Source organism: Mesorhizobium sp. WSM4814 (genome assembly GCF_055811595.1).
Genome location: NZ_JBVVQT010000015.1, coordinates 56,337 through 149,130 on the forward strand (window position 1 = coordinate 56,337; position 92,794 = coordinate 149,130).

Consider the following 92,794-nt stretch of genomic DNA (forward strand, 5'->3'; position numbering starts at 1 on the left):
ATAGAGCACGAAAGCGACGACAAAAGCGGCGATGACCACCAGGCCGGTGTCACCGAAGGACGAAAACATCGAGAAGGCGATGCCGGTGTTGTAGGTGCGATACAATGCCAGGAACGGGACAAGATCGACCTTTTCCTGAAAAGGGAGGCCGGTCTCGACCAGATATTTCACCCACTGGTCGAGCGTCACCGCGGCGGCGACCAGCACGACGTAGGGCAACCAGGATTTTGCCGTTGGGGCTTTCACCGTTCGGGATGTCACGGTCAGGCGCCCTCCGGGGCAAGTTTCAGCGCGCGGCGCCGGACCTCGAACAGCATGATGCCGGTGGCCACCGCGAGATTGAGCGAATCGGCCCGACCAGACTGTGGAATCCGCAGCAATCTGTCGCAGCTTTCGGCCAGGCTTTCGGGCAGGCCCTGCTGTTCGTTGCCCATCATCAGCAGCACCGGGCCTTTGGAAAAGTCGACCGAACGGTAATCGACCGCACCCTTCAGATGTGTGCCGGCAACCAGGCCAGGAAAGCTTTTTCGCCACGCAAGGAAGGCTTCCGGCGTCGCCTTGGCGACCGGCACGGCGAAGATCGAGCCCATCGTGGCGCGCACGGTCTCGACGGAAAAAGGATCGGTGGTCTCGCCGACCAGGATGATGCCCTTGGCGCCAACGGCATCGACGGTGCGGATGACGGTACCGAGATTGCCGGGATCGCGCACGCGGTCGAGCGCCACCCAGACATCGCCGTCTTGAGCGCGGATGTCCTTCAGCGGCAGGAACTTTTGCGAAAAGACGCCGACCACCATTTGCGGGTTGTCGCGGCGCGTGATGGCGACGAGCACTTTTTCCGAAACTTCGAGCACGGTGCCGCCGGCGGCAACCGTGCGTGCCGCGACCTTTTCGACCGCCGCGTTGCCGCGTCCGGCTTTGGCGAAGACCAGCGTCCGGATCGACCAGCCGAGGTCGAGCGCGTCGATGACCAGCTTCAGCCCCTCGGCCATGAATGCGTTCTGCTGGTCGCGGTATTTCTTCAGCGAGAGCGCCTTGATGTCCTTGATCAACGGATTGGCAAGGCTGGTGACTTCCTTCACCTGCCCTGGCGCGCCGGCGTGCCGCTCGCTCATTCAGGCCACCCAGCGCGAAAACAGCGAGGTGGACAGCGCCCGGCCGGCGGATTTCTCGCGGATAATCAGTTCGCCGGATTCGACCGTGCCGCCCATGCCGGCAAAAGTGTCGCGCATCAAGGCATGGATGGCGAAGAAGGAAGCGCGGATCGAATAGGCGGTCAGCACGACAGCGAGCGGCTTCGGCGTCAGGACCGAGCGGCAGAGGTCGGTCAGAGCCGGCAGATCCTCGAACAATTGCCAGACCTCGCCCCTGGGGCCACGGCCATAGGCGGGCGGATCGAACAGGACGATGTCGTAACGGCTGCCTCGGCGCTCCTCGCGCTCGGCGAATTTTAGGGCGTCGTCGACGATCCAACGGATCGGCTTTTGCGACAGGCCCGCCATCTCCTGGTTCTCCCTGGCCCAGCCGATCGCCTTCTTGGAAGCATCGACATGGGTGACCTCGGCGCCGGCGCGCGCCGCCACCAGCGAGGCAAGGCCGGTATAGCCGAACAGATTCAGCACTTTGACCGGCCGCTTCGCCGCCGCGATCAGCCCGGCCATGTGATCCCAGTGCGAGGCCTGCTCGGGGAACACGCCGACATGGCGAAACGAGGTGAAGCGGCCGAGATAATCGATGCCGTCATGCTTCATTGGCCAGGTTTCGCCGAGCGGCGTCCTGGGGAAACGCCAGCGGCCGATGCCTTCCTCGTCGGTGTCGCCGGTGAAAATGGCGTCGGCGCGGTCCCAGTCTTTGGCCGGCAACGCTTTTTGCCAGATCGCCTGGCCTTCAGGCCGAACGATGCGATAGGGGCCGTACTGCTCGAGCTTCTGTCCGGCACCGCTGTCGAGCAACGCGTAGTCGGCGTTGGGCGCGACTTCGAGGATCAGCGGCAGGTGTTCGGCGGGCAGGGCGCCGTCGCGGCGGGAAAGGACGCGCGGCGCGGCTATCGGCTCGGTGCGGTTGCCCGATGCGCCGGTTGCGCGCGGTTCCGCCCCGCCCTTTGCGAGCTGATGCGAGCGGCTGTCGCGGCGTTTGTCGCGAAAAGGTTTCAAGGAAGAGCATCTCCTGGGGCGACGTGGCCCGCTTCTGCCACAGCACATTCACCGGCGCAACAAACGCAGTCGCCGGACATTTCCGAACCGGTCAGCCGCGCTTGATGAAGAGCAGGGCGGCAACCAGCGATACGAAACCGACGGCCTTGAAGCCGGCGACGATCATATGGCCTGTTTCCCAGCGCAGCCGGATCGCTTCGAAATTCTCCGGAATCGGGCCAGGCACCCAAGTGGCCAGAATATCGTTCGCCGGCTTGACGAGAGCAAACCACATCGCAAGAGACACCGCATAGATCACGGCAGCGGCCAACGCATACCAGAACGCTGGACGGTCATTGCGCAGCATCCAAGCGAGCAGTCCCGGACAGCCGATCGCGGCCAGGTCCAGTGGCGCGCCAATGACGGCAAACAGCTGGAACTGGGCGTTGAAGACAGTCGTCTCGCGCCAGAGAGAAGGCGACCATTTCGTCAGCCGAGGAGCTGATTCCAGGACATGGGCGAAGGATGGTCCAAGGCTGAGCGCCGCGACAACGGCGGCCAAGATGGACCAGAACAACAGGAACCCGCGTATCTCCATAACGCCCGAACAACGGGGTGACGCCGGAGACGTTCCGAAGGGAAGGGAGTAAGGCAGTAGGCAGTAGGTGAGTAAGTGAATAGGGAAAGCATGGCTTGCACGAAGCCGCTCGATTTGTACGGCTCCCCTACTGCCTACTGCCTACTGCCTACTGCCTACTACCCTACTCCGCGCCTTGTACACCGCAATGCCGGCGGCGAGGTCTTCGAGGGCTGCGCCGACCGATTTGAACAGCGTGATCTCACCGGGGCTCTGCCGGCCCTTCTTCTGGTCGCGTGCCAATTCATGCAGGTCGGCGACGATGGCTTGCGCCTCCAGCACGCCCGAGGCCAGCGGCTGGACGATGTCGCCCGCTTCCTTGGTGGCGCCGGCCCGGGTGTCGACGTAGACGCGGGCGCGCGCAATCGCATCGTCGTCGCTTTCGCGCATGGCCGGCGTGAAGCCGCCGACCAGATCGACATGGGTCCCCGGCTTCAACAGCGCGCCCTTGATCAGCGGCGTGGTCGTGATCGTCGCCGACGAAACGATGTCGGCCTGGCCGAGTTCGGCGTCGAGATCGCTCGCGGCGGTGGCCGCAAAGCCCTCGGCGCGCAATTCCGCCGCAACCTTTTCGGCATTGGCCGGCGTGCGGTTCCAGATGCGGATGACGGTGATCGGCCGCACCGCGCAATGCGCCCTGGCGAGGAACGGCGACAGCGCGCCGGCGCCGACCACCAGCAACCGCGAAGCGTCCTCGCGGGCCAGATAGGAGGCTGCCAGCGCCGAGGCGCAGGCCGTGCGCCACTGCGTCAGCCGCTGGCCGTCGATCATGGCTTCAGGCTCGCCGGTCGCACCGTCGAGCAGGAGGTAAAGCCCCATCACAGCGGGTTTGCCCACGGCGTTGTTGTCGGGCGACACGGTGACGATCTTGACACCGATATGGCCGCCTGCCGACGAGCCGGCGGCATTGAAGTCGGTCCAGGCCGGCATCAGGAGCAGGGTCGAGGCCGCGCCGTCGGGCCGTTCGACCGTATGGTGGTGCCTGACCGGCTGTACCGCGCCATCGCGAAAAGCCGCGCGCAGCGTTTCGACCAGGCCGGGAAAGGTCAGCGCCTGATCGACCTCGGCCGCCGAAATGCTCAACATAAGAAACTCCGTCGAGAGAAATACGCCTGACGCATGACCGCGAAATCAGAAGCGATTTTCTGCAAAGATCATGCGCAATCAAAAATGGTACAGCGTCCTTTGCGCGCCCAAAAAGGACGCGCGGCGGTTCCGGCTCAGCCCGTCGGCTTCGGCAAGGAGGGGCCTTGTTGCGCGGCCGGTGCCCGGCTGACCGCCTGGCGCAAGTTCTCGGCCTCGACGCCGCGCTGGCGCGCCAGCTTGCGATAGCGGCCCTGCTTGATCCAGGTCGCCAGGCTGCCGACGATCATGCCGATGGCGAGGGCCACGAACAGGAAGATGAAAAGCGGCAGCGTCATCGTCAGCGCCGGATTGCCGGGGTTGAATGGGTCCAGGGTGAAGGCAACCGGATCGCGGTTGGCGACCGCCAGCGCAATCAGAATGACGGCCAGCGGCACGAAGACCACGATGAGCATGAAACGATTGAACATAGAATTTCCTGTCGAAGGCGCGCTCTACCAAAGGCCGGGCCTCCTGAAAAGGCCGGCATGGCGCATGAGCCCGCGCGGCGCTTATTTGCCGCTGTTCAGCCTTTCACGCAATTCCTTGCCGGTCTTGAAGAACGGCACCCATTTCTCCTCGACCTCGACGGATTCGCCGGTACGCGGATTGCGGCCGGTGCGGGCGGGGCGGTTTTTCACCGAGAAAGCGCCGAAACCGCGCAGCTCGACCCGGTTGCCTTCGGCGAGCGCGTCGGTGATCTCGTCGAAAATCGCGCCGACAATGTTTTCGACGTCACGCAGGAAAAGGTGCGGGTTGCGTGTGGCGATGATCTGCACAAGTTCGGATTTGATCATGAGAAGGCTCCCCGTGAAAACACTGCGGTCAAATTATGAGGATGATTTTATTTGCTTTTTTCACTCGTCTCAAGGGTGCCAGACGGAAACCAGACCGTCAAGAAACAAGCGATCGGCACCAAGTTCGTGAATGATGTCGCCGCCATAGTCGGGCAGGCCGAGCGCACTGCCGATGGTTCGTGCCATCGCCTTCGAGAACAGGAAGCCGCCGCTTTCCGCGTCCTTCCACTCCACCACCTTGAGCTTGGCGTCGATGCCCTTGGTTGCGAGCCAGTCGATCGCTTCGGTCTCGCCGCCGACCGCGTCGACCAATTTGTTGGCAACGGCCTGCCGGCCGGTGAAGATCGATCCGTCGGCCAGCGCCAGCGCCTCCGGTTTGGTCATCTTGCGGCGTTCGGCGACGATGCCGACGAACCAGTCGTAGCTGTCGAGGATGAGCTTGCGGACCATGGTGCGCTCGTCGTCATTGGTCGGCTTGAAAGGCGATGGCGAAGCCTTCAACGGCGAGGATTTCACTTCCTCGAGCTTGACGCCGAGTTTGTTCATAAGGCCGCTGACGTCCGGATACTGGATCAGCACGCCTATCGAGCCGACAATCGACGATTTGCGCGCGACGATATGATCGGTCGCGGTGGCGATCATATAGCCCGCCGATGCGGCCAGCGTGCCGACCTGGGCCACTACCGGCTTCTCGGCGGCCAGCTTGCGCACTGCCTCGTAGATCGATTCGCCGCCGACGGTGGTGCCGCCAGGTGAATCGATCGACAGGATTACAGCTTTCACCCTCGAGGATTGACGGATGGCGTCCAGTTGCTTGATCAGGTCGTCGTCTTCGGTGATGGTGCCCTCGATCTTGACCTTGGCGATATGGTCGATCGCCGCGCCAGTGAAGTCATCGCCGTAAATCCAGGTCGAAAAGGCAATCAGCCCGGCTGCTGCGACAACAAGCGCTGCAACGCGCCAGAATGTCAGCTTGCGGCGCAAGCGGCGGCGGTCGATCAGGTCGTCGGCTCTCAGTACCATGGTCAGCCTCATAGTCGGTGGGAGCAGATGCTTTTAAAGCAACCGCCCGCGCCCGGCTACCGATTCCTGACGAGCTTGCGCCAAAGACAAGGTCTCGACGTTGGCGAGACGGCGTTTCGAGAGAACATAAAAGACCAATCCACAGCCCCTAACGCTGTCGGCCCGTATCTGGTATGACGTGCAAGTTGTGCCGGTTTCATTTTCGTTTGTGCAACAGCAACCGTCACACTTTTGCGGTTTTCCTCCGCTTGTGCTTGCTTGAGGGCGCCGGCATCCCACCTATAGGGGTGCTTGGCGGCAGGGGTTTAGAAGAAAGCAGTTATGTTAGCGCGACCGATCGAACCGACCAACACCGAGACGGAGTTGGCTTCCCCGGACGTAGGCCCGGCGCGAGTCGACGCCTTCGGCATCGCCCAGCGCCATTCGCGCCGCGTGCGTATCTTGAAGCTGGCGGTGCCGCTGGCCGCTGCCGCGATCGCGGTCGCCGTCCCAGTCTATTCCTATCTCGTGGCACCTGGCTCAATCCAGGTCCAGGCCGACGCCAGCGCGTTCGCCAATGGCAAGCTGGTGATGGCCAACCCCAAGCTCAACGGGTTCACCAAGCAGAAACTGCCCTATTCCATGACGGCTTTACGCGCCATACAGGACGTGAGCCAGCAAGGCATCATCAATCTGGAAGGCATCGACGCCAAGCTGCCGATATCAACCGACAATGTGGCGGCCATCAATGCCCCGCACGGTAGCTTCAATCGCGATGGCAACACGATGAGCCTGACCAGCGATGTCACCATAACCACCACAGATGGCCTGGCGGCAAAGTTCAAATCGGTCTTTCTCGACATGGGCAAAGGCACTATGAAGACGAACGATCCGGTCGACGTCAGCCGTGGCGGGTCGCGGATTACCGCGGATTCGATGTCTGTCCAGGACAACGGCAAGATCGTGGTTTTCGAGAACAGAGTGCGTGTCAACATCGATCCCGCCAGCTTGAAGGCGGCAGAGGCAATGAGCGGAGAATCCAATGCGGTTCAGTAGTTCGACACGGCTCGTGGCCGCGGCTTCGGCGTTGCCGGCTGTTGGGCTGGCTTTGGGGCTGGCTTTGGGGGCGGCGCCGGCTCTGGCGCAGTCCAGGACCACCAGCCAGCTGTCGGGCCTCAAACTGTCCGGGGACAAGCCCATCCAGATCGAAAGCGACAAGCTCGAGGTCCGTCAGGCGGACAGCGTCGCGGTGTTCACAGGCAATGTAAACGTCGTCCAGGGTCCGACCTTGCTCAAGGCCGGCAAGATGACGGTCTATTACGTCAAGGACCCGGACGCTGCCGCCAAGGGTGAGCAGGCCTCGGGTGCCGCGATGACCGGCTCGGCCGACATTGACCGTCTGGAGGTCGCCAACAAGGTCTATATCAAATCGGACGACCAGGTCGCCACGGGCGACAGCGGCACCTTCGACATGAAGACGGAAGTGCTGGTGCTTTCAGGCAGCAAAGTCGTGCTCTCGCAAGGCGACAATGTACTGGTCGGCTGCAAGCTGACCGTGCAGATGAAGAGCGGTCTGGCCCAGGTCGACCCCTGCGGCGGTGGACGCGTCATGATGTCGATCACGCCGCCGAAGTCGGGAGCGGCGAACCCCTGATGGTCGACGTAGCATCGCTGTTGGCGCGTCTTCCAGGACGCGCCGCCAGCAAACTTGCGGCACCGGCCGCGATTAGCCTCGATCAGGTAAAATTCAAGGGAACCCTGATCGCCAAAGGGCTGACCAAAAGCTACAAGGGCCGCAAAGTCGTCAGTGGCGTGACGATCGGCGTGCGCGCCGGTGAGGCGGTCGGGCTGCTCGGCCCTAACGGCGCCGGCAAGACCACCTGCTTCTACATGGTCACCGGCCTGGTGCCGGTCGACGAAGGCACGATCGAAATCGACGGCTTCGATGTCACCTCTATGCCGATGTACCGCCGCGCCCGCCTTGGCATCGGCTACCTTCCGCAGGAGGCGTCGATCTTTCGCGGCTTGAGCGTCGAGCAAAACATCCGTGCCGTGCTCGAAGTGGTCGAGAAGAGCCGCAAGGAGCGCGAACGCATTCTCGACGAACTGCTCGAGGAGTTTCACATCAGCCATCTGCGCAAGGCCCCGTCGCTGTCGCTTTCCGGCGGCGAGCGGCGGCGCCTTGAAATCGCGCGCGCCCTGGCGACCCGCCCCGCATACATGCTGCTCGACGAGCCTTTCGCCGGCATCGATCCGATCGCCGTCGCCGACATCCAGCAACTCGTGCGCCATCTGACGGCGCGCGGCATCGGCGTGCTCATCACCGATCACAATGTCCGCGAGACGCTCGGCCTGATCGACCGCGCCTACATCATCCATGCCGGCCAGGTGTTGACCCATGGCCGGGCCGACGAAGTGGTTGCAAACCCGGATGTGCGGCGGCTTTATCTCGGTGAGGGGTTTACACTCTAAGCGTGAAAATTTCTGTCCAGACGCGGTTTTTGACGCGAGACAGAGCTTGTTCTTCGATTTCTCGTCGGAATACGCACGGACAGGCGAGTTTTGATCGCCGTCGCCTTGACAAGCAAAAGCCGGGCCAGTTTCTATGCCGAACTCCTTCCGGCAGTCCGATGCGTAGACAGGGCGTTTGAACCGAACCATGGCGTTGGCGGCAAAACTACAGCTACGACAGTCCCAGTCGCTGGTGATGACGCCGCAACTCATGCAGTCGATACGGCTGCTGCAGTTCACCCACATCGAGCTGGAACGCTTCATCGACGACGAGATCGAGCGCAATCCTTTGCTCGAGCGCGCCGAGCCGCAAGACGATGCCGTCAGCGACCAGGCGCAGAAGATCGATGCCGCGCCGGAAACGGCCACCGCCGGCGACTGGTTCGAGAAGGACACGGCGTGGAGCGCCGAGGCGATCTCGGAAAAGCTCGATACTTCGCTGGAAAACCTGTTTCCCGACGACCCCGGCACCAGCGAGCGGCTCGGTCCCGACCTGACGGCCCAGTGGAAATCGGCATCCGGCAACGGTTCCGCATCCGCTTCCGACGGTTTTGACGTCGGAGACATGGCGGCCGGAGCCATCACGCTGCGCGAGCATGTCGCCGAGCAGGTCGCGCTTGCCTTCGCCGACCCGGCAGCACGCCTGATCGCCAGCGAACTGGCCGATGGCCTCGACGAGGCTGGCTACATGCGCGCCGACATGGCTGAGATCGCCGCCCGTCTCGGCACCGACAGAGCGGCGGTGGCAAATGCGCTCGCGGTCTGCCAGACATTCGAGCCCACCGGCATCTTTGCCCGCGACCTTGCCGAATGCCTGTCGCTGCAGCTTGCCGTCCGCGACCGGTTCGACCCTGCGATGAAGGCTTTGATTGCCAATCTCGAACTCCTGGCCCGGCGCGATTTCCAGACCCTGAAACGGATTTGTGGGGTCGATGAGGAAGATCTGCTCGACATGCTGGCCGAGATACGTGCGCTCGATCCGCGCCCGGGGATGGCGTTTTCGGGCGGCGCCAGCGACGCGATCATCGCCGATGTCGAAGTGCGTGCGGCCAATGACGGGAGCTGGGTGATCGAACTCAACCCCGAAACGCTGCCGCGCGTGCTGGTCGACCATATCTATTTCGCTCGGGTTTCGCCGCATGCGAAAAATCAGACGGAAAAGGATTTCCTGGCGGAGTGCCTGCAAAACGCCAATTGGCTGACGCGCAGCCTCGATCAGCGGGCGAAGACTATCCTCAAGGTTGCCTCAGAAATCGTGCGCCAGCAGGACGCCTTCCTCGTCCATGGCGTGCGTCACCTGAGGCCGCTCAACCTGCGCACGGTGGCCGACGCCATCGGCATGCACGAATCGACCGTCAGCCGGGTCACCGCCAACAAATACATGCTGACGCCGCGCGGCGTGTTCGAACTGCGCTATTTCTTCACCGCCTCGATCGCTTCGTCGGGTGGCGGTGACGCGCATTCGTCTGAAGCGGTGCGCGACCGCATCAAGCAGTTGATCGACGAGGAGAAACCTGCCGACGTGCTTTCCGACGACGCGATTGTGGATATGTTGCGGGAAAGCGGCGTCGATATCGCCAGGCGCACGGTCGCCAAGTATCGGGAGGGCATGAATATTCCCTCGTCGGTGCAGCGGCGGCGTGAAAAACGCGCTTTGGCCAGCGCCGGACGTTGATCTCCGACTGAATTTTCGACAGCTTTCGCACTTCATTGACAAGCCGCAATGAAGTGGCTAGAAGCCCGCCCGCATGGGACGGGCTACTGCCCGCATGCGGATGGTCCGTCACGACGTTGGCCACGGGACGGTCAAGAAGGCGGCTTGTGATCAATCGGAAAAGTTCGGATTTAAAATCGGCGCAAGTGACGCCGCAAAGCTTGTGCGCTCAGACCACGGGTATAAACTCGGGACAGTTTGAAGCCTGAGCAAGGAAGGTCAGTATTCAGATGACGCTGCGCATATCAGGAAAACACATGGATATCGGCGATGCGTTCCGTACGCGCATCAACGACCGTGTCGGAGAGGTGATCGGGAAATATTTCGATCGGGGCTTTTCAGGGCAAATTGTAGTCGTCAAATCGGGATCGCGCTACACGGCCGATTGCATGATCCGGCTGGATTCCGGCGCTTCGCTGCAGGCGACCGGTGAAGCGCAGGACCCGACGCTCGCTTTCGAGGCGGCGGCGGATCGCCTCGAGACCCGCCTTCGCCGCTACAAGCGTCGGCTGAAGTCGCATAATTCAGGCAACGCCAATGGCGAACCCACCGACGTCGCCTATACGGTGATGGCGCCGCTTGCCGACGATGACGAGGAAATGCCGGAGAATTTCGCGCCAGCCATCGTCGCCGAATCAACCATGACGCTGCGGACCATGTCGGTGGCGTCAGCCGTGATCGAACTCGACACCAAGGACAGCCCGGTCCTCGTCTTCCGCAACGCCGGAAACGAGCATCTCAATATCGTCTATCGTCGGCCGGACGGAAACATCGGCTGGATCGACCCGTCTACGACCAAGGTCGCGCAGGGCTGACGGCCAAGGCCGCAGCGGGCTGACGGCCAAGGCCGCACTGGGATAAGGCACCAGCCGCACGCGAGAGTGAGGGCTGGCGACGGCAGGCGAACAAGGGATTTCAAGTATGGACCTGAGCGATCTTATCAACGTTCCGGCAATCTTGCCGGCGTTGAAGGCGAACTCCAAGAAGCAACTGCTGCAAATGCTGTCCGAAAGGGCGGCGGCGATTGCCGGCATTCCGGAACGGGAGGTGTTCGACACCATCCTGCAGCGTGAACGGCTGGGCTCGACCGGTGTCGGCAACGGCATTGCCATTCCGCATGGCAAGCTAGCCGGGGTGAAGCGGATCGCCGGGGTTTTCGCCCGGCTGGAGACGCCGGTCGATTTCGAGGCGCTGGACGACCAGCCGGTCGATCTGGTGTTCCTGCTTTTGGCGCCCGAAGGCGCCGGCGCCGACCATCTCAAGGCGCTGTCGCGCATCGCGCGGGTGCTGCGCGACGCCGACACGGTGGCCAAGATCAGGGGCACCCGCGACGCCGCCGCGATCCATGCGCTGTTATCGGATACACAAGCCTCGCACGCGGCCTGAGTTTTTTCGATCAGTTCGGTTAAAGGGCCGCCGCGAGCGGCCCTGTCCGTTCTAACCAGATCGCTGCGCCGTCTTGTTAGTGGATGGCGACTTAGTGGATCGCGACGGGGGTCAGGTCGTTTTCCAGGGCGCCAGCCAGCGCCCGCTCGCGAGCGTCGGAAAGCAGGATCGGCTGACCGTTGGCGGCAAACAGGGCCCACAGTTCCAGCCCGGGCGCGATTTCGCCGAGGCCTGGGAAACGGCCGCGCAGATCGTCGCTCGAGATTTTCCTGAGATAGGCGACCGAGCCTTCGCCGAGATGGGCGAACTCGCCGCTGGTCATGATAAGATTTTCGTCAGTTCTGGTCATTTAAGCCTCCGTGCTGCGAGGACCCCGTTCAAGGCCGCCTCGCATGAGAGCAATCGGTAAAAATCAGTCTTTCACCGATATGTTTATTTTCCGTACCAGCCGTTCGGACTCGGGCCGATCGAGATCGATCGACAAAAGACCGTTCTTCAGCTCCGCCGCGATCACCCGCATGCCGTCGGCCAGCACGAAACAGCGCTGGAACTGGCGCGCGGCAATGCCGCGGTGCAGAAATTCGCGCTCGGTGTCATCGTTCTGACGGCCGCGCACGACCAACTGGTTCTCCTCCGTGGTCACATCGAGATCGTTTTCGGCGAAACCGGCGACAGCGAGCGTGATACGCAGCCTTTCGGCCTTGCCGTCGGCACCGCTGAGGCGCTCGATGTTGTAGGGAGGGTAGCTGTCACCCGACTTCGCCAGACGCTCCAGGGTCTTTTCCATGGCGTCGAAACCCAGGAGAAGCGGGCTGGAAAAAGGCGTCATTCGGCTCATGTTACACTGTCCTCTCAAGAGCGACATAAACTGGAAAAACCCGTATGGCATTTTTCCCGATGGTCTTGATATGGTCCGCCCGGCGGTCGAGTTCAAGCCGTCAAAATCCCCGCCCAAAAAGACTCCCTAAAAAGGAATTGAAATGCCCCAATCCCGCAAGATCATCATCGACACGGATCCCGGCCAGGACGATGCCGTCGCCATATTGCTGGCGCTCGGCAGCGCCGAGCTGGAGATCGTCGGCATGACCGCCGTCGCCGGCAACGTGCCGCTGAGGCTCACCGAAAAGAATGCACGCAAGATCTGCGAGCTGGCCGGCCGGCCCGACATCAAGGTCTATGCCGGCGCCATCCGGCCGCTGGCGCGCGAACTGGTAACCGCCGAGGAGGTGCACGGCGAGACCGGGCTCAACGGACCGCAATTGCCCGAACCAACCATGGAGCTGCAGGACAAGTACGCGGTCGATTTCATCGTCGAGACGCTGATGAAGGAAGAGAGCGGCACGATCACCCTGTGCGCGCTCGGTCCGCTCACCAACATAGCGCTGGCGCTGATCCGCGAGCCGAAGATCGCGCCGCGCATCAAGGAAATCGTGCTGATGGGCGGCGGCTTCTTCGAAGGCGGCAACGTCACCCCGACCTCCGAATTCAACATCTATGTCGACCCGCATGCCGCCGATGTCGTATTCAAATCCGGCATTCCGATCGTCATGATGCCGCTCGACGTCACCCACAAGGCGCTGACCACGGCCAAGCGCACCCAAGCCTACCGCAAGCTCGGCACCAGGGTCGGCACGGCCACGGCGGAGATGCTGGAATTCTTCGAACGATTCGACGAAGCGAAATACGGCACCGACGGCGGTCCGCTGCATGACCCTTGCGTCATCGCCTATCTGTTGAAACCCGAGCTGTTCAGGGGCCGCAACTGCAACGTCGCTGTGGAAACCGCCTCGGAACTCACCATGGGCATGACCGTGATTGACTGGTGGGGCGTGACCAAACGGCCGAGCAACGCCATGGTGATGCGCGACATCGACCACGATGCGTTGTTCGCGCTGCTGCTGGAAAGGCTGGGCCGGCTTTAGGGCTGCTTCCCTCTCCCCTTGTGGGGCCTTGTGGCCCGAAGGGCGGGCGAGGCCCGTGACTCGCCCCGGGCGGGGGACCTGCGTGCACCGCCGAGACGGTTGAGGGTGTTGGCCGGAGCGCTGTTGGTGCCAAGCTGGAACACCCCTCATCCGTCCGCGGAGCCTGTCCTCGGGCTTGCCGGAGGCAAGACCCGTGGGCGGCCACGAGGGGAGAAGGAAAAGAGTGCCGCTCACTTCGCTTTTGAAAATGCCAGCCACAGGCCGCCGCCGACCAGAAAACTGCCGCTTATCCGCGACAGCAGCTTGACGCGGCCGGCCGAAAGCAGGCGTCCGGCGCGGCCGGCGGCCAGCGCGTAGGTCGAATCCGATACGGCGGCAAAGATCATGGCGGTGAGACCCATCACGCCGATCTGCAACCCATGGTTGCCGTCAGGGGCGATGAACTGCGGAAAGAAGGCGCCGAAGAACACCAGCGTCTTGGGATTGCTGATCGCCACCAGCAGGCCCTGCAGGAAGAAGCCGCCGCGCGGTGTCTTTGCCGATCCGTCGGCGTTCAGCTTGCCCTTGGAGCGGAACATCTGCACACCCATCCAGATCAGATAGGCGGCACCGATCAGCCTGACCCATTCGAACCAATGGCCCATTCCCGCGATCAGCGAGGTCAATCCGATGCCGACAATGGCGATCATGATCGCCAGTCCGGCCTGTGTGCCGGCGACGTTGGCGAGGCCGGCGCGAGAGCCATGGCGGATGCTGTTGGCGATGATCAGCGTGACCGTCGGTCCGGGTACCAGGATGATGACAAGGCAGGCGACGAGATAGGTGGCATAGAGTTCCAGCGACATGGTTTCCTCAACAGTATGCGGCTTTGCGACACGGCTGACCGCGATCAATGCATGACAGTAACGCGGGTGCAAGCCGGCAAGAGATGTCGCTGGCAACCTTGATCTGGATTTAGGCTCCAGCCAGCCACGGCAGCGTCGTCTCGTAGGCTGCCGCCGCTTTCAGCACGGCCATGTCGCCGCGCGGCCGCCCGATCAATTGCATGCCCATCGGCCTGCCGCTGCCATCGAAGCCGGCCGGCACGTTGACCGCCGGGCAGCCGCCCAGCGTGGCGAGCGCTGACACCTGCATCCAGCGGTGATAGCTGTCCATGGCACGCCCGGCCACCTCCCTGGGCCAAGGAGTACCGACATCAAAGGGAAAAACCTGCGCAGTCGGCAGCGCAATCAGGTCGAATTGGTCGAAGAGTGACAGCAACGTTCGATGCCACGACGAGCGCCTCACCGTGGCGGCGTGGATCTGCGGTGCCGTGAGTTGCAGCGCCTGTTCCACCTCCCACACGGCCTCCGGCTTCAGAAGAGCGCGTTTCAAGGGATCGTCGTAATGCGCCTTGAGCGCACAACCGCTGCTCGCCTGGCGCAGCGTCACGAAGGCCTGCCACAGCGCTTCGAAATCGAAATCCGGCACCAGCGCTTCGGTCTGAAAGGATGCCGCGGCGAACCGGCCGAGAGCGGCCTCGCAAAGACTAAGGATGCCGGGTTCGACCGGCAGATGACCACCGAGATCGCCGAGCCAGGCGATGCGGCCGCCGGCCGTCGGCGTTTGCAGCCCCTGCAGGAAGCAGCCCTGTTTGTGATGCGAGAGCGGCGCGCGAGGGTCGTAGCCAGCCTGCTCGTCGAGCAGCAACGCCATGTCGCGCACGCTGCGGCCCATCGGTCCTTCGACGCCCATCTGTGCGTGGAAGACGTCAAGCTCGGGGCCGGCCGGGACAAGCCCCTGCGACGGACGGAAGCCATAGACGTTGTTGTAGGCGGCCGGGTTGCGCAGCGAGCCGCCAAAGTCGCTGCCGTCGGCGACAGGCACCATGTCGAGCGCCAGTGCGACCGCCGCGCCGCCGCTCGAACCGCCGGCGGTCAAGGCCGGGTCGAAAGCATTGAGTGTCGAACCGAACACCGTGTTGTAGGTGTTGGAGCCCAGGCCGAATTCGGGAACGTTGGTCTTGCCAATGATGATGGCGCCGGCCTTGCGGATGCGCTCGACGAAGAAATCGTCTTCCTGCGGCACGAAATCGGCGAAGATCGGCGAGCCGAAGCTGGTCCTGAGACCCTTGGTCTGCGCGAGATCCTTGATGGCGATCGGCAGGCCGAACAGCGGTCCGGCATGCCCTGCATGCGCCAGATGGGCGTCCGCCCTGTCGGCCTCGCGCAGGATGTCGGCGCGGTCGCGCAGCGAGACGATGGCGTTGACCAGCGGGTTTACCGCGTCGATCCGGTCGAGGAATGCCGTCGCCACCTCGCGCACCGACAACCGCCTGCGCCGGATCGCCTCGGCAAGATCCACGGCGGACAGGCGGCAGATATTGCCGGCAGGCGGCACGGCGTGGTTTGTGGCCGGACGCATGGCTCTCACCTGGCCTCCGGGTTTTGGAGCGCCGCCTCGACGTCCTTCGCCAGCGGGATCGCCGGCTGGGCGCCGGGCTTCAGGCAAGCGAGCGAACCAGCGGCTGCAGCACGGGCGAGCGCCTGGTCGAGCGGCAGGCCCGATGACAGCCCGGCGGCGAAATAGCCGCAGAACGTGTCGCCGGCGCCGACGGTATCGACAGGGGTGATGTTCAGCGCCGGAACCATCAGGAGATCGGCTGGCGTGGCGGCCAGAACGCCGTCACCGCCGAGCGTGACGACGATTGTGCGACCGGTCGTCCCCGCGAAATCGCGCATCCGCGCCGGGCGATCGCGGCCGCTCAGCGACAGCGCCTCGCCATAGAGGTCGAATTCGGTTTCGTTGGCGACGACATAGTCGGCCTTGGCGAGGAAGGCGGCCGCCTCTGCGCGGAACGGTGCCGTGTTGAGCACGGTAACCGCGCCTGCCGCCCGTGCTGCGTCCAGTGCTGCATCGACAGTCTGCAGCGGGATTTCCTGCTGCAGGAGCACGACATCGCCCTTCTTCATGAAAGCCTTGGAGAGGTCGCCTGTGACGACCGAATCATTGGCGCCCGGCACCACGGCAATGACATTCTCGCCGTCGTCGGCGACCATGATCAAGGCCGTGCCGGTCGAGGCGAAGGTTTCACCGACACCGGACAGGTCGATCTTGCCGTCCCGCAACAGCGCCAGCGCTTCGGTGGCGAAATTGTCCTTGCCGACCGCGCCGACCATACGCACCTTGGCGCCGGCGCGCGCGGCGGCCAGCGCCTGGTTGGCGCCCTTGCCGCCGGGTGCGGTGGCGAAACCGGAGCCACGGACCGTCTCGCCACGTGCGGGCAAGCGGTCGACATTGGCGATAAGGTCGAGGTTGATCGAGCCGACAACGATTATCAAGTGGTGCCTCCCTGCTGACTACGGGAAGCTACTCCGTAAGGCCGCCGCTTGCCAGACTGCGCGAGATGAACCCGCGCTGCCGGCCCGAATCTATTGGCGTTTTATCAGGATCCGACCTGTCCCGCTTCCCAGCCAAGGATGGCACGTTTGCGGGTCAGGCCCCAGTGGTAGCCGGTAAGCGCGCCGGACTTGCCGAGAGCCCGGTGACACGGCACCACGAAGGACATCGGATTGGCGCCGACCGCGGCACCCACCGCCCGGCTGGCGCTCGGTGCGCCGATGCCGGCGGCGATCGAGGAATAGGTGCAGGCCTTGCCCATCGGGATACGCAGCAGGGCCTCCCAGACGCGGACCTGGAAGTCGGTGCCGATCAAGACGACGCGTAGCGGCTGGTCGGCGCGCCACAGCGCCGGATCGAAGATGCGCGCCGCATAGGGCGCCGTCGCGGCCATGTCCTCGACATAGTTTGCGTTCGGCCAGCGGCCGGACATGTCGGCGAAGGCCGCGCGCTCGTCGCCGGCATCGCTGAAGGCAAGGCCGGCAAGCCCACGGTCTGTGACCATGATCAGGGCGATGCCGAAAGGCGAGATATGATAGCCGTAGCGGATCGTCAGCCCCGCGCCGCGCGTCTTGTAGTCGCCCGGCGACATCGCTTCGTGGGTGACGAAAAGGTCGTGCAGCCGGCCAGGGCCTGACATGCCGACCTCGAAAGAGGCTTCGAGCAGCGGCATGCCGGAATCGAGCAGTTTGCGCGCGTGGTCGAGCGTGACCGCCTGCAGAAACGCCTTGGGCGACAGGCCGGCCCAGCGGGTGAAAAGCTTCTGCAACCCGGTCGGCGTCTCGCCGACTTCCTCGGCCAATATTTCGAGCGATGGCTGGTCACGATAGTCAAGGCTGATCTTCTCGATCGCGCGCCGAACAACTTCGTAGTCACCGCCTTCGGGTGTGATGTCTTTCTTCAGAATAGCTGTCTGTGCGTTCATCGGGCCATCTCCTTGATCGTGAATATCGTCCTTCGCGGCTCCGATCACCACCCGAAACTTGCCTTCTCGTCATGTGCATCCAGATAGATTTGGCTTCGAGCAAGGAGCCGACGATGGCTGGCGAAAACATGCATCCCACCAAGGAGAAGTAGACGCTGCCGAATGCCGTTTATGGCAAGGCACCGCAGAACCGGTTCGCGAACGAGGCGGTTCGCTCACATTCAGCGCGCTTTCGCGGTCGCCAGGGCGCGCGAAAAGGCTGACGCAAAGCTCTCGCGGTCATCGGGATTGAGGAAGCCGCCGATCGGCACATTCTGGCCTTGTGCTTCCACCGCCATCCTGGTGATGCCGATTTCGGCGTGGCGGGCGACCGAAAAACGCGCCCAGAACGGATTGAAGCGATGTGCTTCCGATTTGCCTGATGGCGCGGTCTTGCGGATGTCGAGGCTGGTGCGCGAGACCGACACTTCCTCACGGGCGCGGGCGGCACGATAATTGGCGCGAAAGGCGATGTAGACGGCGATGACGTCGAGACCCAGGAAGCCGAACACCGGCCAGGCGCCGCGCGACAGGAAAAACGCTCCGGTAGCCAACGAGCCGAACAGCAGAGCGCCCATCAGGATGGCAAAGCCGGTTTTGCCCAGCGAGCGATGCGGTATCAGCAACGCCTGGAAGAATGGCTCGTCGGCCTGATATGAGGCGTTTGTGTCGCTCATGCCGGGATATTATAGGAAGGGGATGACGAGCCCCAAGTCCAAAAAATCCTCTACACCCAAAAATGAACTGCTCCCCGGCCGACGCGACGGCGCGAACGCCAAACCGCGTGCCCGGCCGGTGCGGTCCGATTCGCGCTACAGCCCGGCCGAAGTGCACGAGATTTTCCGACGCTTTTCCGTTCAGCGGCCCGAGCCGAAGGGCGAGCTCGAACACATCAACGCCTTCACGCTGCTGGTGGCGGTGGTGCTTTCGGCACAGGCGACCGATGTCGGCGTCAACAAGGCGACGCGGGCGCTGTTCAAGGTCGCCGACACGCCGCAAAAGATGCTGGCTCTCGGCGAAGCCAAGGTCGGCGACTATATCCGCACCGTTGGGCTCTGGCGCAACAAGGCCAAGAACGTCATCGCGCTGTCGGAGGCGCTGATCCGCGATCATGGTGGCGAGGTGCCCGACGACCGCGATCAATTGGTCAAGCTGCCGGGCGTCGGGCGCAAGACCGCCAATGTCGTGCTCAACATGGCCTTCGGCCAGCACACCATGGCGGTCGACACGCATATCTTTCGCATCGGCAACCGGCTGCGGCTGGCGCCCGGCAAGACGCCGGAACAGGTCGAGCAGGGGCTGTTGAGGATCATTCCAGACGAATACATGCGCCATGCGCATCACTGGCTGATCCTGCATGGCCGCTATGTCTGCAAGGCGCGCAAACCGGATTGCCCGATCTGTGTCATCGCCGACATCTGCAAGGCCGAGGAGAAGACGAATGATGTTCCGGCGCCGCTGGTCGAAATTGCGCCGCTCGAACCGGTAGGCGAAATTCAGTAGCCGTAGCCGCGCGCCATCGCCGCGGCGAAGACCGGGATCAGCAGGAAGATCAAGGCTTCGGCGCGGACATAAGTTCGAACGGATGCAAGTTGTGCCGCCGGCACTTGAAAGCCGGGGCTGGCCGAGGCCTGCCTGCTCCAGGACGCAAAGCGGACAGTCGGGATGATCGACAGCAGCCCGACGGTGACGAAGGCCACCATCTTTGCCCAGAATACCCAGTTGTAGACGTAGAATTCCCAACCTTTCAGGCCGTAGATGACGCGTCCGATGCCGACAACGATGATCAGCATGGCGATGATGCCGTAATGGCGATCGATGCCGACTAGCCGCCGAAGCGTCGCCGCGGGCAGATCGCCGCGGATCAGGACAAATTCGGCGCCGATGATGCCGGCCAGTGAAAACACCAGCAGATGATGAAAGATGGCAAGCAGAAGATCGGTGGTATCCATGCCCTTTTCCCTCCGTCGGACGGCACAGCGACGCTGAATCAGTTCATGCGAAGGGTAGCATCGTTCGGCAAGATTCCCATGCCGGAGCTGGAGTTCGCGACTACGTTGACGCCAAATCCTGACAGCCTAAATTTTGACCATGACCAGACTGAAACGCGCCTTGAACCCAATGCCGGACGACATCCGAACCGCTTTGACAAAGCAGGGTTTGATGGCGGCCTATGATGACAGACCGGATTATCAGAAGAACGACTATCTCGGCTGGATCGCTCGTGCCAAACGCCCCGAGACAAGACACAAGCGGCTCGACCAGATGTTGGACGAATTGAAGCGTGGCGGCGTCTACATGAACATGCCGTGGCGCGGCTGAAATCGCGCTTGTCAGGTCACAGTTTCCCGCGGTCGAAGCGCCTCGACCTCGTTTCTCGCGCTGGAAGATGATCTGCCCTGTCCTGGCTCTTGTTGGACATTTGGGCGACATGCATGAGGCACCGGCAAAGAAACACTTTGAATTTGCGCATGATCGTTTCGGAGGCGGTTTTTCGGCGATCATGCGTGGCGAGGCAGAGTTATGGGAAATCCAGGAGCAGCCAGTGCACCGGTCATCGAGACGAAGCGAACCATCTTGCGGCCACACCAGCTCGATGATTTCGATGCCCATGTCGCCATGTGGGCCGATCCGGACGTCACCCGCTTCATCGGCGGCAAGCCGCGCACGCGCGAGGAAAGCTGGATGCGCTTCCTGCGTCATGCCGGCCTGTGGTCGCTGCTGGGCTACGGCTTCTGGGCGATCGAGGACAAGGCATCCGGCCGCTTCATCGGCGAGGCCGGCTTCCACGATCTGAAGCGCGACATGGTGCCGTCGATCGAAGGCGTTCCGGAAGCCGGTTGGGCGCTGGTCCCGAGCGCACATGGCCAAGGGTTCGCCAGCGAAGTCGTCGGACGGGCTCTCGCCTGGGGCGACGAGGCATTCGGGCGTGCAAGGACTGTCTGCATCATCGATCCGGAAAACACCGCTTCGCTGAGCGTCGCGGCCAAATGCGGCTACAGCGAAGTGTTGCGGACCACCTATCACGACAATGCGACGATCCTGCTGGAACGGCAGCCCTAGCGGTTGCGGCCTGGCATCCTGTGGTTCTGGTCGAATTGAGGCTTTCTACGCCTGCCGCTTCAGCGCCGGGCCTTCCGCTTCGGCCTTTAGGGCCGCCTGTTCGAGCATCGAGGCGTCTTCCCCGAAAGCGCGGGTGGCGCGCGCGGCCGCCTCGATCAGCGGATTTTTCATGCGCTGCAGAAAGGCCGCGTCGACGCGCGTGCTCGGGCCGGACAGCGTCAACGCACCGAGCAGGATGTGCCCCGGCCCGAACACTGGTGCCGAGACGCCCGCCGTCTCGGGGTCGCGATCGCCGACCGACAAACAATGGTAGGTTTTGCGGATCGTCTCGTATGGTTCGCCCTGCTGACCGGAAAACGCCGCAAGCACGCGGCCGCCTGTGCCGGCCAGCAGGGGCAGCACGTCGCCTTCCCGGATGGTGTAGCGGATGGGATGCTTGGACTCGACGCGGTAAAGACAGGTGCGCACGTCGCCCGAACGGACATAGAAAGCGACGCTTTCCCAGCTTCGCTCGGCCAGATCGCGCATGATCGGCAGCAGGATGTCGATCGCCACCACCGAACGCTGGTATAGGGCGCCCAGCCGAAAGGTGGCAGGGCCGACACGGTAGCGGCCGTCGTCGAGACGCTCCAGCAATTGCCCGCGCAGCAACGAGTTCGCCAGCCTCAGGATCGTGCTCTTGTAGAGGCCGGTGCGCGCCGCGATTTCGGCCAGGCTGAGCGAGTGCTCGGCAGCAGCGAAAGCGTCGAGGATGGCGATCGCACGATCGAGCGCGGCAACGCCGTTGGTCGACGCAGGCTTGGATTGTGTTACGGTTGTCCGCTTGACCACGTCGTTCCGTTCCCAGTTGGACAGAAGGGCCGATCGGAACAATTGTGCCGCATCCGGACAGTTCTGTCCAGCAGAATGCCATTCCGGTTGACAGAACGATGCAAAGACTGCATGAATTTTTGTCGAGCGGGTCTGAATTCAGGCTACGTTGCTGGCAGGCACCGGAGGAGGTGTCGTGATTGGAGGAACCCCATGCTGAACAGACGCAGATTTTTAACGAGCACCGCCGCTGCCGGCGCCGCCGGTTTCGCAGCGTTGCATCTCTCGCCCGCTTTCGCGCAGGACGCACCGCAGATCCAGATCTTTGTGCCGGCAGCGCCCGGCGGCGGCTGGGACCAGACGGCGCGCACGATGGACCAGGTGCTGCGCAGTGAGAAGCTGATCTCCGGTTCGCAGATCACCAATGTCGGCGGCGCCGGCGGCACAGTCGGCCTGCCGCAATTCATCAGCCAGTGGAACGGCAAGGGCAATTCGCTGATGGTTGCCGGCATGGTCATGGTTGGCGCCATCATCGCCAACAAATCGGCCAATAATCTCACCGAGGTCACGCCGATCGCCCGCCTCACCGGCGAATTCGAGGCGCTGGTGGTGCCGGCGGCTTCGCCGTTCAAGACAGCAGCGGATTTCGTCGCCGCCCTCAAGGCCGATCCGACCAAAGTGCCGGTGGCTGGCGGTTCGGCCGGCGGCTCGGACCACATATTGTTCGGCCTTATCGCCAAGACGGCCGGTGTTCCGGCAGCCAATCTCTCCTACGTGCCGTTCGCCGGCGGCGGCGAGGCATTGTCGGCGCTTCTCGGCAACCAGGTCGCGGCCGGCATCTCCGGCTATGGCGAGTTCTCCGAACAGGTCAAGGCAGGCGCGCTTCGGCTGCTTGCCATTTCCGCGGACAAGCGCCAGGAAGGCATCGACGCACCGACGATGAAGGAAGCCGGCATCGATGTTGAACTGTTCAACTGGCGCGGCGTCTTCGCACCGCCGGGCGTTTCCGACGCCGACAAGGCGGCGATGATCACGCTGGTCGAGACGATGGCCAAAAGTGAAGCCTGGGCCACCGAATGCAAAAACCGCAACTGGACGCAGATCCTGCTCACCGGCGACGACTATGCGAAATTTCTCACCGAAGACACGGCTCGGATCGCAGCCATCCTCAAGGACCTCGGCCTTGCCTGATGTCCCCGGAGAGGGGCGGTCCGCACTGCCCCTTTCCGATGTTCGCCAGCCGCATGGACATACGATCCGGCGCGAGTGAAACTGCGATGAGGTCGGCCGTGGGAGACCGGCTATCCAGGGAGGACGATCATGAGCACCAGCGACCAGCAGGCGGCGCGGCCGCGCCTTGCCGTGCCCGAATTGCTGATCGGCATCGGGCTTCTTGCCTGCGCCGGCGCAGTGGCCTGGCAGACGCTGTCGATTCCGGTGTCGCCGCTCTACTCCAAGGTCGGCCCGACCGTCTTCCCCTACATCACCATGGTCGGCATGACGATCCTTTCCCTGCTGCTGATCGTCGCCGCACTGCGGGGCGGCTGGCAGCCGGAAGAAGAAAAGGAAACCCCGACCGACTGGAAGGCGATGGGCATCGTCGCCGTCGGACTGGTCGCGAATCTTGTTCTGATCCAGCCGCTTGGCTTCACCGCAGCCTCGGTGATCATGTTCGTTCTCATCTGCCACGGATTCGGCAGCAGACATCCGCTGCGTGACGTGCTGCTCGGCCTGATCCTGGCGCTTGCCGCCTATTTCGGCTTCGCCAGGGCGCTCGGCGTCAACATCGGCGCCGGCTTCATCGAGAACCAGCTGAACACGGGTCTCGATTCGATTATCCGTATGTTGAGAGGCTGAAGCCATGGAAACGCTTGGCCATCTCGCGCACGGATTTTCGGTCGCCTTTACGCCGGTCAATCTCATGTGGTGCCTGCTCGGCACGACACTGGGGACAGCGATCGGTGTGCTGCCCGGCCTCGGACCGGCACTGACCATCGCGCTGCTTTTGCCGATCACCTACCAGGTGGCGCCGGAAGCGTCCTTCATCCTGTTTGCCGGCATCTATTACGGCGCTATGTATGGCGGTTCGACGACATCGATCCTGCTCAACACGCCAGGTGAAAGCGCGACCATCGTCACTGCGCTGGAAGGCAACAGGATGGCCCGTTCCGGCCGCGGCGGCGCTGCACTTGCCACCTCGGCGATCGGCTCCTTTGTCGCCGGCACACTCGGCACGCTGGGGGTCGCCTTCCTGGCCCCGGTCGTCGTCAAATTCGCGCTGTCCTTCGGCCCGGCCGAATATTTCTCGCTGATGGTGCTGGCCTTCATCACGGTTTCGGCGGTGCTCGGCTCGTCGTCGGTGCGTGGCCTGACCAGCCTGTTCATCGGTTTCGTCATCGGCATGATCGGCGTCGACCTGCAGACCGGGCAACCGCGCTTCACCTTCGGCATGAGCCAATTGCTCGATGGCGTCGACGTGATCGTCGTCGCGGTCGGCCTCTTTGCGGTCGGCGAGACGTTCTACATGGCCTCGCGCCGCTATGCCGGCAAGGACGAGATCGTGCCGCTGAAGGGCTCGCTCTACATGACGGCGGCCGAATGGGCACGCTCGTGGAAGGCTTGGCTGCGCGGCGCCCTGCTCGGCTTCCCGATCGGCGCGCTACCGGCCGGCGGCGCCGAAATCCCGACCTTTCTGTCCTATGCAATCGAGAAAAAGCTCTCCAAACACAAGGAGGAGTTCGGCACGGTCGGCGCCATCGAAGGCGTTGCCGGGCCGGAAGCCGCCAACAACGCATCAGCCGCCGGCGTGCTGGTGCCGATGCTGACGCTTGGGTTGCCGACCTCGGCGACGGCCGCGATCATGCTGTCGGCCTTCCAAAGCTATGGCATCAATCCCGGGCCGATGCTGTTCATGACGCAGGCCAATCTGGTCTGGGGGCTGATCGCCAGCCTGTTCATCGCCAACATCATTCTCGTCATCCTCAACCTGCCGCTGATCGGGTTGTGGGTGCGGCTGCTGAAAATCCCGGCGCCGCAGCTCTATGCCGGCATCCTGGTGTTCGCCACGGTCGGCACCTACGGTATTTCTCAGTCGCCGACCGACCTCGTCATCCTCTATCTGCTCGGCGGGGCCGGGTTCCTGATGCGGCGCTTCGATTTCCCAACGGCGCCGGTCATCATCGGCATGATCCTCTGGCCGCTCGCCGAAACGCAGTTCCGCCGCGCGATGACCATCTCGAACGGCGACTGGTCGGTGTTCTACAAACATCCGCTGTCGCTGACACTGCTGACGCTGGCGTTCATCGGGCTGATCGGGCCGCATGTCTACGCTTACATCGAACGCCGCCGCATGCGTGGACCGGAACACGTGCCGGGCGATGCCTGACCTGTTTGTGACATCATGACCGATCTGCTGTCCGGCATCCGCGTCCTCGACCTGACCAATGTTCTGGCTGGCCCCTACTGTGCCTATCAGCTGGCGCTGCTCGGGGCCGATGTGATCAAGGTCGAGGCGCCGCAAGGCGGCGATCTGGCGCGCCAGCTCGGCGGCTCGCCGGAACTCAACAGCACCGGCATGGGCGCTTCATTCCTGGCGCAGAACGCCGGCAAACGATCGGTGGTGCTCGATCTCAAGAAAGAGGCCGATCGCGAACGCTTCCTCGATCTGGTCGCCTCCGCCGACGCGCTGGTCGAGAATTTCCGCCCCGGCGTGATGGATCGGCTGGGGCTCGGCTATGCCAGGCTGAAAGAGGTCCGCCCCAGTCTTGTCTATTGCGCGATTTCGGGCTTCGGCCAGACCGGGCCGATGCGCGACAATCCGGCCTATGACCAGATCATCCAGGGTCTTTCGGGCATCATGAGCATCACCGGCACAGCGCAGACCGCGCCGCTGCGTGTCGGATACCCCGTCGCCGACACGCTGGGTGGGCTGGTCGGGGCGTTCGCCATCACGGCGGCACTTGTGAAGCAGAAGACGACAGGCGAGGGCGCTTTCCTCGATGTGTCGATGCTCGAATGCACGCTTTCCGCGCTGGGCTGGCCGGTCTCCAACTATCTGACGGCAGGCGTCGAGCCGCAGCCGATGGGCAACGAGAACATGACGGCGGCACCTTCCGGCACGTTTCGCACCGGCGACGGTCTGCTCAATATCGCCGCCAACAAGCAGGAGCAGTTCGTCACGCTCTGCCGGCTGGTCGGGCTGCCGGAGCTGGCGTCGGACCCGCGCTTTGCCGAGCGCGAGACGCGCAAGCGCAATCGCATCGCCTTGAAGGCACTGATCGAGGATGCCCTGGCGAACAGCTCGGCCGCGGCCTTGGAGGAGACGCTCAATCGCGCAGGCGTGCCGGCGGGCAGGGTGCTGACGATCCCGCAGGTGCTGGCCGAGCAGCAAGTGATCGAGCGCGACATGACCACCCGTTTCGATAGCATGCCGAACATCGACCGACCGCTGACCGTCGTGCGCGGCGGGTTCATGGTCGATGGTGCAGCACCATTGCCGACCAAGCCGCCGCCGGCGCTGGGCGAGCATATGGACGAGGTGTTTGCCAGTCTGCCGCCGCGCGTCAAGAAAAGGGCGCAGGCATGAGCGACTCGAGAACATGAGCAACGTTGAGAAAAAAACCGGCCGCGAGCGCGGTGAGGAATGGTGGCAGACCGATATCATCGAAATGCGCCCTGGCGTGATCCGGCTGCGTGGCTATGAGATCCAGGACCTGATCGGCCGCGTCAGCTTTCCGGCGATGATCTGGCTGATGCTGCGCGGCGAACTGCCTGGCGAGGAGCAGGCGGCGCTGCTCGGTATCGCGCTGGGGGCGGCCGTCGACCACGGGCCGCAGGCGCCGTCGATCGCCATTGCCCGCATGGCGGCCACCTGCGGCGTCGGCATCAACAGCGCCATGGCTTCAGCCATCAATGTGCTTGGCGACGTGCATGGCGGCGCCGGCGAGCAGGCGCTTGCCTTCTACGGCGACATCGCCGCGGCACTGGACGCAGGCGTGACGCTTGCCGATGCCGTCGCGTCGCGGCTCGATCGCTTCTTCGCCGAGGAAAAATCCTATGTGCCGGGGCTCGGCCATCGCTTCCACCCGGTCGATCCGCGGGCGCCGCGTCTCATCGAGCTGACTCGCGATTTTGCCGCGCGCGGCGTCGTCAGCGGACGTTTCGCCGATATCGCCGAGGCTGTCGAGGCCGAGGTCGCGCGGCGCAAGGGCAAGAAGATCCCGCTCAACATCGACGGCGCCACCGCCGTCATCTATGGCGAGCTCGGCTTTCCGCCGCCGCTGACACGTGGCCTTTTCGTGCTGTCGCGCTCGGTCGGCATCTTGGCGCATGCGTGGGAACAGTCGCAACAGAGCGACCGCAACAAGGGACCACTGCCGCGCGAATGGTTGTGGGCCTATACGGGCACGCCGGTGCGGCCGTTTCCTCAGGGAGAAGACGACGCCAAATGAGACCTTGGTTCAAGTACGCCAGCGGGCGCTGGCTGGGGAATTTTCAGGTTCTTCAGCAGCGTTGAAAGATCGGGCTCGTCGATAAGGACGGCTGCGTCTTCCGGCGCCAGCCAGGCCCGCTGCCGCCTTTTGGCTTCCTGCCAGTTGGCCAGTTCCTCCGTCACCGCCAGCAGGTAGACGGTGACGTCGACGCGGACGAAGCGGTTCGTCAGCCGCTTCCAGTAGGAATAGGTGCCGGCCGGCTGCTTCAGCGTCTTGCCACGGACGCCGGCTTCCTCCCGCGCTTCGATGGTGGCTGCCTTGGGCCCACTCTTGCCCTTCATCGGCCAGCCCTTGGGCACGATAAAGCGCCTTGTCGATATCGAGGTGACCAGCATCACCTCGACGCCGCCATGCTTGCCCAGCCGAAAGGGAATCGCCGCGACCTGACGGATCCGCTCGCCCTTCCTCGCCTTGCGCACGACCTTCTTCTTGGTGGCTGCCATTGCCGACGATCCAATCAGGGCAGTGCCCAAGCGCAAAGGCACGTTGCGAAAATCAAAACTGCCTGTGATGCTACTTTAAGTAGAGCGGCGTTCAAGCATATCAGCTAAATAAATGAAACGGGCCATCAGCGGCAGACGCTGATGAAGCGGCTGCCCGATCGCCGCAACTGGCAAGTAGGCGCCATCTGCGGGACATCTGGCCGTTGCGGCACGACCACGCGATCCTGGGCACGGAACTGCTGTTGCTGCTGCTGAAATTGCTGCCGTCGCAGCCTGTTTTCCAGCATCTGCAATTCGCCTTGCAGGACCACCGTATTGCGATTGGCGGGAGCGACGTTCTGCGCGGAGACAGCCGCGCCCGACAGCATCGCTGTTGCCAGGGTTGCCGACATCAAGATCGTCGAAAGGCGAAGCGGCGACATCCATCCATTCCCTTACGAAACAGAACCGTGGGCCCGCACGAAACAGAACCTTGCGATTATATAGGGCGTTTGTCTGATGATGCCATGGATTAAAACCCCACGCCGGAGCGGAAGTGGCTGACTAGCCAGTCAGGGCGCAAAGCCCGTCGACCGATGTGTGCTGGCGAAGGGCACCAATACGAGGCCGACGACAAGAAGCTGGAGAGCATCCTGCGGTTCCATACCTTTCAGGCCTGGCTTGGATAATTTGAACCGCAACATCACACAGTTGAAAAACTCGGCATGGCCGGGCTGCGTTCCCCGGAGCCCTGGCCACGGCACGGCGATAGGCCAGCCGCGCGACTATTCGCGGAATGCGCGGCTGATCTGGTCGGTCAATGGCTTCATCAGAAACGAGATGACGGTGCGATCGGTCGTGCGCATGAACGCCTCCACCGGCATGCCTGGCTTGAGGCTTTCCGGATCCAACGAGCCAAGCTTGCCTTCGTCAAGCCTGATCCGCACGCTGTAGTAGGATAGTCCGTTCCGCTCGTCTTCGACGAGGTCGGGAGAAACCGTTGCTACATGTCCTTCGATTTCCGGCGTGACCTGCTGGCTGAACGCCGACAGCCGCAGATGGACAAGCTGGCCGGGCTGGACCTGATCGATGTCTTGAGGCGCGATGCGTGCGTCCACAGTCAATTCGTCAGCGGTCGGGACAATCATCATAATTGGCTCGCCGGTCGTGACGACGCCGCCGACCGTATGGATCGCAAGCTGATGCACCCGTCCGTTCTGGGGTGAACGAATATCGGTCTGTCTAAGCAATTCCTCCGCGGCGATCTTTCGCTCTGCCAATTCTGTGGTTCGCGCCTCCGTTTCGCGTAATTCTTTCGCGACCTCGCTGCGCCAATCCTGCTGGATCTGGATGATGGCCATTTCTGTTTCGCTGATTCTGCCGTTCGCTTCGGCTATCGCAGCGACGAGTTGGCCGCGCCCTCCCTCGATCTGAGCCTCGCCCCGCTCCAGGTCCAGGAGTCGCGACCGCTGGACGAGTTTCTTTTCCCAAAGGCCCCTGACGCCCTTGATCTCGTCGCGGACCAACGCAATCTCGTGCTCCTTGGCCGCCCTTTGTGCCTCGAGGCCCGCTATCTCCTCCTTGAGCTGGCTCACCCGTTGCCTGCGTTGCTCGATTTGGGCACGGTAAGCTCCCCGGCGCAAAGCGAAAAGTTTCTGCTCCCCGCCGATCACACGCGCCACATGTCCAACAGAGGAGCGGCTGGTGAGATCCTCGGAAAAGGCTATCGCCTCGGCACCCTCACGCTCCGCTGTGAGGCGTGCCTCCCGCGCCGAGAGTTCGTCCAGGTTATTGGTTATGACGGCGAGATTGGCGCGTGTAAGCGTGTCGTCGAGACGGAGCAAAATATCGCCTGCTCTGACTTCATCGCCGTTGCGCACGTTGATCTCACCCACAACGCCGCCGCTTGGATGCTGAACCGCCTTGACGTTGGATTCCACTGCGATATGGCCGGTAGCGATGACGGCGCCTGACAATTCCGTCGTTGCGGCCCATGCACCAAGGCCGCCGACAAGCAGCGCCACGGTTGCGGCGCCAAGAAGCATATACCGGCGAAGGGATAAGTCGTTCTGCGTCGGCTGCGATCGCACATCGGTAGGGAGGTTAGCCCGAACGAACGGCAGCCCGCCGATTTTGCCCTTGACGCCGGCCAGATGGCTCGCTCCGGCACGAATATGCGGAATCATCCCCCTCACGCCGTTACGCGCGCCAAAGAACGATCGATCATGAAATAACGTCATCCTGATGCCTTTTCCTCCGGGGCAACTGCTTGAAGCGTTCCCACGGAGGCACTCCGCGTCGTGCCCCGGATGACCAGATCCCTCGCCCCAAATGCGTGCTGACGGCCGGAGTCGAGAACAAGTAAAAGGTCCACTGCCGCCAGGGCGCTTGGACGATGGGCGATTACGACAACCACGCCGTGCCGCTGTTTGACTGCAAGGATCGCCTGGGTCAAAGCCTGCTCGCCTCCAGCGTCCAGATTCGAGTTCGGTTCATCCAAAACAACGAGGAAAGGATCACCATAAAGCGCGCGGGCCAGTCCAATGCGCTGCCGCTGTCCTGCTGAAAGCGATGCGCCGCCCTCGCCGATCTCGGTCTGATATCCGCGAGGCAAGCGCAGGATCATTTCGTGCATGCCCGCGGTCTTGGCCGCCGCGATAATGGTTGCCGGATCCGGAGAAGGATCAAAGCGGGCAATGTTTTGAGCAATGGTGCCTGCGAAAAGTTCGACATCTTGCGGCAGATACCCGATGTGCCGCCCCAGTGCCTCAGCCGGCCACTGTTCGATGGCGGCGCCGTCCAGGCGGATTTTGCCGCGCGCTGCCGGCCAGACGCCGACGAGCGCCCGCGCCAGTGACGATTTGCCCGATGCACTCGGACCGATGACACCGAGCGCGGAGCCGGCGCTCAGCGAAAACGTAATGTCCTGTACAACAAAACGGCGCTCGCCTGGCGGAACGACGCCGATCCCTTCAACCGAGAGTTCGGTCCGCGGCGGCGGCAGCTGCAAGCGATCCTCTGTGGCAGGGAACTGCGTGAAAAGTTCGTTCAGCCGGTGCCAGCCTTGTCTGGCGGCAAGAAAGTTCTTCCAGTGCGCAATTGCGAGTTCGACCGGCGCCAGCGCTCGCGCGGTGAGAATAGAGCTTGCGATGATGATGCCAGGCGTGGCTTCCTGGCCGATCACCAAATACGCTCCGATCGCGAGAACGACTGATTGCAGCAGCATCCTAAAGCCGCGGGAGAGCGCGCCGAATGAACCCGTGACATCGCTGGCGCGCATCTGCGCCTGCCTGTATTTGCCGTTTGCTTCCGCCCAGCGCGAGGCCATAGTGGATCTCATGCCCATCGCTTCGAGCACCTCGGCATTGCGGATGCTTGCCAGTGCGATATTGCTGCGCGCTCCGGCATATCCAGACATTTCGGTTGCTGGACGGCGGACCGTTTTCTCCGTGAGCACGGTCAATGCCAAAAGCAGGATCGCCCCAATCAGCGCAGCCAGGCCGAGCCATGGATGGAAGGCAAAACAGACAGCGAGATAAAGCGGCATCCACGGCAGGTCGAAAAGAGTGGCGGGACCACCGCTGGCCAGGAAACCGCCGATTTGATCGAGATCGCGCACCGGCTGCATGCCCTCGCCCGAACGGCCTCTGGCCAAGGGCAATTGCGACATCACGCGGTAGGTCCGCTCACTCAGGCGCTCGTCGAGTCCGCTGCCGATACGCGCCAGCACCCGGCCGCGGATCGCGTCGAGTGCACTTTGAAAAACATATAGAATCGAAATCAGCAGGACCAGAGCCACCAGCGTCGGCACGCTACGGCTGGGCAGGACCCTGTCGTAGACCTGCAGCATAAACACCGAGCCGGACAACATCAGCACGTTGATAAGGCCGCTGAAACCCGCCACCGCCAAAAAGGCGCGCCGGAAATGCGCCAGGCAGGCAGCCAATTCGGACTTCGCCCTCGGCGGGCGGAGCTTCTCTGAACCAGATTGTGACATTGATGTCCCCTCGATCAACCGCATGCGTCAGCAGGCGATGCGGGCCCATAACTGCAGGCCCGCATCGTCCGGCATTGGCTACGCGGCCTGATCGGCGATCACGCTGTTGTTATGCGCAGACAGTTGCTCGATGAGTTTCGCAGCCAGCGCGTCGGCATCGCCCGCTTGCGTATGTGCATACTCTGCCCAATCAAAAGCCGGTCTCGGATCGCCCGCATTTGCTAGCGCGGTCGATACAGCGTCCCGGACCTGTTCGATAGCGTCGTCGAGTTGGCCCCGAGCGTTCCCGAGTTGTGGAAACACGATGTTATCGCCCTCAAGCGCCACCTGTGCGCCACTCTCCTTAGCCGTGCCAGGCGTTGCTTCGGCCTCCTCATGTTCGGCCAGGGTCTGCTCAGACCGGAAGTTTGCGCCCTGTTTGCCGAAGAAGTTTGCAAGCCACTGGGAGCCAGAAACCGGCTGGCCAGAGTCCGGCTGGCCAGAAACCGGCTGCCCAGAAGCCGGCGGCGTTGTCGGGGCCGGTTCAGCTGGCGCGGTTGGCGTCGGGGCCTGCTGCGGCGCCGGATCGGAAGCCGCAGGTTCATCCTGAACGGCAGCGACGGATCCCAGCTTCGGATCCACGAGATCGAGTTTGACGTTCTTGCTCCCGACAGAGACAGTGCGCGTCGAAGCTTCGATGCCCGCCCCCGAGAAGGTTACTGTGTAGGTGCCCGGCTTGAGGGCGAGGTCATAGCCGCCAGCGGCCGTGGTCTTCGCCGTAAACGTCGTGCCCGTCGAACTCTTTGCCGTGATGGTGAGACCGGATAGACCTTCACCGGGATCGTAGAACCTGTCCCCGTCCTTATCGTCGATCGCCACACCGGTCAGGAACAGGTCTGATCCGGTCTTGCCGAAATTCTCCGTCACGAAACCGCTGGAGCGCCCCCGGTAATCGCCAACCTCGAATCCAAGCCCTACCTCGCGGAAGTTGCCGTTGAGGATGTTGGCACGATGACCCGGGGAGTTCATCAGGTTGTTGTGCAGGAGCAGAATCTCGTCATTATAGCCCGTCGGTGACCTGGTCGTAGCCCACGCGATGTTCTCCCCTGTCGCCCAGGAGCCGGCGAGGGTGTAGCCAGCCGCCTTCATGCGCTGGGTGGGCGAGGAGCCTCCCGACCCCGTGTGAGAAAAGGTGTCGGTTGCAAGCATCCATCTGCTGTGCCCCTCAGCCGACTCGCTGAGATCATTGTCAAAGGCCAGCGGCTGCACGCCGGCCTTAGCCCTCTCCGCGTTGATAAGTTCAAGTAGATATTGTTCTTGTGCGCTATGTTGCGGCATTAGGTCGTCGCTCCACTGTTTCGTTTTTGGACGGTCCCGCCAAGTTGTAGAATTTCCCCAATCACGCTTGGTAAAAGCCGACTGTGGCTAACCTGCGGCAAGCAGCTGTTAACCATGATTTTGTTAAAGAGAATTTGTGGGGATGCGATAACACAAAATTTCATATTGTAATGCAACCAGCAAGTGTGACATTCAATTATGCGCGTTCTCGCGGCGCGCGACGTGCGCGCCAGGCCGTGAGGAGCTGCGAGAGTGGCGGCCGCGGCTATGCCGCCGGCAAGAGGTCGGGCTCTCGTCCTTTATGCGCATGCCGCCAGCATCCAGATCGGGACGGCGCCCGGTCCTGTCCTGAACGCCTCGCGTCGACCATTGCCATTAACCGAAGGTTGTTCGCCGATCCTGGACATCAGGGACCCGTGTGGCCGAGCCGTCTCGATCGCTGTCAAGATTGTTAAATGAAAAGCTGATCAAGTCGGCTTCGCCGTACAACCAGGACGCTTGGTTGTGGAGCGCTGGATCAGCTGCAACAGGCGGCTGATGGTAGACGCGCGCCCCGCAGCGGGGTTAGACGGGCTCGCCCGCGGCCCTCGCTTCAGTCAACTTCGCGCAGGCGGTATCCGACGCCGGTTTCGGTGGTGATGTAACGCGGCTGGTCGGGCGTTTTCTCGATCTTTTGCCTGAGCTGCCGCACATAGACCCTGAGATACTGCACGTCGGTCGAATCGCCCCAGACCTGCTTCAAAAGAAACTGGTGGGTGAGAACCTTGCCGGCGTGCTGCACGAGGATGCGCAGGATGTCGTACTCCTTCGGCGAGAGCTTTATCTCCCTGTCCTCGATCATGACGATGCGCTTCACCAAATCGACCGTGAGATCGCCGGTGTTAAAGACCGGCTTCTCGCCTTGCTGCTGGAACTTGTGGCGGAGCGCCACGCGGATGCGCGCGACAAGCTCGTTCATGCCGAACGGCTTGGTGATATAGTCGTCGGCGCCGAGATCAAGTGCCGAGACGATGCCGGCCTCGTCGGTGCGGCTGGAAAGGATGACGACCGGAACATCCAGGCCGTCGTCCCGCCATTTGCGCAGCAATTCGTGGCCGCCCATGCCGGGCAGGCCGAGATCGAGCAGGATCAGGTCGGGCTTTTCCGTCTCCACGAGTTCGATCGCCGTCTTGGCGTTCGGCGCCTCGCTGATCGCATAGCCCTGGCTGCCAAGGCCGACGCGGAGCAGCTTGCGGATCGGCGGTTCGTCATCGACGACCAATATCCTGACGTCCAGATTCGTCATGGCTGCTCATCCATGTCGGGGTCTACATGTTGGTCTGCCGGTACCGGCATTCTGATAGTAAAAACCGAACCCGAGCGGTCGGTTCTGTTGGCCGCCGAAATCGTCCCGCCCATCGCCTCGATGAAGCCACGGCAGATCGAGAGCCCAAGCCCGGTGCCGGCACGGACCTGATCGCCCTTGCGCACCCGGTGGAACGTGTCGAAAATGCGCTCCAGATCCGCCGGCGGAATGCCTGGCCCCTCGTCCATGATCTGCAGGATGACGGAACCATTGTCCGCCCAGCCCTGCAGGCGGATCGTCGAACCTGGCGGGGCAAATTTAGCGGCATTGTCGAGGAGATTGAACAGCGCTTGCTCGAACAGGACAGGGTCGACCCTCAGCATCGGCAGATCCGTGGGAATGTCGACTTCGGTCTTGTGTTCGCCAATGATTTTTCTGGCTCGATGCAAGGCGGTGCCAACAATGTCGCCGACATAGTGGAACGCGTAGTTCGGCTCCATCGCACCGGATTCGATCTTGGTCATGTCAAGCAGATTGGCGATGAAGCGGTTCAGCCGTTCCGATTCGTCGAGCACGGTCGACAGCAGGTCCGCCCGGTCCGTTTCGGGAAGCGCCGGTGCAAATTCCCGCAATGTGCCGGCGGCGCCCATGATGGCGGCAAGCGGCGTCTTCAGGTCATGGGAAATCGAGGTCAGCAGCGCCGACCGCAGGCGGTCCGCCTCGGCCTCGAGCTTGGCCCGGTCGACGTCGGCAACAAGCTGGATGCGTTCGATGGCGACTGCCGCCTGGTCGGCGAGCGCGTCCAGCAGGCGCTGCTGCTCGGGCGTCAACAGCGGACCTTGCTTGTCGTTGTCGAGGCCGACGACGCCGACAGCGGTGCGCCCGGTCCGCAACGGCAGATACAGGCGTCTTGCTCCGGGAAGCGTGTCGGCGCCGCGGCCCGCGGGACGATCGTGCTCCCAGGCCCAACGGGCGGCCGCGATGTCGGCCTCGGCCAGCGTGTCGTCGGGTGGGTAACCGGCCTTGACGGTGATCGTGCCGTTTTCCGGCAGCAGCAGCACCACGCGCAACTTCAGCATCGAAGCTATCTGGAAGGCAGTCGCCCAGAGCACGTCGTCAAGCGTGCCGGCGCCGGCGAGCTTCTTCGAGAAGAGATAGATATCTTCCGTGGCGCGTGCCCGCGAGCGGGCAGCGACCGCCTGTCGCTGCACGCGCACTGTCAGATTGCTGGCAATGACCGCAACAACCACGAAGGCAGCCAGCGCCACGATGCTCTCCGGATCCTGGATCGTCAGCGTGTAACGTGGTTCCAGGAAGAAATAGTTGAAGGCAATGGCGCTGATGACGCAGGCATACAAAGCCGGCCAGAGACCCCCGGTCACCGCCGATGTCAGAACCCCGATGAGAAAGATGATCGCCAGGTTGCGGACGTCGAGAAACTGGTGGAGAAGGACGGCGAAGGCGAGCGAGCCTACAACGTAGGCCGTGGCCTTGAGATAGGGCCAGATCTCGAATTGCCACTGCTCGTCCGCCGTCTTGACGGTCCTCGACGTCGCCTCGGCGTTGCGTTCGTTTCCCGAAATGACATGGACGCTGATGTCGCCGGCATGGCGGATGAGATCATAAGTGAGCGAGCCTTCGATCAATTCCCGCCAGCGCGATCGGGTCGGCCTGCCGATCACGATATGGGTGAAGTTGTTCGCGGTCGCATGGCGAACGATGTCCTGCGCGACGTTCTGACCTGGAATGGTCGTTACCTCGGCGCCGAGTTGCTCGGCAAGGCGCAGCAGCGTCGCCAGCCGATCCTTGGCCTCCTCGGACGTGGCGGCTGAACGAGGGGTATCGACGTGAAGCGCCGTCCAGGGGGCGCGGAGCCGGTCGGCCAATCTCCGCGCATAGCGGACGCGGGCCGCCCCGCCCGGACGCGCGTCGACGCAGACGAGAACCCTTTCCCCCGCCGCCCAGGGTCCGGGTATGGCGTGGGCCTGCATGTGGGTCAGCAACTGCTCGTCGACGCGCTGGGCGGTGCGGCGCAGCGCAAGTTCCCTGAGCGCCGTCAGATTGCCCGGCGAGAAATAATTCTCGATCGCGCGCCGGGCGGTGCTGGGGATGTAGACCTTGCCTTCCTCGAGTCGCTTGATCAGGTCGTCGGGCGTGAGATCGATGATCTCGATGTCGTCGGCCTGATCGATGATGGAGTCTGGAACCGTCTCGCGCACCCTGACGCGCGTGATCTGCGCCACGACATCGTTCAGGCTTTCGACATGCTGGATGTTGAGCGTGGTGTAGACGTCGATGCCGTGCGTCAGGATTTCCTGAACGTCGAGATAGCGCTTGGGATGGCGGCTGCCCGGCGCGTTCGTATGGGCAAGCTCGTCGACGAGGACCAGCGCCGGCCGCCGGGCAAGGATGGCATCGAGGTCCATTTCCTCGAGGGCGCGCCCCTTGTAGTCGACCCGACGACGCGGAATCACCTCATAGCCGTCGACCAGCACCTGGGTTTCCTTGCGGCCGTGCGTCTCGACGACGCCGATCACCACGTCCACTCCGTCGGCCAATCTTGCACGGCCCGACATCAGCATTTCATAGGTCTTGCCGACACCGGGTGCTGCACCCAGAAAAATCCGCAGACGACCGCGCCCCTCCCGCTCCGCACGGTCAAGCAGGGCGTCGGGTGAGGGTCTGGTTTCGTTGCTTCTGTCGTCCGGCATCACAATCGATCATGAAGGGCGCCGGGGATGGTGTCGATCCCCAGCCCACCACTCATTGCTTCCCACCATTCATTGCCTGGTGGCCTCGTCCAGCGCCAGGTTGAGCGCCAGCACATTGACCACAGGCTCTCCCATCAAACCGAGTTCGCGGTCCTCGACGTGGCTGTCGACAAGGGATTTGACCCTGGCTTCATCGACGCCCCTGGCCCTGGCCACCCTGGCGACCTGGAAATAGGCAGCCTCGGGGCTGATATGCGGATCGAGGCCGCTGCCTGAAGTCGTGACCAGATCGATCGGCACCGGCTGGTTCGGATTTTCCACTTTCAGCCTGTCGGCATCGCTCTTGACGCGGTCGATCAGCTTGGCGTTGGTCGGCCCGAGATTCGAGCCGCTCGAAGCGGCGGCGTCGTAGCCGTCGCCGGCAGCCGACGGCCGGCCATGAAAATAGCGCTCGCCGGCAAAAGCCTGGCCGATCAGCTCGGAGCCGACGAGCTTGCCGTCCCTCTCGATCAGGCTGCCATTGGCCTGGCGCGGGAACAAGGCCTGGGCGATGCCGGTCATGCCGATCGGATAGATCAGGCCGGTCAGGATGGTGAAGAAAACGATCATGGTGATCGCGGGTCTGATTTGCTTGAGCATGGACTTGATTCCCTATGCGAGGCCTAGCGCGGTGATGGCCATGTCGATCGCCTTGATGCCGACGAAGGGGGCGACGAGGCCGCCGAGGCCGTAGACAAGAAGGTTGCGGCCGAGCAGCGCGCCGGCGCCGACGGCGCGATATCTGACGCCTCTCAGCGACAGCGGGATCAGCGCGACGATGATCAGTGCGTTGAAGATGATAGCCGAGAGAATAGCGCTCTGCGGCGTCGCCAGATGCATGATGTTGAGCGCCTGCAGCGGACCTGACGTCTGCCCCGGCGCGATGTAGAAGACGGCGAATATGGCCGGGATGATGGCAAAATACTTGGCCACGTCGTTGGCGATCGAGAAGGTCGTCAGCGAGCCGCGCGTCATCAGCAGCGCCTTGCCAATTTCCACGATCTCGATCAGCTTGGTCGGATCGCTGTCGAGATCGACCATATTGCCGGCTTCGCGTGCGGCGACGGTGCCGGTGTTCATGGCGACGCCGACATCGGCCTGCGCAAGGGCCGGCGCATCATTGGTGCCGTCGCCGCACATGGCGACGAGCTTGCCCTTGGCCTGTTCGTCGCGGATGAGCTTCAGCTTGTCCTCGGGCGTCGCCTGGGCAAGGAAATCGTCGACGCCGGCCTCCGCCGCGATCGCCGCCGCCGTCATCGGGTTGTCGCCGGTGATCATCACCGTGCGGATACCCATCTTGCGCAGTTCGGCGAAGCGTTCCCGGATGCCGCCCTTGACGATGTCCTTGAGATGGACGACGCCGAGCAGGCGTCCGTCGCGCTCGACCGCAAGCGGCGTGCCGCCGGATTTGGCGACGTCGTCGGCGATCGCCTGGAGGTCGCGGACGGTGTCGCTGCCGGGGCGCGTGCCATGCGTAGCGACCGTCGACTGATTGACGAACGCGAGCACCGAATCGACCGCGCCCTTGCGAACCGAAGAGCCATCAATGTCGACGCCGCTCATGCGGGTTTGCGCGGTGAAGGGCACGAAAGCGGCATTCAGTGCTGCCATGTCGCGGGCACGGATGGCGTATTTCTCCTTCGCCAGCACGACGATCGAGCGGCCTTCCGGCGTTTCGTCGGCAAGCGAGGCCAACTGCGCCGCGTCGGCCAACTCCTGCTCGGTGACGCCCTTGACCGGGCGGAATGCCGTCGCCTGGCGATTGCCGAGCGTGATCGTGCCGGTCTTGTCGAGCAGCAGCGTGTCGACGTCACCGGCCGCCTCGACGGCGCGGCCCGACATCGCCAGCACGTTGAACCGCACCAGGCGATCCATGCCGGCGATGCCGATGGCCGAAAGCAGCGCGCCGATCGTCGTCGGGATCAAGGTGACGAACAGGGCGACGAGGACGGTCACCGAAATGGTGCCGCCCGAATAGGAGGCGAAACTCGGGATCGTCGCCGTCGCCAGCACGAAGATCAGCGTCATGCCGACGAGCAGGATGTTGAGCGCGATCTCGTTGGGCGTCTTCTGGCGCGCAGCGCCTTCGACCAGCGAGATCATACGGTCGAGGAACGTATGGCCGGAGGCCGCGGTGATGCGCACGCGAATCCAGTCGGACAGAACCTGCGTGCCGCCGGTCACCGCCGAACGGTCGCCGCCGGATTCACGGATAACCGGAGCGGATTCGCCGGTGATCGCCGCCTCGTTGACCGAAGCGACGCCTTCGATCACCTCGCCGTCCGATGGAATGATGTCGCCGGCCTCGACGAGCACCACGTCGCCGACCTTCAGGCTGGTGCCGGGCACCAGCTTGAACCTGGTGCGGTCGTCGCCGCTCAACAGCTTGGCCTGGCTCTCGGTGCGAGCCTTGCGCAGCGAATCGGCCTGCGCCTTGCCTCGGCCTTCGGCGACCGCTTCGGCGAAGTTGGCGAAAAGCACGGTGAACCACAGCCAGATGATGATCTGCAGCGAGAAGCCGAGATCGCCGCCGCCGGTGACGAGATCCTTGACGAACAGGACTGAGGTGAGCGCCGAGACGACGGCGACGACGAACATCACCGGATTGCGCATCAAGGTGCGCGGGTTGAGTTTCCTGAAGGCGCCGTCGACGGCGGGCAGCAGGATACGGGCATCCATGATGACAGCGGATTTGGACTGGCTCATTTGGTGGCTCCAGTATCGGTGTTGTTGACCGGTCGATCATCTGCCGAAAGCAGATGCGGCAGCCCGGAGGCAAGCAGCCAGACCACGATCATGACTGCCGCAATGCCGAAGAACGTGGACAAGGTCGGAAAAGGCGGCGGGGTCGGGAAAGGAGGCGGGGTTGCCCCTTTCCGATCGTCTCGATGCCGAATCTTGCGACGTATGGATTTGAGCCAGGACATGACATTGATCCAAGGTGGGACGGTTCAGAAAGTCTGCCCGTGGATGCCGGCCAGGTGCTCCACGATCGGTCCGACTGCCAGCGCCGGGAAGAAGGTGAGGCCGCCGACGATCAGAATGACGCCGACCAGCAGCCCGACGAACAGCGGCCCGTGGGTCGGAAAGGTGCCGGCGGAGGCGGGCACCGTCTTCTTGGCGACCAGCGAGCCGGCGATCGCCAGAGCCGGGATGATGACCAGGAAGCGGCCCATCAGCATGCCAATGGCAAGCGTGACGTTGTACCAGGGCGTGTTGCCGGTCAGGCCGCCAAAGGCCGAGCCGTTGTTGGCGGCAGCCGAGGTGTAGGCATAGAGAACTTCGGAGAAGCCGTGCGGGCCGGCATTGGCCATCGAAGCGACGCTGGTCGGCAGCACCACCGCGATGGCGGTGAAGATCAGCATCGCCAGCGGCAGGCAGAGAATGGCGAGCATCGCCATCTTGACCTCCTTGGCCTCGATCTTCTTGCCGAGGTATTCGGGCGTGCGTCCGACCATCAATCCGGCGACGAAGACGGCGATCACGATGTACATCAGGATGCCGTAGAGACCGGCGCCGACACCGCCGACAATGACCTCGCCGAGCTGCATGTTGATGATCGGGATCATGCCGCCAAGCGCTGTGAAGCTGTCATGCATGGCGTTGACGGCGCCGCAGGACGCGGCGGTGGTGATCACCGCAAACAGCGCCGACAAAGCGATGCCGAAGCGCGTTTCCTTGCCTTCCATGTTGCCGCCGTCGATGCCCAGCGCATGCACCAGCGGATTGCCTGATGCTTCCGCCCAGTAGCAGACGGCAACGCCGGCGATGAACAGGACGCCCATTGCAGTCAAGATCGCCCAACCCTGGCGCTGGTCGCCGTTCATGCGGCCGAAGACGTTGGTCAGCGCCGCACCGATGGCGAAGATCGAAACCATCTGGATCAGATTCGAGATCGCGTCGGGGTTTTCGAAGGGATGCGCGGCATTGGCGTTGAAGAAGCCGCCACCATTGGTGCCGAGCATCTTGATGGCGATCTGCGAGGCAACCGGCCCGACCGCGATCGTCTGCCGCGCGCCCTCCAAAGTTGTGGCGTCGAGATAGGCGCTGAGCGTCTGCGGTATGCCGAGATAGACATAGACCAGCGTCAGCACCATGCAGAGCGGCAACAGCAGGTAAAGGGTGCACCGGGTCATATCGACCCAGAAATTGCCGATCGATTTGCCGGAGGCCTTGGTGAAACCGCGGATCAGCGCGATTGCGATGGCGATGCCGGTCGCTGCGGACAGGAAGTTCTGCACGGTGAGGCCGGCCATCTGCACGAGATAGGACATCGTGCTTTCACCGCCGTAGTTCTGCCAGTTGGTGTTGGTCATGAAGCTGGCGGCGGTGTTGAAGGCGAGCCCGGGTTCGACAGAGCTCATGCCGGCCGGATTGTAAGGCAGGCTGCCTTGCAGCCGTTGCAGGGCGTAGAGCACCAGGAAGCCGGCGAGGTTGAAGAACAGCACGGCCGCCGCATAGGTGGTCCAGTGCTGCTCCTCACGCTCGCTGGTCCCCGAGATGCGATAAAGGCTGCGCTCGACAGGACCCAAAATCGGCGAAAGGAACGTGCGGTCGCCGCTGAAAACGCGAACCATGTAGCCGCCGAGCGGCTTCACCAGCAAAACGAGGATCCCGCAATAGACGAGGATCTGCATCCATCCGTTGAAAGTCATTGAAATAGCCTTCCGTGCCTGCGCCAGTTGCCGTTAGAAACGTTCTGGGCGAATGAGGGCGTATGTCAGGTAGACGAGAAGGAACAGGGTCACAGCGCCACCGAGGATATAGTCGACAAGCATGTTGCGGTCCTTCCGCCTAAAGACTGTCGCAGGCTTTGACGAAGGCGAAGAACAGGGCGAAAAACAAAAACCCTATCCCGAGAACAATGATGTCCATCGGAGCTGTTCCTTATTTTCGTTTTTGCACTGGCTTGCCTGCAGCCGGGCAGCGTTGAAGTCATGTGAAGACACTCTGTCGCGATGATAATGGCGACCGAGATGTGTTCCTTCCCGACGGAATATGGATCCAAACCCCATAAAGGTTCGAGACGTGGCGAAGAGGAAAGAAATAAGAATCCTATAAAGGATTTGCCGTCGCGGCTCTCAGCGCGGCGCTCAAAGACAAGCCGTGCGGCGGGGCGAAGCCGCCGAAAATCAGCGATTTCGCGTATAGATCACGGCATAGTCGTCCGCATACGCGCTTCCAGCCGAGTTCATCGAAGAATGGGATGGGGCTGTCGTCCAGCGTGCGAATGGCTGGCGGGTGCGAAGCTGATGCGGGAACGAGGGCGGACTCGCTCCGCCAAATCGGCTGCTCAGCCTTCGGCCTTGAAGTTCTTGGCTTCCTTCTCGACCTTGGCGCTGTCCTTGCCGTGCTTGCGCATCAGATCCTTCGCCTGGTTGGGCGAAACGTCAGTTGTCTCGGCCAGTCGCAGGGCCTCCTTGTCGTCCGGTTCTCGTTTCTTCCGATCGGCCATTGCGGTCCGTTTGTCAGCCATCACAATGCCTTTATGCTCTTGGCGATTTCGTTCAGCACCTTGCGGTCGGTGCCGTGGCGCTTGATCAGCGTGCGAGCCTGGTCGGGAGTGATGCCGGCTTCCTCGGCGAGATGCCTCACCTCATAGTCTTCGTCGCCGGCTACTTGTGAGCGATCGCGGTTGTCGGTCTTGGTCTTGTCGTCTGGCATGGCAGTTCTCTCCTCACTTAGAGGCTGTTTGGAAAGTCTACTCCGGCGGCCATCTGATGGCGTTTTCTGCGCTTCCGGTGCTCACGGACCCGAACGTCCGCTGCGCTCCGGTTCTCGAAACCACCACCATATGACTCGCCGGAGCGACTTTCGAAACAGTCTCTTGGACGTGAAGCATAACGGCGGAGATTTCGTGAGGTTCCTTAATGCATGTCGCCCAAAAGTGCGCAGCGGTTTTGGGACAACGACATGCATAGCGACAGCAATGCGACGTGACGCGCTTTAACGCCGCCCTTCGCGCACAAACACATGGGCTTCCTTGGCTGCCGCCGTGAATGCCCGCCGCGCAGTCCCAACCGCCCGCCGCTGCTCCATCGCATCCATCATGGCTTTCAAGGCCGCGCGATATTTCGGCCCGCGCTTTTCGTTTGGCCATTTGTCGACCAGAAGCGAGGCCGCCTGGACCGTCCTCGTCACAGAAAGCCGGCGTCCGGTGCGTTCGCTCTCGATCGTCACCGGAACGTCGAACTGTTCATCACGCATTGCCGCCACTCCTCGACTCCAAGGACAGCAACGGCGCAGCGGAGTTATTCGTTCCGACAGCGAATGGCGCGATCCATCCCGATCACAATTCATGGTTACGGAGTGGCTTATGTCGCCAGTCTCATTTTAGACAGTGCGCGGGCCGGGCGATGTGCATCAGCGGCACCGATGGTCGAACACGATCCCCATGGTCCTGCCAATTGCGGTCATGACGATAAGCTCGACCAGTTGGTCGTCGCTGTCCGTACAAGCTGGGCCTGCCCGGCGGATGGTATCTATTGCGGCTCTGGTCGATATGGTGTCGCCGGCGCGGAATTTTGAAAGCGCAGATGAAACGAGTTCATGGGCCGGCAAGTCAACGACAGGCGCTCTCGAAACGATGTCCATTGGCCTCCTCCGCCATGAACTCTCTGCCACGAGAATAATACGCCGAATGGTGGTTTTCGCCAGCGAAATTGTGGTCCGACCAGAGGCCGATCGGACACCAATCGGACTGGGACAGCTAGCTTTTTGCAGGGCTCAGCGCGATGCTGCCGACCTCGATCTCTCTCTGCCCTTCGCAGCTGGCTTGACCCTTATGCGCATCGCTCCGCCCTCGGGATGATCGATCTCAAAGGCATTGGTCTTGCGCACGAGATCGCTCAGCTTGCGAAAGCCGAAGGTCCTGGGATCGAAGTCCGATGCCAGATTGGCGAGCTGATTGCCGACAATCCCGAGCGGCACCCAGCCGTCCTCGGTTCCCATCTGTGAAATGACCCTGGTGATGATCGGCGTCGCGGCGCTGGGCGGCTGCAAGGACTTCGTTGGCGCGGTATCGTTCGCGTTGGCTGGCGCAGTCGGCAGCAGGTTCTCGGTGTATACGAACCGGCGGCAAGCCTGCCGGAAACTCTCCGGCGTCTTCTGCTCGCCAAACCCATAAACGTCGATCCCGTGCTCCCTGATGCGAGCGGCAAGGCGGGTGAAATCGCTGTCGGACGACACCAGGCAGAAGCCTTCGAACCGCCCGCTGTGGAGAAGGTCCATGGCGTCGATGACGAGCGTGATGTCGGATGCGTTCTTGCCGGTGGTGTAGGCGAATTGCTGCTGCGGGATGATCGCATGCTTCGACAGCACATCCGCCCATGCCTTTGAGCGGGTGCTGGAGAAATCGCCGTAGATGCGTCGGACGCTTGCCTCGCCGATCTTCGCGATTTCCTCGAACAAACCGTCGGCAATCTTGGCCGAGGTATTGTCCGCGTCGATCAGCACTGCAAGACGTGGAGAACGTGGTTCGGTTGGCAAGGTGAGCCCCTGTTTTTGGCTGCGCACCAGAGACATATGGTGCAGCGGCGCCATGCGAAACCTTTTTATCGAAATACGAACGTCATCTACTTCTCCCGATGCAAGATCATGCCGGCGTGGTGCAGCACGCCGTCGATGAACGTTCCGTCAGCGGTAAAGCCGGTGTCGTCCCAGTAGTCGATGTGATTTCCCCGGATCTCATAGCGCCCCTGGTATGCGCTGTCACGGTTCCCGCGCGCTTCGTCATAGCGACCATTTGGAAGCAAGTTGTGGCGGATATGGCCATCCGCCGTGACCCACATGCCGACATAGGGGTGGCTTGCCGAAGGTCCGGCAGCAGTATTTTGCGCGATATTCATCCGGGCGAGGCCTTTCTGTGCGGATAAGCCGGCCGCGCCGGCAACAAGCACGGCAGCGGCAAGTATGGAAATCTGTTTCATCGGACTACTTGCTGGCTGTCGGCCGGATGACGATCTCGTTCACGTCGACATCGTCCGGCTGTTCGATGGCAAAGCGCACGGCACGGCCGATCGCGTCGGGCTGAAGCGCAATGGCGCGATAGGTCTTCATCGCTTCCACTGCGATCGGATCGGTGATCGTGTCGGCAAGCTCGCTCTCGACCACGCCGGGATGAATGCAGGTGACGCGGATGTTGTCGTGCTCCTGCCGCAAGCCATCGGAGATGGCGCGGACCGCGTATTTGCTTGCGCAATAGACAGCGGCTGTCGGCGATACCGAAAGCGCGCCGATGGAGGCGATGTTGACGACATGGCCGGAGCCTCGGGCCGTCATCTGCGGCAGCACCGCCGCGATGCCGTAGAGCACGCCCTTGATGTTGACGTCGACCATTCGGTCCCATTCATCGACCTTCATCGAGGCCATGAGCGACAACGGCATGACGCCGGCATTGTTGACGATCACATCGACGCGCCCCCAGGCCTGGCGCGCCGCTTCGGCAAAGGCGGCGACATCGGCGCGGTCGGTCACGTCCAGGCGGCGTGTCAGTGCCTCCCCGCCCTTTGCCCTGATCTCTTCTGCGAGGGCGTCCAGCCGACCGGTGCGGCGCGCACCGAGCATGACCTTTGCTCCTGCGGCACCGAGCTCCCGGCCGATGGCGGCGCCAATGCCGCTCGAAGCCCCGGTGATGAGCACGACTTTGTTGGGGGACAAGTTTGGGTTGAGGGACATGTTCGGTCTCCGTCTGGTTGATCTTGCGAACCGCGATGCAGCGGTTGCCACGAAGATGGATCTGTTTCACTGTAGCGATAAGACGACCATTTGTTCACAGCGTCGAAAGCACAGCTAACCAATGCAGCCGGATCTCAATGCGCTTGCCGTCTTCGCCCTCGTCGCCGAGGAGCGGAGCTTTCGCGCGGCTGCGGACCGGATGGGCGTCACCCGCTCGGCGGTCAGCCAGACGATGAAGCGGCTGGAAGAGACGCTCGGTATCGCGCTCGTCCAGCGCACGACGCGAAGCGTCAGCCTGACCGAGGCTGGCGAACGCCTCTACGCCGAGATAGCGCCCGCCATCGCCGACATGCGCGCCGCAATGGAGAGCACCGGGGACCTGCGCGAGCGTCCGCGCGGGCAGTTGCGGCTCGCCGTCTCGTCGATCGCCGAGCGCTTTCTTTCAGGGCCGTTCCTGGCGACCTTTGCCGAAGCCAATCCGGAGGTCCGGATGGACATCACGGTGACGGACGAGGAATTCGATATCGTCGCCGAGGGATACGATGCCGGCGTCAGGCTCGGCGAGGTGATCGAGCAGGACATGATCGCGGTGCCTGTCGCCGGTGACGAGCGGCAGCTGGCCGCCTGCGCGCCGGCCTATCGTGATCGGTTTGGCGAGCCGTCGCATCCGCAGGAACTCGCGGGCCATCGCTGCATTGGCTGGCGTCGCGCCCCGAAGGTCGCGCCCTATCGCTGGGAATTCGCCGAGGACGGCAAGGAGTTCAGCGTCGCGGTCGCGCCGGCGATCACGACCAACGACATGGCGTTGATGATAAAGCTCGCCATTGCCGGAGCCGGCATCACTTTCGGCATGGAGGAAAGCTTTCGCCCGTGGATCGCTCGGGGCGAACTGGTGCCGGTTCTCGAGGATTTTTGCCCGCGCTTTGCCGGCTTCTACCTTTATTATCCGAGCCGTCGCAACGTCGCGCCGAAGCTGCGCGCGCTTGTCGAATACCTGCGGCGTCCTGGCTAGCGTTTTCCACGCGGACGATTGAACCGAAATCGCTTTCCGGCCGCCCGCTTTGGGACGGGAGTCCAGATCGTCAAACTCCGCTGTGCGCACCCGGTATCTCGATGTTGCATTTATATTAGTGTGAGCGCATGTTTTCATCAGCCGGCGCAAGCCGGTTAGGCCCGGTGGCCAGCCGGTCACCCCCAACAGGCTGCCGGGCCGCCTGCAACGGCTTGGGAGGACATGACATGCCGAAAATCTCGGAACTCTTTTTCAAGACAGCGATCGTCTTTCTTACTCTGGGAATTGCAGCCGGCCTGCAAATGGCAATTTCAGGCAATCACGGCGCCTACCCGGCTCACGCACACATCAATCTCCTGGGATGGGTAACAAGTGCAATATTCGGTGGGTACTACGCCCTGAACCCGACAAAAGCCGCCCGCACTATCGCAATGGTCCATTATGGCGTCTATAATTTTGGCCTGGTGGTGATGTTGCCGGCCCTCTACTTGATGCTGCACGGAAATCCGGCGCTTGAGCCGATCGTCGCCACCGGCTCGATGATCGTCGCTGCCAGCGTGCTCATCTTTGCCTTCGTGGTTTTCTCCGCCGAAACGGCGCGCTCAGTCTCGGGAATGCCTGCGGTTCCACGCTAAACGATGTCAGGATATTGCTGAGCCAACAAAAAGGCTCGCGGCACCTCTGAGAGTTTGGTCATCATTGTGCCGGCAATGCCTTCGCGGCAGCGGTCAGGGTTGCCCGATCGTTGCCGTGCTTGCGGATCAGCTCGCGCACCTGCTCCGGCGTGATGTTGTTCTGCAGAGCGAAAAAGTTCACCTCATAATCATCGTCCGCCGATATCTTGTTGCGGTCGCGAAAGTCGCGTTTGCTTTTGTCGTCTGCCATATCGCACGTCCTTTTAGAATTTTATCATATTCACTATGGCTAATATACGCCGATGACCTAGACTGGGTTCCATGCGCAGGCGGGCAGATGCCGGCACCGGCCGGCTAGAGTTCATTCCCCCGATGGAGCCCAAGCTGGTGGCCATGCCGCCCGAGGGTGACAACTGGATTCATGAGATCAAGCTGGATGGCTACCGCGCCCAGATCATTATCAACGGCCCCGAGGATATCCGCGTCTATACCGAAACCGGTAAGGACTGGACGCGTCAATATCTGGGGATCGTGGAAGCCGCGGGTGAGCTTGAGGTCAAGAACGCCATCATCGACGGCGAGGCGGTCGTCACCGACAAGGCCGGCATGCCCGACTTCAACGCGCTCCAGAACGCCGTCCACGACAATCCCTACGGCATGTACCTGTGCGCATTCGACATTCTGCACCTGAACGGCCATGATCTGCGCGACGTCGGCTGCAAGGCGCGCCGCGAAATTCTCAGCGGTATCATCAAGCCGCACAGCCGGATTCGGTTCAGCGAGGCCCTGCCAGGTGACGCGCGGTCGCTCTTCCACCTCGTCGAGGAGGTCGAGCTTGAGGGAATTGTCTCGAAGCGCGCCGACAGCAAATATCGCAGCGGCCTGACCTCGAACTGGCTGACGACCAAGAGCTTCACGGTCGATGAATTCGAACTGCTGGGCGTCGAGCGCCAGCCCGGCGAGGCAGCCTTCGCCCTTTTGGCACAGCCCGGCACCGGGAAATATGTCGGTTCCGCCCTGATCAGCCTCGGCCGCGACATGAAGGAGCGGCTGTTCAAGCGGGTTCGGGAGCACGCCGGGCCGCCGCCAGAGGCCATGAAGAAACGGCCGGGGACACAATGGCTCAGGCCCGGGGTGAAGCTGCGCATCAGGCATCTTCGCGGCGACCACAGCCACATACGCAATGCGTCGCTGCTGGGTTTCGGTGACGAGAGCTAGTGCGCTTTGTCTGCCCCCTTTTGAGCGACGGGCGCTTCGGCGCCGCAGCCAGAACTACGTCGTGACCTGGTCACGCGGCTGGCCAACGACTGGCTGCCCAAACCTTCATCCTTGGCCGCACCAGCGCTTCGCCATCAATCAGCCGAAGCAGGAGCCGTATGCCCCTTGCCTTGATTGGGCTCGTCGGATCTGTGTGGGGCGCTCGGCAATGGGCGTGCCCACCGCTGTAGTATGCGACGATTGAGCCCGCTACGGACATGCCCGGCTGGGCGGCAACGCGAATTGGCCGCAATGCACCGGTTCAACTGTCTGCCGTGGCTCATGCTATCCCAGAGGTGCGTGAAGTATGAAGTATCTGTTGTCCCTGGGCATTGTGCTCTTTTCAGTACCTTTATCGGCATCGGAGATCATCCTGGAGCAGGTCACATTGCGCCGAGGGATGGAAGGCGACATCAGGCAGTCGGGAGCCTTGGACGATCCAAAAACCTACAGCAAAAACAAGGTGTACCGTGAGGAAAAGGCGCTCGCAGCGAAAGCTGGCGTCGAGATAGACCAATTCCTGGATGATTACTATGCGAAAGGATTTCGGAAGGAATCTGGAGCCAACAGAGCAGTACACTACCTGATATTCTACAATTCAATCTCGGCACCGCAGTGCAAGAGGGAATATTTGATCCAGCGGGTAAGGCATACCAAAATATACTACCGAGGGAATAGAAAGATTGCCGATAAAGAGGTCAAGTACCTTGTGGAGGTTTTCAAGCTGAACAGCTACGGGCACACCAAACGCGCCGACCGTCATAAACAGCTTCATTTTCTGGGGGGCGTCCAATCGCGAAAGACTGTCGTCGACATCGAGGTCGGTTGCGGCGAGGTGCGCAGCGTGGCCGAAGGATTGGCTTGGCCTTTCGATCAGAAAATCCTGTTTAAAGAGTTGCAGGATTATTCCAACAAACCCGGCCTGTACGACAAGGTCAGCTTCGAGTTCTCGAGGTCCTACAGCTTTGCTTCGGAATTCGACCGGAATGGACACAAGATAACGCTGCCGGATTTTCTTAGGTAAGCTTCCTCGAACGACCTTGCTGCCTTCCCGGCTGAAGCAGCTGATTTGAGCCGTGCCCGACGTTCCTTTCAGCCGCCGCCGGGACTCGAAGGTTTTCTACGGTGACGTGCACCTTTTTGTCTTCTTCTGTTCCCGCAACCCGTTGCCCGCTGCCTCACGGTGGCGGGGCCTTTTGATGGGCACACCGGAACCAGAGCTTGGCGATCCGGTTAACTGGATATGCCAAACAAAATCAAAGACCCGCCACCGAAGCCCGCCCCGAAGAAGACACCTGTGCGTCGTCCCGACAAGGAAGCGTCGCCGGAGCCTGAACATGTGGACCCGCCGCCACGAGACGTGCGCGAGGCTCCGGCACCAAATCCAAACGGCGACAGGACGGGCCCAACCGGCCAGCAGTAGGCGAGGCAAGCAACTGCGGGAACGGATACATTTTGTCAGCAGACAACGCTGCCCCATTCCATAGCGCCTCTCCGAACTGTTGTTTCGGTGCTATGGTGTTCCTGCATGATCAGACTGCAAGGATATGAGGCATGCCCGAAATCACCCGCCGTACACTTCTTGCGTTCACCGCCGTAGCCTCGGTCGTTGAACCGACGTTTGCTGAAGGGGAAGGTGCCTCGCGCGAATTGCAGGCGCTGATTGGAGCCCATGAGGCGGCCTATGTCGCGCTCCACAGGGTTGTTCGTCGAGTGGACAGCAGCAGCCACGACCGCAAGAGGGCAGACCGGATTGAAGAGGAAGCATTGCTGGCCATCTGCTCCTATCCTGCGATCAGTCGAGGCGACCGCCGAGCCAAGGCCGAGTACCTGTTAGCCACTGAGGCACGGGGCGAACTTGACCTGGAAGAGCACATGCAGGCCATCCTGCACTCGATGATGCGTGGCTGATACCGTTGTCACCGGCAGCCACCGCAATTCGATGGCTCCAGCGAGTTCAATGGAAAGCGGATGGTTCTGCGGCTCTCTTGGACTGCTCGGCCCGACGATGTGGGTGCCCGTACACGTGGGAGAGCATCACATCGAGCCCTTGAGACCGGTACGAGGTGCAGCCGCCCGGTATCTACCTACGCGGCGCGTCGTTGAGCGAGGTGGAAACCCGAACGGGCTCGACGAGGCTCGACGGCGGTCACGATGCTGTGGTGGTGATCGCAGTACACGCGGTCAGGCGAAGTTGGCCCAGCACAAAAGCGGTGACCGCCGGGCACTGACCGATCTTCGCGAACCGGGAAGCGGCATTGACAACTGCCCAGCTTGATGAGGGGGACGTCACTCGTTGGCAGTCTGGTATTTTCAGGCATGATGTCTTTCTGGTTCCTAAAGGTTGGCCGCACGTCATCGCCATGATCCAATAGTCTGGTTTCCACCGTGGAGGGCAGCGACTGCGTCGGGCGAGTTCATCTCGCTTGGCTGGCTATGGAACATCATGTGGTGTCGGGAACTGCTTCAAGCAATTGCTTGCGGCTAGAAGCCACACCGCTGCTGATGGGTGTCTCAGCGTCAAACCGTGAAGGCGAGAGCCCTGATCCATCAAAGTTTAACGACTGGGAAAGCGCACTGGAAAGCAAGTGCGGTAACAGTTGATTCAACCGTTGCTGGTAATTCTAGAGGAGTGTGGAAGCGGCTCCGACAGTGAGGCGGGGGAGCTGGATTGCCGGAGCCGCCTGCGCAATCCCGGGTTGGGGTTTGACCGCGCCGTCCTATTCTGGGACAGCGCGGTCAACGATTCGTTAAAATTGGAACTAATTAAGCGCATGCTAATTGAAATCGCGGTTTTGCGAGTCAATGCATGACCAGTGTCGCCGTGGGAAATGATTAGCTCGTTGTGTCGATAGCTGCGCTCGTGCCACCGTTTGGTCAGCGCGGCGAGGTCGGCATCGCAAAGACTTGAGATGAAGGCCGGAGAGCCTGTCACAACAGCCTCTTGTTCAATCAGGTGTACTTCATCTTACTCCCTATCCAAGGAAATTTGATGGCCGCAGGCCCCGCTTTCCGGAAAGCAAAACTGGGAGCGGATTTTTCCAATGTTTTCCCCGGTGTGGGAATTCCCACAGCCGAGCCTGGTTCGACTGGCATATCCTTGTTTGCAACATCCAGGCCCGCCGGCTCGTGTTCAAGCCGGCGAAGGGAAAGGGAACGGTCATGAAATTCTTGGCTCCCGTCACAAAACTTGCTGCGGCGTTTCGCAAATTCGCCGCGCGGCGCTACCGGCCGGAGCTTTATTATATGCGTGGCCCGGGGCCAGCCACCGCCCGCCGTATGGGCACGCACGCCGAGCGAAGGGCTCTGTTATCGGCAACGGACCAGTTGAGCCGTTTACCCGATGGCGTCCTTGGCGACATCGGCATCTCTCGTGACGAAATCATGTGCGCTTTGCGAAGCCGCGCCACCCGCCCTGCGGAGGCCTTTGCCCACGCCCGCTCTCCCCGAAGAGAGAATGACGCCATTCCGGGCGAGAGCCCAGAAGCTGCGGTAGTGGGTCATTTTGAAATTGCGGAGCAGGGCCATCATTGGCGGAATGAACTCAAGCCGGCCGAGTCCGGCACGCACTGGTTTACGCACGGGGCCACAATCACAGAGCCAGGCTGTCACCCCTTACGCCCCGCAATGGGTCAATAAGTCTGGCACCGTACTTGCCTGGTAAGATATGGGGTGGGGTGGAGGCCCGTCGCTTCGCAAATGTAGCGGCGGGTCTTCTGCATACGGGTCGCGCCCCGCCTAAAACCACAGAGATGGGCCGAGCTTGGAAAATTCCATCACAAACGCCTGAAACGAGTCGCCCCAAAGCACAGCGTACCCAAGGACCGGCACCAGGCTCGCAAATTGGGGCAGCTTCGTGCGCGCTAACGAAGCAACATATGTCCATCTCGGCCTGAATTTCTGCAACTTCATGTCGTACCCAAATTCGTACGCAAGAAGAAAGGAAAAACCATTTGCGCAAGTAAATCAATGGCATATGGCGGAGAGAGCGGGATTCGAACCCGCGTTACGGTCTCCCGTAAACACACTTTCCAGGCGTGCGCCTTCAACCACTCGGCCACCTCTCCGTCCTGGCATTTTCACCGCGGCCGGTTTCGCCGCGCGCGGGTTGGGGAGATGCCGTCTCCCTCGGGAAATTCCGGTGCGAAACGCCGCACCGTGGGTGCCGTCAACCAGCGGACACCCTTTCCCCCGCTCCTGAGCCGTCAAAGCAACAGGGCGCGGGGCTCATCTAGTCGATCCGGTGCCGAATGCCAAGACGCTCTATTCGCTTTGTCGGATAGAGTTGCTCTGTTCCTAGCCGACCGACGCCTCTCCGACGCGAACCGGCGGCGTCGGTTCAACTTCGCGTGTCGCATTGCGGATAAAGCGCGCAGATCCTATTTATCAGGCCGATACAGATATTTCTGAAAAGCTTGCGGGGAGGTAGGATGTTCCGCTTCGTCTTCCGTCTTGCCGCAATGGTTGCGCTTTCGGTTTCGGTCATCATGGCGGTGGTCGACGCGACGCGCTCGGTGGCGGCCTCCGCCCTGGTCATGACCCCGCTCAACACCAGCTGGCTCGCCGTCTCGCCGGATACGCGAAGCGCCTTCGAAAGCTTCGTCCGCGACAGGCTTGGTCCGCTGCTGTGGGACGGCGCCATCGCCTGGGTGCTCAACCAGCCCGGCTTCGCGGTGTTCGCGGGGCTTGCCTTCATTCTCTACATGATCGGCTACAGGCGGGAGCGGGCAACCGGGCGGTTCGCCTAGACTTGATAATTTGTTGTTAAGGATCTTCTGGCGTCCCCAACCAAGGCGTCCACAACCAAAAAGGAAAGGAAACTGCACATGTTTCTTAGCGACATGCTGAACAAGAAGCTCAACCTGCCGAAACCTGCCGAGGCGCTGCCGGGTCGCGCCAATCCTATCCCGACGGCATCCAATCACTTTGTCTCGAAGCGGCCGCTGAAGGGCCCCTATCCCGACGGGCTGGAGAAGGCGATGTTCGGGCTGGGCTGCTTCTGGGGCGCGGAACGCATGTTCTGGCAGGTCGAGGGCGTATGGGTCACGGCCGTCGGCTATGCCGGTGGCGTCACCCCCAATCCGACCTACCAGGAAACCTGCACCGGTTTGACCGGCCATGCCGAAGTCGTGCTGGTCGTCTACGACCCAAAAATCGTGTCCTATGCACAGCTTCTGAAGCTGTTCTGGGAAAGCCACGATCCGACGCAAGGCATGCGCCAGGGCAACGATGTCGGCACCACCTACCGCTCGGCGATCTACACCTTCGGCGATGCGCAATACCAGGCGGCGATCGCCTCGCGCGACGCCTACGAGGCCTCGCTGCGCGGCGCCGGGCGCGGCAAGATCACCACCGAGATCGCGCCGGCACCGGAATTCTACTTCGCCGAGGAAGACCACCAGCAATATCTGGCGAAGAATCCCTACGGCTATTGCAATCTGCAGGGCACCGGCGTCACCTGCGCCATCCCGGCTGCCGTCTCCGCCTGAGGCCTTGGTGGGACGATGATCCCGGCTTTTCCAACAGGTCAAAATTCCGCGTGAATTTTGCTTCGGGCCGTGCCAGATTGGCCCGAAGCGGGAGGAAGACACTCCTGTCTGATGTCGCATGCCTGCCGGAAAACCGGGCAGGCAGGCGGTGCATAACGGAAAAATAACCGACAGGGTGTGGATCACATGAAACGTATCGTTCTCGGCCTCCTGGCCGCAACTGCGATGGTTCTTCCGGCCTTCGCCGCGGACATCCAGCCAGCACTTCTCTACGATCTCGGCGGCAAGTTCGACAAGTCGTTCAACGAAGCGTCCTACAACGGCGCCGAAAAGTTCAAGGCCGAAACCGGCATCGCCTATGTGGAATTCGAGGTTTCGAACGCCACCCAGCGCGAGCAGGCGCTGCGCCGTTTCGCCGAGGATGGCCGCAATCCAATCGCAATGGCGGGCTTCTCCTGGGCAGATGCGCTGGAGAAGATCGCCGTCGAGTTTCCCGAGACCAAATTCGCCATCATCGACATGGTCGTCGACAAGCCCAACGTCCGCTCCGTCGTCTACAAGGAGCAGGAAGGCTCCTATCTCGTCGGCGTGATGGCGGCGATGGCCTCGAAGACCAAAAAGGTCGGCTTCATCGGCGGCATGGACATTCCGCTGATCCGCCGATTCGGCTGCGGTTATGTCGGTGGCGCCAAGGCGGCCGGCGCGACCGATGTTATCCAGAACATGACCGGCGACACGCCGGCAGCCTGGAACGATCCGGCCAAGGGCGGCGAGATCGCCAAGACGCAGATCGACCAGGGCGCCGACGTGATCTACGCAGCGGCAGGCGGAACCGGCGTTGGCGTGCTGCAGGCAGCGGCCGACGGCGGCAAGCTCGGCATCGGCGTCGATTCCAACCAGAATGGACTGCAGCCCGGCAAGGTGCTGACCTCGATGGTCAAGCGCGTCGATGTTGCCGTCTACAACACCTTCATGGACGCCAAGAACGACAAGTTCACCGGCGGCATCAACGATCTCGGCCTCAAGGAGGGCGGTGTCGACTACGCCATGGACGACAACAACAAGGCGCTTGTCGACGACGCGATGAAGGCGGCGGTTGAAAAGGCCAAGGCCGACATCATCGCCGGTACCGTCAAGGTGCATGATTACATGTCGGACAATTCCTGCCCTTATTGATCGCAGGGCAATCGCATTTGGTGTCTTGCGAAGGTGGACCGGATTCTTGCGAAGAGGACCCCCACCCTAACCCTCCCCACAAGGGGGAGGGAACGCTGCCGCGAGCCAATTTGCCGAGGTCAGCGCCCAACGGAAGTCTCCCTCCCCCCTGTGGGGAGGGGTTAGGGGTGGGGGTACATCGTAGAGCGAAAGCGTCGGCTTTCCACAGCGTAGCCCAGCTATTGATCGCGACCTTGCCGATCCGCTCGAAGCCGCCGGTGAAAACCCGGCGGTTTCTTGCTTATCAGCAAGCTCACCAGTGCGGCGGCTTGGTCACCGGCACGTCGGGCGCGGCCTGTTCCTCCAGCGCCAGGAAGCGGTCGGCCAGCGCATCGAGTTTGCGCTGCATGCGCTCGATCACCTTCCACTGCTCGGCGATCTGGCCGGACAGTTCCTCGATGGTCTTCTCCTGCTCGGCGGCGCGGATTTCCAGCGTCGTCAGCTGGTCGTCGGGCATGGTCATGTCAAATCCTCGATCAGGCGATTGTGCAGGCTGCGGCCACCTTCGAAATTGACAAGCGCGCGGGGATTTGTCGAGAGTGAACGCTGCTCCGGCAATTGGCACAGGCGGGGCGTCATGCTAGGCGTTTTGACCAAGCGATAAAAAATGGGACAGGCCGCATGGCGCAAGCCGCAATCGAGCTGGTCGGCATCAACAAGAGTTTTGGCGCCGTCCGCGCCAATCGCGATATCAATCTGGAGATCGCGCGCGGCACCATCCACGGCATTGTCGGCGAGAACGGCGCCGGCAAGTCGACGCTGATGTCAATTCTTTACGGGTTCTATCAGGCTGACAGCGGCGAGATCCGCGTCGGCGGCCAGCCGGCGTCGATCAAAACGCCCAACGACGCCATCGCGCTCGGCATCGGCATGGTGCATCAGCATTTCATGCTGGTCGACAATTTCACGGTGCTGGAAAACGTCATTCTCGGCGCCGAAAGCGATGCGCTGCTGAAGAAGAGCATCGCCAAGGCGCGGTCCGAACTGGAACGGCTCGAGCGCGAATATGGGCTCGAGGTCGATCCCGATGCGATCATCGAGGAGTTGCCGGTCGGACTGCAGCAGCGTGTCGAAATCCTCAAGGCGCTGTATCGCGGCGCCGAGATCCTGATTCTCGACGAGCCGACGGGCGTGCTGACGCCCGCAGAAGCCGACCATCTGTTCCGCATCCTCAGGCAGTTGAAGGAGCAGGGCAAAACGATCGTGCTGATCACCCACAAGCTGCGTGAGATCATGGCGATCACCGACACGGTCTCGGTCATGCGCCAGGGCACGATGGTGGCGACCAGGCAGACCACGAAGACCACGGTCGGGGAACTGGCCGAGCTGATGGTCGGGCGCCGCGTGCTGCTCAGGGTCGAGAAGGGCGAGGCGGAAGCCGGCGGGGTCAAGCTCGCCGTGAAGAACCTGACGGTGAAGGATTCGCGTGGCGTCACCATGGTCGACGACGTCTCCTTCGATGTGCGCGCCGGCGAGATCGTTGGCATCGCCGGCGTCGCCGGCAACGGGCAATCCGAAATGCTCGAGGCGATTTCCGGCATCAGGCGCGCCGTCTCGGGCTCCGTCATGCTCGACGGCAGGCCGATTGATCTGACCGGGGCCGCCGATCCCGGCGAACTGCGCGACCGCGGCCTCGCCCATGTCCCGGAAGACCGTCATCATGTCGGGCTGGTGCTGGCCTTCGAGGAGAACGAGAATTCGATCCTCGGCTATCACGACGATCCGCGATACCTGAAGGGACCGTTCCTCGACATCGACGCGATCCGCGACGACGCGAGGGACAAGATCAGCAAATACGACATCCGCCCGGCAGACTGCCGGCTCAAGACCGCGAATTTCTCCGGCGGCAACCAGCAGAAGATCGTGCTGGCGCGGGAAATGGAACAGGACCCGGGCGTGCTGATCGTCGGCCAGCCGACGCGCGGCGTCGATGTCGGCGCCATCGAATTCATCCACAAGCGGCTCATCGCCATGCGCGACCAGGGCAAGGCGGTGCTGGTGGTGTCCGTCGAGCTCGACGAGATCCGTTCGCTCTCCGACCGCATCCTGGTGATGTTTGCCGGCCGCATCGTCGGCGAGCGCGGCCCCGAGGCGAGCGAAGGCGAGCTTGGACTGCTGATGGCCGGCGTCGAGCACCGGGAGGCGGCGGAATGAGCACGCCTTACGCCAAGCTGCCGGCCTGGGCGGATTACGGGCTGATCCCGGTGATCAATCTCGCCGTTGCCTTCGTCGTCGCCGGCCTCGTCGTGCTTCTGGTCGGCGAAAATCCGTTCCGCGCTGCCGCCGTCCTGGTCGAGGGCGCTTTCGGCCGTGGGCAAGGCATTGCGTTCACGCTGTTCTACGCCACCACCTTCATCTTCAGCGGGCTGTCGGTGGCGGTTGCGGCGCATTGCGGCCTGTTCAACATCGGTGGCGAGGGCCAGGGCTATATCGCCGGTCTCGGCATCGGCATCGTTTGCCTCGCCTTCGACAGCGTGCTGCCATGGTGGCTCACCTTTCCGCTGGCGATCATTGCCGCTGCGGCGATGGGGGCGCTGTGGGCACTGATCCCGGCCTATCTGCAGGCCAGGCGCGGCTCGCACATCGTCATCACCACCATCATGTTCAATTTCATCGCCGCCAGCGTCATGGTCTACGCGCTGGTCGGATTCTTGAAGCCGGCCAATTCGATGGCGCCGCAGACACGCACCTTCCTCGACGGCGCGCAACTGCCGAAGCTCAACTGGGTCATCGAATTGTTCGGCGCCAAGATCCGCTCGGCGCCGTTCAACATCAGCTTCCTGCTGGCGCTGGCCATGGCGTTTCTGGTCTGGGTGCTGATCTGGCGCACCAGGCTCGGTTACGAGATGCGCACCTACGGCCACAGCGCGAAAGCGGCGCGCTATGCCGGCATTTCGGAAACCCGCATCATCATCGTCGCCATGATGATTTCTGGCGCACTGGCCGGCATGATGGCGCTCAACCCGACGATGGGCGACCAGCACAATGTCGCGCTCGAATTCGTTTCGGGCGCCGGTTTCGTCGGCATCGCAGTAGCGCTGATGGGGCGCCTGCACCCGGTCGGCATCGTGCTCGCCGCAATATTGTTCGGCATGCTCTACCAGGGCGGCGCCGAGCTCGCCTTCGAAATGCCGGCGATCAGCCGCGACATGATCGTCATCATCCAGGGCCTGGTCATCCTGTTCGCCGGCGCGCTCGAGCATATGTTCCGGCCCTATGTCCAGGCGCTGTTCGCCTCGCTCAGCCCGAGATCTGTCGGCATCGAAGCGATCAAGGGGAAGGGTGCCTGAGATGGATCTGTTCAACGCCATCATCCAGGTTCTGGACTCGACCATCCGCCTGTCGGTGCCGTTGCTGCTCGCATGCCTCGCCGGTCTCTATTCGGAGCGGGCCGGCATTTTTGACATCGGGCTTGAGGGCAAGATGCTGGTCGGCGCCTTCGCCGGTGCCGCCTCCGCCTCCGTCTTCCATTCCGCCTATATTGGCCTCGGCATGGCCATCCTCATCTCGGTCGCTTTTGCGCTGGTCCACGGCTTTGCCTCGATCACCCATCGCGGCAACCAGATCGTCTCCGGCGTGGCGATCAATTTCATCGCCGCCGGATCAACGATCATGCTCGGCCAGGCCTGGTTCCAGCAAGGTGGACGTACGCCGGCTCTGGCATCGGACGAGCGGTTCGGGGCGATCGTCTGGCCCGGCGCGGACGCGCTCAGGGGCGTGCCGATCCTCGGACCGATATATTCGGAACTGATCTCCGGCCATTCCGTGCTGGTCTATGTCGCGTTCCTCGCCGTGCCGTTCACCTGGTGGGTGCTGTTCCGCACCCGTTTCGGCTTGCGCATGCGCGCGGTCGGCGAGAACCCGGCCGCGGTCGACACCGCCGGTATCTCGGTCGCCTGGCTGCGCTACCGGGCGCTGATCTGCACCGGCGTGCTCACCGGTATTGCCGGCGCCTATCTGTCGATGGTGCAGAATGGCGGCTTCGTCAAGGACATGACTGCCGGCAAGGGCTACATCGCCCTGGCCGCGCTGATCTTCGCCAAGTGGAAGCCGGTCAACGCCATGTTCGCCTGCCTGTTGTTCGGCTTCCTCGACGCGCTGTCGATCCGCCTGCAGGGCACGCCGCTGCCGCTGATCGGCAAGGTGCCGGTGCAGCTCATGCAGGCGCTGCCCTATGTCCTCACCGTCATCCTGCTCGCCGGCTTCATCGGCAAGGCAATTCCGCCGCGCGCCGGCGGCGTGCCCTATGTCAAGGAACGCTAAGCGTGATTTCGAACCGCAGGTCAGCGTCAGCGAAAAGTGGAAGCCGGTTTTCGGACAAGATCATGCAATGGAAAAACAATGTCGCATGATCTGTTCGAAGCGGCCAAGGCCGCCATGGCCAAGGCCTATGCGCCCTATTCGAAATTCCCGGTCGGGGCGGCACTGCGCACCGAGGAGGGCCGCGTCTTTACCGGCGCCAACGTCGAGGTCGCGTCCTATCCGGAAGGTTGGTGCGCCGAAACCACCGCGCTCGGCCACTTCATCATGGCCGGCGGCGGCAGGGTAACGGAGATCGCTGTCATCGCAAAGCGCATGGCTAAATGCTCGCCCTGCGGCGGCTGCCGGCAGCGGCTGGCCGAATTCTGCCGGCCGGACACCAAACTCTATCTTTGCGACAATGCCGGTGTGGTCGAAACCGTGACCATGGGCGAGATGCTGCCCTACGGCTTTCAGGGCGATATGTTGAAATGAAGAGCTTGGTTGAAATGAAGAGCTGGTTGACATGAAGGAAGCGCTTGATCGTCTGGTCGAAAGGCTGGACGGGCTGGCGCCCGCCACCGCGCTGGTGCTGGGTTCGGGCCTTGGCGGGCTTGTCGACCAGGTCGAGGATCCTGTCCGCATTTCCTATGGCGAATTGCCGGGCTTTCCCAGAAGCGGCGTCACCGGCCATGCCGGAGAGGTGGTGGCGGGACATTTTGCCGGCACGCCTGTGCTGATGCTGTCCGGCCGCGCTCACTACTACGAACACGGCAACGCGGCGGCGATGCGGCCGGCGCTTGAAGTGCTTGCCGGCCTCGGCATCTCGCAACTGATCCTCACCAATGCCGCCGGCTCGGTCGATCCGGGCATGGGGCCGGGCTCGGTGATGCTGATCACCGACCACATCAATTTCTCGGGTTCCAATCCGCTGATCGGCGAGCCGAGCGACCGCCGCTTCGTCGGCCTGACCGAAGCCTATGATGCCGGTCTTCGCTCAGCGATCGAGACGGCCGCGAAGGCGACGGACACCGCGCTGCACAAGGGCGTCTATATGTGGTTTTCCGGGCCGTGCTTCGAGACGCCCGCCGAGATCCGCATGGCGCGCGTCATGGGCGCCAATGCCGTCGGCATGTCGACCGTGCCGGAGGTCATTCTCGCCCGTTTCCTCGGCCTGCGCGTCGCCGCCTGCTCGGTCATCACCAATCTCGCCGCAGGGATGACAGGGGCGGAGCTTTCGCACCAGGAGACCAAGGACATGGCGCCGATTGGCGGCGCGCGGCTGGCGACGATCCTCCAGCGTGTGTTCCAGGATGGGTTGCCGGAGCGTAAGGTCCCGGCCTGATGCTTCCCCAGGAAATCATCCGCAGCAAGCGCGACGGCCACAAGCTGTCGACGCAGGAGATCGCCAGCTTCATCGAAGGCCTCACCGCCGGCACCGTCTCGGACGGGCAGGTCGGGGCCTTCGCCATGGCGGTGTTCTTCAACGGCATGAGCCGCGACGAGGCGGTGGCGCTGACCCTGGCGATGCGCGATTCCGGCGACGTGCTCGATTGGTCGGACCTGCCGGGCCCGGTCACCGACAAGCATTCGACAGGCGGCGTCGGCGACAATGTCTCGCTGTTGGTGGCGCCGATCGTCGCTGCCTGCGGCGCTTATGTGCCGATGATTTCCGGCCGCGGCCTCGGCCATACCGGCGGCACTCTGGACAAGATGGACGCCATCCCCGGCTATACCAGCCAGCCGGATGTCGCGGGATTCCGCAAGGCAGTGCTCGAAGCCGGCTGCGCCATCATCGGCCAGACCGCCGATCTCGCGCCCGCCGACCGCCGGCTCTATGCGATCCGCGACGTGACGGGAACCGTCGAATCGGTGCCGCTGATCACCGCCTCGATCCTCTCGAAGAAGCTGGCGGCCGGCCTGCAGTCGCTGGTGCTCGACGTAAAGGTCGGCAACGGCGCCTTCATGGAAAAGTCGCGCGACGCAACGACACTAGCGAACAGCCTGGTCGAAGTCGCCAATGGCGCCGGCCTGAAGACCTCGGCGCTGGTCACCGGCATGAACGAGCCGCTGGCCTCAGCAGCCGGCAACGCGGTCGAGGTGCGCAATGCCGTCGATTTCCTCACCGGCCGCTTCCGCGACCGGCGCCTGGAGGATGTGACGGTGGCATTGGCCGCAGACATGCTGCAGTCGGCCGGGCTGGTCTCGTCCAACCAGGACGGCATGCGGCGCGCCGCCGAGACGCTTGCCGGCGGCGGTGCCGCGGCCGTCTTCGCGCGCATGGTGGCGGGGCTCGGCGGTCCGGCCGACTTCGTCGAGAACCCGGAAAAACACCTGCCGAGGGCGGCGACGGAATTTGCGGTCAAGGCCGCCGAAAACGGCTTCGTTACCGGTATCTCCACCCGCGACATCGGGCTTGCCGTCGTCGGGCTTGGCGGCGGGCGCATCCGGCCGGACGACAGGATCGACCATGCCGTCGGCATCACCCGGCTGCTGCCTGTCGGCGCGGAGGTGCGGGCCGGCGAGGCGCTGGCGCTGGTCCATGCCCGCAATGCCGGGGATGCCGAGGCGGCCGCCGCCGTCGTGCTTTCGGCCTATACGATCGGCGCTTCGAAGCCGCCCGCGGAAAAAACCGTCATCCGGCGGATCCTGCCGCGCGGATGAAGTTTTTTTATTGGACCATGATCTTTCCGAAAACCGGTTTCCGCTTTTCGCTGACGCGGACCTGCGGTTCGGGATCATGGTTCACTGGACGAGCAGCAGCGCGCCGTTCTCGACCTGGTATTTTTCCAACCGCTGGAGAAAGCTCAGGCCGATCAAATTGGTGCGCAGCGCCTTGTCGTCGAGCACCACCGCCTGGACACCGTCGAGCGTGATCTTGCCGATCTGCAGCCGATCGACGGTCACCAAGGCAGCCTTGATCGCGCCGTTGGCGGTGTTGACCTGGTGCTTGAAATCCGACGCGTTCAGCGAAACGCCGATCCTGCGCGCCGTCGAACTGTTGATGGCGACCAGCGTTGCGCCGGTGTCGATCATGCCGTCGACCGTTCGACCGTTAAGCTTGAACGCCGACGTGAAATGCCCGCGCGCGTCAGCCGGGATCACGACCTTGCGGCCGAGCGGCTGCGCCGGCCTGTCGGGAACCGTGGCCAGATTCAGGTCCGTTTCGACCGCCGGCCTGGCCCCGACCGCCGATTTCAGCAGGCCTTCGAACATCTGCGGATTCGACTGGTAGAGCATCGGGAACGACGCCGATGCTACGGCGAGCATGCCAAGGATGAGAAGATTGCGCAGCATGGACCGGCCTTCGTGAAGACCCATGCTTATCGCGGCATGGTGTTTGCCGCTTTAACAGATGCAGAAAGCGGTCGTTTGCGTAAACGATCGGTAAACGAGCGGCGCCACGGTCATTTGGTCCCGTACATGCGGTCGCCAGCATCGCCGAGGCCGGGCATGATGTAGCCCTTCTCGTTGAGCTGGCGGTCGATGGAAGCGGTGAAGACCGGGACATCGGGATGCGCCTTGATGAAGCGATCGAGGCCTTCTGGCGCCGCCAGCAGGCAGAGGAAGCGAATGTTGGTGGCGCCGCGTCCCTTCAACTTGTCGATCGCGGCGATCGCCGAATTGGCGGTCGCCAGCATCGGATCGACGACGATCACCAGCCGGTCGGCGAGATCGCTCGGCGCCTTGAAGAAATATTCGACCGCTTCCAGCGTTTCGTGGTCGCGGTAGAGACCGATATGGGCGACGCGCGCCGCCGGCACCAGGTCGAGCAGGCCTTCGAGCAGGCCGTTGCCGGCGCGCAGTACTGAGGCGAAAACCAGCTTCTTGCCCTCCAGCGTCGGCGCTTCCATCGTCTCGATCGGCGTTTCGATCGTCGTCGTCGTCAGTTCGAGGTTGCGGGTGACCTCGTAGCCGAGCAGCAGCGAGATCTCGCGCAGCAGCCGCCGGAAGCCGGCCGTCGAGGTTTCCTTCTTGCGCATGATGGTCAGCTTGTGCTGGACAAGCGGGTGGTCGACGACGGTGACGCCCTGCATGGTGGTCTCCTAGCTGCGCAGGTGAAAGTGAGTAGTGAATGGTGAATAGTGAATAGTGAACAGGTTTGCGAGTCCTTGGTTCAGCGGAAAACTCGCGGTTGACGGACCGAAGCGCCGCGTGGACCATTCACCATTCACCATTCACCATTCACCATTCACCATTCACCATTCACCATTCACCATTCACCATTCAATCACCTGCCCTTGACGTCGAGCCGGCCCAGCAGCATTGCCTTGGTCTTCCTGTCGACGAAGGCGGCGTCGATGGCGGTTCTGGTGACGGCGGCGAGCGCCTTGTCGTTCATCGAAAAATGCTCGGCGGCAATGTCGTATTCGCGCTTCAGCGACGTCCGGAAATAGGGCGGATCATCGGAATTTAGCGTCACCTTGCAGCCAGCCGCCAACAGGGCCGGAAAAGGGTGATCGGCGAAACTGTCGAACACCCTCAGCGCGATGTTGGAACTCGGACAGCATTCGAGCACGACGCCTTCCTCGGCGATGCGCCGGATAAGGTCGGGGTTTTCGATGGCACGCACGCCATGGCCGATGCGGGCGGGGCGAATGTGGTCGAGCGCGGCCTTGACGCTCTCCCAGCCCATCAGTTCGCCGGCATGGACGGTGATGCCAAGGCCGGCCTCTCGCGCGATTTCGAAGGCCCTGACATAGTCCTCCAGATCGCCCATCCGCTCGTCGCCGGCGACGCCGAAGCCGGTGACCAGCGGATGCCCGCAGCGGGCGGCGAAGCGCGCCGCCTGCTCGATCGATTCGACGCCGGCATTGCGCACGCCGGTGACGATCATGCGGCCTTCGATGCCGGTCTTGGCCTTGGCGCGCGCCATGCCTTCGCCGAGCGCGTCCGTATAGGCCTTGGGCGACAGGCCGGCCTTCCCGGCGTGGTCCGTCGAGGTGAAGATCTCGGAATAGATCGCGCCGTCGCGGGCGAGGCTGGTCAGATAATGATCGGCCAGCCGCGCATAGTCCTCTTCTGTGCGGAACAGGTCGGAGGAGAAGTCATAGGCGGCGAGGAAGGAGCTGAAATCGTGCCAGACGAAGGAGCCGTCCTGAATGTAGGGCGAGGTGTCCTTGCCGTATTTCTGCGCCTGGCGGATGACGAGTTCGGGCGCCGCTGCCCCTTCGATATGGCAGTGCAGTTCTGCTTTCAAAGGCATGCAATCATCCCGTCAGGTCAGTCCAGGACATGGAGCCATAAGCGTGATCCCACGACCGGGAAGCGCGGCCGAACACCGCGCCTTAAACAATAGCGTCGGCATCATCGATCGGCTATGGTCCCGCCGGTTTTATGGCGGATCAAAAATAATGTCGGTTGAGAGAACCACGGCCGTTGGCGGCATGGAAACCTCCTATGGTTTCAAGCGCGTAGGGGCAGGCGAGAAGCAGTCCTTGGTCAACGACGTTTTCCACAAGGTGGCGAACCGCTACGATCTGATGAACGACCTGATGTCGGGCGGCCTGCATCGGCTGTGGAAGGACGCCATGGTCACATGGCTCAATCCACCGAAACGACCGGGCTGGAGCGTTCTCGACGTTGCCGGCGGCACTGGCGACATCGCCTTCCGCATCGTCGAGGCGAGCGGCAGGAACGCCCATGCCACGGTTCTCGACATCAACGGCTCGATGCTCGCCGTCGGCCGCGACCGGGCCGAGAAAAAGGGCCTGACGGCAAATACCGATTTCGTCGAGGCCAATGCCGAGGAGCTGCCTTTCGCTGAGGCCAGTTTCGACGCCTACACGATCGCTTTCGGCATTCGCAACGTGCCGCGTATCGATGTGGCGCTTGCCGAAGCCTTTCGCGTGCTGAAGCCTGGCGGGCGTTTTCTCTGCCTTGAATTTTCCGAGGTCGACATGCCGCTGCTCGACAAGGTCTATGAGGCGTGGTCGTTCAACGCCATCCCCAGGATCGGCAAGGCGGTGACCGGCGAAAACGAACCCTATTCCTATCTGGTCGAATCGATCCGCAAATTTCCCAATCAGCAGAATTTTGCCGCGATGATTTCCCGCGCCGGTTTTGACCGCGTGTCTTTTCGCAATTATGCCGGCGGCATAGCTGCGCTTCATTCGGGCTGGAAGCTTTGAGGCAGGCCCGTATTTTTTATACGCGACCTGCCCTTCGCCGGTCTAGAAAACCGGCAGGACAAGCGCAGTCATGAGCAGTGTCGGCGCTGGTTTCAGGCTCGTACGGGCCGGCTGGGTGCTGGTCCGCGAAGGCGTCGTCGCGGCGTTGCCGGGTGATGAGCTGTTCGGCCTGCCGAAATTCGGCTGGCGGATGGCACGGCTGTTCACCCGCCGCCGCGCGCTTGCCTATGAACGTGGCGATCGGCTGGCCAAGGCCGTCGTCCGGCTCGGCCCATCCTATGTCAAGCTCGGCCAGTTCCTGGCGACACGACCCGATGTCGTCGGCAACGACATAGCGCTCGATCTCGCCATGCTGCAGGACAAGATGCAGACATTTCCGCAGACCGAGGCCATTGCGGCGATAGAGGCCTCGCTCGGGCGCAAGGTCGGCGAGCTCTACGCCAGTTTCGGCGAGGCGGTCGCCGCGGCCTCGATCGCTCAGGTCCATACCGCCGAAACTTTGCAGAACGGCGTCGGTTCGCGGGTGGCGGTGAAGGTGATCCGACCGGGCGTGCGGCGCCGTTTCTTCCGCGATCTCGAAAGCTATTTCCTCGCCGCCCGTCTCCAGGAAAAATACATCCCGTCGTCGCGCCGGCTGCGGCCGGTCGAGGTGACCCAGACGCTGGCGCAGACCACCAAGATCGAGATGGATTTGAGGCTTGAGGCGGCAGCGCTTTCGGAGCTCGGCGAAAACACCAGGGACGATCCCGGCTTTCGCGTGCCGACGGTCGATTGGGAACGCACCGGCCGCGACGTGCTGACCATGGAATGGGTCGACGGCATCAAGATGAACGACATTGCCGGCCTGACTGCCGCCGGCCACGATCTGAAGGCGATCGCCGCCAATCTGGTCCAGTCGTTCCTGCGCCATACGCTGCGCGATGGTTTCTTCCACGCCGACATGCATCCGGGAAACCTGTTCGTCGAGCCCGATGGCACCATCGTCGCTGTCGATCTCGGCATTGCCGGCCGGCTCGGCAAGAAGGAGCGCCGGTTCCTCGCCGAAATTCTCTACGGCTTCATCACCCGTGACTATCTGCGCGTTGCCGAAGTGCATTTCGAGGCCGGCTACGTGCCGCGCCTGCATAACGTCGCGGCATTCGCCCAGGCGATCCGCGCCATCGGCGAGCCGATTCACGGCCAGCCGGCCGAAACCATCTCGATGGCCAAGCTCTTGGCGCTTCTGTTCGAAGTCACCGACCTCTTCGACATGGCGACGCGGTCCGAACTGGTGCTGCTGCAAAAGACCATGGTGGTGGTCGAGGGCGTTGCCCGCACGCTCGACCCGGCATTCAACATGTGGAAGACGTCAGAACCGGTGGTCGGAGGCTGGATATCAGGCAATCTCGGCCCGCGTGCCCTGCTGGCCGACGCACGCGACGGCGCCAGCGCGTTGCTGGCGCTGGCCCGCCAGGCGCCGGACCTCGCCGCCCGCACCGAGCGGCTGTCGCGCGAGATCGATCTGATGGCCGAACACGGGCTGCGTTTCGACGAAAGGACGGCGCACGCCATCGGCAAGGCCGAGGCGCGCTATAGCAGATCCGGCCGGCTGGCGCTGTGGGTGATCGCGCTGACGCTGCTCTTTATCGCCTGGAAGCTGCTCTGACTGCAAGCAATGACAGCAGTGCTGTCATTGCAGTCATGCTCCGGTGTCGCTATATTAGGTCGCGGGAGCGCGACCATGGCCCGGATTACTGTTCGCAATGTGGATGAGAGTGTCATGCGGCGACTGCGGGAGCGTGGCGCCGCGCGTGGCGTTTCCATGGAGCAGGAGGCGCGGGACGTGCTCGCCGCATCCGTAGGGCTTCCGACCACCAAAGGTTTCGACTCGTCGGGCATTGCAGCCGAGGACGAAGCCAAGTTCAGACCGACGACACCGGGGCAAGGGTAGTTATGGGCACCCTGACCATTCGCAATCTCGACGACGATCTGAAGCAAAAGCTGCGCGAGCGGGCTGCCAGACATGGCGTGTCAATGGAGCAAGAGGCAAGAAATCTCTTGCTGAAGGATGTGGCAGTCACCAAAGAACGTGACGGGGATTTTGTTACGGCGGAGGAAATCCTCGAATTCGGCCGACGACTGCAACAAGCGGATTTCGATCAGAAGAAATTCACTGATGACCTCTGGTCCTTCATCGAGGAGGAGGAATGACCGTGGTGGTCGACACCTCAGCGATCGTGGCCATCCTGAAGCAGGAGCCCGATGCTCCGGCTATCGCCCAGCGCCTCGCCGGAAATCAGCGGATATTGATGAGCGCCGCAACTCTGATGGAATGCGGCACAGTAATTGTCCGCCGCTATGGCGCGGCTGGCACGGCCGAGTTGACGGGCCTTCTTGCTAGACTCAAAGTCACGATCGTCGCGCTCTCCGCCGAACATGCGCAAGCCGGAATTGAAGCCTATGCACTGTATGGCCGAGGTACTGGCCATCGCGCCAATCTCAACATGGGCGACTGCTTCGCCTACGCCTTGGCCAAGACGAGAAACCTGCCGCTGCTTTTCAAGGGCGACGATTTCATCCATACCGACATCGAACTGGCGCTGAAGCCGGCATGAAATCGGACAAGAACTGGGCATGACCCTCTCCGCCAAGCGCATCCTGCTCATCATCGGCGGCGGTATCGCCGCCTACAAGGCGCTCGACCTGATCCGCCGGCTGCGCGAGCGCGGTGCCGCCGTGCGTGTGGTGATGACTGCCGCGGCGCAGGAATTCGTCACGACGCTGTCAGCTGGAGCGCTCTCCGCCGACCACGTCTTCACCGGTTTGTTCGACAGTATTGACGAGCACGATGTCGGCCACATCCGCTTGTCGCGCGAGGCCGATCTTGTCGTCGTGGCGCCGGCTACCGCCGACCTGATGGCGAAGCTCGCCAACGGCCATGCCAGTGACCTTGCCTCGACCGTGCTCATTGCCACCGACAAGCCGGTGTTGATGGCGCCCGCCATGAACCCGAAAATGTGGTCGCATCCCGCGACCCGGCGAAACCGGGCGACGTTGCGGAAGGACGGCGTCGCATTCGTCGGCCCGGCAATGGGCGAAATGGCCGAGAGCAACGAGGCGGGCGAAGGCCGCATGGCCGAGCCGCTGGAAATCGTCGCTGCGATCGAGGCGCTGCTCGATATCAGTCCGAAGCCGCTGGCAGGCAGAAAGATCATCGTCACCTCAGGGCCGACGCATGAGCCGATCGACCCGGTGCGCTACATCGCCAACCGTTCGTCCGGCAAGCAGGGCCATGCCATCGCGGCGGCGCTGGCAAGGCTGGGCGCCGATGTGCGCCTCGTCTCCGGTCCGGTCGGCATTGCCGATCCGGCTGACGTCACCACGCTGCATGTCGAAACCGCAAACCAGATGAAGGACGCGGTCGAACAGCTTTTGCCGGCGGACGCGGTGGTGTTCGTCGCGGCGGTTGCGGACTGGCGCAGCGAGACTTCGGCCGGCGAGAAGATAAAGAAGGTGGCGGGCGAGGGGCCGCCGGCGCTGCAGATGATCGAAAACCCTGACATTCTTGCCGGCGTCGGCCATCACAGGAAGCGACCCAGCCTGGTCGTCGGTTTCGCCGCCGAAACGCAGGATCTGGTCAGGAACGCCGAGGCCAAGCTCAGGAAAAAGGGCGCCGATTTCATCGTCGCCAACGATGTATCCCACGAAAGCGGGGTGATGGGCGGCGACCGCAACACTGTGCGGATCGTCTCGAAGGCCGGTGTCGACGAATGGCCCGAGATGAGCAAGGACGAGGTCGCGACGCGGCTCGCCGCCCTGATTGCCGAACGACTGAAGACGATTACTGTCTAGCCGGTCGCTTCCTGCGGCCGGGTTGCCGGCCCCGAGATCCTCAGCGCGGCAAGGCATCCCAGAATCCCGAGTGGCACGAAGGCGAGGAACAGCCAGGTGGCGACATTCGCCGCCGCCTCGCGGTTCAGGCCTTCGGAGAACCGCTGGCGTTGGCGACGATGCCGGTCAACGCGGCACCGACCGCATAGCCGATGCGCTGCATGGTCGGTATGGCGGCGGAAGCGATCGTCTGCTCGCCGTCACTGGCCGACGCGACGATCACGCGTGTGACGAAGGGCCAGGCAATGCCGAAGCCGCCGCCCTGCAGCAAGGCGCAAAACAGGATCAGCGGAATCGAACCGGCCGGCACGGCATAGGCGAAACCGGCGATGCCGGCCGCGATCATCAGCGCGCCGCCGGTGATGATCAGTCTTTCCCGCTCCGGCGGCGCATTGGCAACGAGGATCGACAGGATCGACCAGGCGATCGATTCGGCGGCGATGATATAGCCGGTGGTCAGGATCGGAATGCCATGCAGGCTGGTCAGAAGCAGCGGCCCGTAGACGGTGAAGGAACAGGTCGCCACCGAAAAGGCGGCGACCATGGTCATGCCTGCGCCGACCGGCGAGCGCCATGAGAACAGCCGCGACGGGAACAGCCGCGAGCCCGGCTTCAGCGCATCAATGCGGATGAACAGCGCGAGCCCGATCAGGCCGAGGATGAGCAACAGGGAGGAGCGCAGCAGGGCAATCTCGACACCTGCCGTGGCGATCAGCACGACGCTGACGGCAAGGCAGCCGAGCGCGGCAAAGGGGAAGGGCGGTGCGGTTCCAGTGATCGCCCGCGGCCGGGTCGCCTCGGGCGTGTCGAGCACGATGAAGCTCGCCAACGCCATGGCGGTGCCGCCAAGGGTGAAGACGCCGAAAGCCCAGCGCCAGGAGAGCAATTCGGTCATCAACGCACCGAGCACCGGCCCGCTGAAGGCGGCGACGCCCCAGATCGCCGACATAACGCCGAAAAGCTGCGGCCAGATGGCGCGTGGAAACAGCCGCTCGACCGAGACGAAGGCCAGCGACACCAGCGCGCCGCCGCCAAATCCCTCGATCAGGCGCCCGGCCAGGAACAGCGGCATGGACGGCGCGATGGCGCAGACCAGGGCGCCGGCAGCGTAGAGCAGGGCGGCAACCACCATGTTGGTGCGCAACGCGACATAGCTCACCAGCCGTCCGGCGGCAGCGCCGGCGACGATGGCGCCGAGCTCGTAGATCGCCAGCGACCAACCGACCAGCTGAACCCCGGCGAGTTCGCCGACCATCGCCGGCATCACCGTTGCCACCATGGTTTCGTTGGTGGCGTGCAGCAGGATGCCGAGGCTGATGAAGCAGAAGCGCGCCAGATCGCCGCTCGCCCACAGCGCCCGCCAGTCGACCCTGTTTGTGCTGGTTTCGATCACCCCGCCCTCCCGAACTTTCGTATACGCCGATTAAAGAAATGGTGGAGCGCCCTTCGTCTCCAAATGGCACTTCGGGGATGGGTTGTAAAACCTCAACCGCAGTTGAGCTCAAGCGGTTTTTCGCAGGTGCGCTGAGGGTGCTGATGAAGGCGGGATGTCAAGATTGGCGATCATGGCGTCAGCGATGATCTTCCCTCGCACGGCGGTTCCCCAAAAGTCGTGCGGCGCGGAACAGTTCTATCCTGTTCCGCGCCGCATGCAGAGCTACGCTATGGCGTTCATTTGAAAGAGTGGATCAGTTGCAGTGAGGTGACGGCGACTGCCAGGTTGACGCCGGTCTGCGCCTGTACGTTTAGAGGCTGCAGCGAGAAGGCGCTGTTCAGCCCGCCGACCAGAAGGTTGGCGCCGCCGCCGGTCACAACGCTGGCCTCGGCGTTGACGCCATAATAGCTGCCGGCAAGATCGCCGGCATCACGGTTGCGGGTGGCCGCGAGAACCGCCCAAATCAATTCGCCCTGGTGGGTCCTGCCAACGTCGACGCCAAGCTTGGAAATGACCCCGGTATAGGCTTCCGGGGGACCGCCATGATGAGGGCGAAAGGTGCAGGCCACGCCTTTGTTGGATGTCACGATATAGCCGGTGCCGCCGTCGATGGTGCAGTCGAGCACACCGAGCTGCAGCCTTCCTGCGCTGGCAGGGGCGGCGAGAACCGTAGCGGCGAGGGCGGCGGCACAGGCGAGTTTCTTGATCATGGGAGCGGTCCTTTTCGCGAATAGCCTTGAACAACGGCTAAGCGTCCCGAGCGTTCCGCCGAGAACTTGGCGCGATCAAGGCGTCAGTCGTTGAAAGGTTTCGAAGCCATGCCAAACGGCAGGCCTGCCATGTCAGGCCGAAACGCCGCCGTCGGTCAGACGGCGCTGGTGCGCGCCAGGCCGTCCTTGGCCGGCTGGTAGGTGGGGCTGAGGCGCACGGCCTCGCGGTAGGCTTTTGCCGCCTTCGCCTTGTCGCCGCGCCGCTCGTAGATCAGCGCCTGGTTGGACCAGGCCTCGGCATTCTTGCCGTCGAGCTTGATCGCCATGTTGATATCGGCGAAGGCATTGTCCTCGTCGTTCATGGCGAGATAGGAGAGGCCGCGGCCATTGTAGGGATCGGCGGCGTCCGGCGCCAGCGAGATGGCTGTCGAGAAATCCTCGATGGCGAAAGCGTGCTGGCCCTGGCTCTGATAGATCAGGCCGCGATTATGATAGGCGCGCGCGTCTGTCGTGTCGAGCTGGATCGCCTTCTGGAAATCGTTGAACGCTTCCTGGATGCGGTTGGCTTTGCGGTAGAGATTGCCGCGGCCGATATAGGCGGCGTCATAGTCGGGATTGATCTGGATCGAGCGGTTGTAGTCGGCAAGCGCGGCCGCCTGATCGCCGAGGAAACGCTGGATGAGAGCGCGGTTCGAATAGGCCTGGTAGAAATTCGGATTGAGCTGGATGGCGGTGTTGAAATCCTTGAGCGCCGCCTGATACTGGCCGCCGCGGCCATAGGCCGAGCCACGCACATTGTAGCCTTCCGGATCCTGGGGACTGCGCTGGATGACAGCCGACAGCGAGGAGATGTTCTCGGCCGACCCTTGTGCCTTGTCGATGTTGGTGAATTCGCCGGTCGGGGCTGTCTGGCAGCCGGCGAGCGCCAAGCCAGAAAGCAGGGCTGCCGTCAGGGCGAAGCCGCGCATTGCGGTTCTGCGCTCCACGCTAATTGCGTTCATGTCTGCTCTGTCCTCACTGCCCGCCCGCGCCGTCAGGTCTGTTCCCTCTCCGTACCGGCCCTCTGCGAGCTGGTCGAATTCAAAACAAAAAGGTGGCGGCGATTTCGCATCGCGCCACCTTGGGTATCCTTCGAAAAGGACGAAAAATTGGCGTCAGAACCGCGGCGGACGCGGAGCGCCGGCACCAGCGGCACCAGCCGCCACCGGGCGCGGCGTCATCGGAAGCAGGCCTTCGCGCTGAGCGCGCTTGCGGGCCAGCTTGCGGGCGCGGCGAACGGCTTCCGCCTTTTCGCGGGCGCGCTTCTCAGAGGGCTTCTCATAATGTCCACGCATCTTCATTTCGCGGAAGATGCCTTCGCGCTGCATCTTTTTCTTGAGCGCGCGAAGCGCCTGATCAACATTGTTGTCGCGGACGAGTACCTGCACGGGCAATCCTGTCTTTCGGGTTTTGTTAACAACAGGCAAGTGGCCATAGTCGCTTGCCTCCGCGGCGGTCTACACCACGAATTGTGGCGGCTGATAGCAGAATCATGCCGCTCTGTCCACTGCCGAAACGAAAAACCCGCCTCAGCGGCGGGTCGTCGGCGCAAATCACACCATGCGCAAAGCAATAGCATAACTGCCGTCACAAAGCAAGGAATTACGACCTCTGGTAGCATATTCGCCTGCTCGGGCGGGCTCTCCGCGTCGATGAGCGATCGTTGGCGTTTCTCCGACACCGATAAATTCTTGGCTGCCCCAATCCCGGCAAGACGCTCCGCCCGGCTCTATCAACGAAGGAACCAACCTCGTTCCCCAATGGTTGTTGCGGCGAAACAAGCACAGGGGAAAACCGATGTCAGGCACCCGTGAATGGCTCGTCCAATGGCTCAAGGATGCGCATGCGATGGAGGAGCAGGCCGAAACCATGCTGAACGGCCAGCTCAATCGGCTGGAGAGTTATCCCGAGCTCAGCGAGCGCATCAGGCTGCACCTCGATGAGACGAAGGGACACGCCGCGCGCCTCGGAACCTGCCTGGAAAGACTGGGCGAAGATACTTCCGCGCTGAAGGACGCCGGCGGCAAGCTGCTGGCGATGGCGCAGTCGCTAAGCGGCGTCTTCGCCGGCGACGAGGTGATGAAAGGCTCACTGGCGAGCTACACCTTCGAGCACATGGAGATCGCATCCTACACGATCCTGATCGCAACCGCCGAGTCCCTCGGCGAAACGGAGATCGCCCGGGCCTGCGAACAAAATCTGCGTGAAGAGGAGGCGATGGCCGAGTGGCTGCACAACAAGCTGCCCGCGACTACGGAGCAGTTCCTGGCTCGCTCGGCGTCGGACAGCGACAATGCCAAGCGATGACGACAGCAGGCCGGCGAGCAACGTGAAGCGACCTTCGGTCTGGCGGGCTTACAGCTATGCCTGGATTACCCTCGGCTTCTTCATCATCTCGCTTGTCGGCCACTGGGTTTTCGGCTGGTTCGCCTATCTCGACGAGCAGCGAGCGCTTGGCCAACCGCCCGAATTCGGCGGCTATCTGATCGAGATGAGCCGCGACACGCTTGAGAACTGGCAGTCGGAATTCCTGCAACTGCTCTGGCAGGTCGGTGGCCTGGCGTTCCTGCTCTTCGTCGGATCGCCGCAATCGAAGGAGAGTACCGACCGTATGGAGGCCAAGATCGACGCGCTTCTCAGGCTTGTCGATCCGGAGAAGGGCAAAGAGGCGATTCGCGAGCTGGACCTACAGTATGAAGGCCGCCACACCGACCAGCCGCACGCCCATCGGAACTGACCTGGGGGCTGGAAATGTGGCCCGGGGCCGATCATACTTCGGCCCCGGGCCGGCGGGCTTCCTCTATGCCGTGGCCAAATGAAGCCGCTCGAAGTCCTCGAAGAACTCGCCATAGTCGCAGGTTATTTCCTCCCCCACTGCTATGGCGCGGATCGCGGTTGCCCCACCATGCCGAGAAAAATCCGTGTTCGGCCTTTCGGAATGGTTCATGAAGCGGCCATTGTCGACCTCATAGACGATGAATCCGGGCCGGTCCGGGCTTGGATAGGCATATCTGTCGAGCAATTCCCTGAGGTGGGGCGGCGCAGTCCTATATTTTTCGATCGGGATCAGCCGGTCGAAATCCGGATCGAGCCGCCAGATCGACGCTCCCCTCCTGATCGGCTCGGCGGCGAACACGCCGACGCCCTGGATTGCGCTAGCAGCGATGTAGGTCCTGATCAGCAGCATGTTTTAGGCCCGTCTTCGAACAAGTGTCCGAAGAAATCGCCCAATCGCACTGGAAAGCAAGACCGCTTTTGCGACATTGCCTCACGTCCGATTGATCGAGACCCCGCCATCGGCAAACAGCGCGGTTCCGGTGGTGAAGCTCGATGCGTCGGAAGCCAGATAGAGCGCCGAATGGGCGATCTCCTCAGGCTCGGCGACGCGCTTCAAGGCATGCAGGTTTTCGACGAAGGCTCGCGAGTCAGGTGTCTTGAACGTTGCCGAAGGCGTGTCGGTGCCGCCCGGCAGCAGCGCGTTGACCCGCACGCCTTTGGCGCCATACTCGGCGGCAAGCACCTGCGTCAATCCGATCAGCCCGGCCTTGCTTGCGGCATAGCTGGTCATGCCGGGCATGCCGACGGTATGGCCGACAAAGGTAGAGGTGAAGATCAGCGAACCGCCGCCGCGATCGACCATCGCAGGCACCTGATATTTCGCGCCGAGGAAGGCGCTGGTCAGGTTGGTGTCAAGCGTCTCTCGCCAGCCTTCCAGCGACAGCTCCGAGATTGGACCCATCGTGCCGGTCGAGCCGGCGTTGTTGAAGGCGATATCCAGCCCGCCGAATTTCTCGACTGCCAGGTCGACAAGGGCTTTGGCATACGCCTCGTCTCTGACGTCACCGGCAAGGGCGATCGCCGTGCCGTCGGCGTCCTCGATTTCCGCGACGAGCGCGTCCAGCTCTGCCTGGCGACGGGCAGCGACGACCAGCTTGGCGCCTTCCTCGGCAAAGAGTTTTGCCGTGGCGCGGCCGATGCCGGAACTGGCGCCGGTGACGATGGCGATCTTGTTGGCGAGTGCGAGCATTTTAGCATCCTTCTTTCGCGCCAGCTTTCGCCGGCAATCGGATGCTTGGTCGCAGATCGAGGCGGCACGAGCCACCCGATACCTGAAGGCGTCCGGATGCGTCGTTCGGCTCGTTGCTCGACAGGTCTTTTTGGCCGTGGCGCAAAACGGCAAGCGCCGTCGCAAACAGCGCAAGGGTGGCAGCGCTGTTTCGCTAGTGATACACCTCGCGCGCCGGGGCTCGATTGGATGTCCGGCCGCTATCTGCGAGGCTGGAACGTTGAAGAAATACTCGGTATTCGCCATCGCCCGCGAGGCCATGCGCGGCCACAAGGGCTGGGAGGAACAGTGGTCCTCGCCAGAGCCGAAGAAGGAGTACGACGTCATCATCGTCGGCGCCGGCGGCCATGGCCTGGCCACCGCCTATTATCTCGCCACGGTGCACGGCATCACCAATGTCGCGGTGCTGGAAAAGGGCTGGCTCGGCGGCGGCAATACCGGCCGCAACACCACCATCATCCGCTCCAACTATCTCTACGACGAGAGCGCCGGCATCTACGACCACGCGCTGAAGCTGTGGGACGGGCTCAGCCAGGAGCTCAACTACAACGTCATGTATTCGCCGCGCGGCGTCATGATGCTGGCCCACAATGTGCACGACATCCAGGTCTTGAAACGCCACGTCCATGCCAACCGTCTGAACGGCATCGACAATGAATGGCTGACGCCGGAAGCCGCCAAGGAATTCTGCCCGCCGCTCAACATTTCGCGCGATGCCCGCTATCCGGTGATGGGCGCGACCCTGCAGCGTCGCGGCGGCACCGCCCGCCACGATGCGGTCGCCTGGGGCTATGCGCGCGGTGCCTCGGCGCGCGGCGTCCACATCATCCAGAATTGCGAGGTCACCGGCGTCAAGCGGGCGCCGAACGGTTCGGTCACCGGCGTCGAGACGACGCGCGGCTTCATCGGCGCCAAAAAAGTCGGCGTGGTTGCCGCCGGCCATTCGTCCGTCATCATGGACATGGCCGGCGTGCGGATGCCGCTGGAAAGCTATCCGCTGCAGGCGCTGGTTTCCGAGCCTGTCAAGCCGGTCTTCCCCTGCGTGGTGATGTCGAACACGGTGCACGCCTATATCTCGCAGTCCGACAAGGGCGAACTGGTCATCGGCGCCGGTACCGACCAGTATATCTCCTATTCGCAGACCGGCGGCCTGCACATCCTGCAGCACACGCTTGACGCCATCTGCGAGATGTTCCCGATGTTCACGCGCATGAAGATGCTGCGCTCGTGGGGCGGCATCGTCGACGTGACGCCCGACCGTTCGCCGATCCTGGCCAAGACGCCAGTGCCCGGCCTCTATGTCAATTGCGGCTGGGGCACGGGCGGCTTCAAGGCGACGCCGGGCTCGGGCCATGTCTTTGCCCACACCATCGCCAGGGACGATCCGCACCCGATCAACGCGCCCTTCACCATCGAGCGCTTCCGCACCGGCCGCCTGATCGACGAGGCGGCGGCGGCGGCGGTGGCACACTGATGGTGGCCCGCTTTGTGATGTTGGGCCAGAGGCTTTGCGATCAACCCGCCGGCGCCTGCGTCGGCCACGGCGAATTGTAGGAACAACCATGCTTCTCATCCGCTGCCCCTATTGCGAGGAAGAGCGTCCGGAACTCGAATTCCGCAACGCCGGCGAGGCACATATCGCGCGTTCGGCGGATATGGCCGCGACAAGCGACGACGATTTCGAAAAGTTCTTCTTCATCCGCTCGAATCCCAAAGGCATCATCTATGAGCGCTGGCGGCACATGCATGGCTGCGCGCGGTTCTTCAATGCCGTGCGTGACACCGTCAGCGACAGGTTCCTGATGACCTACAAGGCCGGCGAGCCGAAGCCGGCGAAGCTGCCGGGAGCCTCCGAATGATCGCGAAGTTCCGCATTCCCGGCGCCGGGCGCCTCAAGCAGGCAGAGACCGCGCGGTTCAGCTTCGACGGCCAGTCCTATGCCGGCGTCGAGGGCGAAACGCTGGCCTCGGCGCTGCTCGCCAACGGCGTCCATCTGGTCGGCCGTTCGTTCAAATATCACCGGCCGCGCGGCTTCCTGTCCGCCGGGGCGGAAGAGCCCAACGCGCTGGTTGAGATCAAGCGCGACTCCGCCAGGAGGACACCAAATGTCCGTGCCACCGTGCAGGAGCTCTATGACGGGCTGACGGCACAGTCGCAGAACCGCTGGCCGTCATTGGCCTTCGACGTCAGCGCGCTCGGCGATATCGCCTCGCCGCTGCTTTCGGCGGGCTTTTACTACAAGACCTTCATGTGGCCGAAGTCCGCCTGGAAAAACTTTTACGAGCCCAGGATCAGGGCTGCGGCAGGCCTCGGCGTCGCCCCCGACCAGCCGGATCCCGACCATTATTCGGCGCGCTTTGCCCATTGCGACGTTCTGGTGCTGGGCGGCGGTGCTGCCGGCATCGCCGCCGCACTTGCCGCGGCCGAAACCGGCGTGCGCGTCATCCTTGCCGACGAGCAGGTGGATTTTGGCGGCAGCCTGCATTTCGAGAGTGGCGCTAGGATCGACGGCCAGGATGGTTTTGCCTGGGCGCAAGGTGCAGTCGCCAAGCTCAAGGCCATGGACAATGTCCGCGTGCTGTCGCGCACCACGGCCTTCGGCTATTACGCGCAGAATTTCGTCGGGCTGGTCGAGCGCGTCAGCGACCATCTGCAGAGCCCCGGCCGCGAGCTGCCGCGCGAGCGGCTGTGGCAGGTTCGCGCTAAACGTGGGGTACTGGCGACCGGTGCCATCGAGCGGCACATGGTGTTTGCCGACAACGACCGGCCCGGCATCATGCTGGCGTCGGCGGCGCGCACCTATCTCAACCATTATGGCGTCGCGGTCGGCAGGAATGTCGGCGTCTATACGGCCAATGATTCCGCCTATGCCGCGGCGATCGACCTCAAGAAGGCCGGTGTCGGCGTGGCGGCGATAGTCGACCTGCGTGACAATCCGACGGGATCGCTGATCGACGAGGCGAGGGCGCTTGGCATCGAGGTCAATTTCGGCCGCGCGGTGATCCGCGCCGGCGGCAAATTGCGCGTCTCGTCGATGACCGTGCAGCCGAAGAATGGCGGCGGCGAGCGCACCATCCCGGTCGACGCCATACTGATGTCGGCCGGCTGGACACCGTCGGTGCATCTGTTCTCGCAATCGCGCGGCAAGGTCGCCTTCAACGACGAGACCAAGCGTTTCGTGCCCGGCACCTACGCCCAGGATTGCGTCTCGGTCGGCGCCTGCAACGGCACCGACGGGCTGTCGGCGACGATCGACGAAGCCTATGCGGCGGGCGCCAAAGCGGCGAAGGATGCGGGCGTCAACATCGTCAAGGAAACCAAGCCGAAGGTCGACGCCAGCGAGAGCTGGTCGCGCGGCATGCTGGGTGCGGCGCCCGGCGCCGGGCCGGACACGACAGTAAAAGCCTTCGTCGACTTCCAGAACGACGTCACCGCCAAGGACATCCGCCAGGCGGTGCATGAAGGCATGCGCTCGATCGAGCACGTCAAGCGCTTCACCACCAACGGCATGGCGACCGACCAGGGCAAGACCTCGAACATGCACGGCCTGGCCATCGCCGCCGAGACGCTGGGCAAGCCGATCCCGCAGGTCGGCCTGACGACGTTCCGGGCGCCTTACACGCCGGTGACCTTCGGTTCGATCGTCGGACACGCGCGGGGTCCGCTCTTCGACCCGACCCGCAAGACGGCGATCCATCCGTGGGCCGAGGCTCAAGGTGCGGTGTTCGAGGATGTCGGCCAATGGAAGCGCGCCTGGTATTTTCCCAAAGCAGGCGAGGACATGCACGCCGCAGTCGATCGCGAGTGTGTTACGGTGCGCAAGACGGCCGGCCTGTTCGACGCCTCGACGCTGGGCAAGATCGAGGTGGTCGGGCCGGATGCGGCGAAGTTCATGGAACTGCTCTACACCAATCCGTGGGAGAAACTGGAGCCCGGCCGCTGCCGCTACGGCATCATGCTGCGCGAGGATGGTTTCATCTATGACGACGGTGTCGTTGGCAGGCTTGCACCCGACCGTTTCCATGTGACGACGACGACGGGTGGTGCGCCGCGAGTCATGAACCATATGGAGGATTACCTCCAGACCGAGTTTCCGCATCTCAACGTCTGGCTGACCTCGACCACCGAGCAGTGGGCGGTGATCGCCGTGCAGGGACCGAAGTCGCGAGACATCATCGCGCCGCTGGTCGAAGGCATCGACATGTCGGACGGGGCGCTGCCGCATATGTCGGTGCGCGAGGGCAGGATCTGCGGCGTGCCGACAAGACTGTTCCGCATGTCGTTCACCGGCGAGCGCGGCTTCGAGGTCAACGTGCCGGCCGACTACGGCCAGGCTGTCTGGGAAGCGCTGTGGACCGAGGGCCAGAAGCACGGCGCCTGTGCCTATGGCACAGAAGCGATGCACGTGCTGCGTGCCGAAAAGGGTTACATCATCGTCGGCCAGGACACCGACGGCACGGTGACGCCCGGCGATGCCGGGCTCGACTGGGCGGTCGGCAAGAAGAAGACCGATTTCGTTGGTATCAGGGGCATGGCTCGGCCCGACCTGGTCGCCAAGGGCCGCAAGCAGCTTGTCGGCCTGAAGACCAAAGACCCAAAAGTGGTGCTGGAAGAAGGCGCGCAGATCGTCGGCGATCCGAAGCAGGCGATCCCGATGACGATGATTGGCCATGTCACCTCGAGCTACTGGTCGGAAAATTGCGGCCGCTCGATTGCGCTGGCCCTGGTTGCCGGCGGCCGCGACCGGATGGGCGAGACGCTCTACGTGCCGATGCCCAATGCGACGATCGAGGTGGAGGTCACCGGCATGGTGTTCTTTGACGACAAGGGGGAGCGCCTCAATGGCTAAGGCTGCCGCGAAGGAATCTGCCGCCGCTGCGCCGTCGGTCGAACGCCGGCCGGCTCTCGCCGGTCAGGAGCTTTCCGTAACCGGCGTTACGCTTGCTGTGTTGCCGCCGGCGCAGCGTATTTCGCTGCGCGCGCCGGACGCCTCGGTCGCGGCGCTTTCGAAGGCGCTTGGAGTGAACCTGCCGCGGAAGCCCAAAACCTCGGCGGCAAAGGCCGGGCGCACGGCATTGTGGCTTGGGCCGGACGAATGGCTGGTCATTGACGAGGTGGGAAAAGACCCGCTCGCCGATTGCGCCGAGGTCACAGTGCTGCATTCGGCGGTCGGCATCTCGCATCGCAACGTCGCCATCTCGGTTATCGGTCCAGCGGCGGCGGCGACGATCAATTCAGGTTGTCCGCAGGATCTGTCGCTGGACGTCTTTCCGGTGGGCGCGGCCTCGCGCACCATCCTGGGCAAGGCCGAGATCGTACTGTTTCGCATCGCAGCCGACGCGTTCCGGGTTGAATGCTGGCGCTCTTTTTCCGATTATGTCTTTACTTTCCTATCGGAGGCGGCCGGCGACGCAGCGGCTTAGGATATTCGCTGGGCTCGACCGTTTGCCGGAGCAAGTCGGGGAGAATGTCGATGCCGTCGAAATCCGCGCCGAATCCAGCGGCTCAGAAGACGCCGGCCGTGCGCTCGTTCGAACACGAGCAGCACAAAGAACCAAACATTGAAGAGGAACTCGAGGAAGGGCTCGAGGACACGTTTCCGGCCAGCGATCCGGTGTCGATCACCGGGACTTCGATTCCCGGCGCTCCTGCAAGACCTGGCAAGGCCAAGATCGTGGCCGGAATGAAGAAGCGCAGGAAATAACATTCATCAGGCTCCGGCGAGCCGGGTCGCCGGCCACGAGAGCAGGCGGTCAGGATTTCCTGTCGTCGCTTTGGTTTCGAACGTCAGAACGTGCTGGGCACGATCCACGGGTCGATGTCGATGCCGAGCCGCGGGTCCTTGCTTTCCGTTGAGCCCTTGTGGGTGGCCGCGCCTGCCTTCTCGACCGATCCGGTCGCGCCGCAATCGAGCTTGATGCCGGTGTCGGCGCAGGCCGCGGCCGGCGCCTGTTTGCCAGGCTGACTCTGGTCGGCGAAGGCAGCGCCCGAGAATGCAAGCACTGCTGCGACGGCGAGGATTGTCTTTTTCATGGTCTGTCTCCGGCTGGATGACTGGATTTGTACATGTACGACATAGCGTACATATACGACCGGCGAATATGAAGTTCAAGTCGAAAATTGTACATGTACGAAATTTTGAGTGTGGCGCTAGCCCGCCGGGTCGCGATCCCAGCCACCAGGATCCCACACGCATAGATTGATTCCCCAGGCCTTCGCCCTGTTTCGCTTGCCTGTCAGCTATCCGAAACCGAACAAAAACCCTTCAGCAGTTGACCGGCGTCTCGGTCAGCGGCGGCACGTCCTGCGTGGCCAGAGCGGCAAGCGTGAAGTCGCACATCCGCTTGACGAAAGCCTGCTGGTCGCCGAACGGATAGAAGGGAAAGGTGATCAGCAGCGAGATCGTGCCGTGGCCGACCGCCCACAGCATGGTGGCGATGGCGCGCGGATCGCCCTTCAGCTTGCCGGCTGCGACGCAGGCTTCGACCCTCTTGATCAGCACCTTCATCAACGGGTTGCCCTCCTGCATCTCGGCGAAGGTCCTGCCTTCCGGGGGCTTGACCTTCTCGGTCATGAATATCGTGCGATACTCGTTGGGGTTGCCTAGGCCGAAGGCCGCATATTCGGTCATCACCACTTGCAGCGCCTCGATCGGATCGTCGGCCGGGTGATCCTCGATACGCTTTGCCAGAGTCTTGAACGCGTCCTCGGCCAACGCGAACAAGATGTCCTGCTTGTCGGCAAAATAGGAATAGACCGACATCGGCGCATAGCCGACACGCTTGGCCAGCTTGCGGATGGTGAGGCCTTCATAGCCTTCTTCCTGGACGAGCTTGTGCGCGGCGTCGACAAGTTCGGAGCGCAGTTCGGCCTTTTGTTTCTCGCGGCGTGTCTGGACGCTAAGCGGCAATTTTCGCCTGCCTTCTGTTTGTGGCTGGCTAAATTATATACGCTGTACGGAATCGGACAAGGCGCGGTCAAAAATCGGCGTCCTTCTCAGCCATTTTCGCCCAAACATCGATCACACGTGTTACCCGGCCAGAAACGACGCGACATCCGACTGTTACAACCAGAGGTTAGCTGCGGCCCGGCCAAGAGATTTTGTTGCTAGGGCGAGATGACCATGACCGAGCTTTCTTCCGTTGCGCCAAACGCAGATCCACTTTCTCACGATGCCATGCTGGCCCTCAGGCGGGTGGTCATGGTTGCATGGTTGGCGATCGCGCTCGGATTCGCCATGGAGGCGCTTACTCTGGCTGTCAGGCTTGCAGCGGGTTCTCACCCGGCTACCACCCTGATCCTGATCGAATTGGCGCAAGGCGTGACGTGGGCGTTCTTCGTCTGCGCCGGTCTCAGCCTCGGCACGGCGATCGCCAAGGTACGAGCCTCGCTCGGCGGCCTGATCGCTGCAATCTCGGCACCACTGGCGATGGCCATCGCCAAGGGGTCGCAAAAGGTCATGGTAACTGCTCTTGATGCGGCCACAAAACCGGCCACCCTCTCGCTCACCACGCTGGGCGTGCTGCGGGCGATCGAATATGGCCTGCTCGGCTGGATCCTGGCCTCGCTGGCGTCGAAGGAAAAACCCCGTCCGCTCCATTTTGCGCTGGCAGGCACCGCGATAGGCGCGGTGTTCGGCGGTGGAATCACGGTGCTGACGATTGAGACGGCCGCGGCGAACGGCGTTGCGCTTGAATTGCCGCGGGCGATCACAACCGGCCTCAACGAGATCGTGTTTCCGATCGGTTGCGCACTGGTCGTCTACATTGCCCTGCAGGTCGGCCGGCACATGAAGATGATCTCTGGCGAGGTTCGTTGAGCCGTTCAGGCCGCTTCTGGCTCCCGCTCGATCAATGTCAGCGTCAGCCAGCGCGCGGTCAGCGCCGGCTTTTTCGAGCCCTCGATCTCGATCGTCACGTCATGCGCGGTCTGCACCCACCCCGACGGCCTCACCTTGACGTCGGCCAGCACGAAACGGGTGCGGATGCGCGCGCCGGTCTTCACCGGCGCCAGGAAGCGCAGCGAGTCAAAACCATGGTTGACGCCCATCTTGCTGTTTTCGAGCGGCGGCATGGTCTCGAAGGTCATCGCCGATAAAAGCGAAAGCGACAGAAAACCATGCGCGATGGTGCCGCCGAACGGCGTCTCGCGCTTGGCGCGCTCCGGGTCGCAATGGATGAACTGGTGGTCGTCGGTGGCGTCGGCGAACTGGTCGATCATGCGCTGCGAGACCACCCGCCACGGCGACACGCCGACCTCCTTGCCGACGCTGGCCAGAAGCACATCGAGACTGATCGGTTCCACGCTGATGTCCTCCATTTCAACCGTCCGGAGCGCGAGCGGCTTCATTCCTTGAACAGTGTCAGCCCATGCTGCACCGACTGCCCGCCATCGATCGGCAGGATGGCGCCGGTGATATAGCTGCCGGCACGGCTGCACAAATAGAGCGTTGCGCCGGCAATGTCATCCGGCGCGCCGATGCGACGAAGCGGAACATGGCCGCCGACTTGTCTTGCCTGTTCCTCGCTTGCGGTGGCGAAAGCGGTCATCCGACTCTGGAAGGGGCCGGGGGCGAAGGCATTGACGGTAATGCGGCGGGCGGCGAACTCGATCGCCAAGATGCGCGTCAGATGGTGAACAGCAGCCTTCGAGGCAGAGTAAGAGTAAGCGTCATCGGCCAGCGGCTGCGTGCCCATCACCGAACCCAGATTGATCACCCGGGCCGGATCGGCATCGCTGGCGGCGGCGTCGAGCAGCGGCAGAAGCTCGCGCGTCAGTTGGAAGACCGCCGTGACGTTGACGCCGAACACCCTGGCCCAGGCATGGTAGGGAAAACTTTCCAGCGGCGCCCCCCAGGAGACGCCGGCATTGTTGACCAGGATGTTCAGCCGCTCGGTCCGCGCCTTGACCTCGTCGACCAGCGCCGCGATGCCAGCCTCGCTGGAGACATCGCCGGCAAAGCCCTCGGCCCGGCCGGTGCCGCCGAGGCCGTTCAGTTCATCGGCTACCCTGATGCAGTCCTCGCCCTTGCGCGAGGCGATCATCACGGTGGCGCCGGCCCTGACCAAAGCGGTCGCCGCCATGCGGCCGATGCCGGTCGCAGCCCCGGTCACCAGCGCGGTCTTGCCGGCCACCGAAAACAGCTCGTCCAGATAGGTCATTGCAATTCCCTGGGCTATTCTTCGGTGCTCTTGCTTTGCGCTCTCGGCAAAAGGCTCGCGTTGACAAAGCTATCCGAACTACGATCATCCTTGCCGCGGGTAAAGTGCCAAAGCCGAGGCGATGGAGCGCGTGCTGGCTGACTTGGCCAGTACCGGCGGTACAGTGTGCATCGGGATGTAGCTGCTGAATGATTGCGAAACGCCCACTGCTGTATACCGACCATGCCGAGACTGTCATTCGTGAACGGTCTCTCGACAAACGCTGGATCGAACGTGCTGTGTGGGAACCGGATTGGCAAGCGGCTGATGTGAAAGACACCTCGGTGATACGTCTGTACAAGCAGGTGCCCGAAAATGGCGGCCGCATCCTGCGTGTCGTCTGTGTGGAAACGCCTGAGGAAATCCGTATACTGTCTGCTTACTTCGATCGCGGGGCGAGAAGGCCGAAATGACGCTCAAACTCGAATATGATCCGGAAGCTAATGCTGCCTACATCCGTTTTTCCTCGGAGGCGATCCAGGAAAGCGAGGAAGTTTCCGCAGGCATAGTCCTCGACTATGATGCTGACGGTCACATCGTCGGGATGGAGGTGCTGGATGCCCGAGAACACCTTCCCGCCGCGATCCTGAAGGCAGCCTGACCTACTCGGCCGGCTCGACATTGGTGTAGGCGGCTTGCTCGAGTTCGCGCTTCAGCCGTGACGCCTCTTCCACCTTCGGCGTGACGAAGCGGCCGAGCAGGAGATAGGCGACCGGCGTCAGGAACAGCGTCGAGACGGTGGCCAGACCCAGGCCGCCGACGATCACCCAGCCGAGCGCGATCCGCGCCTCGGCGCCGGCGCCGCTCGCCAGCACCAGCGGCACGCCGCCGAGCACGGTGCAGATCATCGTCATCATCACCGGCCGCAGCCGGATGGTGGAGGCCTGCTCGATCGCCTCACGCACGCCGAGCCCGCGGTCTCGCAACTGATTGGCGAACTCGACGATCAGGATGCCGTTCTTGGCCATCACGCCGACCAGCAGCACCAGGCCGATCTGGCTGTAGGCGTTGAGGCTGGTGCCGCTGAGCAAAAGGGCAAAGATCGCGCAGGCAAGGCCGAGCGGCACCGTCGCCATGATGATGACCGCGCTGACGAAGCTCTCGAACTGAGCGGCGAGCACCAAAAGGATGATGACTAGCGAGAAGCCGAAGATGGTGATCATGGCGCTGTTGGTCTCGCCCAGCGTCGCCGCCTCGGCCAAGGGGACGATGCGGCTGCCCGGCGGCAGAAGCGGCGTGGCGATTGCCTCGGCGCGGGTGAGCGCCTGGCCGAGCGCGAAATCGCCGCTGAGGTTGGAGGTGATCGCCACCGACGGCTGCTGCTGCTCGCGGGTCAGCGAGGGCGGTACGGCGCGCTCGGTCAAAGTGGCGATGGTCGACATCGGCACGAAGCGGCCGTCGGCCGTCTTCAGGAAGATGTTCTCCAAATCGGTCGGATCGTTGATCGGGTTGGTCGTCGAGACGAGCTTCACGCCGTAGCTGCGATCGGCGATATAGACGTCGACGACATCATTGCCGTCGAGCATGGCCTGGAAGGAATCGGCCAGCCTGGTGATGTCGATGCCGAGGTCGGAAGCGCGCTCGCGGTCGATGGCGACGGAAAGCTGGGGCTGCGTCGGGTCGACGGAAAGCCGGGGCGACTGGAAGCGGGCGTCCTTCTGCATCTCGGCGATGATCTTCACCGCAGCGTCGCCGAGCGCCGCACGGTTGTTGCCGACCAGCGCGAACTGCAGGCCGTTGCCGGCGCCGCGAATCCCGAGGCTGTTGGGCTGCATCGGAAAGACGCGCACGCTCGGCACCTGCCGGGTGAGCCGTCTGATGTCGGCCATGATCTGCTGCTGGCTGCGGGTGCGCTCGTCCCATGGCGCCAGTGTCATCACCATGAAGCCGGCGTTGTAGGCGCCGTTGCGGCCGGCGCTCTCGAAGGTGTTGCGGATTTCGCCGGAATCGCGCAGCGGCTGGATCAGTTTTTCGATCTTCTGCATCTGCTGCGTCGTGTAGTCGAGGCTGACGCCTTGCGGCGCGTCGACGCGCATGAGCACGATGGCACGGTCCTCGGTCGGCGTCAGTTCCTGGCGGATAGTGCCAAACAGCGTGAAGGCGGTGGCTGCAAACAGCAGCGCGACCAGGAGCACGATCCACGGCGCATCGAGGCAGGTGCGCAGGCAGCGCCGGTAGAGCCTGTTCAGCGCGCCGCCGATGCGGGCGCCGATGCCGCTGCCGCCTTCGTGATGAAGCGGCGCGACCGACAGCATGCGCGAGGCAAGCATCGGACAAAGGGTCAGCGCCACGACGGCGGACAGAAGCACCGATATGGCGAGAACGAAGCCGAATTCGCGAAACAGGCCGCCGGTCTGGCCGGGCAGGAAGGAGATCGGCACGAAGACGGCGACCAGCGTCAGCGTCGTGGCGATGACGGCGAAGAACACTTCCTGGGCGCCAAGCACGGCCGCGGCGCGTGGCCCCATGCCTTCGTTGCGTCGTCGCACGATATTTTCCAGAACAACGATGGCGTCGTCGACGACCAGGCCCGTCGCCAGCACCAGGGCCAGCAGCGTCAATATGTTGACCGAGAAGCCGGCAAGATAGATGGCGGCGATCGTCCCGATCATGGCGACCGGCATCGCAAGCCCAGGAATGAGCGTCGCGCGCCAGTCGAGGAGAAACACATAGATGACGATCAGCACGATGGAGACGGACAGGCCGAGTGCGATCTCGACCTCATGCACCGCGCCGTTGACGAAGACCGCATCGTCGCTGGTGACCTTGATCGACATGCCCTGAGGCAGATCCGCCTGCAGCGCGGCGACGGCGGCCCTGACGCCGGTCGAAATATCCAGCGTGTTCGATTCCGCCTGGCGGATGATGCCAAGACCGATGCCGGTCTTGCCGTTCGAACGCAATGTGGTCTGACCGATGTCGGGGCCGAGCGTGACGGTGGCGACGTCGCGGATGCGGGTCGTGCCGCCGATGATGATGTTTTCGAACTCCTCCGGCGTGGTCACGTCCGCCGTCGGACGCACGATCAGATCCTGGTTGGTCGTGGTGATCGAGCCGGCAGGCGAATCGAAAGCGACCGAGGCCAGCGCTGTCCTCAGGTCGGCGACGGTGAAGCCCAGGCCGGCGAGCTTGTTCTGATCGACATCGATGCGAAATATCTTGTCGCGGTCGCCATAGACCTGGACGTCGGCTACGCCAGGCACCGCGGCAAGCTCGTCCTCGATCTGGTCCTGGACCAGCACCGTCATGTCCTGCACCGACATGGTGTCGGAGGTGACAGCCAGCCGCATCACCGGCTCGGAATTGGCATCGGCCTTGACGATGCGAGGCGCATCCGCCGTATCCGGCATTTGGTCGGCGACGCGGCCGACGCCATCGCGCACATCGGAGGCGGCGACGTCGAGGTCGACGCCGTCGTTGAATTCGATGGTGACGCGGCTTGTGCCGAAGGACGAGGTGGACGAGATCGACTTCACACCAGAGACGCGGGCGACCGCGCCCTCAATCACGTCGGTCAATTCGCGGTCGACGGTTTCGGCTGCAGCGCCTTCAAAGGTCGTGTTGACGGTGACGACGGCGCGATCGACATCCGGCAGTTCGCGGATTTCGACACCGTAAAAGGCAGCAAGGCCGGCGACCGCGATCAGCGTGTTCAAAACGAAGGCCATCACCGGCCTGCGGATGAACAGCGCGGTGAATCCTGTGTCGCTGGCTGCGTTGTTGGTTGCGGTCATCAGCCGTCGGCGTCCGCGGCGCGCAGTTGTTCGCCGGCGATGCGGACCTCGCCGCCTTCGCTGACACTCTGGGTGCCCTCGGTCACCACCATGTCGCCGCTGACGATCGGGGCATCGATCAGCACGGTCTCAGTGTTGCGCTGGATGATGCGCACCGCAACCCGCTTGGCCTTGCCGTCCACGATGGTCCAGATATAGGCGCCGTCCGAACCCCATTGTATCGCCAGCGGACTGACCGCAGGATAGCTGTCGCCGGGGAACTTCATGGTGATCTGGAAGGACATGCCGGCACGCAGCGAATCGGCCGGATTGGCGATCTTTGCCTTGACCAGAAGGGTACGGCTGGCTTCATCGATGTGGTTGTCGATGGCGGAGACCGTGCCGGTATAGGCTTTGTTTGGGTTGGCGATTGGCGTCGCCGACAATTGCGCGCCGACTTTGACGACGGCGGCGAAGCGCTCCGGCACCCAGAATTCGACCAGTATGCTGGAGCGGTCGTCAAGGGTGGCGACCGCCGACTGGCTGGTCACATAGTTGCCGGCTGATATCGGCAGGATGCCGACGACGCCGGCGATCGGCGCGACGATCGAGCGGCGCTGCAAGGCCAGTTCCGCATCGCGAAGCGCCAGCTTGGCATTGGCCAGCACCACCTCGGCATCGGCAACGGAGACCGCCGTCGCAGCGTTGGAAGCCCGCAACGATTTGACCCGGTCGAGCTTGGCCTGCGCGTCCTGCAAGGCAACCTTTGCGCGGTCCTGTGCGATCACCTCGGTGTCGGAATCGAGGGTGGCAATGATCTGTCCTTTTTCGACATGGGCGCCGGACTCGACCAGAAATTCGACCAGGCGGCCTGAACTGTAGGGATTGACCGTCACCGAGGCGTAGGCTCGGCCGGTGCCGATTGCCCGCAGGCGATCATTGATGACGGCCGTGGCCGCCGGCAATGCGACGATAGTCGCCAGTTGGCCGGCGTCGCTGCGGCGGCCCGCTTGCCCGGCGTTGTCGACGGCGCTCGTCGCTGTCGGAGGCGTCGCGGCATCAGCCCATTCGATGCCCCAGCGCGCCAGCACATCCGGCGCGCCTGGAAAAAAGCGAACCCAGGCGGCCGCGGCCGCGACGAGGATCACAAGTGAAAAAACGATCTGTTTCCAGGCGGCCATCGGCACTCCGGTTGGCAAGATCCCGTCTACGCTTCCCAAGCTGAAGTAGACGCGACAGCACCCTCCGACACAGGGGATGGCCCGTCGATATCAAAGCTTTATGGCAATTCTCCCGCTCGCTTGCACATTAAATCGGTGTAACGTTGATAGGGCCTACGCTTGAGTCAAACTGGCTCAGCCGGCTGAGCCAATGGGGTAGTGGTCAGTTTGAAACAATCGTTGCGGTGGAAGAAGCGCATGGTAGGCAGGATCGACTTCAGATGCTCGCTTTGCTGTCAATCCTCTTCAAATCGAGCCGCGGAATGAGAAAGTCCAAAAATGCTTTAACTTTGGGGGGCTGAACGCCGCCTCCAGGCCGGATCGCATAGAGGGTTGGTTCGGGCCCTGCCCACTCGGGTAAGACACGAACCAGTCTCCCAGCGGCAACGTCCGACTTGACGCGCACATGGTTGGTCATGAACAGACCAACTCCCTCCAGCAGGAACCCGTGAAGAGCCTCTGGATCGCTGGCAACGGCCACTGCTCGTACTTTGAACTGGGACCGCTCGCCGCCACTCGATAGGGGCCATTCTACTGCCGGACGATTGAAATAGAACTCTGTCAACAGGCAGGCATGTTCCGTCAGCTCCGATGGATGCTGTGGCGTCCCCGCACGTTCCAGGTAGGTCGGGGCCCCATAGATACCCATCGGCAATGCGCCGAGCCGCCGAGCCGTGAGCGTGGAATCGGGCAGGGTGCCTTCCTGGAGCCGGAAAGCGATGTCTATGTCCTTGGCGACAAGGTCGACGACCTCGTGCCCAAGAAGCAGTTGCGGGAACACCTCTGGATAGAAGCGGCGAAACTCGGTGAGCAGCGGAGCGAGGACGCGAGTTGCCAGCCAGTACGAGGCGGCAATCCGAAGCCATCCGCGCGGATGTTGCTGCAACTCCGCCACTGCGTTCTCCGCATCCTCCAGATTCTTCACCACTCGTTCGCAGTGCTGGAAATATACCGCTCCCGCTTCAGTCAGCTTCAGGCTGCGGGTTGTCCGATTCAGCAGTTGTGTCCGCAGTCTGGATTCCAGCTCCTGCACCTTCCGGCTGACCCGTGTCTTCGGCACCTTGAGCACGTGCGCTGCCGCTGTGAAGCTCCCTTCCTGCACCACCTTTACGAAAGCGACCGTATCGCTGAAGTCGCGCAGCATATGAGTCCTCCAGCAAGTTCGGATTGTCTCTCATTTTGAGACATTGATGTCCTAATCCGCTCGGTAATCAAGTCAGGTCCGTCAGGGTAGATCATGATTGTCCTATCAACAGCAAAACCAACTGGAGAACTGCCATGATCAAATCCCTAGCGATCGCCGTCGGTGCGCTGACGCTTTCGGTAACTGCTGCCGACGCACAAAGCGCGCCGCTCCGCAACGTCGTTCTCGTCCACGGCGCCTTTGCCGACGGAGCTGGATGGCGAGGCGTCTACGACCAACTAACAAGTCGTGGCTACAAAGTCTCGATCGTCCAGAACCCGCTCACGTCGTTCGAAGACGATGTCGCCGCAACGCGTCGCGTGCTCGCCCGGCAGGATGGGCCCGCCATCCTCGTCGGTCATTCCTACGGTGGCACGGTAATTACAGAAGCTGGCAACGCTGCCAATGTTGCGGGCCTCGTCTATGTCGCTGCCTTCGCTCCAGATGTCGGTCAATCCACGCTGGACCAATATGCCGAAATTCCTCCGCCGCCGAACTTTCAGCCTGACGTGCAGCCCGATGGCTTCGCGTTCCTGAAGATTGAGACGTTTAAGGCCGGCTTTGCTGGGGATACCAAGGATGCCGATGCCGCATTCCTGCGCGACTCCCAAGTGCCGATCGCTATGAAGGCGCTTGAGGCCAAGGTGACGACGGCGGCGTGGAAGACCAAGCCAAGCTGGTACGTTGTCGCGACTGAGGACGGCGCTATTGCGCCCGAACTGCTTCGGAGCACCGCCGATCGTATCGGGGCGGTCACCACCGAGGTCAAAGGCAGCCATGTGGTATTCCTTACCCAGCCACAGGCCGTAGCCGACGTCATCGAACAGGCTGCCAAGGGTGTGGTGCCGGGCGATACCGCGGTGGCACCGAACTGACATCGCCCAAACGTAGCTCTGAGCCACGGCCAAGAGCGCAAGTGGGAACGTGCAAAGATACTGGAGCAGCCGGGAGCGTCATCGACGTCCCCGGCACTATGACAGGAAGGCCTGATTTACGGCTCGGTAGCGCCGTCGCTTTGAGACGCGACAGCGCTAATGCGCCGCTGAACTCAGTTTGACCACGCAGCCGGGCAGAGCGCTTTACGTCGCGTGTGCGCCGCCGGGTACGACGACACCGGACATCGCGATTCCGGCGGTTGCCGGATCTTCCTTCAGCACCGCGTCCGCGAGCGAGACCACGCCCACCAGGCGCTTGTCGCGATTGAGGACAGGCAACCGCCTGACCTGGATGTCACCCATATTCTGGGCGACGTGCTCGATATCTTCGTCCTCGAAGCAGTATTTGACATCCTTGGTCATCACGTCGCGGACCGTGGCATTGCCGTCCTTGCCCTCGGCGACCGCACGCACGACGATGTCACGATCGGTGATCGTTCCGACGAGTCGGTCGTTTTCTCCGACTGGCAGGAATCCGACATCGTCAACCGCCATGCGTTTCGCGATTTTCTGCAACGACTCGCCAGGACTGGCGAGATGAACGTTGGGGGTCATTATCTCAGCGACTTTCATGGTGAATCTCCCTGTTCGCGCCCAGAACGGCATCAACGCCGGCAGTCGTCGAGCGAGATTGGTCTGGAAGACGTATTGAGGGCCTCAGGCCTGTCGCGCTGCGACGCTCGCTCGGCGGCCTCGTTCTTCGCTGATGGAACTAACAGCCGGGCCGAATGGTTCCAGCCGTTTGGCCGCGCCGGCATAGATATTCGCCGGAACCATCGGGCTCCGGTCCCGTTTGCCGTAAATACCGCCTTGCAGACCGGACATGGGCGGCGTGACCCTTGAAGCTTCCCGTTTTGTTCCCATATAGGGTGAGAGGACGGGAGACGGTTCGTCCGCCGGGTCCCGGGCGGAGACATAGGTAACAAATCGCACCTAAGACATGGTGTAGTGCGCCCCTGAACTGAGACGCCAAAAGCGTAACAGTTCTCCGCAAAAAAGATTGAAATCGTTGTTGACACTTTGGCTGGGCGCCGACTATATACGCCTCACCAACGAGGGCGGCGCGCC

Annotated in this window: 99 protein-coding genes, 1 tRNA gene and 2 pseudogenes (1 of these 102 running past the window's edge); 47 read left to right on the forward strand and 55 right to left on the reverse strand. The window is 62.7% G+C overall.

Annotated elements, in window-relative coordinates:
* From lspA to sppA, 8 genes are all read right to left on the reverse strand, one after another.
* Nucleotides 1–261: the 5' portion of a signal peptidase II gene (gene lspA, locus AC0L2V_RS21320; RefSeq protein WP_473510758.1), read on the reverse strand. 252 nt of this gene lie to the left of the window's left edge; only the first 261 of its 513 coding nucleotides appear in the window; the start codon lies at nt 259–261; the stop codon falls past the left edge of the window.
* 2 nt (nt 262–263) lie between these two features.
* Nucleotides 264–1,115 (reverse strand): TrmH family RNA methyltransferase, encoded by an 852-nt coding sequence (locus AC0L2V_RS21325; protein WP_473510756.1) that lies wholly within the window; start codon nt 1,113–1,115, stop codon nt 264–266.
* Nucleotides 1,116–2,153 (reverse strand): RsmD family RNA methyltransferase, encoded by a 1,038-nt coding sequence (locus AC0L2V_RS21330; RefSeq protein ID WP_473510755.1) that lies wholly within the window; start codon nt 2,151–2,153, stop codon nt 1,116–1,118.
* Between the two features lie 91 nt (nt 2,154–2,244).
* Complete coding sequence (locus tag AC0L2V_RS21335; RefSeq protein WP_473510754.1) at nt 2,245–2,730, reverse strand: DUF1772 domain-containing protein; 486 nt, start codon at nt 2,728–2,730, stop codon at nt 2,245–2,247.
* A 141-nt stretch (nt 2,731–2,871) separates the two neighbouring features.
* Nucleotides 2,872–3,855, reverse strand: a complete 984-nt coding sequence (gene lhpI, locus AC0L2V_RS21340; protein WP_473510753.1) for a bifunctional Delta(1)-pyrroline-2-carboxylate/Delta(1)-piperideine-2-carboxylate reductase — start codon at nt 3,853–3,855, stop codon at nt 2,872–2,874.
* Nucleotides 3,856–3,989: 134 nt separating this feature from the next.
* Nucleotides 3,990–4,322, reverse strand: a complete 333-nt coding sequence (locus tag AC0L2V_RS21345) for a LapA family protein (protein ID WP_091595569.1) — start codon at nt 4,320–4,322, stop codon at nt 3,990–3,992.
* Nucleotides 4,323–4,403: 81 nt separating this feature from the next.
* Complete coding sequence (locus tag AC0L2V_RS21350; RefSeq protein WP_023797441.1) at nt 4,404–4,688, reverse strand: integration host factor subunit beta; 285 nt, start codon at nt 4,686–4,688, stop codon at nt 4,404–4,406.
* Nucleotides 4,689–4,757: 69 nt separating this feature from the next.
* Nucleotides 4,758–5,711 (reverse strand): signal peptide peptidase SppA, encoded by a 954-nt coding sequence (sppA, locus tag AC0L2V_RS21355; RefSeq protein WP_287074550.1) that lies wholly within the window; start codon nt 5,709–5,711, stop codon nt 4,758–4,760.
* A 321-nt stretch (nt 5,712–6,032) separates the two neighbouring features.
* Here sppA and lptC point away from each other — a divergent pair, with 321 nt between their 5' ends.
* The 6 genes from lptC to ptsN all read left to right on the forward strand — a co-directional run bounded on the left by lptC (nt 6,033) and on the right by ptsN (nt 11,301).
* Entirely contained in the window at nt 6,033–6,746 is a 714-nt protein-coding gene (gene lptC, locus AC0L2V_RS21360) for an LPS export ABC transporter periplasmic protein LptC (RefSeq protein ID WP_473521118.1), read from the forward strand.
* Entirely contained in the window at nt 6,733–7,344 is a 612-nt protein-coding gene (locus AC0L2V_RS21365) for an LptA/OstA family protein (RefSeq protein WP_419694699.1), read from the forward strand. Before lptC ends, AC0L2V_RS21365 begins: the two co-directional genes overlap by 14 nt.
* Nucleotides 7,344–8,162, forward strand: coding sequence for an LPS export ABC transporter ATP-binding protein (gene lptB / locus AC0L2V_RS21370; RefSeq protein ID WP_287230420.1), 819 nt, complete (start codon nt 7,344–7,346; stop codon nt 8,160–8,162). Before AC0L2V_RS21365 ends, lptB begins: the two co-directional genes overlap by 1 nt.
* Nucleotides 8,163–8,349: 187 nt before the next feature.
* A complete protein-coding gene (gene rpoN / locus AC0L2V_RS21375; RefSeq protein ID WP_473521119.1) occupies nt 8,350–9,876 on the forward strand; it encodes an RNA polymerase factor sigma-54 in 1,527 nt (508 codons plus the stop codon).
* 269 nt (nt 9,877–10,145) lie between these two features.
* A complete protein-coding gene (hpf, locus tag AC0L2V_RS21380) occupies nt 10,146–10,730 on the forward strand; it encodes a ribosome hibernation-promoting factor, HPF/YfiA family (RefSeq protein WP_023797447.1) in 585 nt (194 codons plus the stop codon).
* Between the two features lie 106 nt (nt 10,731–10,836).
* Nucleotides 10,837–11,301, forward strand: coding sequence for a PTS IIA-like nitrogen regulatory protein PtsN (gene ptsN / locus AC0L2V_RS21385; protein ID WP_023797448.1), 465 nt, complete (start codon nt 10,837–10,839; stop codon nt 11,299–11,301).
* Nucleotides 11,302–11,392: 91 nt separating this feature from the next.
* On the opposite strand, the gene AC0L2V_RS21390 is transcribed toward ptsN, so the two are convergent.
* On the reverse strand, nt 11,393–11,650 hold the full coding sequence (locus tag AC0L2V_RS21390) for a BQ00720 family protein (protein WP_023797449.1): 258 nt from the start codon (nt 11,648–11,650) through the stop codon (nt 11,393–11,395).
* A 63-nt stretch (nt 11,651–11,713) separates the two neighbouring features.
* Nucleotides 11,714–12,139, reverse strand: coding sequence for an Hsp20 family protein (locus tag AC0L2V_RS21395; RefSeq protein WP_023797450.1), 426 nt, complete (start codon nt 12,137–12,139; stop codon nt 11,714–11,716).
* 142 nt (nt 12,140–12,281) lie between these two features.
* Here AC0L2V_RS21395 and AC0L2V_RS21400 point away from each other — a divergent pair, with 142 nt between their 5' ends.
* The gene (locus tag AC0L2V_RS21400; protein WP_473521120.1) at nt 12,282–13,223 is read left to right on the forward strand and encodes a nucleoside hydrolase; all 942 of its coding nucleotides are present in this window, start codon (nt 12,282–12,284) and stop codon (nt 13,221–13,223) included.
* Nucleotides 13,224–13,453: 230 nt separating this feature from the next.
* On the opposite strand, the gene AC0L2V_RS21405 is transcribed toward AC0L2V_RS21400, so the two are convergent.
* The 5 genes from AC0L2V_RS21405 to AC0L2V_RS21425 form a co-directional block, all read right to left on the reverse strand.
* The gene (locus AC0L2V_RS21405) at nt 13,454–14,068 is read right to left on the reverse strand and encodes a LysE family translocator (protein ID WP_023797453.1); all 615 of its coding nucleotides are present in this window, start codon (nt 14,066–14,068) and stop codon (nt 13,454–13,456) included.
* 109 nt (nt 14,069–14,177) lie between these two features.
* The gene (locus AC0L2V_RS21410; protein ID WP_473521121.1) at nt 14,178–15,626 is read right to left on the reverse strand and encodes an amidase; all 1,449 of its coding nucleotides are present in this window, start codon (nt 15,624–15,626) and stop codon (nt 14,178–14,180) included.
* Nucleotides 15,627–15,631: 5 nt separating this feature from the next.
* Complete coding sequence (locus AC0L2V_RS21415) at nt 15,632–16,543, reverse strand: ribokinase (RefSeq protein WP_473521122.1); 912 nt, start codon at nt 16,541–16,543, stop codon at nt 15,632–15,634.
* A 104-nt stretch (nt 16,544–16,647) separates the two neighbouring features.
* Nucleotides 16,648–17,526, reverse strand: coding sequence for a methylated-DNA--[protein]-cysteine S-methyltransferase (locus tag AC0L2V_RS21420; protein ID WP_091595685.1), 879 nt, complete (start codon nt 17,524–17,526; stop codon nt 16,648–16,650).
* A gap of 221 nt (nt 17,527–17,747) precedes the next feature.
* The gene (locus AC0L2V_RS21425) at nt 17,748–18,242 is read right to left on the reverse strand and encodes a DUF2244 domain-containing protein (RefSeq protein WP_473494327.1); all 495 of its coding nucleotides are present in this window, start codon (nt 18,240–18,242) and stop codon (nt 17,748–17,750) included.
* Nucleotides 18,243–18,264: 22 nt separating this feature from the next.
* Between AC0L2V_RS21425 and nth the strand changes: the two genes are divergently transcribed.
* Nucleotides 18,265–19,068, forward strand: a complete 804-nt coding sequence (gene nth / locus AC0L2V_RS21430) for an endonuclease III (protein ID WP_473521123.1) — start codon at nt 18,265–18,267, stop codon at nt 19,066–19,068.
* Here nth and AC0L2V_RS21435 read toward each other — a convergent pair.
* Nucleotides 19,062–19,517 (reverse strand): DUF2214 family protein, encoded by a 456-nt coding sequence (locus AC0L2V_RS21435; RefSeq protein WP_473510742.1) that lies wholly within the window; start codon nt 19,515–19,517, stop codon nt 19,062–19,064. The two genes, nth and AC0L2V_RS21435, sit on opposite strands and share 7 nt — an antisense overlap.
* Before the next feature lie 169 nt (nt 19,518–19,686).
* Here AC0L2V_RS21435 and AC0L2V_RS21440 point away from each other — a divergent pair, with 169 nt between their 5' ends.
* Together AC0L2V_RS21440 and AC0L2V_RS21445 are read left to right on the forward strand one after the other, a co-directional pair.
* Entirely contained in the window at nt 19,687–19,887 is a 201-nt protein-coding gene (locus AC0L2V_RS21440; protein WP_128169938.1) for a YdeI/OmpD-associated family protein, read from the forward strand.
* Nucleotides 19,888–20,088: 201 nt separating this feature from the next.
* Nucleotides 20,089–20,628 carry a GNAT family N-acetyltransferase gene (locus tag AC0L2V_RS21445; RefSeq protein ID WP_473521124.1) on the forward strand — a complete coding sequence of 180 codons (540 nt, stop codon included), beginning with the start codon at nt 20,089–20,091 and terminating at the stop codon, nt 20,626–20,628.
* Nucleotides 20,629–20,673: 45 nt separating this feature from the next.
* Here AC0L2V_RS21445 and AC0L2V_RS21450 read toward each other — a convergent pair whose 3' ends face one another.
* Complete coding sequence (locus AC0L2V_RS21450; RefSeq protein ID WP_473521125.1) at nt 20,674–21,459, reverse strand: IclR family transcriptional regulator; 786 nt, start codon at nt 21,457–21,459, stop codon at nt 20,674–20,676.
* 192 nt (nt 21,460–21,651) lie between these two features.
* On the opposite strand from AC0L2V_RS21450, the gene AC0L2V_RS21455 reads away from it, so the two are divergent.
* From AC0L2V_RS21455 to AC0L2V_RS21475, 5 genes are all read left to right on the forward strand, one after another.
* Nucleotides 21,652–22,629, forward strand: a complete 978-nt coding sequence (locus AC0L2V_RS21455; protein WP_091595596.1) for a Bug family tripartite tricarboxylate transporter substrate binding protein — start codon at nt 21,652–21,654, stop codon at nt 22,627–22,629.
* 129 nt (nt 22,630–22,758) lie between these two features.
* Nucleotides 22,759–23,295, forward strand: a complete 537-nt coding sequence (locus AC0L2V_RS21460) for a tripartite tricarboxylate transporter TctB family protein (protein WP_023797463.1) — start codon at nt 22,759–22,761, stop codon at nt 23,293–23,295.
* Between the two features lie 4 nt (nt 23,296–23,299).
* On the forward strand, nt 23,300–24,823 hold the full coding sequence (locus AC0L2V_RS21465; protein WP_091595598.1) for a tripartite tricarboxylate transporter permease: 1,524 nt from the start codon (nt 23,300–23,302) through the stop codon (nt 24,821–24,823).
* 15 nt (nt 24,824–24,838) lie between these two features.
* Nucleotides 24,839–26,023 carry a CaiB/BaiF CoA transferase family protein gene (locus AC0L2V_RS21470; protein ID WP_473521126.1) on the forward strand — a complete coding sequence of 395 codons (1,185 nt, stop codon included), beginning with the start codon at nt 24,839–24,841 and terminating at the stop codon, nt 26,021–26,023.
* A gap of 13 nt (nt 26,024–26,036) precedes the next feature.
* Complete coding sequence (locus AC0L2V_RS21475; RefSeq protein WP_473521127.1) at nt 26,037–26,888, forward strand: citryl-CoA lyase; 852 nt, start codon at nt 26,037–26,039, stop codon at nt 26,886–26,888.
* Here the strand turns inward: AC0L2V_RS21475 and AC0L2V_RS21480 are convergent.
* The 5 genes from AC0L2V_RS21480 to AC0L2V_RS21500 form a co-directional block, all read right to left on the reverse strand.
* A complete protein-coding gene (locus AC0L2V_RS21480) occupies nt 26,864–27,373 on the reverse strand; it encodes an NUDIX hydrolase (protein WP_128185848.1) in 510 nt (169 codons plus the stop codon). The two genes, AC0L2V_RS21475 and AC0L2V_RS21480, sit on opposite strands and share 25 nt — an antisense overlap.
* A 125-nt stretch (nt 27,374–27,498) precedes the next feature.
* A complete protein-coding gene (locus tag AC0L2V_RS21485; RefSeq protein WP_084646721.1) occupies nt 27,499–27,765 on the reverse strand; it encodes a hypothetical protein in 267 nt (88 codons plus the stop codon).
* Nucleotides 27,766–28,137: 372 nt separating this feature from the next.
* The gene (locus AC0L2V_RS21490) at nt 28,138–29,592 is read right to left on the reverse strand and encodes an HlyD family type I secretion periplasmic adaptor subunit (protein WP_473521128.1); all 1,455 of its coding nucleotides are present in this window, start codon (nt 29,590–29,592) and stop codon (nt 28,138–28,140) included.
* Entirely contained in the window at nt 29,589–31,349 is a 1,761-nt protein-coding gene (locus tag AC0L2V_RS21495; RefSeq protein WP_473521129.1) for a type I secretion system permease/ATPase, read from the reverse strand. The genes AC0L2V_RS21490 and AC0L2V_RS21495 overlap by 4 nt, the downstream gene beginning before the upstream one ends.
* A 78-nt stretch (nt 31,350–31,427) precedes the next feature.
* Nucleotides 31,428–32,666, reverse strand: a complete 1,239-nt coding sequence (locus tag AC0L2V_RS21500; RefSeq protein ID WP_473521130.1) for a CAP domain-containing protein — start codon at nt 32,664–32,666, stop codon at nt 31,428–31,430.
* A 230-nt stretch (nt 32,667–32,896) separates the two neighbouring features.
* On the opposite strand from AC0L2V_RS21500, the pseudogene AC0L2V_RS21505 reads away from it, so the two are divergent.
* Nucleotides 32,897–33,215, forward strand: a pseudogene (locus tag AC0L2V_RS21505) (IS5/IS1182 family transposase); the annotation flags it as partial.
* A gap of 43 nt (nt 33,216–33,258) precedes the next feature.
* Here AC0L2V_RS21505 and AC0L2V_RS21510 read toward each other — a convergent pair.
* The 13 genes from AC0L2V_RS21510 to AC0L2V_RS21570 form a co-directional block, all read right to left on the reverse strand.
* On the reverse strand, nt 33,259–33,951 hold the full coding sequence (locus AC0L2V_RS21510; RefSeq protein WP_287122749.1) for a response regulator transcription factor: 693 nt from the start codon (nt 33,949–33,951) through the stop codon (nt 33,259–33,261).
* Nucleotides 33,948–36,662, reverse strand: coding sequence for a DUF4118 domain-containing protein (locus AC0L2V_RS21515; RefSeq protein WP_473521131.1), 2,715 nt, complete (start codon nt 36,660–36,662; stop codon nt 33,948–33,950). Before AC0L2V_RS21515 ends, AC0L2V_RS21510 begins: the two co-directional genes overlap by 4 nt.
* Before the next feature lie 69 nt (nt 36,663–36,731).
* Nucleotides 36,732–37,301 (reverse strand): potassium-transporting ATPase subunit KdpC, encoded by a 570-nt coding sequence (gene kdpC, locus AC0L2V_RS21520; protein ID WP_473521132.1) that lies wholly within the window; start codon nt 37,299–37,301, stop codon nt 36,732–36,734.
* 12 nt (nt 37,302–37,313) lie between these two features.
* On the reverse strand, nt 37,314–39,407 hold the full coding sequence (gene kdpB / locus AC0L2V_RS21525) for a potassium-transporting ATPase subunit KdpB (protein WP_473521133.1): 2,094 nt from the start codon (nt 39,405–39,407) through the stop codon (nt 37,314–37,316).
* A gap of 245 nt (nt 39,408–39,652) precedes the next feature.
* Nucleotides 39,653–41,356, reverse strand: coding sequence for a potassium-transporting ATPase subunit KdpA (kdpA, locus tag AC0L2V_RS21530; RefSeq protein ID WP_473521134.1), 1,704 nt, complete (start codon nt 41,354–41,356; stop codon nt 39,653–39,655).
* Nucleotides 41,357–41,389: 33 nt separating this feature from the next.
* Nucleotides 41,390–41,479 carry a K(+)-transporting ATPase subunit F gene (locus tag AC0L2V_RS21535; protein ID WP_023797479.1) on the reverse strand — a complete coding sequence of 30 codons (90 nt, stop codon included), beginning with the start codon at nt 41,477–41,479 and terminating at the stop codon, nt 41,390–41,392.
* A gap of 515 nt (nt 41,480–41,994) precedes the next feature.
* On the reverse strand, nt 41,995–42,177 hold the full coding sequence (locus AC0L2V_RS21540) for a hypothetical protein (protein WP_036262205.1): 183 nt from the start codon (nt 42,175–42,177) through the stop codon (nt 41,995–41,997).
* Nucleotides 42,177–42,365: a DUF3606 domain-containing protein gene (locus AC0L2V_RS21545; protein ID WP_023797481.1), complete on the reverse strand. Its 189-nt coding sequence runs from the start codon at nt 42,363–42,365 to the stop codon at nt 42,177–42,179. The genes AC0L2V_RS21540 and AC0L2V_RS21545 overlap by 1 nt, the downstream gene beginning before the upstream one ends.
* A 282-nt stretch (nt 42,366–42,647) precedes the next feature.
* Complete coding sequence (locus AC0L2V_RS21550) at nt 42,648–42,908, reverse strand: DUF982 domain-containing protein (protein WP_023797483.1); 261 nt, start codon at nt 42,906–42,908, stop codon at nt 42,648–42,650.
* Between the two features lie 156 nt (nt 42,909–43,064).
* Nucleotides 43,065–43,295, reverse strand: a complete 231-nt coding sequence (locus AC0L2V_RS21555) for a hypothetical protein (protein WP_027153036.1) — start codon at nt 43,293–43,295, stop codon at nt 43,065–43,067.
* Nucleotides 43,296–43,427: 132 nt separating this feature from the next.
* Entirely contained in the window at nt 43,428–44,189 is a 762-nt protein-coding gene (locus AC0L2V_RS21560) for an NYN domain-containing protein (RefSeq protein ID WP_473521135.1), read from the reverse strand.
* An 86-nt stretch (nt 44,190–44,275) separates the two neighbouring features.
* Nucleotides 44,276–44,548, reverse strand: coding sequence for an Atu4866 domain-containing protein (locus tag AC0L2V_RS21565; RefSeq protein ID WP_473521161.1), 273 nt, complete (start codon nt 44,546–44,548; stop codon nt 44,276–44,278).
* 85 nt (nt 44,549–44,633) lie between these two features.
* Nucleotides 44,634–45,359 carry an SDR family oxidoreductase gene (locus AC0L2V_RS21570; RefSeq protein WP_091595695.1) on the reverse strand — a complete coding sequence of 242 codons (726 nt, stop codon included), beginning with the start codon at nt 45,357–45,359 and terminating at the stop codon, nt 44,634–44,636.
* A gap of 139 nt (nt 45,360–45,498) precedes the next feature.
* Here AC0L2V_RS21570 and AC0L2V_RS21575 point away from each other — a divergent pair, with 139 nt between their 5' ends.
* Both AC0L2V_RS21575 and AC0L2V_RS21580 read left to right on the forward strand, forming a co-directional pair.
* Complete coding sequence (locus tag AC0L2V_RS21575; protein WP_473521136.1) at nt 45,499–46,389, forward strand: LysR family transcriptional regulator; 891 nt, start codon at nt 45,499–45,501, stop codon at nt 46,387–46,389.
* A gap of 227 nt (nt 46,390–46,616) precedes the next feature.
* Complete coding sequence (locus AC0L2V_RS21580) at nt 46,617–47,024, forward strand: hypothetical protein (protein ID WP_473521137.1); 408 nt, start codon at nt 46,617–46,619, stop codon at nt 47,022–47,024.
* A 61-nt stretch (nt 47,025–47,085) separates the two neighbouring features.
* Here the strand turns inward: AC0L2V_RS21580 and AC0L2V_RS21585 are convergent, their stop codons facing one another.
* Nucleotides 47,086–47,274: a DUF3606 domain-containing protein gene (locus tag AC0L2V_RS21585; protein ID WP_254021160.1), complete on the reverse strand. Its 189-nt coding sequence runs from the start codon at nt 47,272–47,274 to the stop codon at nt 47,086–47,088.
* Between the two features lie 71 nt (nt 47,275–47,345).
* Between AC0L2V_RS21585 and AC0L2V_RS21590 the strand changes: the two genes are divergently transcribed.
* The 3 genes from AC0L2V_RS21590 (at nt 47,346) to AC0L2V_RS21600 (ending at nt 50,192) form a co-directional block, all read left to right on the forward strand.
* A complete protein-coding gene (locus AC0L2V_RS21590; protein WP_473494308.1) occupies nt 47,346–48,242 on the forward strand; it encodes an ATP-dependent DNA ligase in 897 nt (298 codons plus the stop codon).
* Nucleotides 48,243–48,588: 346 nt separating this feature from the next.
* Nucleotides 48,589–49,305 carry a hypothetical protein gene (locus AC0L2V_RS21595; protein WP_473521138.1) on the forward strand — a complete coding sequence of 239 codons (717 nt, stop codon included), beginning with the start codon at nt 48,589–48,591 and terminating at the stop codon, nt 49,303–49,305.
* 530 nt (nt 49,306–49,835) lie between these two features.
* Nucleotides 49,836–50,192, forward strand: coding sequence for a hypothetical protein (locus AC0L2V_RS21600; RefSeq protein ID WP_473521139.1), 357 nt, complete (start codon nt 49,836–49,838; stop codon nt 50,190–50,192).
* Nucleotides 50,193–52,258: 2,066 nt separating this feature from the next.
* Here AC0L2V_RS21600 and AC0L2V_RS21605 read toward each other — a convergent pair.
* A tRNA-Ser gene (locus AC0L2V_RS21605) sits at nt 52,259–52,348 on the reverse strand.
* A gap of 363 nt (nt 52,349–52,711) precedes the next feature.
* On the opposite strand from AC0L2V_RS21605, the gene AC0L2V_RS21610 reads away from it, so the two are divergent.
* The 3 genes from AC0L2V_RS21610 to AC0L2V_RS21620 all read left to right on the forward strand — a co-directional run bounded on the left by AC0L2V_RS21610 (nt 52,712) and on the right by AC0L2V_RS21620 (nt 54,946).
* On the forward strand, nt 52,712–53,029 hold the full coding sequence (locus AC0L2V_RS21610; protein ID WP_473517571.1) for a hypothetical protein: 318 nt from the start codon (nt 52,712–52,714) through the stop codon (nt 53,027–53,029).
* A 78-nt stretch (nt 53,030–53,107) separates the two neighbouring features.
* Nucleotides 53,108–53,770, forward strand: a complete 663-nt coding sequence (gene msrA / locus AC0L2V_RS21615; RefSeq protein WP_023797495.1) for a peptide-methionine (S)-S-oxide reductase MsrA — start codon at nt 53,108–53,110, stop codon at nt 53,768–53,770.
* Between the two features lie 186 nt (nt 53,771–53,956).
* Nucleotides 53,957–54,946: a BMP family lipoprotein gene (locus AC0L2V_RS21620; protein WP_236375727.1), complete on the forward strand. Its 990-nt coding sequence runs from the start codon at nt 53,957–53,959 to the stop codon at nt 54,944–54,946.
* A 292-nt stretch (nt 54,947–55,238) separates the two neighbouring features.
* Here the strand turns inward: AC0L2V_RS21620 and AC0L2V_RS21625 are convergent, their stop codons facing one another.
* The gene (locus AC0L2V_RS21625; RefSeq protein ID WP_473521140.1) at nt 55,239–55,448 is read right to left on the reverse strand and encodes a SlyX family protein; all 210 of its coding nucleotides are present in this window, start codon (nt 55,446–55,448) and stop codon (nt 55,239–55,241) included.
* 158 nt (nt 55,449–55,606) lie between these two features.
* Here AC0L2V_RS21625 and AC0L2V_RS21630 point away from each other — a divergent pair, with 158 nt between their 5' ends.
* The 6 genes from AC0L2V_RS21630 (at nt 55,607) to deoA (ending at nt 61,888) form a co-directional block, all read left to right on the forward strand.
* A complete protein-coding gene (locus AC0L2V_RS21630) occupies nt 55,607–57,139 on the forward strand; it encodes an ABC transporter ATP-binding protein (RefSeq protein ID WP_473521141.1) in 1,533 nt (510 codons plus the stop codon).
* Nucleotides 57,136–58,275 carry an ABC transporter permease gene (locus tag AC0L2V_RS21635; RefSeq protein WP_027153023.1) on the forward strand — a complete coding sequence of 380 codons (1,140 nt, stop codon included), beginning with the start codon at nt 57,136–57,138 and terminating at the stop codon, nt 58,273–58,275. The genes AC0L2V_RS21630 and AC0L2V_RS21635 overlap by 4 nt, the downstream gene beginning before the upstream one ends.
* 1 nt (nt 58,276) lies before the next feature.
* Nucleotides 58,277–59,248 carry an ABC transporter permease gene (locus AC0L2V_RS21640; protein ID WP_473521142.1) on the forward strand — a complete coding sequence of 324 codons (972 nt, stop codon included), beginning with the start codon at nt 58,277–58,279 and terminating at the stop codon, nt 59,246–59,248.
* A 78-nt stretch (nt 59,249–59,326) separates the two neighbouring features.
* Nucleotides 59,327–59,719: a cytidine deaminase gene (gene cdd, locus AC0L2V_RS21645; protein WP_473521143.1), complete on the forward strand. Its 393-nt coding sequence runs from the start codon at nt 59,327–59,329 to the stop codon at nt 59,717–59,719.
* 31 nt (nt 59,720–59,750) lie between these two features.
* The gene (locus tag AC0L2V_RS21650) at nt 59,751–60,569 is read left to right on the forward strand and encodes a purine-nucleoside phosphorylase (protein WP_128173525.1); all 819 of its coding nucleotides are present in this window, start codon (nt 59,751–59,753) and stop codon (nt 60,567–60,569) included.
* Nucleotides 60,569–61,888, forward strand: coding sequence for a thymidine phosphorylase (gene deoA, locus AC0L2V_RS21655; protein WP_473521144.1), 1,320 nt, complete (start codon nt 60,569–60,571; stop codon nt 61,886–61,888). Before AC0L2V_RS21650 ends, deoA begins: the two co-directional genes overlap by 1 nt.
* Nucleotides 61,889–61,969: 81 nt before the next feature.
* Here deoA and AC0L2V_RS21660 read toward each other — a convergent pair whose 3' ends face one another.
* From AC0L2V_RS21660 to AC0L2V_RS21670, 3 genes are all read right to left on the reverse strand, one after another.
* Complete coding sequence (locus AC0L2V_RS21660) at nt 61,970–62,521, reverse strand: TIGR02281 family clan AA aspartic protease (RefSeq protein ID WP_473521145.1); 552 nt, start codon at nt 62,519–62,521, stop codon at nt 61,970–61,972.
* A 110-nt stretch (nt 62,522–62,631) separates the two neighbouring features.
* Nucleotides 62,632–63,261, reverse strand: coding sequence for a uracil phosphoribosyltransferase (gene upp, locus AC0L2V_RS21665; protein WP_023797505.1), 630 nt, complete (start codon nt 63,259–63,261; stop codon nt 62,632–62,634).
* A gap of 194 nt (nt 63,262–63,455) precedes the next feature.
* The gene (locus AC0L2V_RS21670; RefSeq protein WP_473510715.1) at nt 63,456–64,430 is read right to left on the reverse strand and encodes an adenosine deaminase; all 975 of its coding nucleotides are present in this window, start codon (nt 64,428–64,430) and stop codon (nt 63,456–63,458) included.
* 148 nt (nt 64,431–64,578) lie between these two features.
* Here AC0L2V_RS21670 and ubiE point away from each other — a divergent pair, with 148 nt between their 5' ends.
* The 6 genes from ubiE (at nt 64,579) to coaBC (ending at nt 69,186) form a co-directional block, all read left to right on the forward strand.
* Nucleotides 64,579–65,355, forward strand: a complete 777-nt coding sequence (gene ubiE, locus AC0L2V_RS21675; protein WP_091600456.1) for a bifunctional demethylmenaquinone methyltransferase/2-methoxy-6-polyprenyl-1,4-benzoquinol methylase UbiE — start codon at nt 64,579–64,581, stop codon at nt 65,353–65,355.
* A 70-nt stretch (nt 65,356–65,425) separates the two neighbouring features.
* Nucleotides 65,426–67,000, forward strand: coding sequence for a 2-polyprenylphenol 6-hydroxylase (gene ubiB / locus AC0L2V_RS21680; protein ID WP_473521146.1), 1,575 nt, complete (start codon nt 65,426–65,428; stop codon nt 66,998–67,000).
* A 75-nt stretch (nt 67,001–67,075) separates the two neighbouring features.
* Nucleotides 67,076–67,285, forward strand: a complete 210-nt coding sequence (locus AC0L2V_RS21685) for a FitA-like ribbon-helix-helix domain-containing protein (RefSeq protein ID WP_473521147.1) — start codon at nt 67,076–67,078, stop codon at nt 67,283–67,285.
* A gap of 2 nt (nt 67,286–67,287) precedes the next feature.
* On the forward strand, nt 67,288–67,545 hold the full coding sequence (locus tag AC0L2V_RS21690) for a FitA-like ribbon-helix-helix domain-containing protein (protein ID WP_473521148.1): 258 nt from the start codon (nt 67,288–67,290) through the stop codon (nt 67,543–67,545).
* Nucleotides 67,542–67,949, forward strand: a complete 408-nt coding sequence (locus AC0L2V_RS21695) for a type II toxin-antitoxin system VapC family toxin (protein ID WP_473521149.1) — start codon at nt 67,542–67,544, stop codon at nt 67,947–67,949. Before AC0L2V_RS21690 ends, AC0L2V_RS21695 begins: the two co-directional genes overlap by 4 nt.
* Before the next feature lie 19 nt (nt 67,950–67,968).
* Nucleotides 67,969–69,186 (forward strand): bifunctional phosphopantothenoylcysteine decarboxylase/phosphopantothenate--cysteine ligase CoaBC, encoded by a 1,218-nt coding sequence (gene coaBC, locus AC0L2V_RS21700; RefSeq protein WP_473521150.1) that lies wholly within the window; start codon nt 67,969–67,971, stop codon nt 69,184–69,186.
* Here coaBC and AC0L2V_RS21705 read toward each other — a convergent pair.
* The 4 genes and pseudogenes from AC0L2V_RS21705 to rpsU form a co-directional block, all read right to left on the reverse strand.
* A pseudogene (locus AC0L2V_RS21705) lies at nt 69,183–70,618 on the reverse strand (MFS transporter). The gene coaBC and the pseudogene AC0L2V_RS21705 sit on opposite strands and share 4 nt — an antisense overlap.
* 278 nt (nt 70,619–70,896) lie before the next feature.
* The gene (locus AC0L2V_RS21710; RefSeq protein WP_128173536.1) at nt 70,897–71,370 is read right to left on the reverse strand and encodes a DUF992 domain-containing protein; all 474 of its coding nucleotides are present in this window, start codon (nt 71,368–71,370) and stop codon (nt 70,897–70,899) included.
* A 155-nt stretch (nt 71,371–71,525) separates the two neighbouring features.
* Nucleotides 71,526–72,371 (reverse strand): tetratricopeptide repeat protein, encoded by an 846-nt coding sequence (locus AC0L2V_RS21715; protein ID WP_473494290.1) that lies wholly within the window; start codon nt 72,369–72,371, stop codon nt 71,526–71,528.
* Nucleotides 72,372–72,524: 153 nt separating this feature from the next.
* Nucleotides 72,525–72,797, reverse strand: a complete 273-nt coding sequence (gene rpsU, locus AC0L2V_RS21720) for a 30S ribosomal protein S21 (RefSeq protein ID WP_023675331.1) — start codon at nt 72,795–72,797, stop codon at nt 72,525–72,527.
* 409 nt (nt 72,798–73,206) lie between these two features.
* On the opposite strand from rpsU, the gene AC0L2V_RS21725 reads away from it, so the two are divergent.
* A complete protein-coding gene (locus AC0L2V_RS21725; protein ID WP_473521151.1) occupies nt 73,207–73,716 on the forward strand; it encodes a YciE/YciF ferroxidase family protein in 510 nt (169 codons plus the stop codon).
* Nucleotides 73,703–74,146, forward strand: coding sequence for a DUF6766 family protein (locus AC0L2V_RS21730; protein ID WP_051505608.1), 444 nt, complete (start codon nt 73,703–73,705; stop codon nt 74,144–74,146). Before AC0L2V_RS21725 ends, AC0L2V_RS21730 begins: the two co-directional genes overlap by 14 nt.
* Nucleotides 74,147–74,209: 63 nt before the next feature.
* Here AC0L2V_RS21730 and AC0L2V_RS21735 read toward each other — a convergent pair whose 3' ends face one another.
* Together AC0L2V_RS21735 and AC0L2V_RS21740 are read right to left on the reverse strand one after the other, a co-directional pair.
* Nucleotides 74,210–74,596, reverse strand: a complete 387-nt coding sequence (locus tag AC0L2V_RS21735; protein ID WP_473521152.1) for an SET domain-containing protein — start codon at nt 74,594–74,596, stop codon at nt 74,210–74,212.
* Nucleotides 74,597–74,677: 81 nt separating this feature from the next.
* Complete coding sequence (locus AC0L2V_RS21740) at nt 74,678–75,436, reverse strand: SDR family oxidoreductase (protein ID WP_473521153.1); 759 nt, start codon at nt 75,434–75,436, stop codon at nt 74,678–74,680.
* Between the two features lie 259 nt (nt 75,437–75,695).
* On the opposite strand from AC0L2V_RS21740, the gene AC0L2V_RS21745 reads away from it, so the two are divergent.
* The 5 genes from AC0L2V_RS21745 (at nt 75,696) to AC0L2V_RS21765 (ending at nt 81,179) form a co-directional block, all read left to right on the forward strand.
* Nucleotides 75,696–76,949 carry a sarcosine oxidase subunit beta gene (locus AC0L2V_RS21745; protein WP_091600443.1) on the forward strand — a complete coding sequence of 418 codons (1,254 nt, stop codon included), beginning with the start codon at nt 75,696–75,698 and terminating at the stop codon, nt 76,947–76,949.
* An 88-nt stretch (nt 76,950–77,037) separates the two neighbouring features.
* Complete coding sequence (locus AC0L2V_RS21750; protein WP_023797525.1) at nt 77,038–77,334, forward strand: sarcosine oxidase subunit delta; 297 nt, start codon at nt 77,038–77,040, stop codon at nt 77,332–77,334.
* A complete protein-coding gene (locus AC0L2V_RS21755) occupies nt 77,331–80,324 on the forward strand; it encodes a sarcosine oxidase subunit alpha (RefSeq protein ID WP_473521154.1) in 2,994 nt (997 codons plus the stop codon). The genes AC0L2V_RS21750 and AC0L2V_RS21755 overlap by 4 nt, the downstream gene beginning before the upstream one ends.
* On the forward strand, nt 80,317–80,898 hold the full coding sequence (locus AC0L2V_RS21760) for a sarcosine oxidase subunit gamma (RefSeq protein ID WP_473521155.1): 582 nt from the start codon (nt 80,317–80,319) through the stop codon (nt 80,896–80,898). The genes AC0L2V_RS21755 and AC0L2V_RS21760 overlap by 8 nt, the downstream gene beginning before the upstream one ends.
* 50 nt (nt 80,899–80,948) lie before the next feature.
* Nucleotides 80,949–81,179: a hypothetical protein gene (locus tag AC0L2V_RS21765; RefSeq protein ID WP_023797528.1), complete on the forward strand. Its 231-nt coding sequence runs from the start codon at nt 80,949–80,951 to the stop codon at nt 81,177–81,179.
* 83 nt (nt 81,180–81,262) lie between these two features.
* On the opposite strand, the gene AC0L2V_RS21770 is transcribed toward AC0L2V_RS21765, so the two are convergent.
* Nucleotides 81,263–81,508 carry a DUF680 domain-containing protein gene (locus tag AC0L2V_RS21770; protein ID WP_473521156.1) on the reverse strand — a complete coding sequence of 82 codons (246 nt, stop codon included), beginning with the start codon at nt 81,506–81,508 and terminating at the stop codon, nt 81,263–81,265.
* 232 nt (nt 81,509–81,740) lie between these two features.
* Complete coding sequence (locus AC0L2V_RS21775) at nt 81,741–82,385, reverse strand: TetR/AcrR family transcriptional regulator (protein ID WP_287178966.1); 645 nt, start codon at nt 82,383–82,385, stop codon at nt 81,741–81,743.
* A 291-nt stretch (nt 82,386–82,676) separates the two neighbouring features.
* On the opposite strand from AC0L2V_RS21775, the gene AC0L2V_RS21780 reads away from it, so the two are divergent.
* Entirely contained in the window at nt 82,677–83,294 is a 618-nt protein-coding gene (locus AC0L2V_RS21780; protein ID WP_473521157.1) for a hypothetical protein, read from the forward strand.
* A gap of 5 nt (nt 83,295–83,299) precedes the next feature.
* Here AC0L2V_RS21780 and AC0L2V_RS21785 read toward each other — a convergent pair whose 3' ends face one another.
* Nucleotides 83,300–83,794, reverse strand: coding sequence for a MaoC family dehydratase (locus tag AC0L2V_RS21785; protein WP_268929563.1), 495 nt, complete (start codon nt 83,792–83,794; stop codon nt 83,300–83,302).
* Between the two features lie 26 nt (nt 83,795–83,820).
* Complete coding sequence (locus AC0L2V_RS21790; protein ID WP_473521158.1) at nt 83,821–84,636, reverse strand: SDR family oxidoreductase; 816 nt, start codon at nt 84,634–84,636, stop codon at nt 83,821–83,823.
* Between the two features lie 188 nt (nt 84,637–84,824).
* On the opposite strand from AC0L2V_RS21790, the gene AC0L2V_RS21795 reads away from it, so the two are divergent.
* Both AC0L2V_RS21795 and AC0L2V_RS21800 read left to right on the forward strand, forming a co-directional pair.
* Nucleotides 84,825–85,088 carry a DUF4258 domain-containing protein gene (locus AC0L2V_RS21795; protein WP_473510697.1) on the forward strand — a complete coding sequence of 88 codons (264 nt, stop codon included), beginning with the start codon at nt 84,825–84,827 and terminating at the stop codon, nt 85,086–85,088.
* Nucleotides 85,085–85,276: a DUF2283 domain-containing protein gene (locus tag AC0L2V_RS21800; RefSeq protein ID WP_473510696.1), complete on the forward strand. Its 192-nt coding sequence runs from the start codon at nt 85,085–85,087 to the stop codon at nt 85,274–85,276. Before AC0L2V_RS21795 ends, AC0L2V_RS21800 begins: the two co-directional genes overlap by 4 nt.
* Nucleotide 85,277: 1 nt before the next feature.
* Here AC0L2V_RS21800 and AC0L2V_RS21805 read toward each other — a convergent pair whose 3' ends face one another.
* The 3 genes from AC0L2V_RS21805 to AC0L2V_RS21815 all read right to left on the reverse strand — a co-directional run bounded on the left by AC0L2V_RS21805 (nt 85,278) and on the right by AC0L2V_RS21815 (nt 90,752).
* Nucleotides 85,278–88,409, reverse strand: coding sequence for an efflux RND transporter permease subunit (locus AC0L2V_RS21805; protein ID WP_473510694.1), 3,132 nt, complete (start codon nt 88,407–88,409; stop codon nt 85,278–85,280).
* Nucleotides 88,409–89,569, reverse strand: a complete 1,161-nt coding sequence (locus AC0L2V_RS21810; RefSeq protein ID WP_473510693.1) for an efflux RND transporter periplasmic adaptor subunit — start codon at nt 89,567–89,569, stop codon at nt 88,409–88,411. The genes AC0L2V_RS21805 and AC0L2V_RS21810 overlap by 1 nt, the downstream gene beginning before the upstream one ends.
* Before the next feature lie 256 nt (nt 89,570–89,825).
* Complete coding sequence (locus tag AC0L2V_RS21815; protein ID WP_473521159.1) at nt 89,826–90,752, reverse strand: LysR family transcriptional regulator; 927 nt, start codon at nt 90,750–90,752, stop codon at nt 89,826–89,828.
* A 134-nt stretch (nt 90,753–90,886) separates the two neighbouring features.
* On the opposite strand from AC0L2V_RS21815, the gene AC0L2V_RS21820 reads away from it, so the two are divergent.
* Nucleotides 90,887–91,666 carry an alpha/beta fold hydrolase gene (locus AC0L2V_RS21820; RefSeq protein WP_091600430.1) on the forward strand — a complete coding sequence of 260 codons (780 nt, stop codon included), beginning with the start codon at nt 90,887–90,889 and terminating at the stop codon, nt 91,664–91,666.
* A gap of 204 nt (nt 91,667–91,870) precedes the next feature.
* Here AC0L2V_RS21820 and AC0L2V_RS21825 read toward each other — a convergent pair whose 3' ends face one another.
* Nucleotides 91,871–92,299, reverse strand: coding sequence for a CBS domain-containing protein (locus AC0L2V_RS21825; protein ID WP_091600429.1), 429 nt, complete (start codon nt 92,297–92,299; stop codon nt 91,871–91,873).
* Nucleotides 92,300–92,794: the final 495 nt, after the last annotated feature.

What these genes read in the sequence shown, in the direction of transcription:
- AC0L2V_RS21325 (WP_473510756.1), bottom strand. Translation starts at nt 1,115, where the DNA reads ATGAGCGAGCGGCACGCCGGCGCGCCAGGGCAGGTGAAGGAAGTCACC.
- AC0L2V_RS21335 (WP_473510754.1), bottom strand. Translation starts at nt 2,730, where the DNA reads ATGGAGATACGCGGGTTCCTGTTGTTCTGGTCCATCTTGGCCGCCGTT.
- lhpI (WP_473510753.1), bottom strand. Translation starts at nt 3,855, where the DNA reads ATGTTGAGCATTTCGGCGGCCGAGGTCGATCAGGCGCTGACCTTTCCC.
- AC0L2V_RS21345 (WP_091595569.1), bottom strand. Translation starts at nt 4,322, where the DNA reads ATGTTCAATCGTTTCATGCTCATCGTGGTCTTCGTGCCGCTGGCCGTC.
- AC0L2V_RS21350 (WP_023797441.1), bottom strand. Translation starts at nt 4,688, where the DNA reads ATGATCAAATCCGAACTTGTGCAGATCATCGCCACACGCAACCCGCAC.
- sppA (WP_287074550.1), bottom strand. Translation starts at nt 5,711, where the DNA reads ATGGTACTGAGAGCCGACGACCTGATCGACCGCCGCCGCTTGCGCCGC.
- lptC (WP_473521118.1), top strand. Translation starts at nt 6,033, where the DNA reads ATGTTAGCGCGACCGATCGAACCGACCAACACCGAGACGGAGTTGGCT.
- AC0L2V_RS21365 (WP_419694699.1), top strand. Translation starts at nt 6,733, where the DNA reads ATGCGGTTCAGTAGTTCGACACGGCTCGTGGCCGCGGCTTCGGCGTTG.
- lptB (WP_287230420.1), top strand. Translation starts at nt 7,344, where the DNA reads ATGGTCGACGTAGCATCGCTGTTGGCGCGTCTTCCAGGACGCGCCGCC.
- rpoN (WP_473521119.1), top strand. Translation starts at nt 8,350, where the DNA reads ATGGCGTTGGCGGCAAAACTACAGCTACGACAGTCCCAGTCGCTGGTG.
- hpf (WP_023797447.1), top strand. Translation starts at nt 10,146, where the DNA reads ATGACGCTGCGCATATCAGGAAAACACATGGATATCGGCGATGCGTTC.
- ptsN (WP_023797448.1), top strand. Translation starts at nt 10,837, where the DNA reads ATGGACCTGAGCGATCTTATCAACGTTCCGGCAATCTTGCCGGCGTTG.
- AC0L2V_RS21390 (WP_023797449.1), bottom strand. Translation starts at nt 11,650, where the DNA reads ATGACCAGAACTGACGAAAATCTTATCATGACCAGCGGCGAGTTCGCC.
- AC0L2V_RS21395 (WP_023797450.1), bottom strand. Translation starts at nt 12,139, where the DNA reads ATGAGCCGAATGACGCCTTTTTCCAGCCCGCTTCTCCTGGGTTTCGAC.
- AC0L2V_RS21400 (WP_473521120.1), top strand. Translation starts at nt 12,282, where the DNA reads ATGCCCCAATCCCGCAAGATCATCATCGACACGGATCCCGGCCAGGAC.
- AC0L2V_RS21405 (WP_023797453.1), bottom strand. Translation starts at nt 14,068, where the DNA reads ATGTCGCTGGAACTCTATGCCACCTATCTCGTCGCCTGCCTTGTCATC.
- AC0L2V_RS21410 (WP_473521121.1), bottom strand. Translation starts at nt 15,626, where the DNA reads ATGCGTCCGGCCACAAACCACGCCGTGCCGCCTGCCGGCAATATCTGC.
- AC0L2V_RS21420 (WP_091595685.1), bottom strand. Translation starts at nt 17,526, where the DNA reads ATGAACGCACAGACAGCTATTCTGAAGAAAGACATCACACCCGAAGGC.
- AC0L2V_RS21425 (WP_473494327.1), bottom strand. Translation starts at nt 18,242, where the DNA reads ATGAGCGACACAAACGCCTCATATCAGGCCGACGAGCCATTCTTCCAG.
- nth (WP_473521123.1), top strand. Translation starts at nt 18,265, where the DNA reads ATGACGAGCCCCAAGTCCAAAAAATCCTCTACACCCAAAAATGAACTG.
- AC0L2V_RS21435 (WP_473510742.1), bottom strand. Translation starts at nt 19,517, where the DNA reads ATGGATACCACCGATCTTCTGCTTGCCATCTTTCATCATCTGCTGGTG.
- AC0L2V_RS21440 (WP_128169938.1), top strand. Translation starts at nt 19,687, where the DNA reads ATGCCGGACGACATCCGAACCGCTTTGACAAAGCAGGGTTTGATGGCG.
- AC0L2V_RS21445 (WP_473521124.1), top strand. Translation starts at nt 20,089, where the DNA reads ATGGGAAATCCAGGAGCAGCCAGTGCACCGGTCATCGAGACGAAGCGA.
- AC0L2V_RS21455 (WP_091595596.1), top strand. Translation starts at nt 21,652, where the DNA reads ATGCTGAACAGACGCAGATTTTTAACGAGCACCGCCGCTGCCGGCGCC.
- AC0L2V_RS21460 (WP_023797463.1), top strand. Translation starts at nt 22,759, where the DNA reads ATGAGCACCAGCGACCAGCAGGCGGCGCGGCCGCGCCTTGCCGTGCCC.
- AC0L2V_RS21465 (WP_091595598.1), top strand. Translation starts at nt 23,300, where the DNA reads ATGGAAACGCTTGGCCATCTCGCGCACGGATTTTCGGTCGCCTTTACG.
- AC0L2V_RS21470 (WP_473521126.1), top strand. Translation starts at nt 24,839, where the DNA reads ATGACCGATCTGCTGTCCGGCATCCGCGTCCTCGACCTGACCAATGTT.
- AC0L2V_RS21475 (WP_473521127.1), top strand. Translation starts at nt 26,037, where the DNA reads ATGAGCAACGTTGAGAAAAAAACCGGCCGCGAGCGCGGTGAGGAATGG.
- AC0L2V_RS21480 (WP_128185848.1), bottom strand. Translation starts at nt 27,373, where the DNA reads ATGGCAGCCACCAAGAAGAAGGTCGTGCGCAAGGCGAGGAAGGGCGAG.
- AC0L2V_RS21485 (WP_084646721.1), bottom strand. Translation starts at nt 27,765, where the DNA reads ATGTCGGCAACCCTGGCAACAGCGATGCTGTCGGGCGCGGCTGTCTCC.
- AC0L2V_RS21490 (WP_473521128.1), bottom strand. Translation starts at nt 29,592, where the DNA reads ATGACGTTATTTCATGATCGATCGTTCTTTGGCGCGCGTAACGGCGTG.
- AC0L2V_RS21495 (WP_473521129.1), bottom strand. Translation starts at nt 31,349, where the DNA reads ATGTCACAATCTGGTTCAGAGAAGCTCCGCCCGCCGAGGGCGAAGTCC.
- AC0L2V_RS21500 (WP_473521130.1), bottom strand. Translation starts at nt 32,666, where the DNA reads ATGCCGCAACATAGCGCACAAGAACAATATCTACTTGAACTTATCAAC.
- AC0L2V_RS21510 (WP_287122749.1), bottom strand. Translation starts at nt 33,951, where the DNA reads ATGACGAATCTGGACGTCAGGATATTGGTCGTCGATGACGAACCGCCG.
- AC0L2V_RS21515 (WP_473521131.1), bottom strand. Translation starts at nt 36,662, where the DNA reads ATGCCGGACGACAGAAGCAACGAAACCAGACCCTCACCCGACGCCCTG.
- kdpC (WP_473521132.1), bottom strand. Translation starts at nt 37,301, where the DNA reads ATGCTCAAGCAAATCAGACCCGCGATCACCATGATCGTTTTCTTCACC.
- kdpB (WP_473521133.1), bottom strand. Translation starts at nt 39,407, where the DNA reads ATGAGCCAGTCCAAATCCGCTGTCATCATGGATGCCCGTATCCTGCTG.
- kdpA (WP_473521134.1), bottom strand. Translation starts at nt 41,356, where the DNA reads ATGACTTTCAACGGATGGATGCAGATCCTCGTCTATTGCGGGATCCTC.
- AC0L2V_RS21535 (WP_023797479.1), bottom strand. Translation starts at nt 41,479, where the DNA reads ATGCTTGTCGACTATATCCTCGGTGGCGCTGTGACCCTGTTCCTTCTC.
- AC0L2V_RS21540 (WP_036262205.1), bottom strand. Translation starts at nt 42,177, where the DNA reads ATGGCTGACAAACGGACCGCAATGGCCGATCGGAAGAAACGAGAACCG.
- AC0L2V_RS21545 (WP_023797481.1), bottom strand. Translation starts at nt 42,365, where the DNA reads ATGCCAGACGACAAGACCAAGACCGACAACCGCGATCGCTCACAAGTA.
- AC0L2V_RS21550 (WP_023797483.1), bottom strand. Translation starts at nt 42,908, where the DNA reads ATGCGTGATGAACAGTTCGACGTTCCGGTGACGATCGAGAGCGAACGC.
- AC0L2V_RS21555 (WP_027153036.1), bottom strand. Translation starts at nt 43,295, where the DNA reads ATGGACATCGTTTCGAGAGCGCCTGTCGTTGACTTGCCGGCCCATGAA.
- AC0L2V_RS21565 (WP_473521161.1), bottom strand. Translation starts at nt 44,548, where the DNA reads ATGAATATCGCGCAAAATACTGCTGCCGGACCTTCGGCAAGCCACCCC.
- AC0L2V_RS21575 (WP_473521136.1), top strand. Translation starts at nt 45,499, where the DNA reads ATGCAGCCGGATCTCAATGCGCTTGCCGTCTTCGCCCTCGTCGCCGAG.
- AC0L2V_RS21580 (WP_473521137.1), top strand. Translation starts at nt 46,617, where the DNA reads ATGCCGAAAATCTCGGAACTCTTTTTCAAGACAGCGATCGTCTTTCTT.
- AC0L2V_RS21585 (WP_254021160.1), bottom strand. Translation starts at nt 47,274, where the DNA reads ATGGCAGACGACAAAAGCAAACGCGACTTTCGCGACCGCAACAAGATA.
- AC0L2V_RS21590 (WP_473494308.1), top strand. Translation starts at nt 47,346, where the DNA reads ATGCGCAGGCGGGCAGATGCCGGCACCGGCCGGCTAGAGTTCATTCCC.
- AC0L2V_RS21595 (WP_473521138.1), top strand. Translation starts at nt 48,589, where the DNA reads ATGAAGTATCTGTTGTCCCTGGGCATTGTGCTCTTTTCAGTACCTTTA.
- AC0L2V_RS21600 (WP_473521139.1), top strand. Translation starts at nt 49,836, where the DNA reads ATGCCCGAAATCACCCGCCGTACACTTCTTGCGTTCACCGCCGTAGCC.
- AC0L2V_RS21610 (WP_473517571.1), top strand. Translation starts at nt 52,712, where the DNA reads ATGTTCCGCTTCGTCTTCCGTCTTGCCGCAATGGTTGCGCTTTCGGTT.
- msrA (WP_023797495.1), top strand. Translation starts at nt 53,108, where the DNA reads ATGTTTCTTAGCGACATGCTGAACAAGAAGCTCAACCTGCCGAAACCT.
- AC0L2V_RS21620 (WP_236375727.1), top strand. Translation starts at nt 53,957, where the DNA reads ATGAAACGTATCGTTCTCGGCCTCCTGGCCGCAACTGCGATGGTTCTT.
- AC0L2V_RS21625 (WP_473521140.1), bottom strand. Translation starts at nt 55,448, where the DNA reads ATGACCATGCCCGACGACCAGCTGACGACGCTGGAAATCCGCGCCGCC.
- AC0L2V_RS21630 (WP_473521141.1), top strand. Translation starts at nt 55,607, where the DNA reads ATGGCGCAAGCCGCAATCGAGCTGGTCGGCATCAACAAGAGTTTTGGC.
- AC0L2V_RS21635 (WP_027153023.1), top strand. Translation starts at nt 57,136, where the DNA reads ATGAGCACGCCTTACGCCAAGCTGCCGGCCTGGGCGGATTACGGGCTG.
- AC0L2V_RS21640 (WP_473521142.1), top strand. Translation starts at nt 58,277, where the DNA reads ATGGATCTGTTCAACGCCATCATCCAGGTTCTGGACTCGACCATCCGC.
- cdd (WP_473521143.1), top strand. Translation starts at nt 59,327, where the DNA reads ATGTCGCATGATCTGTTCGAAGCGGCCAAGGCCGCCATGGCCAAGGCC.
- AC0L2V_RS21650 (WP_128173525.1), top strand. Translation starts at nt 59,751, where the DNA reads ATGAAGGAAGCGCTTGATCGTCTGGTCGAAAGGCTGGACGGGCTGGCG.
- deoA (WP_473521144.1), top strand. Translation starts at nt 60,569, where the DNA reads ATGCTTCCCCAGGAAATCATCCGCAGCAAGCGCGACGGCCACAAGCTG.
- AC0L2V_RS21660 (WP_473521145.1), bottom strand. Translation starts at nt 62,521, where the DNA reads ATGCTGCGCAATCTTCTCATCCTTGGCATGCTCGCCGTAGCATCGGCG.
- upp (WP_023797505.1), bottom strand. Translation starts at nt 63,261, where the DNA reads ATGCAGGGCGTCACCGTCGTCGACCACCCGCTTGTCCAGCACAAGCTG.
- AC0L2V_RS21670 (WP_473510715.1), bottom strand. Translation starts at nt 64,430, where the DNA reads ATGCCTTTGAAAGCAGAACTGCACTGCCATATCGAAGGGGCAGCGGCG.
- ubiE (WP_091600456.1), top strand. Translation starts at nt 64,579, where the DNA reads ATGTCGGTTGAGAGAACCACGGCCGTTGGCGGCATGGAAACCTCCTAT.
- ubiB (WP_473521146.1), top strand. Translation starts at nt 65,426, where the DNA reads ATGAGCAGTGTCGGCGCTGGTTTCAGGCTCGTACGGGCCGGCTGGGTG.
- AC0L2V_RS21685 (WP_473521147.1), top strand. Translation starts at nt 67,076, where the DNA reads ATGGCCCGGATTACTGTTCGCAATGTGGATGAGAGTGTCATGCGGCGA.
- AC0L2V_RS21690 (WP_473521148.1), top strand. Translation starts at nt 67,288, where the DNA reads ATGGGCACCCTGACCATTCGCAATCTCGACGACGATCTGAAGCAAAAG.
- AC0L2V_RS21695 (WP_473521149.1), top strand. Translation starts at nt 67,542, where the DNA reads ATGACCGTGGTGGTCGACACCTCAGCGATCGTGGCCATCCTGAAGCAG.
- coaBC (WP_473521150.1), top strand. Translation starts at nt 67,969, where the DNA reads ATGACCCTCTCCGCCAAGCGCATCCTGCTCATCATCGGCGGCGGTATC.
- AC0L2V_RS21710 (WP_128173536.1), bottom strand. Translation starts at nt 71,370, where the DNA reads ATGATCAAGAAACTCGCCTGTGCCGCCGCCCTCGCCGCTACGGTTCTC.
- AC0L2V_RS21715 (WP_473494290.1), bottom strand. Translation starts at nt 72,371, where the DNA reads ATGAACGCAATTAGCGTGGAGCGCAGAACCGCAATGCGCGGCTTCGCC.
- AC0L2V_RS21725 (WP_473521151.1), top strand. Translation starts at nt 73,207, where the DNA reads ATGTCAGGCACCCGTGAATGGCTCGTCCAATGGCTCAAGGATGCGCAT.
- AC0L2V_RS21730 (WP_051505608.1), top strand. Translation starts at nt 73,703, where the DNA reads ATGCCAAGCGATGACGACAGCAGGCCGGCGAGCAACGTGAAGCGACCT.
- AC0L2V_RS21735 (WP_473521152.1), bottom strand. Translation starts at nt 74,596, where the DNA reads ATGCTGCTGATCAGGACCTACATCGCTGCTAGCGCAATCCAGGGCGTC.
- AC0L2V_RS21740 (WP_473521153.1), bottom strand. Translation starts at nt 75,436, where the DNA reads ATGCTCGCACTCGCCAACAAGATCGCCATCGTCACCGGCGCCAGTTCC.
- AC0L2V_RS21750 (WP_023797525.1), top strand. Translation starts at nt 77,038, where the DNA reads ATGCTTCTCATCCGCTGCCCCTATTGCGAGGAAGAGCGTCCGGAACTC.
- AC0L2V_RS21755 (WP_473521154.1), top strand. Translation starts at nt 77,331, where the DNA reads ATGATCGCGAAGTTCCGCATTCCCGGCGCCGGGCGCCTCAAGCAGGCA.
- AC0L2V_RS21760 (WP_473521155.1), top strand. Translation starts at nt 80,317, where the DNA reads ATGGCTAAGGCTGCCGCGAAGGAATCTGCCGCCGCTGCGCCGTCGGTC.
- AC0L2V_RS21765 (WP_023797528.1), top strand. Translation starts at nt 80,949, where the DNA reads ATGCCGTCGAAATCCGCGCCGAATCCAGCGGCTCAGAAGACGCCGGCC.
- AC0L2V_RS21770 (WP_473521156.1), bottom strand. Translation starts at nt 81,508, where the DNA reads ATGAAAAAGACAATCCTCGCCGTCGCAGCAGTGCTTGCATTCTCGGGC.
- AC0L2V_RS21780 (WP_473521157.1), top strand. Translation starts at nt 82,677, where the DNA reads ATGGTTGCATGGTTGGCGATCGCGCTCGGATTCGCCATGGAGGCGCTT.
- AC0L2V_RS21785 (WP_268929563.1), bottom strand. Translation starts at nt 83,794, where the DNA reads ATGGAGGACATCAGCGTGGAACCGATCAGTCTCGATGTGCTTCTGGCC.
- AC0L2V_RS21790 (WP_473521158.1), bottom strand. Translation starts at nt 84,636, where the DNA reads ATGACCTATCTGGACGAGCTGTTTTCGGTGGCCGGCAAGACCGCGCTG.
- AC0L2V_RS21795 (WP_473510697.1), top strand. Translation starts at nt 84,825, where the DNA reads ATGATTGCGAAACGCCCACTGCTGTATACCGACCATGCCGAGACTGTC.
- AC0L2V_RS21800 (WP_473510696.1), top strand. Translation starts at nt 85,085, where the DNA reads ATGACGCTCAAACTCGAATATGATCCGGAAGCTAATGCTGCCTACATC.
- AC0L2V_RS21805 (WP_473510694.1), bottom strand. Translation starts at nt 88,409, where the DNA reads ATGACCGCAACCAACAACGCAGCCAGCGACACAGGATTCACCGCGCTG.
- AC0L2V_RS21810 (WP_473510693.1), bottom strand. Translation starts at nt 89,569, where the DNA reads ATGGCCGCCTGGAAACAGATCGTTTTTTCACTTGTGATCCTCGTCGCG.
- AC0L2V_RS21815 (WP_473521159.1), bottom strand. Translation starts at nt 90,752, where the DNA reads ATGCTGCGCGACTTCAGCGATACGGTCGCTTTCGTAAAGGTGGTGCAG.
- AC0L2V_RS21820 (WP_091600430.1), top strand. Translation starts at nt 90,887, where the DNA reads ATGATCAAATCCCTAGCGATCGCCGTCGGTGCGCTGACGCTTTCGGTA.
- AC0L2V_RS21825 (WP_091600429.1), bottom strand. Translation starts at nt 92,299, where the DNA reads ATGAAAGTCGCTGAGATAATGACCCCCAACGTTCATCTCGCCAGTCCT.